Genomic DNA, 115,343 nt, shown 5'->3' with positions numbered 1-115,343 from the left:
CGTCACTATGACAATACGATCGTGAAACCGAATTATTTTTATCAGGAAAAACCATACCACGGGACGGAAAGAGCCTAGCGAAAAGCTAGGTTTTTTTGTATGAAATGAGTCTTTGGAATGTTGTTTGATTTGGAAAATGATGGTTTAATGGCGGTGAAATCAAAAAGGGGGAATATAGATGAAAAAAATGACGTTGCTCATATTTTTGGCTGTATTCAGTTTCAACGGATTTCTACCACTAGGTGATGAAAGAGCTAAAGCAACGACTGGAGCAATGGTTCAGAATGACATCGTTTTAAAGGTGACAACCGATCGTTCAACTTATACTTCGCTTCATCCTCAGGTCAACGTCAACATGACCGCAACAACAAATGAAACACTTTATTATACAGCTGCTATTCGAAAACTTACTTTCCCAGTGACACCAGTCTTTACACACGAAGGGTCTATCTCTGGACAAAACGCTTTCGCAGCACCTACTCGTTTATTACTTCCTAACAGTGGATCAGCCAATTATGATGTTCATGTGAGTCTCTACAAAGATGCTTCACGTACAACCTTGATTGGTTATTATGTTGCAAACCCATTTACTGTTGTGAAATAAAGGACACACATCAACTATCCTCTAATCCGAAAGTCTTGATAATGGGCGAACGTGGTGAGCGGCTCCATGTCCAAATGTGTGACTTTTGAAAAAGGACTGCCTTTACGGACGGTCTCTAAAAAGTCAAAAACCTCCTGCTGCTCTCCTTCTACTTTTAACTCCACGTGACCCTCATCTGTGTTGCGTACCCAGCCTTTTATCCCTCGATTGACGGCTTCTCCTTGAACAAAATAACGAAAACCGACTCCTTGCACTCGTCCTTTTACAATAGCGTGATAATGAACCAATGTCATCTCTCCTTTTTTCTCATCGTACCATAACCTGTCTCGTTCCTTCACGTACCGACTATGATTTGACTGTCAAACCATGTAAAATAAAAGCAATCAGACAATCAAAGGAGATGGCGAGAGTGGGGCAGACAAGGTACGACATCGAAGGAATTCAAGTAGGACAACCTATCACCACCTATGTGAATGGTAAAGAAATCAAAACAGCCATCAACAAAAAGCGTATTCACGAGCCTGTTTATTTGAGTCAGCTCAATTTTGATGGAGATGGCCAGGGTGATTTGGTCCATCACGGAGGTGATGATAAAGCCGTTTGCGTCTTTCCATATGATCACTATACTTACTTTGAGCAATTTTTAGGGGTGCCGTTACAGGAGGCAGCCTTCGGTGAAAACGTGACCGTGCATCAGCTTGTAGAGACAGAAGTTCGTATTGGAGATGTGTTTCAGCTTGGGGATGCGCTAGTTGAGGTCAGCCAGCCAAGACAGCCGTGTGTGAAGCTCTCTCTTAAGCATGGAAACATGAAGCTTGTGAAGGAAGTGCAGCAAACGGGATATACCGGTTTTTATTTGCGTGTTCTGAAAGAAGGAATGGTCTCTCCTGATGAAGCTCTTGTGTTAGTCGAAAAAGCGCCCCATCCCATCACAGTCCACGAAGTCAATGAAGTCAAATACCGTCAAGTAGATCAAAACAGGCTGAAAGCAGTTCTTGAAGTAGATGCCTTAGCAGATGTGGTCAGAAAATCTTTAGAAAAACGTGTTCAGCCCATATAAAAAAGCCGTACATCTGCTATGGATGTACGGCTTTTCAACATTTAAGAGCTCGTTTTCTTTTGCTCAAGAAGATTTGCAAGGAAATAAGTTTTAAAGCTTTGAAGCTTTCTTCCTTCATGCTTGGTCACACCAAGCTTCTTTAATTCTTCGACATACCAGCCTTTGCTACCATAATGCATGATAGAAAACTCCTTTCAATGGAAACTGCCTGCATTGTAACATCTCAAAAAAGGACGTGAAAAGTGTGCAGGTGTTTAGAAATGAAAACTGATTCTATCTGCCTATGATCCATGTATATGCTGGAAATAATCATTTATGAATTTGGCGGGTTGAGGGTAACGATGATCATGCCGACTGTCATAATCATGATGACAATCCCGAGGTAGGTCATCATGGATTGTTTTTTCTTAATACCTACAACCGTTAAAATAATACTTTCAATAAAGAAGATAACACCGATGATGATGAACCACATATCAAATAAGACCCCTTTCGCATATCTTTGCCTATTTTACCACAGGCATTTTTGTTTAGTCGTGACAGATTCGTGAAACGGGCATGAAAAAATCCCCTCCAGTGAAGGAAGGGACCCGCTTGCTTACAGCTTTGTTAAAATAATCGGTTCGTCTTTTGTGATCACAATCGTATGTTCAATCTGTGCGACCAGGCTCTTATCAGGTGTTTTAAATGTCCAGCCGTCATCCGCTTGATATATCGATTCAGCATTTGTTGAAATAAAAGGTTCAAAGGCGATGACTGTCCCATTCTTAAACAAAGCATTATCGAATGGATCATAATAGTTCAAAATATGGTTAGGTGCTTCATGCAGGCTTTTCCCAATACCGTGTCCTGTCAAGTTCTTAATGACGGTAAATCCTTGTTCTTTCGCTGTATTGTAGACCGCACGGCCAATTTGATTTTGTCTTTTACCGGCTTTCGCATGCTTTAATCCTTCAAGGAATGCATCCTCTGCACACTGGCATAATGCTTCAAGACGAGCATCTCCTGTACCTAAAACGAATGAAATCCCAGTATCGGAATAATATCCATCAAGCTCTGCTGAGATATCAATATTAATGAGGTCGCCCTCTTGTAAAATGGTTTTTTCACTTGGAATGCCATGTGCGACTTCATCATTGACACTGATGCAAGTCGTACCGGGGAAATCATATTCTTTTTCAGGAGCTGAATTGGCTCCATGCTCTTCTAATATTTTTTTCCCAATCAAATCTAATTCTTTTGTAGACATGCCTGGTTTCGCTTGGCTTTTCATTTCTTCTCTTGCCAAAGCGACAATTCGGCCGACTTTTTTTAAGGCTTCTAACTCATGATCATGTTTGACAATCACTGTTCATTCCCGCTTTCTATAACTTCATTCTATTCAATAGCTTACCACATTTTACGCCAAAAGAGTAAAGGGTGAGATGTGGACAAATTGGTATAGATAACTAGATGTGCATATGATATATTTTTTATGAACATCATGAGAGATTTGTTCATGATGATGACGAAGGGGGGAGAAATAAGATGGTGTTTCAGTTTTTTCAAAAGTTAGGAAAATCATTTATGCTTCCAATCGCTGTGCTTCCTGCAGCGGGTATCATTTTGGCTATTGGGCGTGAAGATGTATTCAACATCCCGTTTATTCATGCGGCAGGAAATGCAATTTTTGCGAATTTGGCTTTAATTTTTGCTATGGGTGTAGCGATTGGTATTTCAAAGGACGGTAACGGGGCAGCGGCGTTATCAGGAGCAATCTCTTATTTTATTTTGTCAGCTGGTACCACGTCGATCAATTCGACCAACAATATGGGGGTATTGGGTGGTATTTTGTGCGGACTTTTGGCAGGTTACGTTTACAATAAATTTAAGGACACGAAACTGCCGGAATACTTAGGTTTCTTTAGTGGAAGACGGCTTGTGCCAATTATGACAGCACTTTTTACCATTCTATTAGCAGCCGTTTTTGGATATGTATGGCCTCCAATTCAAAGTGTGATCAATGATTTGGGAGAGTGGATTTTAAGTCTTGGAGCAACGGGTGCCGGGCTGTTTGGCTTCTTTAACCGCTTGCTCATTCCATTAGGACTTCACCATGTGTTGAATAATCTATTTTGGTTTCAATTCGGTGAATTCAGCGGAGCGACAGGTGATTTAGCGCGGTTCTTCAAAGGAGATCCAAGTGCAGGTGTCTTTATGACTGGTTTCTTCCCAGTGATGATGTTTGGGCTGCCGGCGGCATGTCTCGCGATGGTTGTAACCGCAAAGCCTGAAAAACGAAAAGCAACAGCCGGTCTTATGATTGGAATGGCACTGACGTCATTTATTACAGGAATCACAGAACCAATTGAATTCTCATTTATGTTTTTATCTCCACTTTTATATGGTGTTCATGCGATATTAACTGGTCTTTCGCTCTTTATTGTCAACACCTTAGGCATTCATAGCGGTTTCGCTTTTTCAGCCGGTGCGATTGATTACGTTTTAAGTTTTGGAATTGCGCAAAAGCCCATTCTGTTACTTGTGGTTGGGGTCATCTATGGCGTAATTTACTTTGTTGTTTTCTATTTCCTGATTAAATTGTTAAAGCTAAAAACACCGGGCAGGGAAGATGATGACATCGAAGATATCCCAGGGGATGATACACATACTGCCGGAGCAAGTATGCTCGTAGAGGGACTAGGCGGCAAAGACAATATCACCACAATTGACCATTGTGCGACCCGTCTTCGTTTAACAGTAGAAGATACCAATTTATTAAATGAAGGTACATTGAAAAAAGCAGGTGCCAAAGGGGTACTGACGTCAGGAAAAACTTCCGTACAAATCATCATTGGAACAAATGTTGAATTTGTCGCCGATGATCTTCGTAAGGAAGTCGCTCAGGACTAAAAAAAGCGTTCAGCCAGATCAAATGGGCTGAACGTTTTTTTGTTTTCGCTGTTCGATCACCAGTACAATGCTGATGACAACAAGTAAAAACCATGAACTGATTTTACCAAGATGGACGAGAGACCAAGCATGCTGCTGATTTGGATATTGCCATGCTCCTAAAAAGGTCGTGACATTTTCGGCCACCCAAATAAAAAAGCCAATCAGTAAAAACGAGATAACAAGCGGCATACGAAAGATCGATGAACCGACCTGAAAGGAAACGGTTGTTTTTCGAAACACAACCACTAGGAGTAATGTCAGCCACCAGCGTAGATCATAAATCCAGTGATGAGTAAAGAAATTGAGATAAATACATAAACTGATCCCCACTGAAAGAAACGGGTGAGGCCACGCATTCACCTTCACGCGAAGCCGAGTCAGTGCCTGATAAATATAGCTTGCCACACTCGCATACATAAAGCCGCTATAGAGCGGAACCCCAAAAATTTTCGTATAAGCTTCTTCAGGATAGGACCATGAACCCATATGTACTTTGTAGATTTCTAAGCCTATTCCAATCACATGAAAGAGACAAATAACCTTCAACTCTGTCAGTGTCTCAAGCCGCAGCATCAGCATGAGAAGCTGTGCCATGAGGCAAAGCAGAAGAATAAAATCATATCGATGAAGAAAAGGAATAGACACGACCTTTGATAGGGCAAGCGCCGTAAAGATCATGACAGGAAATAGACAAGAGATGGCCTGTAAATAAGCAAAATGAAATAATGTTTTCATACAAAATGTAACCCCTTTTTACTGTCTGAAATAACTTAGACGGAAATAGCAAGGGAAAAGTTTACCTCGACTAGATATTCATGAACAATTTGTGAATATACATGTGAAAAGGATCACAAATGATATTTACATAGTATAATAAGATCATAAAGAAAATGTGAAGTATTTCACATAATTTAAAAGGAGGCATCATCATGTTTACAAAATTCTTACAAACGAATGTATGGGCAGCGGTTATCCTTTTGGCAGCGAGACTTTATATCGGATGGACTTGGCTGACATCTGGTATTGGAAAACTAACAGGCGGATTCGATGCATCAGGATATTTGCAATTTGCCATAGCCGAACCTGTTGTGAAAGATGGACATCTTGTTTATCCGTTCTATGTCTGGTTCTTAGAAAATGTCGCGTTGCCAAATGCCGGACTCTTCAGTGCCATGGTCATGTGGGGAGAAATCTTAGTTGGTCTAGGACTAATTGTCGGATTGTTTACAACAACGGCAGCCTTTTTTGGAAGCGTGATGAATGTCTCTTTCTTACTAGCTGGAACCGTCTCTGTTAACCCGCTTCTTCTTCTGATCGCCGTCTTTATCATAGCAGCGAAAGGAAATGCCGGAAAATTTGGTCTTGATTATGTAGCAGGTCCAATCCTTAAGCGAAAACTGAAAAGAAAGCCGCATTTAGAAGTGGCATCATAATAAAGAAAAGCATCCTGAGCAAAAATTCAGGATGCTTTTTATTTAGGAACCGGCTTTGATGAGGTTAATATGCACCACAGTCAGCTCGTGCTGACTGATATCTGGATCATGTCCGACGATAAATTCGAGCTCATAATCACCGGTCTGATAAACGTATTTTTTCTCTTTTGTTTGCGGGATGGTGCTGACTGAATCTGCTGATCCAAGCTGTTTCTTTAATAGGGAAGGAGTCATTCCTCCGATATTCGTTTCTTTTTCTACATTTGTTCCAAAATAACGGATTTCGTTAATCTTGCCTTTTTTGTCATAGTGAAAAGCAAATCCAGGGTTGCCCATCTCAGCATGATACAAATCAAAGCCGCTTTGACCGGTTTCTGGATAAGGCTGTCCTAGTTTATGCCGAACGTCTTTTTTTGTTTGAACCCCTATTTTGAGTCCTTCTGCATAGTATGGCATTTGTCCTTGATGTGCTAGCTGATAAATGCTGTTTAGCGCTGCTTTCGGCCCTTGAGGAATGGATTGTTCTGCCTGCGTTTGGGTCAGGGCGTGCGCTGAAATCGCCGGGCTGAAAGCAAATAAGGTGGAAGAAGCGAGTGAAGCGGTCACGAGAAATGCTGCTGTTTTTTTCATGATCAATAATCCCTCCTTCTTCACCTATACCCGGTGTCATGCGGATCAAACGTAAAAAGCCCCAGCTGATCTTGGATCGGCTGGGGCCTTAAATGAGAAAGTTATTTGGAAGACGAGCTGGATTCATCTTTGGCGGAAGAGGAATCTTTTTCATCCTGTACTTTCTTTGTGTAGTCATAATCATTTCGCTCAATTGGTGTAAAGCCTTTAGGTTTGTAGAAACGGAGTAAATCTTCCGTGACAATCTTATCAGATGTCTCTAGCATCTTTTTCACCGTTTCGTTTTCTTGTGATGCCTTTTCAGTCGGCTCGATTTTTTCACCTGTTTTGTTGCTGTAATAATTGTTGCCTACTTTCGTGTAGTCCTTAGACACGAAGTCTCCATTTCTAAATGGCACAAGCTCTTTAAAGTTCTTCGATAAGATATCAGAACCAGACATTAAATAGTTCTTTGTATCATCTCCGAGCAGGTGGAGAAGGGTAGGCGCAACATCCACTTCACCAGAGTATTTATGAATCTGTCCGCCTTTTACGCCTGGCACATGGATAAAGAGCGGCACACGCATAAGCTGGGCATTTTCATAATCTCCAATTTTTTCGCCAGTCACTTTTTCCATCGCTTCATTATGGTTTTCTGAAATGCCGTAGTGGTCACCGTACATAATGACGACGGTATTGTCATAGAGACCGGATTTCTTCAAGTCATTAAAGAACTGTTCAATGGCTTCATCTAAATAATGAGCAGATTGGAAGTAGTTATCAACGACGGAGTCTCCGAAGTCGCCAGGTTCAAAATCGGTATCACCTTCATCCATACCAAATGGGAAGTGGTTTGACAGCGTAATGAATTTCGAATAAAACGGCTGTTTTAGATTTTCAAGCATTGGCATGGATTCTTTGAAGAACGGTTTGTCTTTCAATCCATAGTTCTTCGTATCTTGTTCATTCATATCGTAGTACTCAGAATCGTAAAATCTGTCATACCCAAAGGACTTAAACATTTCATTTCGGTTCCAGAACGTTTTCGTATTCCCGTGGAATTCAGCGGACGTGTATTGGTCCTTTTTCAAAATGCCAGGAAGCGCCTGATATGTGTTTTGAGCTTTGTTAATAAACACAGAGCCTTGTGATAATGGGAAAAGCCCCGTATCCATCATAAATTCCGCATCAGATGTCTTTCCTTGTCCTGTTTGATGGAAGAAGTTATCAAAATAAAACGTTTTGTTGTCATGGGCTAATGAATTGAGGAAAGGAGTGACCTCTTTTCCATTCACTTTGTAATCAATGACAAAGTTTTGCAGTGATTCAAGAGAAATCGTAATGACGTTCATGCCTTTCGCTTTCCCGTAATAAGCCGGGTTTGGATCAGCGCTGTTCGCCTTTAGATAATTCTCTACATCTGTTACGTCACTTGAATTTGCCAGGGCACGCTGGCTGTTTGATTTCACATTTTGAATGGCATCAAACACCGTAAAATTATAAGCACCCAAGTATTTGACTAAATAATTGCGGTCGAACGATCTTGATAAAAGCTCTGGGCGATCAATTTCTGCTGCGATTAAGTTGACAACAAAGATCAGAACAGAGGACACAAGAACGAGTCTAAACGATTTTGTTTTTTGAACAGGTACAGTCGCTGTACTTGTTTGCTGCTGTCTTTTCATGCGGACTGCGAGTACGATCAAGATGATGGTATCGAGAAAGTAAAACATATCAGTCCAACGCATGAGTGAAAATGCACTATCACCTAATTGTCCGCCATTCGTTCCTGCCTGCATCACTGTAGGCAGCGTGATAAAGTCATTGAAGAATCGATAGTACACGATGTTTGCGTAAAGTAAAAAAGACATGAAAAAGTGAATCACAATGATAGCGGCAGGCTGCCATTTTTTCTTGAACAATAAAGCAAAGCCAAGAAAGAACAAGCTGGAGCTAATAGGATTCACAAAAAGCAAAATATGCTGAAGCACATTTGATATACCAAGTTTAAATTCGATTAAATAAGCTGTATACGTCTTGAGCCATAACAAGATGGCTGCAATCACAAAGAAGCCGAGGCCCCTTTTTTGAATAAATGTTTTCATTTAAACACTCCTTTTCTCCGTTAAACGGAAGAGGCGGAACGAAAGAAAACGAACCATTAGAATATACCATGAAATGCACAAATAGAAAAGTCATAACCGGTGAGCACCTAAGGCAGCCTGTCCGAGCTAGAGTTGTGAAGACATCGAAAATATTCGATCTCCGAAAAACTTTTTGTGAAATTCATCCTAATAATGACAGAAAATTCTGTATTTTTCCTGTTGTTATATCAATAAAACAGGTAAAAAGACACAAGTCTAAAGAATTAATTTGATTTCTACAATGGTGTATTTAGGCGGATTTCCAGTGTTTATTAATGTTTATGCAGGTTAAGTAAAAAAAATGAATGAATAAACCGCTGAATTGTCTGGATAATAATTCCTTCAAGAAAGTATATTGATATATATTGTTGTTTCACAAACATAATGGTTTTGATGTGTATTGTAAGGGTTTTATTCTTTTTGACGGGTGAACAAATTATCTAAATATACTTAAGTGAACAGTTCGACACTATAAACTTTTGAAACGGGGTCGATATAGACAGTGACAGGAAATCTTCCATTGAAAGGATTGATAGTATATGACTGTACGAGCACAGAACCTCGTTCAGAACTGGTTTCCGAGTGAGGACGGAAATGCAGAAGAGCGGAAAGAACTCATTAAATTAATGGAACAGATCATTTCAGGGGTCGATGACCTGAAGGATCCGAACCGTGCTCACCTAAAAGGTGAAAAGAATCGCGAGGAGGACTTTTACAAAAAGCTCACTGAAACAAGTCAAATTCCGATGAACGGACAACAAGCGGAACTTGTGAATGAAGAATTACTGAAGCTTTTACATAATCATCCATACCACACGAAGTATTTCTTCACGAACATTTTGCCAATGGCAAGTACACCAGGAATTCTAGGCATGCTGACGGCTATGCTGGTTAACGGAAACAACCTTTGGGATGTGTATGGACCAGCAGGCGCGGAAGCTGAGGTCAGAGTGGTCTCAATGATGTCTAAGCTCATCGGATATGATCCAAATGTGAGCGGGGGCTACACAACATGGGGAGGTCAAGGGGCTATTTTCTCGGGGCTTCGTTTAGCGATTGCGAAAGTTGCACCGGAGTCATTACGAAAAGGCGTCCCGCAAAATCTTTATGCGTTTTGTTCTGATGCAGCACATTACAGCTTATTTAAGTCAATGGAAGCAACAGGGATTGGCACAGACAACTTAATCAGAATTAAGACGAATAAAGATCATTCGATGGATATGGAAGATTTGCGTTGTCAAATGGAACGTGTTGCCCAAAATGGCGGAATTCCCGTTTATATTGTGGCAACAACCGGAACAACAGATGCCATTGCAATTGATGATGTAAAAGGGGTGCGTGAAACGGCAGAAGCCATTGCTGAGAAGTATGGTCTCAAGGTGCCGCATATTCATGCAGATTCGGCGCTTGGTGGATTCTTTGCTTTCTTTAATGAGTATGATGTATCTGAAAACCCGCTGCAATTCTCAGACGGTGTTCTTCGTATGCTAAAAGAAATCAAAGCGAAATTCCAGCATCTTTCTCTTGCTGACACGATGTGTTTTGACTTTCAAAAACTCGGACAAACACCGTACACATCTAGTTTATTCTTAGTGAAAAACGCTGCTGACTTAAAGCGCTTGGATCTAGAAGAACAAGAAACACCATATGTTGGACATAGAGGATACGGGGAATACCATACCGGTTATACGCTTGAATGCTCAAGAATGGGAAGCTCCATCAGCATGCTAAGTGTGCTGCTAACGTTTGGAATTGAAGGATACCAGCGCTTGCTCGGTCAATTTTTAGAGGTGAACCTTGCATTTAGAGAAGCACTTCGTCAGGAAATTCCACAAGCAGAAGTCGTCAATGATGACAATGTCGGAATGGCTACATTGTTTAGAATTTACCTAGACGGCTCTCCTCGTTTTAAGGAAGAAATATCTGGAGAAGCAACTGCTATGGAAATTGAGCGCAACAATGATTTGAACAAAATCCTCTTTGAAAAGCTTGGAGAGAAAAGAGACGAAATGTTCTTTGGCGATACAACGAAGTTTTTACAAGTCAATGCCAAAGAAGGTCAAGAATTCTATCTAAGTGTGAGTAAATTTTTTGTGATTTCACCTTATACGTTACCGGAGCATATCCCTCATATCGTATCTTATTTAAAAGATGTCATTGCATCTGTTTGTGGACAATTTGAAAGTGTAGAGGCTTAAATTAAAATTGAGAGTGGAGATGTAGAAAAAAATGGCGAAACAAAGGAAGTTTGGAGGACTTACGATATCCTCCAAAATCATGTCAGTCGTTGTCGTAACATTACTCGCAACCGTTGCATTATTCGTTCTAACATTTTATTTAGTTAGCCAGGATTTATCTTCCCAATTATTAAAGCAATTTGATTATCGATTAACAACAGATATTGATACAGCGAAAAAAGAAATCGATAATATTGATGGAAATGTCCTTAGTATTAGCGGGAAGGATGATCCCATTTATGTGGAGATCAAAAAGAAATTCACAGAGCTACAAAAAGATCATACGCTTGAGAACTTATACGTGTTATCAAATAAGGGCGGCAAAGAAAGAATCATCGTACTAACAGGGGAAGACAATGATTTTGATCAAGATTATGTCTTTTCAGATGAAATGAAACAAGCTCTTTCTGAAGATAAAATGGTCAAAAGTGATATTTACGTTGATTCGTATGGGACTCATAAATCCGTCTTTTTACCAATTAAAGATTCAGGCGGTGAACTCACGGGGATTTTAGGAATTGACTTAGATGCGTCTGTTGTTCCAGCAACAACGAAAAAGCTGACAATTTATATTACAGTAGCATCTGCGATTGTGCTCATCGGCGGATTACTCTTCTCATTCTTCATGGGAAGAAGAATTGCAAAACCAGCACGCTCATTAATGGAATCAGCGGATCGAATTGCAGATGGTGATTTAACTGGCATGGTAGAAGTTCAAAGTCAAGATGAGATCGGTCAATTAGCGGCTTCCTTCCAGAAAATGCAGGGACGGATCAAAGAGCTTATTGGACAGATCTCAAACTCATCAAGTGAAGTGTCGAAAATGTCTTCACAGCTTCGCACAGTGACAACGGAATCTAGTCAAAGTGCACAACAAGTGTCAGAAGCGATGACGAATATGAGTGAAGGAATCAATGATTCAGTCGCAAACATTACAGACTGCACAACATCTGTTGCGGAAATCGATACTCAAATCGAAGGCGTGACAAAAGAAGTGGATGAAATGAAATCTGTTTCATCAAAAGTACAAGAGCAGTCAGAATCTGGTCAAAAATTGGTGCAGCATGTGCTTGAACATCTCAACATGTTACACGACATGATGACAAGCTCCAAGCAAGCGGCAGAAGAATTGCAATCACATTCAACAGAAATTGAAAGTGTCATCTCCATTATTACGGACATTTCAGCGCAAACGAATCTGCTTGCACTGAATGCTTCTATTGAAGCAGCACGTGTAGGAGAAGAAGGAAAAGGATTTGCTGTTGTGGCTGATGAAGTCCGTAAGTTAGCTGAACAGTCAGCTGATGCAGCTAAAACGGTCTCAGACTTAGTCATTGGCACACAGGAAAATAGTCAGCGTGTCCTTGAAAGCGTGGAGGAAAGCAGTAAAGCAGTGGAAGAAGGCCGTGAGCAAATGAAAGGCACCTCGCAGAACTTCGCTGGTATTTATGATGGAGTGTCTCAATTTGCAAGCAGAACGAACAATTTGCTTCAATCTATTCAGCAGGTAGAACGAGCTTATCAAACAATTTCTACATCGATTGAACAAATTTCGGTCGTGTCAGAAGAACATGCGGCAAGCTCTCAAGAAGTAGCGGCAGCAACAGAACAGCAAAGTGCTGGCATGCAGCAAATTTCAAGTGCGATTGAACAGCTCTCTGACATGTCAGAGGACTTGGCACAAATGGTATCTACTTTTAAAATCGACAAAAAATAACGAGAAAGCTGGCTCTTGTGAGAGAGTCAGCTTTTTTGCTATGCTTAACCAAAATATCAGACGATCTGAAAGGAGACGTGTCATGGATTTTGCGCAGAGATTGTCAGAAGAACGGATCAAAAAGGCGATGGACCATGGAGCTTTTGAAGGACTAGCAGGTTTTGGGAAACCTCTGCCAAAGGATGATGCTGCTCATGTACCTGAAGAACTGAGGATGGGCTATCGAATCATGAAAAATGCTGGCTTTGCAGGGGAAGAAACAGCTTTGAAAAAAGAACTAATGACGGTCAAAGAGTTACTGAAAACGAGTATAGATGGAGAAGAAAGAAAAAAACTCTCTCTCGTATGTGAGGAAAAACAAAAACGCCTTGATGAACTCACATCCAAGCGCCAAACGTTTGCTCGACCAGCCTCCTCCTTTTATAAGAATAGGGTCTACGAAAAACTAACGGAGCATAAAAAAAGATGATGACACGCTGCCTCTTTGAGCACATTGAGGGAGCTTTTTTTATGAAAGCGCTACATTTTCTTATTGACTACATGTATATACAAATATAAAATATGAAGTGAACATGTATATACAAGTTTTGATTCTTTTTTCTTATAAAAAAACGATCTCGGAGGGGATAGCATGGCTGATTATCAGGCAGCGGCAGATCAGATTGTGAAAGCCATTGGCGGCAAAGAAAACATTGATCAAGCCACACATTGTGTGACAAGACTTCGTTTTGTGCTAAAAGATGAAGGTAAGGTGGATGAGAAAGCACTAGAACAAATTGATGAAGTGAAGGGATCTTTCTCAGCGAATGGCCAATACCAAGTGGTCATTGGTCAAGGAGTGGTGAATCGGGTTTATGCCGAAATGGTCAAACAGACGGGAATCGGCGAAGCGACAAAAGAGGACGTCAAGCGTGCCTCTGATCAGAAATTAAACCCACTTCAGCGTGCGGTGAAAACGCTTGCAGATATCTTCATTCCAATCCTTCCAGCTATCGTGACAGCCGGTTTATTGATGGGGATTAATAATATTTTAACAGCTCCTGATATTTTCTTTGATCAAAAATCCATTGTGGATGTGTATCCGGCATGGGCGGATTTAGCGAATATGATCAACTTGATTGCAGGTACTGCTTTTACCTTTTTGCCAGCATTAATCGGCTGGTCGGCTGTCAAGCGGTTTGGAGGTAATCCGCTTTTAGGGATGGTCCTTGGACTGATGCTTGTACATCCAGATCTGTTGAATGCGTGGGGGTATGGAGCGGCGGAAAAGACAGGTGACATTCCTGTCTGGAATTTGTTTGGACTTGAAGTACAAAAGGTAGGTTACCAAGGGCAGGTTCTTCCGATACTTGTCGCTTCCTATTTACTCGCAAAGCTCGAATTATTTATTACAAAGCGGACACCTGAAAGTATTCAGTTGTTAGTTGTTGCACCAATTACATTACTACTCATTGGATTTTTATCATTTATCGTCATTGGTCCCGTTACATTTGCGATCGGAAACGTATTAACATCTGGACTCGTCACTGTATTCCAGCAATTCGCAGCACTTGGTGGCCTTTTATATGGCGGATTATATGCAGCGTTAGTCATTACAGGCATGCACCATACGTTCCTAGCGGTCGATATTCAGCTGATTAACTCAAAACTGCACGGCACGTTCCTATGGCCAATGCTCGCACTATCTAATATTGCTCAAGGATCAGCGGCACTTGCGATGATGTTTGTCTTAAAAGATGAAAAGCAAAAAGGGCTCTCGCTGACATCAAGTATTTCTGCTTACTTGGGGATTACTGAACCGGCGATGTTTGGGGTGAACTTGCGCTATAGATTCCCGTTTATTTTTGCCCTGATCAGTTCAGGGATAGCTGGTATGTTTATTGCCTCACAAGGGGTACTGGCAAGTTCAGTCGGCGTTGGAGGCATTCCAGGAATCTTCTCGATCATTCCGAAATATTGGGGGGCATTTGCCATCGGAATGGTGATTGTGCTGATCGTCCCATTCATTGGTACCCTTTTATATGCAAAACTTAAGAAGAAGGATGTATCACAAGAACTTAACTAGTGGTGGTGAAGGAAATTGAATCAACAAACAAACGAACCGTGGTGGAAAAAAGCCGTGGTCTATCAAATCTATCCGAAGAGCTTTTTAGACACAACAGGCTCTGGTACAGGTGATATCAATGGTGTGACGAAAAAGCTCGACTATATTAAAGAGCTAGGGGCGGATTGTATTTGGCTGACTCCTATGTATGAGTCACCACAGCATGACAACGGTTATGATATTAGTGATTATACAAAAATCCATGACATGTACGGCACAATGGCCGATTTTGAGCACATGCTGAAAGAAGCACATGAACGAGGGATTCGTGTCATCATGGATCTCGCTGTGAACCATACGTCGATTTTCCATGAGTGGTTTCAAGCCTCCCGAGAGTCGAAGGAAAACCCGTATCGAGACTATTATATTTGGAAGGAGCCGAAAGCGGACGGCTCTCCTCCGAATGACTGGCAGTCAAAGTTTGGCGGGCCAGCGTGGGAATTAGATGAAGCGACAGGTGACTATTATCTTCATTTATATGATGTTACCCAGGCAGACCTCAATTGGGAACATGATGAAGTGCGCAGGAAAGTATATGACATCATGCACTTTTGGTTTGAAAAAGGGATCGATGGATTCAGACTGGATGTCATCAATAACATTTCAAAGGATCAACGCTTTTTAGATGATGCCGGGCAATCAGTGCAAGGTGACGGGCGCATGTACTATACAGATGGGCCGAGAATTCATGAATTCTTGCATGAAATGAACCAGGAAGTGTTTTCGAAATACGATAGCATGACCGTGGGGGAAATGTCTTCAACGAATATTGCAGACTGCATTCGGTATACAAGACCTGATCGGCAGGAGCTGGATATGACGTTTAATTTTCATCATTTAAAAGTTGACTATCCTAACGGTGAAAAGTGGGCCATTGCGCCATTTGATTTTCTAGAGTTGAAATCAATTCTGTCAGAATGGCAGACGAAAATGCATGAGGGCGGCGGCTGGAACGCACTATTTTGGTGCAACCATGATCAGCCACGCATCGTGTCTAGATACGGTGATGATGGCACGTACCATCAGCAATCAGCGAAGATGCTGGCGACCACCATTCATTTGATGCAAGGCACTCCTTATATTTATCAAGGTGAAGAAATTGGGATGAAGAATCCTCGTTTTGAGGACATTTCGTCATACCGCGATATCGAATCACTGAATATGTACGAAGTCATGCTTGAAAAAGGGAAAACAAAGGAAGAAGCTTTGGCGATTTTACAGGTCAAATCAAGAGATAACGCAAGGACACCTATGCAATGGACGTCGGAAAAAAATGTGGGGTTCTCAAAAGGTACGCCTTGGATTGAACCAGCTCAAAACGGCATTTCAGTAGAAGCTGCCTTAAAAGATGAGACGTCGATTTTTTATCATTATCAAGCCCTTTGTAGACTTCGCAAAGAACTTGATGTAATCACCTATGGGAGCTTTACTTTACTGCTTTCAGATGATCCAAAGGTGTTTGCATATGTCCGAGAAGGCAAAGATGAGAAGATCCTCGTGATCAACCATTTTTATGCAGGCGAGACGGACTTTACACTTCCAGATGAGCTTGCAAAGGATGTCAATGAAATGGAAGGGCAAGTCTTGCTGTCCAATTATGAGGATGTGCCGGCAGATATCAAGGGATTTACGTTGCGCCCATATGAGTCAATCGTTTATCATTTAACCAAACGCTAGTAAATGGGGCGGAGGGAAAATGAAAGAGAATAAGTTTCGAGTGATTTATGATCAGCTCGCTAGACGAATTGAACAAGGTGAATGGCAGGATAAAGGCATCCTCCCATCAGAACATGAGCTGTCTGTCATGTATGACACATCCCGTGAGACGGTGAGAAAGGCATTAAACATCCTTGTGCAAAATGGCTATATCCAAAAAATTCGTGGGAAAGGCTCAGTATTGCTGAATCGAGAGAAAATGCAGTTCCCAGTTTCGGGTCTTGTCAGCTTTAAAGAGCTTTCCCAAACGCTTGGACGCAAGACGGTAACAACGGTTCATGAGTTCGGTTTAATCAAGCCAGATCAGTATATTCAGTCTCAGCTGAAAATCAGTGGGCAGGAGGACGTTTGGGAAGTCATTCGCTCTCGCAATATTAGCGGAGAAGAAGTCATTTTAGACAAAGATTACTTCTTGCAAAAACATGTGCCGTTCTTGTCTAAGGACATTTGTGAAGGATCGATCTACGAGTATATTGAAGGAGAACTTGGGGTCTCGATTAGTTATGCTCAAAAGGAATTTGTGGTCGAGCCATGTACTGAAGAAGATGAGAGGTATCTTGATTTGAACGGGTTTGATCATGTGGTGGTGGTGAAAAATTATGTGTTCTTGGAGGATACGAGTCTATTCCAATACACTGAAAGCCGCCACCGGCTAGATCGTTTCAGATTCGTGGATTTTGCTAGAAGAGAGAAGTAGACAGGGCCGAAGCTCTGTCTATTTCAGGTTGTAGGGAAACAAGGGATTAAACAATAACGAGAGCAACATCTCAGGAGGAAAAATGATCAGACTGAATAGACCACTCAAATTACGAGATTTAGAAATTTTTAGCGTGATGAAAGGTCACAGGATTTTATGTTATGTCATCATTGAAGACACGCGAAAACCGTTTACGGAAGAAGATAGAAAATTAGAGCCATTATGTTATATGGATGAAGAAGACATTCAAGCGATTTTGAATGTATTTCATATTTCAATTATCAGTGATGAAACATTAAGTGAAGAAGATTCAACCCTTGTGAAATCGTACTTTGCTGAATTTGTGAATAACACGAACTTAACGAATTTCATTACGAGAGAATATGTTCAAAAGGATTTATATGCCGTTGATGATGAAGATGATATCACGTTCTTTAATAGAATGCTGCGTCATATAGGGTCAGATGATGTGAAAGAATTTGATGACCGTCATTGGATGTATTTATCCCAAGATTGATAGTGAGATGGAAAAAGGACAGAGCCGAAGCTCTGTCCCCAGCGTGTAGACAAACCCTCGCATTCGTTGTCAAATCTGTGCTCCGGTGCTCACGAATGTCAAATTCGCTCCGCTCCGGTGCTCGACTTTCCTAGACTGCAAAGGTTTTCTATCATGCTGAAAAGAAGACAAAGGGCTAAAATAAAGTCCATTTTAGCCCTCTGTCTTCAATCTGAAAGGACAGAGCCAATGCTCTGTCCTTTTCTATTAAGATGATACTTTGTTTCGTGTGCGCTTGCGCTGGTAGTAATAAAGGATACCGCCTGAGGCGAGCATGAGTAAGCCAATCAATACCGCTGTATACATCATCGTTGCCGTATTCGGCAGTGTGCCACCTGGCATGCTGCTTCCATCCTGACTTGGATCCGAACCGCCTGGAGCAGAAGTTCCACCGTCTCCGCCAGTTTGGTCTGGAGCTGTTCCAGCAGCTTCACTTTGATTGAGTACGGTGTATTCACTAAAGTGCTCCGTTTTACCTGAGACAATCCCGTTTTTGAATGAACCGTTACTTGTTTTGGCATAGCGGTTTTTCTCACGATCGACATAATAGACACCTGGTTTTTTCGCTTTTTCAGGCGCATCTAATGTAAAGGACAGTGTGACAGGATCTTTAAAGGTAGAGACATTTTTCTGATCTTGTTTGATTCGGAAATCGTATGTGTCGGTTAATGCGTTTTTCACTTTATTTGTTTTTGCCATTGATATATCTGCTTGTTGCTCTGACAAATTGGAGAGCGGTAATGCTAGACCGACTTTGTCATGATAGATGGTGACGTTTGGATCTTGCTCTCGTTTCTTCAGTTCAGCTACTTGTCCTTTTGATAGAGACAATTGAACCTTTTTCGCTTCGGTTGCTTTGTCTAAATAGAGCAATGCTTTGTTCGTATGCTGCACATACGTTTGGAATTTCTCATCATCTTGAATGTCATAGGCGCCTTTTCCTTTCAAGCGAGGAAGGAATACTTCTTTCACTCGATGGTCGATGACTGGAGAAATATGACCGTCTGCCTGTTCAATTTGTTCTTTGAAGATTTCATAGTCAACATAGCCTAAGTCTTCACCATGAGACGCTTCTGTAAAGACGCTGTAGCCATCACCGCCTGTGCCGACGAATGCGTTAGTCGCCACGCGGTATGTTTTCTGATCATCAATGTCAGTCAGATTGCCCTTTTGATCTTTCAATTTGACATCAATCAGTCTGCTGCCAGCTGGTTTACTCAGTGTAAACGTATATTCAATACCGGCTACATGAGGGAATGCGCCTCCGCCTTCTTCAATGCCTGAAAGACCTTGTTCAAGCGCTTTTTTAATTTGACTGCCTTTTAAATCTGCGACATATAGTGTGTTTCCAAAAGGCATCACAGTTAAAATATCCCCTAATGTGATATCTCCTTTTTCAATGCTGCCTCGAATACCACCGCCGTTTGTAATGGCAAGGTCAGCCCCAGCAGATTCTTGTGCTTTCTTTAACATGCCATCTGCAATAAAGTTTCCAAGGTTCGTTTCCTTTGCACGGACGTGTTCACGTTGTCCATCTAAAAAGACATCTGACGTCCCGACTTTTTCGGTTTTTAAATCTTGGATATCTGCCTTGTACTGATCAAGAATCGCTTTTGCGTCCGCATCTTCTTTCACAGAGTCGTCGATCGTGATGAGGTCAAAAGTAGATTCTTTTGGCTGTACGACGCCTTTTTTGTCAAAGGCCACGTCTACTTTTCCTAAAAATTGTCCGTAGTCTTTTACTTGCGCAACAATCGTTGGTTCTTTTTTATTGATGACCTTTAATTTTTCAACAAGGGTGTGGGTGTGACCACCAATGATGAGATCAATGCCATCTACTTTTTGAGCCAGTTCTAGATCACGGTTATAGCCAATATGTGTGAGCGCAATAATTTTATTGATTTTTTCTTTAGTTTGAATGGTTTTGACTGTTTCTTTTGCTTTTTTGTATGCATCTTGAAATTGAATGTTGGGACCACTGCTGGATGTAATCGCTGTGTCTTCAGTGGTTAGACCAAATACAGCGACCTTTTCACCATTTACGTCAAGTAGAATGTAAGGGTAAATGCCAGCTTCTTTTTTCTCACCAGCTTTAAATGTTGCTGGTTTTTTCACTAAATCGCTTAACTGTTTTTCCTTAGAGACATTCACGTTTGATGACACGATCGGGAAGTTCGGTTTTTCAAACTGGTGACGGTTTTTAGCATCTACACTGGATGCATCACCTGTCAGGAATTGACGAAGGACAGATGGACCTTTGTCAAATTCATGATTCCCGAACGTCATGGCATCGTATTTCATTAAGTTCATCAGTTTCAGATCGGCAAGTCCTTGCCATTTTGTGAAATAGAGATCACCAGAGAAGACATCTCCAGCGTCTAATAAAATATTGTTTTCGCTTTGGGCGCGAACTTCTTTGATCTTGGTTGCGCGTCTTGCTGCATCATCCAGATGTGCATGTGTATCGTTTGTATGCATCACCGTTAAATGCCAATTGTCTGTTGCAGGTGGTTCTGTTGTACCATCATCTTTAAACGCTAGCTTGTACACGCCAAGTCCGTCTGTGCTGGCATTCCGAATAAAGTCGACGCTGCTTGATTTCTCTGCGAACGGTTTTGCAAGTAGAGAAGATTCAAAGGTGACTGTTGCGCCTTTTACTGGTGCAATGGACCAGTTTTGATCTGCGCTTGGGTTAATGGTTTTTTGTTCAATAATATAATCCATCAGCACTTGGCGGTTCTCATCTGCTGAGGCGAGCACCACTTTATCTTGTGTGAGGTGCGGGAACCCTCCGCCGCCAGATGCACGGTAGTTGTTTGTCACGACTAAAAATTCTTGATTGTCAGAAACGGGTTTTCCGTTGTAAGACAAGTTTTTGATGCGGTTCGCACTAGCGTTAACAAGTGTGCCTGTTGTGCTGTATTTAGCAGGCTGTGTGACATCTACTTGGTACGTCACACCATCGATCACATCAAAATTATATGAGCGGTATTCTTCGTTTAAAATAGGCTGTTCATTTGAAGTATTTGGTTTGATTTGGTTAAACTGACCAGCAGACATTTCAAGCCAGTCTTTTACTTCACTGCCTTTTAGTTTTACAATCTGCACGGTGTTATCGTAAAGGTAAAGATCACCGATGTTTTTAATCGCTAAATCACCTTTTGCGATATTTGTATAATAGTTCACACCATTGCGTCCGCCGGCTTTAAATGGTGCACCTGCAGAGAGAATCGGCAAGTTTTTGTACGAAGTATCTTTCATTTTTTCTTGTGCATACCATTTCTGGGCATCTGTCACGATTTGAATAGAAGGGTCATCCATCACTTGAGCGAAAAAGCTGTTAATGTCTGCTTCTGTTTTTCCAACTGGCTTTCTGACGTAATCTAGGGTGTTTTGGTGAGTTGTTTGAATGGCATTTTTCACTGTACTGTTTTGAGATGTCACCCCGGCAACGGATTCGATTTTGCCTGTTCCGTCTGTGACTTTCCAGTTGCTTCCGTCTGGTTCTAGCGTTAAATCAATGACCCCGAGGTAGCTTCCCCAGTTTTTTGACATGACGACAGGAATGCCATTAATGGTTCCCTTTGCGACATCAAATTTGTCAACGCCGCTATATTCAGCGCTTGGGAATGTGCCATGCTGGTGGCCAGACACAATCGCATCAATGCCTTTTGTTTTCGTGGCAAGGTCAAAGATCATATTTTCTGATCCTTTAGGTGAAGCTGTTTTTTCAATTCCTGTATGAGCAAGAGCGACGATGACATCTGCGCCTTTTGCTTTCATTTCTGGAATGGTTTCATTGGCAGACTCCACAATATCTTGCACTTGAACTTGTCCATCTAAATGTTTCTTATCCCACGTCATAATTTGTGGTGGTACGAATCCTATGTAACCGACTTTCACAGTTTGGGAGGCTCCGTTTGCATCTTTAAAGGTTTTATCCTGAATGACATAAGGAGTAAATCGGTGTTCTCCGTTTAACTTTTTGACGTTCGCATTGACAATCGGGAAGTTGGCGCCCGCAATGGTACCGTCAAGAAAAGATAAACCGTAGTTAAATTCATGATTGCCGAGTGTACCTGCATCATATTTTAATTTGTTGAGTGTATGAATAATGGGGTGAACCTTTGTTTGATTGATGATGCTGTCTTTTTCATTTTTATAAACGTATTCTCCAAGAGGGGTTCCTTGAATCAGGTCTCCGTTATCAACAAGGAGTGTATTAGGATTTTGTGAACGGTGCTTGTCAATCAGCTCGGCTGTTTTTGCCAAACCGAATTCATTTGTTTCTTTGTCGCTGTAATAATCGTAATTCATCATGTTCGCATGAACATCCGTTGTGGCTAAGATACTGACCTTTACGGCGCTGCCGCTTTCTGTTTCTGCATGAGTAGGTACTGCTGGGAGAATGAGACTAATCAACATAATGGAAGTGAGCAGAATAGACAGGTTTTTCCTTCGTTTAGACCTATGTGCTTGCTTCTTCACCTGATCTCCGCCTTTCTAATTTTTTTGACCACAATACCTATTGTAGAAATGTTTCGTTAACTTTTGTAGTTATTTTTTGCAGATTATTGTAAAGATAACATAAATCATACGAATTACCTTGTTAAGGGAATGTGAATGAGTCTAAATGCTTATTTTTATGAAAGGGGGTTTTCTCATAGGGATAGGATGTTTGATTTCAATTGGTGGGGGTATAGTGTGTAGTGTAAACGATAATCAAGCAGGAGGGTTTCTACATGGGTAAGAAAATTGCAGTTGTCTTAACAGATTACTTTGAGGATGTTGAATTCACCGAGCCTGCAAAAGCCTTTAAAGACGCAGGCCATGAGATCACAGTAATTGAAAACGAAAAAGGAAAAACAGTGAAAGGAAAGCAAGGAGAGGCAGAAGTAAGAGTCGATGCGTCTATCGATAACGTGAAACCAGAAGACTTCGATGCACTTCTGATTCCTGGCGGCTTCTCACCAGACATTCTGCGTGCGGATGATCGCTACGTGCAATTCACAAAAGCCTTTATGGACGAGAAAAAACCAGTATTTGCGATCTGTCATGGACCGCAATTGCTTATTACAGCGAAGACGCTGGAAGGAAGAGGCGCGACCGGCTATACATCCATTCAAGTAGATATGGAAAACGCAGGCGCCAAATTCAAAGATGAAGAAGTCGTCGTTTGTCAGGATCAGCTTGTCACAAGCCGTACACCTGATGACATTCCAGCATTTAACCGTGAATCATTAAAACTGCTCGCAAAATAAGTAGTTTTGACAGGATAAACAAAGCCAGCACCTCGCGAGGTGCTGGCTTTTTCTGTGCATGGATGTAAGAAAGCGGCGTCAACCGCAATTCAGTATCAGGTGCACGATTATTTTCTTAAGCTTTTCAGTTCGCTTGCAATGGCTTGCATTTCACTTGGGCTGAATGAAGATTTTTTCATCACCATTTGGTGAAGAAATTCAATATCTTCATACTTATCTGGACTGAAGTCTTCGGCTTTGATGACTCCAATATTCAGCATATTGAGCTTTTGCGAAATGTCTTCAATCAGCTGATTGACTTCAGCCGCTTTTTGCTGTGACAAGGGCGGCACGTCCTTTCCTGCATGTGTCGAATAATATGTCTATTTTAACAGAAAAGCAAAAGAATAAAAGGGCTATTATGACGACACTGAAATGTTTTTTTCCTTTTTCTCCTCTTTGATCTTATCAATGATTCGTTTGGATTCAAACACCACAACACCTGATAAACCGATGAGGCCAATTAAGTTTGGAATGGCCATCAGCCCATTGAGCATATCTGCTACGCCCCAGACGAAGTCATTCTTAAACACGGCACCGAAAAAGACAGCTATCACAAACACGATGCGGTAATACATGACGTACGAATCCTTCGCCAAATATGTAAAGCATTTCTCTCCATAATAGGACCAGCCAATGATGGTTGAATAGGCAAATAGGAGCAGCCCGATTGCCACGATGGTTGAGCCAGCTGGACCGAGGAAGTGAGCAAAGGATAACGAAGTCAGCGCATCACTTTTTTCTGTTAAATACATATCTGCCATGACAATCGTAATGCCAGTGATAGAACAAACAATGATGGTGTCAATAAACACTTGCGTCATAGAGACGAGCGCTTGACGGGCAGGCATATCCGTTTTCGCAGCTGCAGCAGCAATTGGTGCTGATCCAAGACCAGCTTCATTGGAAAAGACTCCTCGTGCGACACCCCAGCGAATGACAGTTCCAATTGCACCACCTGCTACGGCTTGACCTGTAAAGGCATCTGAAAAAATCAGCCCAACTGCGCCTGGAACAAGATCAGCATTCATGACAAGAATGATCAGACCACAAATGACGTAAAATAAAGCCATGACTGGTACAAAAATAGATGTCACTCGGCCGATACTTTTAATTCCGCCTAAAATCACGAGTGCCGTAAAGGCAGTAATGATGATACCTGTTACCCATGTTGGAATTTGAAAAGTAGAATTCATGACGCCTGAGATGGAATTAGACTGTACCAGGTTGCCGATCCCAAAGGCAGCACTGGCACCGAAAACAGCAAATAGCACCCCTAGCCATTTCTGTTTTAAGCCATGCTCTAAATAATACATAGGTCCGCCAGACATTTCGCCTTTTTCGTTTTTGACCCTGTATTTCACAGCAAGAACTGCTTCTGCAAACTTGGTGGCCATCCCGAAAAATGCAGCAAACCACATCCAAAATACTGCACCAGGACCACCTGCAATGACAGCTGAGGCAACACCGACGATATTCCCTGTACCGACAGTTGCAGCAAGAGCCGTCATTAATGCTTGGAAATGGGAGATATCTCCCTCTGATGTTTTGTCTTGTTTTGAAAAAGCGAGCTTTAAAGAATAAGGAAGTAATCTAATTTGAATGAAGAGGATGCGAAAGGTGAGGTAGATTCCAGTACCAACAATTAAAATCAACAGGGGAGGCCCCCACAAAAAATTGTTCATCGTCGTGACAAACTGCTCAATGATTCCCATCTAATGTCCCCCTTTGTTTGTGTAATTCTCCTAAAGTTTCTCCTTTTTTTGTGTATTTTGTCAATGCCGATGGGAGTTTTTCTTGCAAAGTTTCCAAAAGAAAAAGGGCTTGATATGATAGAGAAAAGGTTTTCCAAAGGGATTCTTAGGGAAAAGATAGGAGGAGAATGAAGGATGATTCATGTATTATTTGTGTGCCTCGGCAATATTTGCAGGTCACCGATGGCAGAGGCGATGTTTAGAAAACGAGTCGAAGACGAAGGGCTGAGTGAACACTTTGTGATTGATTCAGCAGGCATTGGCGGCTGGCATCAAGGCAGTCCTCCGCATGAAGGAACACGAAAGCTGCTTGATGAAAAGGGTATCAGCTATGAAGGAATGACTGCAAGACAAATCATGGATAAGGATATCACCACATACGACTATATCATTGCGATGGATGCTGAAAATGTAGGCGCCCTCCGCAGTTTAGCTGGCTATGGAAAACATCACTTTATTGGCCGTCTTCTTGACTTTGTAGAAGACGACGATCGAGACGATGTGCCAGATCCTTATTACACTGGGAACTTTGAGGAAGTACATGATTTAATTGAAACAGGAATTGATCGTTTTTTGACGTATGTAAAAAAAGAGAGACACCTTTAACTGAAAGGAGATCAGATGAGATGGAAGAGAACAAACAAATCGTGCTTCGGGGAGCTGTTATAGGCGCAGCCTGCGGCATATTGCTGACATTATTTCATCGTCCAACAAGAACTGCACTGAAAGAAAAATGGAATGACTGCCAGCAAAAGCTGGATGAATACCGCCTGGAACCTGGCAAGATGTCTGCTTGCGTAAAGGGAAAAATGGAAGAAACGAAGCAATTGATGAGAACGGTCTCAGATGATTTGTCTTTTCTGAATGAACAGGTGAATCAGTTAAAGGAAACAACACCAAAGGTATTAGAGATTATTGAAGAAACAAAGGATCACTTTCAAAAGAAACAGAAAGATTGATCATTGGAGATGAGGCGTATGGGTTTTGTTAAAGCGTTAATTGGACGCTTTTTGCTGCATGAAGGACCAGCAAAATCAGCTGAGCTTGCGTATTTCTTTTTGCTTTCATTATTTCCGTTTCTCATCTTCGTGCTGACGCTTGTTGGTTATTTGCCGCTGACATCAAAGGATGTTCTAAGCGTCATTTCTGGTTATGCGCCAGAGGGAGCGCTTTCGATGATTGAATCCATTGCCGAAGAGACGCTGAATAACCGTAACGGCGGATTGTTGTCATTCGGGATTATTGCGGCACTCTGGTCTGCATCCAACGGTATTAATGCGGTTGTCAGAGCATTTAACCATGCTTACGAAGTCGAGGAAAATCGTTCCTTCATTCTCGTACGTTTAACATCGATTATCTTAACCATTGCGATGGTGCTTACGATTATTTTTGCCTTGATGCTGCCTGTCTTTGGAAAAGAGCTTGGCTTATTCGTTGCCAAATTAGTAGGGCAGTCAGATGCGTTTCTCACCATTTGGACAGCCATGAGGTGGATTATTAGTCCACTGATTTTACTGATTGTTTTTACATCCCTATATTATTTTGCCCCTAACATTAGGCTGAAATTGAAATTTGTGCTGCCGGGTGCCATATTCGCAGCTGTTGGCTGGATTCTCGTCAGCATGCTGTTCTCATTTTATGTAGGCGAATTTGCTAACTATAGTGCGATGTACGGAAGCATTGGGGGAATCATTATATTAATGATCTGGTTTTATTTAACCGGCATTATGATCATCCTCGGCGGCGAGCTCAATGCGCTTTTACATAAGCGTAAAATCGTACCAGGCAAGGTGTGAAGAAATCTGGGCATCCTAAAGAAGAACGAACATGTTCAATCTTGACGGATGGGGGAATACCGAATGTCTAAACAATCGAAAAAAGGCGGAAGCAACACAAAACAAAACAAAGGCCATCAGCCAAAGCACAAAACAAGCGGAAGTGCGAATGGGCAAAATGGGTATCACTAGATGAAAAAACTCCTCTGCATAGGTGCAGGGGAGTTTTTAATGATTCAGTTTCCATATATAACGCTTCAGGAGAAAAGTTGAATCAGGCTTTGGCTGATAGTTTGGATCGAGCTGAAAGCCCGCTTTCATCGCAACACGTTCACTTCTGACATGCCCAACAGGACAAAAGATTTCAAATTCATCGACTTCTGGAGCAAAGGCATCTGTCATACATTTCACTGTTTTGGTCACAATACCTTGCCCTTGCGCATCTTCACCAATCCAATACCCAATATTGCCTATCGGATGCTGAAACGTCATGCGGAATACACCGATTAATTGATCGTTTAATACGATACCCGCTTCTATATCTTTTTTTTCAGCATAGGCAGTGCGGGCAGATTGAATAAATGATTGAACATCTTCTATGCGATGACAGTGATTCACCCATGGTAGCCACTCTCCCAAGTGATCTTTATTCTGCTGGATAAGTGCAAATAATGCCTCTGCATCTGCTACTTGTAAACACGCCAATTTTAAGTCATCTGAAATGTTAAATGTAAACAAAATAGATCCTCCATTTAGTTACTTTCAACCACTGCCAGCGTCTTCCCAAATCGAACACAACAAAACACAAATAAAATCACAATGCTGACAAGGTAAAGTAAATTCATGCCCTCGAACGTCTGCACAAAGAATCCGCCAAGAACCGGACCGAGAATACTTCCTGCACTAAACGCCATCCCGCACATCAAATTCCCAGCAGGCAGCAGATGCTTTGGCAATAAGTCCGTCATATAACTGATGCCAAGTGAGAAGGTCGAACCTACAGCCATACCTGCGATAAAGAAACAGATCGCAACAGCCAAAACGGACTGAATGAAAATCCCTGCTAAAAGGAAAAAGAATGAACCGACGAGTGTCACAACTAAAATCATGCGTCGTCTGCCGAAACGGTCACTCAGCATCCCGAGAGGAAGCTGAAAAACAATACTCCCAATCGCAAACGCAGGTAAAATAAACGCAACAGCATCTATCGTCACCCCGCTTCTCAGCGCATACACAGGGAAGTTACTATTGAGCGTCGTTTCTAAAAAGCCATAGCAAAACGGCATCATAAACGCTACCCAGCCAAATTGAAACGCCTTCTTGAAGCGCTTCAAACTATTTGTCTGCTCTGACGTCTGCATTTCACCTGTATCAGGATATGTATTTTTTAAAACAAACACAAGCAGCCAAATACACAAACTAACTGCACCAGACACAATAAACGGCAAGGATGGATTGATTTCAATGAGTGGTGTTAAAAAAGGGCCAGCGGCAAAACCGAGTCCAAAGGATAACCCATACAATGAAATATTTCGCCCGCGATTTCTAGATGAAGAGGCATAGGTTACCCACGTCTGTGTGGAGAAATGAAGCATATGATCACCGATGCCGATCATCAGCCGCAAGAAGAACCAGACGGCATAAGATTCAATAAAGACAAAACTAAATAAACTTAAAAAGACAGCAGCGCCCCCAATGACGATCAATGGTTTAAATCCGAAGCGGCGCAGCGGCGCTTCCATAAAAGGAGACGCAAGCAGCACGCCGAGATATAAGCCTGTGGCATGCAGTCCGTTTAACGTCGGGGAAGTGCCGGCATGTTCGAAAATAATCGAAATAACTGGCAGTAACGCTCCCTGTGAAAAACCAGATACGGATACAAGTAAAATTAAAATCATAAAATGAATTCTCGACATAAGAAGCTCCTTACAAGTTCATGCTTTCATCGTACAATGGAACCATAGGGGTTTCAATAGAAAGGTGGAAAAGGAATGAAGCTGATATACGAAAATGATCGGTGGGTCGCTAATGCTGATCAAAGGCAGCTACATATTTCAGGAAATGAAGAAGCGGGATACAGGCCGTATCAATTGTTCACCTCGGCTATTGCGGGCTGTTTTGGAGAAATGGTCATTCATGTATGCCGGAAAAAACGAATATCCTATCAAGGACTGACCATTACGCCTGAAACGACAAGAGAAGGAACTGTAAACAAAATCACTCATATTCATTTACATATGATCTTTGAAAGCATCAGCACCTCTGATGAACAGCTGGAAAAAGTAATGAAACTTGCGTTGAAGCATTGCTCCATGGTGCAATCCGTGAAAGGAACGATTGATATCACCCTTTCACACGAACGAATCTAAATGTATATGATGCCGGCACTCACGAAAGAATAACAGTCAGATATGATGTAAAGGAGATTGGCTGTATGAATCGTTTGTTTCTTGTGATTGTCGCAATCGGTGTTCCATTATCTGTAATTGGTAGTTTTCTTCATTTTCCGCAGGCTGTCATGTTCGCCGTCTATTGTATCGCCATCATCGGTCTTGCAAGTTATATGGGAAGAGCGACAGAGAGTCTTGCCATTATAGCGGGACCAAGAATTGGTGGGTTATTAAACGCTACTTTTGGAAATGCAGTGGAATTAATCATTTCATTTTTTGCATTAAAACAAGGACTCACCGCCATTGTCCTTGCTTCACTCACTGGCTCAGTGATCGGCAATTTACTGCTCGTGGCTGGATTGTCTTTTTTCGTTGGCGGATTGAAATTTAAACGACAAGAGTTCAATGTCCACGATGCAAGGCATAACTCTGGGCTGCTTATGTTTGCGATTATTGTGGCATTTGTCATTCCAGAAGTCTTTTCCATAGGGATGGCAGAAGATCGTCAATTTGTTTTAAGTATCGGCATTAGCATCGTGATGATTTTGCTTTATGTCGCAGCACTCTATTTCAAACTGGTCAGCCACAGAGGTGTTTATGTTGCCAAGCAGGAAATTACGGAAGGAGAAGCAGCGACGGAAGAAGAAACACCAGAATGGTCTGGGAAGTTTGCCACGGCGATTTTACTCCTTGCGACAATTGCTGTGGCGTATATTTCAGAGCGGCTCGTCCATACATTTGACACAGTCGGAGAACAGTTTGGCTGGAGTGAACTGTTTATCGGGGTCATCATTGTTGCGATTGTCGGTAATGCAGCAGAACACGCATCTGCTGTCATTATGGCGTATAAAAACAAAATGGATGTCGCGGTCGAAATTGCTTTCGGTTCTACGCTTCAAGTCGCCATGATGGTCGCACCGATCCTTGTGATCAGCTCTCTGTTTTTTGAAAAGCAAATGCCACTGATCTTCTCATTACCAGAACTCATTGCCATGGCATCCTCTGTTTTACTAACCGTGATCCTTTCAAATGATGGGGATACGAACTGGTTTGAAGGTGCTACATTGCTCGCTGCCTATTTCATTATGGCGATTGGATTTTTCCTTTTATAATCTTTTGTGGATAAGGGACGTCTTTCGGGAAAATACTATGGAAAAATGAATGAGAAAGAGTGATGATATGAAAAAGATGCCCCGCATCATGTTTGTTGTTCTCTTATCCTTAAGTTTCCTATACAGTTTTCCAGCCGAGGCAGCAAAGCCGTTTAAGGTGCCATCGTCTGTCGCCAGTATCTCAAAGGAAAATACGTATCCAAATGCGTCACAAGATCAACCGCTGCTACAGCCGAGCGAGCTGACGGCCGAATTATTTAAAACAACAAGTGTACCAATTGAAAATACACATTTAATTAAAATGCTGAATGAATCCAGTATATCAGGTACACCGCTAGCAGTTGGCTACAGGGCAACGATTTTTCTTGGAAGATGGGCACTTAGCTATGATTCAAACGAAACCGTCGCCAATTGGGAATACAAAAAAGTGAACACGAATCACATTGATAATAGAGGCGGAAACAAAACAGCCATCGGCAAATATGTGCAAAAGCAACAAGTAAAAGTAAGTGGAGGGCTCACAGCAAAAGTACCAAACCCAGAAGATGTGAAAACATTGATGATGCAAAAAGCCATCCAAAAAACAAAACTTCCGCTCGCCTTCGACACAGTGATTGGTGCAGGAACAAAGCGAGATCAGTCCTACCACGTATCTCCGAAAAAAGCAGCATCCCTGCATGCATACGCTCCAGCCATTAACGAAAAAGGAAAGGTTACTTACGGAGAAGTGTATCTTGTGCTCAAGGGAAATAAACGCAAACTTGTCGTAAAAAATGTGACCTCACAAGGAATCGGCGCTTGGATTCCTGTTCAGGATCACCTGACGTTTGGGTTTCAAGGGATGAATTAAAAACAGTCATCTCCTCTTACCAAGGGGAGATGACTGTTTTTTGATTAAGATGTCCTATCTTTTTTCTTTTTCATTTCATGAATGTAAAAATCAAAGGCGTTATATAAAAACCATACAAAGAAAAGAAAGAGAAAGACTTTAGTGAATATCGTCAAATTGTTGAAAATTAAGCATAGGCCAATAAAAGGGAGGATCATAAAGCCATAATACGAAAACCACCATGTTTTAAAAATGAAACTCAGCTCCTTGGTTATTTGTGGAAACGACTGTTTCTTCATATTACATGGTCTTGAGTAGAACGTAAACCTTACCTAGACAATAAAAAAGCCAACGCGGAAGTTGAATGAATCCAACAACTACGATGGCTTAGCTGATTATTCCCCTAAATCCACATTATGATAAACTTGCTGCACGTCTTCAAGCTCTTCTAATACATCGATGAGTTTTTCAAATTGTGCTTTCGATTCATCATCTAATGTCACTTCGTTTTGAGGCAGCATTGTGATTTCGGCTACAGTAAATTCTTCTACGCCTGCCTGTTTGAACGCTTCTTGAACTTGATGGAATTGATCTGGTTCAGCGTAGACGATCACCGTATCATCTTCTTCCATAATGTCACGTACATCAATGTCTGCTTCCATTAAAAGTTCAAGCGTTTCTTCTTCACTTTTCCCCTCGACACCGATCACCGCTGTTTGGTCAAACATGTAAGCAACAGATCCACTGACGCCCATATTTCCGCCGTTTTTCCCAAATGCTGCACGAACATCAGACGCTGTGCGGTTGACGTTATTGGTCAGGGCATCAACGATCACCATAGATCCGTTTGGACCAAATCCTTCGTAACGCAGCTCATCGAAGTTCTCTTCTGCGCCGCCTTTTGCTTTTTCAATCGCACGGTCCACAATGTGTTTTGGGACACTATATGTTTTTGCACGTTCTAGGACAAAACGAAGTGCTTGGTTTGATTCTGGATTTGGCTCACCTTGCTTGGCAGCCACATAGATTTCACGCCCGAATTTTGCGTAAATACGACTTGTATTGGCATCCTTTGATGCTTTCTTTTCTTTAATGTTGTTCCATTTACGACCCATCTTATTCACTCTCTTTCAATTAGTAAATACACAGTATGAGGGTCCCCATGCTGCATGAAATCAATCTGCTTTCTATTATACATGAATCAGTCAAGAGGATAGAAGTAAGAGGGCTGAAATGAAAGGAATTTCTTAGCTGATATGTCCAAGTTGTTCAAGCGTCTTATTTTTCTCATGCGGTCTAGTCAGCTCATCACACCGAATGATTCTACCATCTAATAAAGTAAATAACGCCATCACATCTATTAGACCGTGGTCTCCTGTGGACAGCTCAACATGTACAGTGTAACGAAAACACCCTTGCTGAGTCTCTTCATCAAACAACATATCATGAAAGGCGGGGATGTCGAGCTGTTTGGTCATGACTTTTAATGTGGAGAGATGCTTTTTAAATTCTTCAAGGGAAGAGACCTTTCCATCAGTGACTTGCTGATAATCTGAAGAAAAATAAGTCTCCACCTTTTCTATATCTAATTGGATTAACACCTCTTGATACATTTGCTTAATAAAAAAAATCGCTTCAGTTTTTCTCAATGTAAACATCCTTCCTTTTAGTTAATTGGTTAACTATATAATATTATAATTAACCGGTTAACTAAAAACAATCAAAAAAATAACCCCATCACAAATGAGGTTATTTTGCAGGCTGTGGATAGACGAGATCCTCAAGCAATTTCACATCATGCTGATGAAGTTGTGTGATCATTTCTTTTCGCACAGCGAGGGCGGCTTCGAAGTATTTTTCATCCTCGACCATTCCTTTTACGGTGATCTCAATCCCGCGATTCAATTTATTGAGCCCCATAATGCCATGAACCTGAAAAGGTTCAATGGCGTTTTGGAATTCATCTTTTTTCAGTAAATCATGATGCATTTGATTTAACTGATCACATGCTGTTTCTAGCGCCTTGAAAGCAATATCAGGATTTTGGTTTGCGCTGATCAAGACTGACTCTGTGATACGCATGTAGTGCATATTGTAGTTTTGGATTTGACGAATGTCTCCGTTTGAAATGGTTAAAAGCTTGCCGCTCCATTCTCTAATTTGCAAAGACCGGAGACCAATTTCTTCAATGGTTCCGTTAAAAAGATTATTGACCGTCACATAATCACCTTTATGAATTTGCCTTTCATAAATGAGGAAGATGCCGGCTAAAATATCACGAATCAAGGTCTGAGCGCCAAAACCAATGACAATTCCAGCAACACCAGCCCCCGCAAGAATCTTCCCAAAGTCATGAAAAAATAGAGAAATCACATATAAGACAAAACATATGGAAGCTGTATACTTTGAAACCGATTTGACCAAGCTCTCAATCGTTTTTTTCTTTTTATCTTCAATGAATTCAGTTCGTTTAAAGAAAATCTGAAGCGCTTTGTTGATCATAAAGACGGCAAGCCAAAGAATGAAGCCAACAAGGAGAATTTCAATGTATTTGTTCTTGACCACTGTCAGAAATGTTTCGTCCATCTATCGGTTACCCCCTGGCTGTACGAGAAGTAAAATCAACATCTTGATAATAACTGTTTTTCACAAGAACATTCGGACCAAGGCATTGCACACTTGGGCAATGACAATTCAGTTCTTTTGCCAATTTTGTGTTCATCCAGCGTGTATAAGCTGATTGCAACGTATCGGTTTCAATATTTCCTAATGGTGGTGTATCGCCAAAGTCTGTCACAATAATATTCCCATCAAAAATATTCACATTCAACCGTGAACGGCCATCAGGGTCATTTCGTACTGTCACATTTTTCGCTTGACGCAATCGAGTCAAGAGGCGCTGGTCTTCTTCATCTGTGCTGCATGAATAAAATGGCAATGTGCCAAACAGCATCCATGTGTTCTCATCACGAACATCGAGCAACTGATGAATCGCATCCCGCATTTGTGGAAGCGACAATGATTCAAGGGCGCTCGCAAAATCACTTGGATACATCGGATGAACTTCGTGGCGCTGGCATTTCATCTCGTCCACGATTTGACGATGAATGTGTTCAATATAAGGAAGCGTACGCTTATTCAGCATCGTTTCAGCAGATACGGTTACACCCGCTTTCACAAGGGCCTGACTATTCTCAATCATGCGGTTAAACAATTTCTCGCGCTGCTCAAAGGTTGGCTTTCGGTCCATCATTGCAAAACCAACCGTAGCAAACTCTTCGACCGTCCCCCAGTTATGTGAAATGTGTAGGACATCCAAGTATGGAATAATCTCTTCATATCGAGCCAAATCAAGTGTTAAATTCGAATTAATTTGGGTACGGACGCCGCGTTCATGGGCATACTTTAATAAAGGAACGACATATTCCCGTACAGATTTCAGAGACAGCATCGGCTCTCCGCCTGTGATGCTAAGGGAACGCAAGAGTGGTACTTCATCTAAACGGCGAAGCAGTAAATCGAGTGGCAGTGCATTCGGATCTTTTGGCTGCAAAGTATAGCCAACCGCACAGTGCTCACATCTCATGTTACACAACGTCGTTGTCGTCAATTCAATATTTGTCAGCTTCATTTCTCCGTAATCCTGCACATCGAGATAGGCTTCCCAAGGGTCGAATGCAGGTGTAATCGGACGAAGTGCTGTTTTTTGGTTCATGGTATCTATCTCCTTTTCATTCGGGCAAACATAGACCCGCCAACAGTTAATTTTAAGCCCCATCACCGTTATACGCAAGAGGGGACACAATTGATTTACAAAGGAAAAAAAGATAAGCTATAAACAAATGCTAAAGGGAGTGTATCTATGGGCAAGGCAGCAGACAGCAAAGAGCAGCAGGTTGATTATTTAAAGAACCGATTAGATATGTTTATGAATGTGATTGATTCATTAGATCCTGAATCCACAGACGTTGAGGATATAGACAGACTCATCCAGATGATTGACGACCTAGAAGCGAAATATGAACGGTTTAAAACCGATTGGAAGGAAGAATAGCTCGCGCTAATGCGGGCTTTTTTCTTTAAATTGGCAGGTCAAAAAGTGTATGAGTACCCGGTATATTCTGCACAATAGAAGAAAAACCGGGAAGTGACGTAAATGAAAAAATGCATACTGATCTGTCTATGTGCGCTTTTTGTATCGATGCCTTTTTCAAACTTAGAAGCCGTGTCTAATCAGCCGATTCATTGGGGATTTGCTAAAAGCAAAGAGCACATGCCAGCAGATGCCGGCAAGGAACTGACGACACTCTTAAAGAAATATGATGCTTTCTATTTAGGAAATACGAAAAAGAAAGAGATTTATTTTACTTTCGACAATGGCTATGAAAATGGGTACACACCCAAAATCTTGGACGTGCTGAAAAAACATCAAGTACCCGGCACCTTTTTTGTGACTGGGCACTTCGTAAAGGACCAGCCCAAGCTCATCAAACGTATGGCAGAGGAAGGTCATATTATTGGAAACCATTCCTATCACCATCCAGATTTAACAACAAAGAGCACGAAAGAAATCAAAGAAGAGCTGGATCGTGTCAATGAAGCGGTATACAAAATCACAGGAAAACAAGATAACCTCTACCTTCGTCCACCGCGCGGGGTGTTCAGTGAAAGGGTACTAAAGGAAACGAAACAGCTTGGCTACCAAACCGTTTTCTGGTCAGTAGCGTTTGTAGATTGGCATATCCACCATCAAAAAGGAAAACAGTATGCGTACAATCAAATGATGAAACAGGCGCATCCGGGTGCCATTTACTTACTTCATACCGTCTCAAGGGACAATGCCGAGGCACTTGATGATGCCATCACTGCTTTAAAAAAACAAGGATATACCTTTAAAAGCTTAGACGATCTCATGCTTGAAAAAGTATGGCATCTCCCTCAGCTATAGAAAAAGCTTGCAGACACTGCAAGCTTTTTGACTTATCCTTCTCTTATTTTACGCTGGAACAAAAGGGGACGATGACGAGTAAAGGAGTCAATCAAGCCCTCACCGAAAATCGTGATGCTTTGCTCCCAAGGATGTCCTAGTAAACCCCAGGTCATCTCTTTTGATAAAAAGAAATAGTCATCTCCATTTGGGAGCACAGGAACTCTCCATTCTCCAAATTCATCTTTTTCAAATGAGCCGTATGGTGTGATCCAATAGCATTCGTGCTGCCAATCAAGTACCTGCATATATTCGCCGGTTCCGGTGATATTCTCCTGAAAAGACAGCAGTGCCTTCTTTTCAAGGTCTTCATCCCCACTTAGGAGAGAAGGGTCCTCGAAATAAGCAGAGATATCATATGTGATGTAAGGAGATGGTGCTTGAAAACCGGGAAAGCGAGAGATGCTTGGGTTAAATTTAAACTTTTGATCAAATGTTTTCCATGCGTACTTTAGTTCTTTGTCTGTCAGTGGAATCCAGTTTTCCATAGTATCTCCCTTTCAAGTACTTCTCTCAAAAAACTATTTGAAAATCCTAAACCATCCTTTATGTTTAAACCACAAAAGCATCCCTGAGACAAGCAAACCCATGAAAATCAGTACGCCAAAATAGCCATATTTCCAGTGTAATTCAGGCATGTTATCAAAGTTCATCCCATACACCCCAACAATAAAGGTCAGTGGAATAAAAATCGTCGAAACAATGGTCAGTGTCATCATGATGGCATTCATTCGATTGGAATTTAGTGTTTGATAGCTGTCTCGTAAATCGGCTGTCATATCACGGTTTGACTCAACGATCTCTGTTAGTTTCAATAGATGATCATAAATATCATTAAAATATGCTTGCCGGTTTGCATCGCTTTTCATCATATTCGTGTTCACAATTCGATATAAGAGGTCCCTCATCGGGATAATGGTTCTGCGCAGTTTGAGCAAATCGGATCGAATCCCGAATACTTCGTTCATTAATGTACCATACGTTTTATGCCCTTCTTCATCCTCGATTTCATTGAGCCTGTCCTCAATTTGATAAATAATAGGAAAATAATCATCGACGAGCTGGTCAATCAGCATATAAGCCATATGCTCTGGACCGCTCTCTCGTGCTTTATCAGACCCTTTGAGCTTTCGAATGACTCGATCAATGTAGGGTGCTTCCTTCAAATGAAAAGTAACGATATAGTTTTCTCCAACAAACAGGTCGACTTCCTCAGATCGAAGTGTTTTTTGATTGAGGGCATGAAGAACGAAAAATAAATACCCTTCATAAAAATCAAGCTTCGGCCGCTGTAAATAATGGAAGCAATCTTCAATCGCAAGCGGATGGAACTGAAAAAATTCCTTTAACAGTGCTGCTTCCTTTTCCGTTGGCGCATAAAAATCAATCCAATACCAGGCAATATCGGGGCTTGAAAGCTGCTGCAATGTTGCATGTTCAATCAAGTCGCCGTTTTTTGTCACTGCAAGTTTTTTCAGCATGTGCACCCCTCCAGACTTGCATTATATCATGAAGCAGCAGCGGTGAACTTATACGTTTTCACCATAAAAAAGCCGATCTCATCGCTGAGATCGGTCCAATGTGCGTGTATGATTGATGGATAAAGCGAGAATTAAGGACGACGGAAGTTGACGAAACCACCGTTACGGTCGAACCAACCTCTAAATGCCCAGTTGATGTAACCGCCATCACCTTTGTTTGTGAAAGATCCATTTTCAAATACCCAAACTCCGTACGTAATGCTTCCGTATTTAACAGTAGCAAACGTTTTAACACCGTTGAAACGAGTCTCATAGCCTTGGCTTAAGTTAAATACCATAACATTGTATTTTGCGCCAGCAGCATAGAAAGCAGACTCCATTAATCCTTTGACAAAGCCTTCACGGTTTGTGTTAGCATTTGCAGCATTAATTAATGCATTGGCAATTCCAAGTACGTCAAAGTTAATGTTAACATTTGTCGCATTTGTCGTTGCTTTACCTTCAGCAGCTTTGTTTAACACAGTTTGCTGAATAGTTGTTGAAACTGGAGCAGTTTTTTGCTCAGCAGCGTCAGCGAATACTGGTAGTGTCGAAGAAACAGCAGTGGCAAGGGCAACAGAAAGAATTGTTTTTTTCATTGGTCGGATCTCCTTTGTTTTTAAATTTTGGGTCTTCTTTTAGTAAAACGTGAAACTAGGTGAAGCCGGTTATCAATGAGGTAAATATGTTCCTGCAAGATGAAACAAATGATTGCCTAATCCGCTAATTCCTTTGTTCACCTCCTTGATATGTCATAATTATACAAATATTTTTGGAATAGAAGATATCACCCATAGGTTCTATTTCTAATTTAAGGAAAATGATCCTAAAATGTTGAAGATTGCTGTCGAATTTTAGCTAAATTCGACTAAAAATTTTCATCTATCCAAAAGGAGAATGACCATAAATAAGGAAGATATAACTGATAAATTCTTGTACTCTTTATATTTAAAAGTATTCAATATAGAGAATCATTCATGCAAAGTGAAACAATCACATCTGCGTGTGTTGACAGAAAGGAAGAGGAAAAACATGTGGGAAAAACACCTATTGGTTGAACCGCCCTATCACTTCGATCAAGTGCTGAGACGTTTGTCGAGCGATCCATTAAAGGCGGTCGATCTGGATAAAAGAGAAATCAAAGTACCGATGAGGCTGAATCATAAACCGTACATTGCAGTCGTTCAAGCGACAGGAACAAAAGAAGCACCTTCGTTCCGGGTACAGGCTAACGGGCCGGAGGAAGCCATCCTTTCTGAGGTGAAGCGGATATTTGGCATGGAGCATCAATTACATGCCGTGCATGACCATTTTGCTCAAACAAATCTTGCGCCCATTTTTGAACGTCATATCGGAACGCCGCTTATGCTGGATTTCCATCTATATCATTGCTTGATGAAATGCATCATTCATCAACAGCTCAATCTTGCATTTGCTTATGAGCTGACGAAACGGTTTGTTCATACGTATGGTGAGCAAATCGACGGCGTTTGGTTTGACCCTTTACCGGAAACCATTGCATCACTTGAAACCGATGATTTGAGAAAACTGCAATTCAGTCAGCGAAAAGCGGAATATGTGATTGATGTCTCAAAGCGAATAGTGAGCGGCTCTCTGAATTTAGAAGAATTACACGACTTAACGGATATTGAAATTGAAGAACGTCTGCTTCCGATTAGAGGGATTGGACCTTGGACGGTTCAAAATGTCCTCATGAATGGACTTGGAAGACCAAATCTCTTTCCAATGGCAGATATCGGGATTCAAAATGCGATCAAACGTCACTTTGACCTGCCAGAAAAGCCAACAAAAGAAGAGATGGCAGTTTTAAGCAAGGAGTGGGCACCGTATTTAAGCTACGCCTCCCTTTATTTATGGAGAAGTATAGAGACAGATAAATAATTGAAAGGCATTTTCGCTCTTCGTCCAAGTCGTGATATACTATTCAGATGGAATAAAATGAGGACAACTGATAAAGGTTTAAATAGAACGGAGAGAATAAACGTGAAAGAAAAACAGCAAGGAGCCCTTCTGCAAAAGGGACAGCAGTTCCCGCTTACCATTAAACGCCTTGGAATTAATGGGGAAGGGGTCGGTTATTTTAAAAAGCAAGTGGTCTTTGTCCCAGGTGCACTTCCAGGTGAGGAAGTAGTAGTTGAAGCAACGAATGTTCAAGCGAAATATGCAGAAGGTACGGTGAGGAAAGTCCGCAAGCGCTCAGAACATCGAGTCAAACCGCCATGCCCAGTATACGAAGAGTGCGGCGGCTGTCAGCTTCAACATTTGGCGTATGAGCAGCAGTTAAAGGAAAAACGCGATATTGTCATTCAATCAATGGAGCGTCATACAAAGCTGTCGGTTGAAAAGATCGACATTAGACCAACAATCGGTATGGAAGATCCATGGCACTATCGGAATAAAAGTCAGTTCCAAGTCGGAAGATCACATAGCGGCGACATCATCGCAGGGCTTTATGGGCTGAATTCCCATAAACTTGTCCCAATCAAGGAATGTATCGTCCAGCATCCGAAAACGAACAAAACAACAGGCGTCGTCCGCAAAACTTTAGAGAAATTCGGCGTATCTGTCTACAACGAGCGGACAAGAAAAGGCGACGTACGCTCGATTGTTGTGCGTGTTGGCTTTGAAACAGGTGAAGTCCAAGTCGTCCTTGTCACATCAAAGCCTGAGTTTCCAAAGAAAAAAGAAATCGCCGAAGCCATTCAAAAACGTCTGCCAGAAGTGACGTCTATTATGCACAATATCAATGGCGAAAAAACGTCAGTCATCTTCGGCCATAAAACATCTCACCTAGCTGGCAATATGGTCATTCAAGAATTTTTAGGAGACGTCTCATTTGAATTGAGTGCACGTGCTTTCTTCCAATTGAATCCGAAGCAGACGCTAAAGCTTTACGATGAAGCGAAAAAAGCGGCCAAACTGACAGGCAAAGAAAAGGTTGTCGATGCGTATTGCGGCGTTGGGACCATTGGGATGTGGCTTTCAGATGGCGCAAAAGAAGTAAGAGGAATGGATGTCATCAAAGAATCAATTGATGACGCGAAGAAAAATGCCAAAAAACACGGCCTGAAAAACGCAACCTATGTGACAGGAACAGCTGAACATTGGCTGCCAAAATGGGTCAAAGAAGGCTTCCGTCCTGACGTCATCGTCGTCGACCCGCCAAGAACCGGCTGCGAGCGCACCTTCTTAGACACCGTCAAACAAGTCAAACCAAAACGCTTTGTCTACGTCTCTTGCAACCCATCCACACTAGCAAAAGACCTTGAATACATGTCAAAAGACTACAAAATCGAATACATGCAACCAGTGGATATGTTTCCGCATACGGCTCATGTGGAGTGTGTAGTGTCTTTATCTCTTAAATAAAAAGGGAATGACAGCTATGATAGACCAAAATGCATTCAAACGATTCCAACTATATATGGACCCACAGCAGACGAAATTGGTGGACCGAAAACAGCAATAGAAAAGGCAGTAACTAAATGAAAAAACCCTTCCAACAGGAGGGGTTTTACTTTAACTAACAATCTATTTTTTCCTAAGCTCTTTTTTCGTATTCTCTTCTATCATTGTACTTAGACCTCTATAATGAGACATCCATCATGAACTCTCGATTCTCAAACAAAATCATGTCTTACTCAAATATCAGTTGAATGAATTTTGGAATGAATGTCAAAAATCAAGATTCTTACAGGGAGTTATTGAATATGAGACTAAAAGAACATGAAATATAACAACTTTATATATTCGTAAGAGGCCCACCTATTATTTAATCATTAAAACTGCAAAATGATAATTGGAGGGATTATGATGAATGACAAACAGTTTTCTTCATTTATAAAACAAGCAGATGAACCTTTTGTTGGGTGGGATTTCTCATTCATATCTGAAACTGGAAGAATGAAAAGTGAGTTGCTTTCATGGTCATATGGTAGTATAGCTACTTCTCTTGTTCAAAGTGCAAAATCAATGCTGGACATGGGAACAGGTGGTGGAGAGTTTTTATCAAAATTAAGACCTTTTCCAACATCAGTTTATGCTACAGAAGGTTACTTACCTAATGTACCTGTCGCAAAAGAACGATTAACCCCTTTAGGAGTTAAGGTAGTTCAAATTTCTAATGATGAAAATTTGCCGTTTGAGACTGGAAAATTTAATCTTATCATCAATCAACATGAGTCATTTTCATCTCAAGAGGTGAGAAGAATTATCTCGAAAGAAGGTATTTTTCTAACTCAACAAGTCGGTGGACTCGATTGCATAGAGATTAATGAGAATCTAAGGGTACCAATAAATGAAGAATTTATTGATTGGAACTTAAAGCTAGCTTTAAAAGAGATACAGGAGAATCATTTTGAGGTGTTGAAAAGTGCTGAAGAGTTCCCCATTCTAAGATTTTATGATATCGGAGCATTGGTGTATTATCTAAAAGCAATTCCTTGGCAAGTGCCAGGTTTTGAAATAAGTAATTTCAAGGATGAATTATACACCATTCATAAAACCATTGAACAAAAGGGTTATTTTGACGCAAAACAACACCGATTTATGATTTTAGCTAAAGCAATTTAGTTGGAAATGGAGCCTTCGATCTATTTGAAGGCTCCAGCTTAATTCTGAACTAATGTCATTCCTGTATGCACGATACATGGCCTGAAAATGTTTCCTTTTATTATTGTCGGACTTGAAAGCATTCTAAAAAAATAGAGGAGGATAACGATGAGTCAATTTGAGATTCTGACAAAATACATACCGAAGCTTCAGGAGGATCATATCGGAGAATGGGTGATCGATCAAGAAAATGATGGAATAGCTGAACGCCCAATCCAGATGCCTTTTGTGAATTATTCAGAAACGGTCCAACGCTTTATTGAAGATGTCTATACCTTTGCAGAACAGCATCAAGAAATGGAACTTATCCACTATAGAGAAATCCTCAAAGAAAATGGCATTGAATGGGGAACGAACGATATGGAGCATGTGGACATTTCAAATTTAAATGCACAGTGTGTACTTGCTCTCATCATGGGGGTTTTGAGAGCTGAGCGATTTAGTGAGGGAGCCATATTCAATTTCTTTAAAAGTGGAGCGATCTTGAAATGGCTTGAAAGATTAAAAAACCTAGATGTATGAAATCTAGGTTTTTTGTTTTTGATACGAGATCACGAGCATGTGAATTGCTCCGCTTCTTGACGAAATAGATTAAGCAGCAGCTGCTTGGTGTTTTCCAGAGAGAGATGGGGGTCCTTATGAGTTAAGACTCCTATCGGGATAAAAGGGTCCTCCATTTCAATTGGAATTTTCACAAACTCGTCTGATAATGGGGTAGAGGAAAGGACGACGCCGACAGAGGGAAATCCCTTTAGAAATGATGGAATGGCTGAAATCTGGCTGACGGTATAAGTGAAGGGCTCCACATTTATTCTTGAAAGTTCCTTTTGTAACTTCATGTGATATAAACAACTTTCCCCGCCTATGATCAGAGGCTGTTCATAAAGTTCCTTGATCAATGAGATCGTTCCAACTTGATCTGCCTGCTGTTTTGCAATAATAAAAGACATTTCCTCCTTGTACAACTCCTCAAACGGAAGTGTGTTCATCACAGGTTCCCCTGCAATAGCAAAATCGATCTCCCCCTGGAGGAGCTGCTTGTGAAGGAAATCTGTATTACCGATGATAAAGTGGCATGTGATATTCGGTTTTTGCTTTCTGAATGTTTGAAGGACGGAAGGAAGAATAGAGACAGCAATTGGTTCTATGACGCCTATATTCAAGGTTCCGATTTCTTCTTTTTGGAGTTTTTGTGATTGCTCTAATACAAAATGCCAATGGAGTATCAACTGATCAATCTCTTTGGCAAACAATTGTCCTGAAGGGGTTAATTCAGCCTCCCATCCTCTTACAAACAATTGAAATCCTAACTCCTTTTCTAATCGTTTAATCTGATTCGTTATGGTCGACTGTGCATAATTCAATTTTTGAGCGGCTTTTGAGAAGGTCCCTTCCTGAATCACGGCTTGAAATGCTTTTAACTCTTTTAGGTCCATTTCTAATATTCTCCATTCGATATATGAATACATTTTTATATATTATTCAATTATATAAAACGAGTATTGGGATGTAAAATGAAGTGAGACAGAAAAAGGGAGATGACATACATGCCATTTGTAAAAGTCAATTATATGGAAGATGAGTACGATAAAGAAAGCTTAACTTCTATTAGCCAAACGATCATGAAGGCTCTGATAAAAGAATTTCAAGTTCCTAAAAAAGACTACTTTCAGGTATTCAGTTCACATAAGAAAGAAGAATTTTTTTTTGATCCCCATTATCTTGTTCGTCATGAAAGAGATCATCGTCTTTTATATATCCAAATTACATGTGGTTCAGGAAGAACCGAGGGACAGAAGCAATCTTTATATAAGGAAATAGCTGACCAGTTGTATAACAAACTCCATATATCAAAAGAAAATGTATTCATTATGCTGATTGAGACAGGCTTGGAAAATTGGTCCTTTGGAGAAGGGCTTGCGCAGATGATCAAGTAACGGAACGATTGAAAGGGGAAATAGCTATGCATCAACCAATCAAGCAAACTGTAAAATTCACTCTCGGAGATTTTGCTCCAGCATTTGTTGAGTATTCAGAAAAAGTTCTCTTTGGAGATTTATGGAGAAGGGAGGAACTTTCTCTTAGAGATCGCAGTATGATTACAGTCTCAGCTTTAGTAAGTACGGGCAGTCTGAATCAGCTGGAATACCATTTACATCTTGCCAAAGAAAATGGTGTCACCAAGAACGAATTGATTGAAGTCATCACTCATCTTAGTTTTTATATCGGATGGCCTAAAGCAGCTTCAGCACTAGAAGCGGCTAAACATATTTTGGAGGACAAATAAAATTCATCAAACAACGAGCCCTATTTGAGATAGGGCTTTTTTATATGCGAATAAATTGTATTTTAAAATCTTCTATTGACTTTCCCCTTTACTGAAAGGTTTATACTTTGATCAGATCAACAAAACGGAGGAGATGCAGGATGTTCAAGATTGGCGATTTTTCTATGTTAAGTAAAGTCCCTGTCAAAACCTTAAGGTATTATGACCAGATCGATTTATTAAAACCTAAACAGATCGATCAAGAATCTGGATACCGGTATTACTCAGCTGAGCAGCTGCTTGAGGTTAATCGGATTTTTCTGTACAAGGAATTAGGCTTTACGTTAAAGCAAATGAGTCAGCTTCTTCGTGAAGATATTTCTGTCGAGCAGATTCAGGGCATGTTTCTCTTGAAAGAAAGTGAGATTCAGCAATTGATCGAGAGAGAACAGCAGAAATTAGCGCGTATTAAGGAGCGGATGCACCTCATCAAACGAGAGGGTTGTGTTGAAAAAGAGCAGGAGGTCATCATCAAATCGGTTGAAAGCAAACGCATCATGTCTTTTCAATCCAACGGAACTGTTGAAGAAATCCCTTCATTCTTTCAAATGTTTCATCATTTATTACATAAACATCAACAAGAATCGATCTCGGGACCACAAGTGGTGCTATGGAGAGAATCACTGGATAAAGAAAGTGAGTTCGAATTTGAGGTGGGGTATTCCGTCAAATCGTTAAGATGCTCGCTTCCTCAGGGAATGACAATTCGCACGTTACCTGCAGAAGACACCATGGCGACACTCTTATTTCATTCACATTCTCCATCTGCACAAACTGCTTGTGTTGACCTGGCGACATGGATCGAAAATAACGGATACCGCGTGAAAGAAGATCAGCCGGGCAGAGAGATTTATTACCCATTGTCTGAAAATGAAGAAGGAAGACTCATTGAAATTCAAATTCCTATAAAAAATGAAGTGTAAACATTGCCCAAAGGAGAAACGTCACGATGAAAAATAAAGCCGTTGTTTATTTACTTGCTTTAGCAGCCTTTTTAATCGGAACAATCGAATATATCATTACAGGGATTATTCAAATGGTCGCAGATGATTTACAGGTCACGACATCAGCTGCTGGTTTATTGGTCACATCCTTAGCGCTCTCAGCAGCAATCGGCGCACCGATTGTCATTGCACTAACCATCAATATCGACCGCAGAAAAATATTATCATGGATGCTGATCATTTTTACTTTAAGTAATATCATCACAAGTGTCAGCCATTCGTTTGAAATGGTGCTGATGACAAGGGTTTTACAAGGAATTAGTGGAGGGACGGCCATTGTGGTGGCAATGGCTGTGGCCACTCGTCTTGTGGAACGGGAAAAAAGAGGAACAGCGATTGGCATCATTTTAATGGGATTAAGCAGCTCATTGGTTCTAGGAGTGCCGATCAGCACATTTCTCAGCAGTATGATCGGATGGAAAGCATTATTCGCAGCCATTGGAGTGATCACGCTTATTCCGCTGATTGTTGTGTACAGGCGAATCCCCTCTATGAAAGAACAAGAATCGGTGACGCTTCGTATGCAATTATCGATTTTAAAAGACAAGCGAATATTGCTTGCAGTGGCAGTCACGTTATTCTATGTAGGGGGATATTCGACTTTATTTACCTATTTAACGCCCTTCCTGCAAGCATCAGCCAACCTAAGCATCACAGAAATCAGTGGCATTTTGTTACTAGCGGGAATATGCAGCTTTTTAGGATCAAGCCTTGGAGGGATGGCAGCAGATAAAAAAGGGCCAATCTTCACGATTTTTTCTGGCATCATCTTGCAAATCATGATGCTCATGCTACTAGCATTTGTCACAGGGAATCTCGTGGTCATGGTGGCTGTTATCATGATATGGATGATCGCTACATGGAGCACATCGCCAGCTCAGCAGCTATATCTTGTCACACTTGTACCGAAATCTCCTGATATCGCATTAAGTGTCAATACATCATTTATTCAATTTGGATTTGCTTTAGGCTCGGGGGTAGGAGGGCTTGTATTGAGCAGGACATCTATATTGAACCTCAGCTGGATCAGCGCTGGAACGGTTCTTCTCGCTTTGCTCATGACCATTCTGATGGTGGCATTTGACCGAATTTCTCAGCATAAGAGTTTGAAGGTGATGGAGCAAGGAAGGTAACATAGATTTACTAGTATTGAGGGAACTACTTATTTCGGTAGTTCCTTTTTTGATTTGAAGAATGCACCAGTTGAGAAGTTTATTTGCTACAATAGGAGTAAATATCCAAAGAATGAAGGGATCAATTTCACACTAGCTTTTTAAGGGTGAATAATAAATTATTTTAAAAATGTATGTCAAACAAAAGTACTACTAGACAGGAGAGAATACATAATGCCAATAAGTGAGAAGATCATCAATCGTAAAGGCGCTCGAAAGGGGAGTGACATTCCTCATGACGTCTTGATTCTTTTGAATCAGGGAGAGTTAGAGAGTGTCAATTTAACTGAATGGCTGGCTGTCAATCATGTGACTCTATTACAGCATGTTTTGCCGTCCATTGGTTTAGACAAACATTTAATCGATCTTTCAGCAGAAATCGCCAAACAAAAAGCGGAGTCAGGCATGAAAGCGATTCGTCTTATCGGTCATTTGTTAGATGAAATGCTGCAGGAAGAAAATGAGGAAAAAAGAGTGGAAGTCATACAGGCATGCAGTTGTCACATATCTGATAGCGTCCGCTGCTGGGCTGCTTATATGAACAAACAGCATTCATCCTCTTTAGAAGAGAAACTAGCGTACATTCAGCCATTTGCAGCTGATCATCATTTTGGTGTACGCGAAATTGCTTGGATGTCAGTGAGAGAAAGTCTAAGTCAGCAGCTCGATCAAAGTATAGAATATTTAACAGAATGGGCAAAAAGTGAGGATGAAAATATTCGTCGATTCTCTGTAGAGGCAATCCGTCCAAGAGGTGTATGGACAAAGCATATTGAGTTATTAAAACAGGAGCCAGAAAGAGCACTGCCAATTCTAAATCACCTCAAATCTGATCCATCAACATATGTTCAAGATTCTGTAGGAAACTGGCTGAATGACGCTAGTAAAACACAGCCTGATTGGGTACGAAACCTGTGCGAACAGTGGTCAATGGATTCTGATACAAAAGCGACTAGCAGAATTGTTAAGAAAGCCAAAAGAACGATTGTGAAGGGGAATTTGTGAATTAGAGCATGATCTACATTCCTTTTATGAGGAGATTTCTATCGATAAATCAATCGGAAAGAAAGTCTCAGAGAGTTGTACGCAAATGGCCCCATTTCGTGGGGCTTTTTGTTTTTCGTAAAAGTCTAGCTTCCACTGTTCTGCCATGATTACTTCTGTAAAGATCTAATCATCTCCTTGTCATACTTTTGAATGAAATTGACTCAATAGAATTGACGAAAGAACCATGAATAGGTGAAGATGAAATAAAATGTAAGATAAAGGGAGACGAATGATGATACATATCATATTTGGGGCGGCAGCTGCCGGTAGTTTAAAACAAGCAATACGTGAAATGAAGCAAAAACAAATAGATGATGTCATCGCTTTTGATGATATCTATTCAATTGGACCACTTCTACATTTACACGAACATGAAGGACAAGCGAACCGTATAGAATGGCTGCGTAACGTGATGTCAAATGAATTTGGCTATTTTGACGACATGGTCAACGATCAGCATAGAATGCTTCAGCAAATAAAAGAAATAAAAGCTGGCAGTCGTATACTCATCTGGACAGGCAGTAATGCACATGAGCAAATTGCCTTGCGATATGCCATCTATTTATTAAAAGAGAAAAGCATTGAATTGTCTGTAATCAATATAACGACAGCATTTGATCAGCTGTTCAATACGAATACAAGAAGAATGATCCTTCGACATTCCGGAGAAATCGCATCTGAAAAATTTAAAATTTTGTATGAGAGTAAAGAGCATATTCACCCAGTGACAAAAGAAGAAAGAGAAAGATTACAAAACGAATGGCTTTCACTTGCTAAAGAAAATCATATGCTGCGGATATGGCAAAAAGGACAAGTGATCAGCGTACCAGAAGATGAATTTGATGCTTATTTAGTGAAAATGGCTAAGCGGCTTCATCAGTCCGCGCCAGAAGAGGAGTATATCGTCACTCCACGCTTAATAGGAGAAGTCATTGGTCATTTAGATCAGTATATCGGCGATGATTTTATTGAATATCGATTGAAGACATTAATTGATCAAGGGATGTTTGACATGAAAGGAAAAAGAACTTCCATGCGTTATTACTCGATTAAACTGACAGAGTTCGGTCAGAACTTCAAAAAATGGGTGTGCTGTCGAGAGTTTGAGGATCATCCTTTTGTGAAAATTGAAGGAGATTACGGTGGTGAACCTTTTCATTGCGGGCATTGTCAATGTCATTTAGAAAGAGATGATGTACCAATGAGTGATACCCTTTTCTCAAAGTTATGGAATTGGAATATACAGTATGGCCGCTGGTTTGACGAAGAAACCGATGATTTGCTGCCAAATGGTGTAGACATGGAAAGAAAGTTCAATCAAGAAGGAGAGCGAATCACTGAAGAAGTGAAACGAGCCTTATCTCCTGCGTTTCAAATTGAATACAGCCCAAGTGAATACACACAATATTACATTTAAAGAATGAATTTCGTTATCACTGCACAAAATAATCCTTTACATGATCCATCATCATCATGTAAGATATGGAGAAATTAAAAGCGAAGAAAAGGACATGAGCCATTTTTACTGGTTACCAGAGAGGGAAGTGACGCTGAAATCTTCCTAACACAGAAAAATGGTCTTACCACCTTTGAGCTGTATTGGAGAAATTACAGTATCCAATACCGTTTACGCCACGTTACGGCACCAGAGCCATAAAGCGCATACGCATTATGGGAATTTGGGTGGAACCACGGATCACACATTCGTCCCTTTATGAGGGATGGGTGTGTTTTTTTGTTTACTTTTATAGCATGATTGCTTTGAAAAGGACATGAGTAGCTTTTATCGGTTCACAGAGAGGGAAGTCACGGTGAAATCTTCCTAACGCAGAAAAGCTATCTTACCACCTTTGAGCTGTATTGGGGAACATTACAGTATCCAATACCGTCTACGCCACGTTACGGCACCAGAGCCATAAAGCGAATACGCGTTATGGGAATTTGGGTGGAACCACGGATTACACATTCGTCCCTCTATGAGGGATGAGTGTGTTTTTTTATTTCAAAAAAGAGAAAGGTGTGTCAGTGATGAGAGAAAAAATGGTGAAAATTCAATTTCCAGATGGAAAGATCAAGGAGTTCTCCGCAGGTACGACAGTCGCAGAGGTTGCCTCCCATATTAGCCCAAGTTTAAGAAAAAAAGCAGTAGCGGGAAAGATCAATGATCAGACAGTGGACTTAAGTTATCCGTTAAACAACGATGCGGGGGTTTCGATTCTAACACTTGATTCAAAAGAAGGGCTGGAAGTGTTACGTCATACAGCTACACATGTATTAGCCCAAGCTGTGAAAAGGTTATATGACAATGTGACACTGGGGATCGGACCTGTCATTGAGAATGGATTTTACTATGATATGAAGCTGAATCAAACGTTAAGCGTAGAGGATTTGGCAATGATTGAAAAAGAGATGAAAAACATCATAAACGAGAATCACCTTATTCAAAGAATGGAAGTCTCTTACAAAGAAGCTGAAGTGATGTTTGCACATGATCCATATAAACTGGATATTTTAAAAAGTCTTCCTCGACAAGAAGCCATCACGATTTATCAGCAAGGAGAATTTATCGATTTGTGCCGCGGTCCCCATTTACCTTCTACAGGGTATTTAAAGGCATTTAAACTAACACGTGTGGCAGGGGCTTATTGGCGGGGAGATAGCAATCAGGATGTCTTGCAGCGAGTGTATGGTGTAGCGTTTCAGCATCCAAATCATCTAGCTGATTATCTTCATTTCATGGAAGAAGCAAATAAACGTGATCACCGGAAATTAGGGAAACAGTTATCCCTCTTTATGTTTTCAGAAGAAGCGCCAGGCATGCCGTTTTATTTACCAAAAGGTCAGATTGTCAGAAATGAATTAATGGCCTTTTCTAGAGAAGTGCGAGGAAAAGCGCAATATGAAGAAGTAAGTACGCCATTTATGATGAACCAAGAACTTTGGGAAAAGTCAGGTCATTGGGATCATTATCATGAGAATATGTATTTCTCAGAAGTAGACGATACAAGTTTTGCTTTAAAGCCGATGAACTGTCCAGGGCATATGCTCATGTTCAAAAATAACTTATATTCCTATAGAGACCTTCCAATTAGAATGTCTGAATTTGGTCAGGTGCATCGTCATGAATTCAGCGGAGCATTAAATGGATTGTTCAGGGTCAGAACATTTTGCCAAGATGATGCCCATATTTTTTTGAGAGAAGAACAAATTGAAGCTGAAATTAAACAGATTTTCCAATTAGTTGATTACGTATATCGGACATTTGGTTTTGAGTATTCAGTCGAACTATCCACTCGTCCAGAAAAAGCATTAGGGGATGACGCTATTTGGGATGTATCCGAAAAAGCGCTAAAAAATGTGCTTGATCAGTTAAAGATTGACTACTACTTAAATGAAGGAGATGGGGCATTTTATGGTCCGAAGATCGACTTTCATATTCAAGATGCACTAAAGCGGAGCCACCAGTGCGCCACAATTCAGCTGGATTTTCAAATGCCAGAGAAATTTGATTTAACATATATCAACGAGAAAAATGAAAAGGTGCGGCCAGTTGTCATTCATAGTGCCATTTTTGGTTCACTTGACCGGTTCCTTGGTATTCTCATTGAACATTTTGCCGGCGTCTTCCCGTTATGGCTCGCACCAATCCAAGTACAAATCATACCTGTCTCAAGCGTTCACCTTGATTACTGCATAGAGGTGCGGCAGCAATTAAGAAATATCGGAATTAGAGTCACAATCGATGAACGGGATGAAAAACTCGGCTATAAAATGAGAGAAGCACAAATGCAAAAAATTCCTTATATCGCTGTCATTGGAGATACAGAAATGCAAGAAAAAACACTGAACATCAGACAACATGGAGAAAAAATGTCAAAGCTGCTGTCTATTGATGACTTTAAACACTTGGCAGCCCAGCAAATAAAAGACAGAACAGCTCAAATATGATGTGCTGATTTCATGAAGAAGGATAAGACGTTCATTGAATGGTGGGCGTCTTTTCATTTGGGAAAAAGCCGAATTGACAATTGAAAGGGAAAATATTGAAACATTTTTTCAATAACATCGTAATAGAGATAGAGCGCTTAACAGAAACATTTGAAACGAGGAGGAGTATTGTATGGAACAAGCTGCATTAAAAAAGCTGAGGTCAAAGCAAATAGTCGTTTCTAATTTAATAGCCGGCATCATAATCGTCGCTTTTTTTATCTTGCTTCAAATGTCTGACATTCGATTTACACATTTCTTTCTTTGTTTAGGAATTATTATGCTCTTTCTAAGTATTTATGGTTTTATTAAAAAAGGATCAACAAAGTCTTTCATTCCCCTTTTCGAGCAGATAGCCATTTATGAAAAAGAAAAATTGGGGGAAGAGTGGGAGAAAGAAAAGAAGGCAGAAAATATTTCAAGAGTAGTATTAAGTGGTCTGATGTTCCTTCAGTCATTCAGCTTCCAAGATGTAACAAATCCATTCTTAAACATACAACCTATGCTTTTAATTTTCTTATTATTTGTAACTCTAGCCCTTATTAATTTAAGCATGCTTTTTCGCTTTAGAAAAATCGACCGGTCGACTGAAGAGCATGAATTAAAAGGCTTTACAAAGAAAACAAACATGGTGTCAATGGTTTTAGGATTATTAACAGCGATCGTTATCTTCGGCTTTATCGTCATCTTTGTTCTTCCATAAGACTGAATCATTTTGAGGTGAAATAAATGAATGCAAACATACAACAACTGATCGATCAGACAAAGACGAAATTTGGCTTAGATCTTTACTATCTAAAAAGACACAGTTTTCATCGCTACGTCAATATGTTCAATGAAACGGTGTATACATTGAATATGGAATGGTTTCCCTCTCATGAAACGGAACCCGAGGACGATGATCTAAACCCAGACGGCACAGCTGTCATTGAAGTGAACTTGAATACAGGACAGACCGAATCAGTTATTTTTGTTATGGACAAAACCTATGCGCAGCATGGTGTCACGTTTAAGAGACCTTATCCAGCTCATGTCATTCAATGGATCGAACAAGAAACAGGATTGATCTATGGAGAGCATTTTCATATGCATCTGAAGGAGAAAGGGGAACTTTCTTTCGAAGAAGCAATAGATGGTGTGAAAGTAACACCTTCAGGCAGAATCGAAGTGAAATGGAATGAACATGGACAGCTCATGTACTTTACACATCACGGTCCATTTTTAGCCAAAACATTACTGAAAGATGAGGAGTATGTGCTTTCCCTTGATCAGGTGGAGAACTTAGCTGAGCAGCAAGTGCAGCTGTTTCAATGGCCTTCCTTCGAGCACAATCAAATCCGGTCTATTTATGCGTTAGAAGAAATCTATGTGAAGAACGATGGAACAGGAACTCTTCCGTTTGAAATTGGGCGTGAAGAAACGCATTGTATACACATGAATGAAGTCATTGAGTGGAATGAACCGATAAACAGTGCCTTTGAAAAAAAAGAAATGGACATTCATGAGAACATTTCAGCTGAACAAGCTTTCTCATTGGAATCATCACCAGATTCCCTCCCGATATCAAAAGAAGACCAGGATGAGTGTATCAAAGCAGTCTGCACCTTCTTGGCGCAAAAATATCCAAAGGATACAGGAAAGTGGGTTCTAAAAACACTCCAACGTGATCACGGATACATCCATGCGATATTAAAAACGAATGAACAAGAAGGCTGTGGATTTATGGATAAAATCAAGGTCTTCATTGATGCCAACACTTTTGAAGCCATTAATTACATAGATAAAAAAGAGATGTTTCAAGTATGTGGGATACTCAATCCATCTCAAACAGCTAGTGAAATCACCATAACTCAGAAACAAGCCTTTGAAACATTGAGAGAACGCCTCGAACTTATACCTATCTATGTCTATGACGATGTGCAAAAACAATATGTTTTATGCGGCAGGCTCGATTGTCATGATGGCATTGATGCAGTGAGCGGCGAAGTGTTCTCTTTGACAGACCTTTCATAACTTCCAAAAGAACAGTGAGGAGCTGTTCTTTTTTTGTCCCATCTCCCTCTTTTTTGCAGAAAAATGGAATTTTGTAGCAGGAAGTTGTCGTTTCATCACGAAAGAAAACAGGTAAGAATATGATCATAGGTCCATTGTTTGAATTCGTGGTGGAGTCAATGAGAAGACATAGGAAACGTTATACATATTGAACATTCGTGACAGTACAGTTGATCTACAGTATCAAGTCTAAAAAGTAAGTGATCATGTCTCAAGCCGTATGCGAAAATACGTGTACCGAGATCATATGATGAGTTGGTTCCGTTTGTTTTTAGGTGAGTTTGAAGCCAAGTTAGAAGAAAGTGAGGATATCTACCTTGAGTACATTGGAAGTGTTTCGTCAGTTTTTGGTTGACCATTATCCTTCGTTACAAGATGAGCTTTGGCTGAAAGATGTTGATACCCTTCGAATCTCTCCTATTCTTCATCCTTTTCTGAAAAGCAAGCTGCCAGATGGGATTGAAAAATTCACTTGTGTCCTATTCACGCAGCAAACAGATCAAACCACTGCCCCGCTCAAAGTATACCTTCTATTAGATGAATATGGGCAATCGCTTTACGCCATTGATTTGATGAATGAACAAATCGTGCTTCATTAATACAGAACCAAAAAGCTGCTTGAGCATGTCTCAGCAGCTTTTTTGGTGAAACTTAGTTTGTCATATCAGCCAATCTTGAGTGCAAGTTGTCCAATTCTTTCTTTGTTGGAAAAGAGCTGATCAGCAGCGTAGACCGTCCTAATTGATGAGGAAGCTCAGTATCGGTCACAATCATATCAATCCCAAGTCGATCCATTGTCAGTTCATTTAATGTATTTTCTGGACTTGTGAAAATATGAATGAGAGGAGGCAATCTTAATTTAATTAAATCCGCAATAAACAAACTATGATTATAACCTAATGTTGAAATGACAAAAATGTTCAACACGTTTCTCCGATCCATTTCCAAATGAACAAGCCCTCTCCAGTTAGAAGTAATGATACGAATCAATTCTCGTTCATTTTTCACAAAAGAAGCGAGTATATCGTCTGTTTTTAACTCTTGGATGATATGAGTAATCCTCGAATAGAAGTAAGGAAGCTGTTTTTTTACCTCTGATAAATAACTCGATTTCTTTTTGAAAAGGAATCCATCTCTTACGGTAATTTCCCTAGAATACACATAATATTGGAGAAGAATCAGTGTCATCGCCTTGCGATTAGCCACCTCTTGATGAAAAATCAACTCCAATTGATTGATAAAGGAATGAATGGCTTCAAAGAGCTGTGGTGTATGCGATTGAAAGAACGTCAATTTTTCTTCGACCGTTTCAATTGATTTATAATGGCCAATAGCTGGTTCAATCAATAATAAAAAGACAAATTCGTGACGATCCAATGTAACACCAAAAGTGTCCTTTGTCATTTGGCAAACGTGTTCTTCCAAGTTTTTGATTTGTTTATAGATACCTTTAGCTGTAGATGTTTGTTTTTCCTTATCCATTGAGTACCTATAATTGCGTCGTATGGTAAAATTTTTCCTCAATCGGTGTATGGAAACGGCGAGCCATAGGCAAAATTTATCTAAAGCCACATCAGGTAGATTGACTTCGAGCACCTGAAATAGCTTTTGTAAAAAATCAACTGCATCTTGCTTTTGAATATCATCGAATGGCCAAAGCCTGCTTCCATAAACTTCAAACAAAAATTCCACAAAAAATTGACGAATCTCCTTCTCATTTCCATGGAACTGCATACTATCTGGTCGTAACTCAATGTCATACGAGGTAAGAAGCGAATTGATTTTATGTATGGTGTTATACAATGTGGATCTACTGATATTCAGCGTGTCCATCCATTCATAGAAAGACCTGTTTTGTTCAAAGAAAACGCCGTCAATCAATCGAATTTCAATCGTATCTTTTAGAATTTCTTTGATATAGTAGTCGACTCGTATCGTCTGTGTATAACAAATGGATATGCCTTGTCTTGGCTTTATGCGGATTAACGGCTCACCGTTCTCTGTTTGGAACGACTTCATTTGTTCTAAATCGTTTTGAATGGCACGAACCGAACCGATTTGTTCATTCGATATCTCTTGAAGGCTCCACCACTTATCTTTTGATACAAGCAGTTTTAGAATTTTTATCCATCTCTTTGATTTATTATCAATGAGCTCCATTAAACAACTAACTCCTTCCCTTGGCTTGCCTTTATATTATGAAGTTCACTTAAAGAACATTTTAATTTCTAAATAGGCATAAAATGATTTTAATGTTTAGGCTAAATCGTTTTGTCTTCACTTTTCATGATAAAAGAGAAAAAAATTAGACGAAAACAAATGTTATACCCTAATTCTCCATATCTTTCTTTTAAAAGATGATAAGTATGCCATGAATCCCATAAAAATGGATCATTTTGTTTATTTTTTTGCTGCTCAAACGGTAAAAGTAAGAATAAAAAGCATCGGCTTTTTGATTACCATATGGAAGGGAGTAGAAGGAATGCGATCTATATGATGCTGAACTATCTCACCATACATACCATATGATACATGCTTATTTTATATGAACGTTCTATATGTGAATACATGCTTATATATGCATGTACTAATCATTTGTTGTTCATTCCAGTATAAATAGAAAAATTCACATTTATTCTTTTCATGTTCCCTCTCACTATTCCCCATTGCTATAGACCCCTATCCAGCTACTATATCTACTACTCATGATGACCTTTCAAACTCATGGTTGATCAACTCATTTTATTCATAGGGTCTTAAGATGCAATTTTTAGAAAAATTTGATCAGAAGCGGAGTGATTGATCAGACAGTATACAAATGATTTTTTAATTGTTGTTGAAAAATAATTGTAGAAAAGGGTGGATGTATTGAAAAGAATATTATCGGTGGCACTGATGACCGTGTTAGTCATACAGTCTAGTATATTAGGAATCTTGCCTTTAGCAGGGGCACAAGCTAAAGACATTCAAGAGAATATCTATGGGAATATTGAGTTTGCTGATAGCGAAGGCAACAAGTTATCAAACATAGAAGATCAGCAAGTTAGAAAGGCCATTGTGCATTGGTCTATCAAAGGAATTGATCTCAAAAAGCAGTATCCGTATATTCTCTCTCTTCCATCAGTCATTCAGGTAGAGAAGGAGCAGAAAGAACGCATTACTGTCGATGACATCCCTGTTGGTGAGTATACCGTTTCAAAACAAAATGAAGTGACTGTCACATTCAATGAGGATATTGAGCTTGATCCGAATTTAGAAGGATCTATAGATATTGACGTCACCAGTATAGCTGAGAAAAAAGAGAAAACAAAGCAAAATGAGCATAAAGAAAATCTTTCAAAAGATGATTCAACCTCATCGGAGAAAGACAAAGCTGCTAACAATCAAGAAACTGTTCAAAAGACACAAAGCGATGAAGATGAGTTACTAAAAAACAAAGTGAACGTGTCTAATCGTGTAGGGCTGCAAAGTGTTTCAAAACAAATGCAGATACAAGAAAATCTCCTTACTGATGCCAAATTAATTTTTGAAGATCAGGAAGGTAATTCAGTTGATAAGCCTGACGTCAACTCACTGATTTCCATTAACTATAAGTGGGCCATCCCGAATGGTCATAACTATAATGGCGGGGATGAATTCCATTTCAAGGTTCCAGAGGAATTAGTCATTTACGAAAAAATCGATCGACTCGAGATGAAATTTAATCAATCGATCATTGGTTATTTTTCTGTAGATGAAAGCGGAAATGCCTCCATCGAGTTCACAGATTTTATTAAACAATATTCAAATATCCAAGGAACACTTCAAGTATGGACACAATTAGATAAACAAACAGTGATCACTGAAGAAAAAGAAGTGGTGATTACCCCGATTGAAGGCAAAGATACGATATCGATTCCGATTCAATACATTCCAAATGGTCCAAATGTCTCTAAAAAGGGAGAACCCAATCGATCTTACAATGCTGAAACCATTCAATGGACAGTCGATTTTAATATGGACTTAGATGATGTGAAACAAGCGAAACTGTTAGATCCGATTCAAGAAGGTCAAGCGTTAAAAAAAGATTCAATCAAGCTTTATCGTGTAGATACAAAGCTAAATGGTGAAACATCGCTTGGACAGCTGCTTGACGAAAACCACTACACCATCGGCCAAACAGCAGATGGTCAAGATTTCACGATCGAATTTAAAGATGACGTGCATCTCGCTTACCGTTTAATGTATGAAACGGACATTACGAATCAAGATCAGTCTGCGTTTCGTAATAAAGCGTCCCTTGTCTCTGCTGATAAAGAGATTAGTTCAGCAGAAGGAACAGTGAATGTGACAAGAGGCAGTCCTTTAAATAAAAAAGCCGCCCACTACGATCCAGTCACTCAAACGATTACTTGGGAAATTCGGTATAACTATAACGAAAAAAAGTTGGCTCAAAAGGATGCTTTAATAGAAGACTTCTTTAACGGTACACAGGCGCTAATATCTGATTCAATTCAAGTCAAAGAAGTCACAATTGATGAGAATGGCAAAGAATCAGGAACAAAAGCGTTTGAAGATTATGTGGTTCAACCTCAAAAAAAGGATGAACAAAACGGGTTTACCTTGCAATTCAATCAAGATATCCAATCGGCTTACCTGATCACATATCAAACAAAAGCAACCGAGCGAATTTTCGAAGCTGAAGACATTATCAATACTGTAACAGCTGGCAAAGAGAGCGAACAAGGGAAGCAAAGAATTGATCAGCAAATCCTAACGAAAGACCACGGAACACCGAATTACAAGAACAAGACCATTCCATGGCGTATCATCTTCAACAAAGATCAACAAACCATGAACAACGTAATATTAAAAGATACGTTTACAAACGAAGGATTGACGCTGCAAAAAGATAGTTTAAAAGTGACGACAGGTAATACAGTGCTTGAAGAAGGCACAGATTATCAAATCGTTGAACATGCAAATGGATTTGATATTCAATTTATGAAAGAAATCAAGACAGAACATACCATCACATATACAACGTCTTTTGATTATGAAAAAAGAGCAGATAAAGATCAAAAGAACCTGCGTAACCATGTAAAACTTGAATGGGTAAATGAAGATGGCAAGGATTTGACGAAGGAAAACCAATCTGTCTTTACGCCTGACACATACACGCAGTCAAATGGGTTCAAGAATGGAACATATGATGCAAAGAAAAAAGAGATCACATGGAATATCGGTGTGAACTATAATTTGAAACATCTAGAAGAGGCGAAAATCGAGGATTTCATTCAAGGAAATCAGCGTTTGCTTAAAGATTCAATTATCGTCTACTCGCTTGATTTACAAGGCGGGGAAAATGGTGCGGAAGAAAAAGAAGTATTAGCGAAAGAACATTATGACATCAAATTCCTTGAAAATGAAAAGGGAGAATCAGGCTTCGAAGTCATTTTCAAACATGCCATTGATTCCCCATACAAAATCACGTATCAAACAAGTGTTGAAGGAATGGATTTAGTACAGAAAACCTACGAAAATAAAGCGACCCTTTATGATGGGAAGACGAAAGAATCAGACGTGAATGCTGTGGTGTCCATTCCAAATGGAGGGAAATACACGAGCAAGTCAGGAAATCAACAAGGGAAAGTCATTGATTGGAAACTGAATATCAACTTTGGTCAATCAACAGTCCAAGATGCGACGATTATAGACCATCCGAGCAGTAATCAAGCCATAATAGAAAACTCATTTCATCTGTATTCGACAACAATAGATGAAAAAGGGCAAGTGACTAAAAAGGATGAGCTTGAAAAAGGGAAGGATTATGAACTAGACCTTGAATTCGATCCAGATTCTTTTCAAATCAAATTTAAAGAAGAAATCACGAGACCCTATATTTTAGAATACCAATCTCTCATTTTAGATAAGGTGGGAAGTACACTTCAAAACGAAGTAACGTTTAGAGGTGAAAATGTAAAAGAAATCAAAAAGGAATCCGAAGCCTCAATTGTGGTCAAACGTACCGCTGGCATGGGAGATGGCACAGGAGCGATTGGCGCTTTAACCATTCATAAGGTAGATGCGAGTAGTGGAAAAGCGCTAAAAGGAGCAACCTTTTCTCTGACAGATGCTGCGAGCGGTATCGTCATTGGAACAAAGACAACAGATGAAGAAGGAGCTCTTCGATTTGATCGTCTTCTGTATGGTGACTATATCGTGACAGAAGAGAAAGCACCTGATGGTTATTTGAAAACGAAGGAACCGATCAATGTCACGATTGATCAGCCTTACGAATCAGGAGATCAAACGAAAACAGGAAATAGCATGACGGTGCAAAACCAAGAAATCCGCCAGCATGTGAAGCTCACGAAAAAAGACAAAGAAACGGGTACGGCATTAGAAAATGCAGAATTTGAACTGAGAAATGAATCCGGAGATACCGTCCAAACCCATTTGAAAACGGATGAAAAAGGAGAAATCCTATTCAAACATCTTGAGCCAGGTTCCTATTATTTTGTTGAAACAAACGCACCGAAAGGCTATCAATTAAATCAGCAAAAATGGCCGTTCACCATTAAAGAAAATCAAACAGAAACAACGGTTGTCACCGCAGTAAATGACATCATCAAAGGCTCTGCAGAATTGAGCAAAATAGGTGAAGGCGGAGAGAGACTAGAAGGTGCACAGTTCAAGCTCTTAGATCAAGATGGGCATGAGCTAAATGGTGCGCTTGTCACAGGAAAAGATGGCAAGATCACGATCAATGAACTAAGACCGGGTTCGTATCAGCTCATCGAAACAAACGCACCAGACGGTTATGTATTAGATGAAACACCCATCACATTTGAAGTACCACTCGATCCAAAAGAACCAGTCATCATTTCACAAAAGAACCTCTATGAAACAAGTGCATTAGAAGTGATGAAAGAAGGGGAAGATGGCAAGAAGCTTCAAGATGTTCGATTTGAAGTCTTGGATCAAAATGACAAAGTCGTGCGTAAAGATTTGACAACAGATGAAGATGGGAAGCTGTTGGTCGATGACCTCAAACCGGGCAAATATCAGCTTGTGGAGACAGAGAGTATTGATGGTTACCAAAAGAAAAATAAACCTTATCCGTTTACCATCGAAATCGCACAAAAAAAACCGGCAGAGATCAAAGTGATCAATGATCTCAAAACTGGAGCTGTCCAGCTCACGAAACTCGGTGAAAAGAATGATGTGCTTGAAGGAGCAGAATTCAAGCTAGTAGATGCAAATGGAAAAGAGATAAAAACAGGTCTTGTCACAGATGAGAACGGGAAGATCATCGTCAACGATCTGAAACCTGGAACCTATCAGTTTGTTGAAACGAAGGCGCCATTCGGTCATGAGCTTGACGAAACACCTGTCACTTTTGCTATTCCATTTAACCCTGAGAAGCTGGTCAGTGTGACAAAAGAAAATAGCCGCACAACTGGCGGAGTGCTGTTACACAAAAAAGGTGAAGATGGGAAATCATTAGAAGGGGTTGTCTTTGATCTATCTGATGCCAAAGGAAAGATTGTGGCAGGAGGAGAAGGAATTACAACCAATCAGGATGGAAAGATTACCTTCACAGGTCTTAAACCTGGAACCTATCAATTTGTTGAAAGAAAGAGTCTTGAAGGCTATGAATTGAGTGCGAAACCACTTGTCTTTGAAGTTGAATTAGGTCAAAAAGACTTGATTCAAGTGGAGGCAATCAATCAGCTCAAGAAAGGTTCTGTAGAACTAACTAAAATAGGGGAAGAAAAAGAAAGATTGAAAGGCGCAGAATTTACCCTGTTCAATGACGATGGTAAAGAATTGATGTCAGGTTTAACAACCAACGAAAAAGGCATCATCACTGTCAACGATTTGAAACCAGGCGCTTACCAATTGGTTGAAACGAAGGCTCCTTTTGGACATCAACTTGATGCAGAACCAGTAGACTTCAAGATTGATTTCAATCCAAATCAACTGGTGAAAGTGACGAAAGAAAATATTCGGACGACAAGTGCTGTGAAGCTTGAGAAAAAAGGGGAGGATGGTCAGTTGCTCGCTGGCGTGACCTTTGACCTGATTGATGCGCACGATCAGCGTGTGAAGAAAGACTTAAAGACAGACAAAAACGGTCAACTGACAATCGATCAACTGAAGCCAGGAACCTACCAATTTGTCGAAACAGCAAGCATTGCCGGCTATGAATTGGATCAGACACCTGTCTCATTTACGATTCGATTAGGTCAAGACAAACCCACAAAAGTAGAAATGATCAACAAACTGACGCCGGGAGCAGTGGAACTGACCAAAGTAGATGATGAGGGACACACGCTGGAAAACGCAGAGTTTGCTCTTCAGAGTAAAGACGGGAAAACGCTGAAGAAATCACTTGTAACGGATCAAAAAGGAAAGCTTCACATCAACGATCTAAAACCGGGAGAATATCAATTCGTTGAAACGAAAGCGCCTCACGGCTATGAATTAGATGATCAGCCGATCCGGTTTACGATTGAGAAAAATCAGCAGAAGCCTCTTCAATTAACAGCGAAGAATCACTTGATTTTAGGAAGTCTGCGTATCATAAAGGTAGACCAGCAGACTGATAGAACCTTAAAAGGTGCAGCCTTTGACATTCGTACAAAAGCTGGGAAAACGATAAAATCTGTGACAACAGGAAAAGACGGAGAAGCCATTGTCAAAGGGCTTAAACCTGGTGAATATACACTCACAGAGACGAAAGCTCCAAATGGTTATGTAGCGTTAAAAAAACCACTCGCTTTTACAATTCAAATGGGCGAAGTGGAGATCAAGACATTGATTGTGAAAAATGCTCCAATGAAGAATGAAGAGGACCACACGAATCCTCCAGCCTCAGATCAAGGGGATCAACATCCGCCTCATGACTCAAACGGTGAATTGCCAAAGACGGGAGAAGAATGGCTACGTTATTTGATGTATGCAGGGATTTTACTAGTAGTGTCTGGAACTGTTCTTCTTGTAGTCAGAAGAAGAACCATTCAGTAAAAGAAAGGAACGAGTGTATTGATGAAAAAAAGAACCTTATTAGGCAGCTTTTTGGTGGTCGCAGGACTAATGCTCATCTCCGTTCCTTTTCTATATGAGTGGCGAACGTCTCAAGAGGCAGCAGCCATGGAAGAGGCATTGAAAATGATTGAAGAAAATGACAGTGATGCCCTTTCTTCTATTCCACATTTAACTGTGTCAGAAGAAGACCTGCGAGATACGATGGAGCTTGAGATCCCGTCAATTGATTTAAATGAAAAAGTGCTACCTGTTACAACAAAAGAAAATCTAAGTATTGCACTGACTCAAATCAAATCTCATCAAATGCCAGGGGAAGGAAATTTCACGATTGCAGGCCATAGAGGGTATAGAGGCGACCGGCTTTTCCGACAGCTGCCAGAGGTGCCTAAAGGAGAAAAAGTCGTCTTACATCATCAAGCAGAAACATACGAATACAAAATTGTCAGCTCTGCTACGATAGAACCGACGGATGTTGATGTACTAAAGGATCGCGGGAAAAATGAACTGACATTGATCACTTGTACTCTTGATGGTCAGAAACGATTTGTCTTAAAAGGAATACGAATCAATGCTTCAAAGGATAAGCAACCGTCGGATGTATAACACCAACATAATAGATGATGAGTTTGATGGAAAAGCAACGCTCACGACCGACATGTTACACCAATTGTTAGTAGAGCATTATCCCACTTTAAAAAACGAACGTTGGGATGTGGATATAGATACAATTCGGACTTCGCCTATTCTTCATCCTTTATTAAGAAAAAAGCTTCCGATAGGTATTGAAAAATTCACATGTGTTTTGTTCACGCAGCAGACAGGGTCCTTTGGAGAGCCTTTGATTGTGTATTTTTTATTGGATGAAAAAGGGGAATCGATTTACGCAATGGATCTCTTGCTTGAGCAGCATGATCCACATTAAACGAGAAATAAAAAAGCAAGATCTTTAATGAACGGGTTCGGTTTTAAGGTGGGAAAATTGTATTAGTCATATAATGAGGACTCTAATTCGTATATGAATTGGAGTTCTTTTATTTGTTTATATGAAAGAGTACAAGCTATCGTCAAGACCTGTGCAGAATATATGGAGTATAGTGAAAGCGAAGTCGTTGATATGTTGTTGCTCCATATTTTAGATGATAAAGATTTTATAAAATGAATTGAAAACAGACGTAATCATCGGCGGATTGTGGTTAAACGGACCAAAGAAGACCATCTAGATTTTATCCCTTTCCCTGTTTCTTCGGAAAAACTCTGATAAAATTCATTTAGATATCCATCATTTGTAGGTGTGGAGGTAAAAGAATGTTAAAAGAAGACCCTGAATATATTTTTCGTCATGATGCACGACCAGAAGCTGTTCATGATTTAGCCGATGTAGATGAAAATGCCACTGAGTTAGTAATCACAGGTAAAATTAAAAATATTGAAAGGTTGAACTCTTTTTCTAACCTGACGAAATTGTGGATTTACAAAGTGAGCCAAAAGGAATTCAATACGATCTTGAGCTTAGTTAATCCCAAAATGCTCTATATGCGTGAACTGAGAGTAGAAGATTTATCAATCATCAGTTCTCTTCAAGATGTTGAGGTATTGTCACTTGAATGGAATACAAAGGCACAAAGTTTATGGGATCTATCAAAAAACACTTTTTTAAAATCTTTATCCTTAACAGATTTTTCAAAGTTGAATGACATAGCTCCTTTGCAAAAAAACACTGGTTTAGAATGGTTGCAATTGTCAGGTGGGATTTGGAATACATTAAACTTAAATACTCTACAACCTTTAAGATACCTCAAGAATTTAAAATATCTGTGCTTATCAAATATAAAAGTGAAGGACGAGTCTTTAGAGCCAATATCGGCATTAGAGGGACTCAAGGAACTTGACATTTCAAACCAATTCCCGACAGAAGAATACGCTAGATTATCCGTCACCCTTCCAAATACGAAGTGTGATCGTTTTGCACCATACATCTTTTTATCAAGTCCTATTGTAGATAAAGATGTAATGGTAATTGGAAAGCGGAAACCGAAAATAAATTCAAAAGTCGATGGGGAAAAGTTGAAAAAATACGAAAAACAATTTAAAGCGTACCAAGAAAAGTATAAAAATTAACTTAAAAAGCAATGGATAATCTATTCCATTGCTTTTTCTATTACGCAAATAACTTCAGCCCAACGACGCCAATCACAATCAGCAGCAAGCTGAGGATACGAATCATGTTTTTCGGCTCTTTAAATAGAATCATATTAAACAAGACAGAACCCGCTGTTCCAAGTCCAATCCAAACCGTATAGGCAACGGAGACTTGAACGGAAGAGAACGAGGCGTACAAAAACAAAAAGGATAAGGCAAATCCGCCGACAAATAACATGCCTGTCGTGAGTTGCTTTTTCTTACTAAACATATTGAGACCAATGGTTCCGCCAATTTCACAGGCAGAGGCCAACAGTACAAAAAACCAGCCCATTTATACCGCTTCTCCTTTCTGCTCATGTGCATCTCCATCAGACACCTTCAGTCCAATAATTCCGAGAATTAAAATGCCCATAAATAAAAGCTTTTCTAATGAAAACGAACCGCCGAACAGCGCATAATCCATCAAAGATGTACCAATCGTTCCAACTCCTGCAAACACGGCGTACACAGTCCCTGTCGGCAGCTTCTCGCAGGCTTTCATTAAAAAATAAAAATCAACCGGGATCAGGCAGATAATGATCGCCCACTCCCACACAGCATCAGCTCTATTTAAACCAAACACCCAAAGTAATTCAAATAAACATGTGAGTGCAACATACATCCAGCTTTTTTTCATCGTATTTCCTCCTAAAACTGAAAACTGACGATTCGTCATTTCGAAGCCAAAAAAGAGCGTACAGCAAGTGCTGTACTAAGTTAAGGTGTCTCTATGCCAAGTGCGTAAAGGAGAAATTGCTTCACCTCTCGTTTTTGAATCAGAACCTCTTCTGTATCTGTTTCTGTAAATAAGTACATTTGCTCAGCTGATGATTCAAGTAAACCGATAATGAATTTCGCAGCAGATTGACAGTTCAAGTTCGCACGTACTCTTTTGTCCTGTTTTGCCTTATCTAAAAAAGAAGCGACCCATTTGTAAATCGGTTCATAAATATCTTCCCATTCCTTTAAATGCTCGGTGGCAGCTAAACCTGAATACGTTAGGGCAAGAACATCACGGTATTGTCTTGTAAAAGAGAAAATAAATTCAACTAGTGCATCTGCTTGATCAAGTACATCCGCATGCTGAGTGAGTTCCTTTTCAATGGCAGGGACCATCTGTGCGATTAGATGTTCAGCGATGGCAGGCATGACAGACAGCTTTGAAGGAAAATATAAATAAAAAGTTCCTTGCGCTACTCCTGCTGTTTTCACAATATCCGATATAGTCGTCTTTTCAATTCCCTTCTCTTTAAAGGCATCAATCGCAGCAAGCATAATTTTTTCTCGTTTTGACACAGGATCACCGACCTTAAAATGACTGAATGTCAGTCAGTATACCGAGAAAATGACGATTTGTCAATATCGCATGAATTGTGAGAATAAGTGATGAATAGATACAGGAAAGCCTGAATAACCTGTAATATGGTCAAGCATGGTGTAAGAAAGGGGCAGCTATTTGTATGACATCCAGTGCTATGTTTTCAATGGCTTATTTTCTTCTGCTCGTCCCGTTCTATCTAACTATGAGATATAGGCTGGCAAAAAAACAGCAACGTTTTATCTATTTACGAACAGAAATGGTCCTTGCTTTTCTATTTGTATATACGAATGTTCTCTTTTATTTAACGGTCTTTCCGAATCGCTTTTCAGCACCAAAAGATCAAGTGAGCGTCAATCTGATTCCCTTCCACTCCATTCAACAAAACCTACACGCCTTTCAGCATGGCTATCCAAACCTTGTCTTGTTAAATTTGGCAGGGAACATTCTCTTATTTGTGCCGCTCGGTTTTTTTCTATATCAAGCCTTTCGGACATGTCGCTTTCAAAAGGCGGTGCTGGCTGGGTTGATCTTGTCAGCGATCATCGAAATCCTTCAATGGATATTCTCACAATCTGGTATGATTACAAGAAGCAGCGATATAGATGATATTCTCTTAAATACACTTGGCACAGCGCTAGGTTGTATGTTGTATCGGATGTATCAACGAAGGAAGGAGAAAATCAAGTGAAGCGAGTTTGTATCATTCCATGTGGCGCCAAGAAAATATGGGACGTCCATCCAGAGGCAGGGAGCCAGCCGGCGAACCTCGTTTATTTAAGTCCGCTGCATCAGCGTACGAAAAGCTATGCCCGAACGTTCTTTTCAGACTACCTAATTATTTCAGCGAAGCATGGATTCTTAAAGGCAGATGATATTATTCATGAAAATTATGATGTGGCTTTTGGTACACCGCATACTAATCAGATAACAAGAGAAGCACTAAGTCAGCAATTTCATGAAAAACATCTCACTGCATATGATGAATTAGTGATACTAGGTGGAAAGAAATATCGAAAGGTGATCGATCCGTTATTACTTCCTCATCAGACAGCGATTTATCCGCTGGCTCCATATAAAGGAATTGGCTATATGCTTCAGGCGTTAAAGCAAGCCGTTGAGACAAAAGTAGAACTTCCGCCGCATATTTAACGTATTCACATCTACCGGTAAGCAGGGTTTTGATCATTAAAAAGAGAATGAATGAAGTAGCGATGCTGATTGTTTCATATCTTTTCAGCAGCCACTTGGATGTCCGCATCGCTTATTAGAGTGGCTAGATGAAAAAGGAGGCGTATGAACATGACAACCATCTATTTAGCTGGTGATTCAACCGTTTCATCTTACCCAGATCGTCCTGTTCAAGGAGGGTGGGGAGAGTTTTTACATCGCTACACAGCGCAGGGTGTGAGCGTCGACAACCGCGCAATCGGTGGAAGAAGCTCAAAAACATTCATTGAAGAAGGACGGCTTGATAAAATATTAGCTGACATTCAGCCTGGGGACTGGCTGTTTACACAAATGGGGCACAATGATGCTTCAACGGAGAAGCCGGAACGGCATACAGATCCTTTCACAACGTATAAAAGCTATTTGTCTCAATATATTCACGGAGCAAGAGCGAAAGGAGCTACACCGCTTTTATTAACGCCAGTCGGCCGCTTTCATGAAAAAGACGGAGAATATATCAATGATTTCCCTGACTACTGTGCCGCGATGAAAGAACTAGCCGATGAAGAAGAAGTTCTTCTCGTTGATTTAAATACAGTTAGTCTCCAGTTTTATCAAATTTCCGGCATAGAGAAAACGACTTCTTACTTTATGCTGTCAACAGGTATAGAGGATCGCACGCACTTTACAAAAGAAGGGGCAGATGCGATTGCAAGACTTGTTTCGCTGGAATTAAAGGACCTTGGATTAACGATTGTGTGATGGCTGACAGGACGAGAAAGCGCTCGTCCTGTTCTTTTTTTGCAGAAAGCTATTGATTCCCTTCACCAGAGTAGACTACAATAGGTACATATGATAATGAGAATCAATATCACTTATAAATAGATCAATCGATGAAAAACTGGAGGGACTCAAATGACAGAACAACTTGAATTGTTTGACGTTACCATTATTGGCGGCGGTCCAGCAGGAATGTACACCGCCTTTTATAGTGGGATGCGGGATTTAAAGACGAAGGTACTGGAGTATAACGAAAGCCTTGGCGGAAAAATCCTCTTATATCCTGAAAAAGTCATATGGGATGTGGGTGGTTTGCCACCAACAAGAGGTGAACAGCTGATCCAGCAGCTAGAAACGCAGGCGAAAACATTTGAACCAGAGATTGCGTTGAATCAAAAAATCACGCAATTCGAGCGGGATGAGAATGGTCATATCCTGCTGACGGCTGAAAATGGCGATCGTCATTTGACAAAGACCCTCATCTTAGCGATGGGTCACGGAATTCCAGTTCAGCGAAAACTTGAAATCGAGCATGCAGACCGTTATGAAGTAACAAACCTTTATTACACTGTGCAGGAGCTAAAGACGTTTGCAGGAAAGCGGGTGGTCATCTCTGGAGGCGGAGATTCAGCTGTTGATTGGGCCAATGCCCTCGTTCCAATTGCTGAAAGTGTGACCGTTGTGCATCGTCGTGATATGTTTGGTGGACATGAAAAAAACGTCGCCAACATGAAAGCATCTAGTGCTCGCATTCTCACACCGCATGAACTCACAGAGCTTCATGGTCAAGGTGACAAAATTGAAGCCGTCACCATTCAGCACTTAGAAACAGGCGACATCGAACGAATCGAAACCGATGCTGTCATCGTCAACCATGGCATGAAAGGTGATTTAAGCGTTCTATCAGAATGGGGACTCAAGCAAGGTGAGTGGGGACTCATCGAGGTCAATGAAAAGATGGAAACCAATTTACCTGGCGTCTATGCAGTTGGCGACTTATGCACACATAAAAGTAAAGTGCGTTTAATTGCCGGTACGTTTGTTGATGGAGTCAATGCACTCAATAGCGCAAAGCTATACATCGAACCAGAAGCAGAAAAAGTAGCGTACGTGTCTTCACATAATGAACGCTTTAAAGAGAAAAACAAAGAATTACAAACGGCTGGAGCGCGATAATCACCATTCAGTCAGACATTGAAGTGCTAAAATGGTTTATTTTAGCACTTTTTTATATGGAAGGAGAAAGAGAAAATGACCGCCTATAATCATACAATTCTTCGCATGAAAGAAAGCAGTAAACGATCTCTTTCTGTGAAACAAACGGACTCATGGCAAACATCTTCACTGATGTTCTTGACTACGGACGGTGCGGTGAGAGTTGACATGGAAGGAATTCGATATGAGCTAAATGCAAAAGACAGTGTGTTGATCCGCTCAGGAATAGATGTCATGGTTGAATCTTTATCCAGCGAGCAAGTGGTGATCTATACTGTCACATTTGATCAATTCACTCTGGCACATGATGCACAAAATGAATTGGTCTATAAGGTGAATCACGATGACCTCCCTGATAACGGTGAAGTGGTGAAAGGCTCTCCCGTCCTTTTTTCTTACATCAAACAAATACAGACGAGCCAAATCATACAAGAACAGGCGAAATGGCTGGAAGAAATCATGTTCATTTTCCGCAAACAATCCAAGCCATACAACGAAAAAGTGCATTATTCGATTAACATGATCTTGCAGTATATGGCTGAGCATTATGATCAAAAACTAACAAGAAAAGACTTAGCTCATAAGATGGGGTTTCATGAGAGTTACTTTTCTACCTTTTTCAAACAAAGTATGGGGATGAGTGTGACAGAATACATTGCACAAATTCGAATAGACGAAGCCAAAAAACGTCTTCTGCAAACAGACGATCAAATTCAAATCATAGCACGGCAAGTCGGGTATGCAGACAGTTTATATTTCAGCAGGAAGTTCCGTCAAAAAACAGGAAGAACGCCCAGTCAGTTTCGAATGAACCGAAGACCAGAGCGGATTGCTGCTTTTCAATTTGTCGGGTTATTGGTTGCAATAGGCATTGAGCCTGTTTGTATTGACGAAGAAACCGATCTCCATTCAGATATACTCAAAGAACATCTGGCCAGTTCGCTTATCATAAATGAACATACGCCTGATGACGTCTTTAAATCACTTCAATTAGATGTCATCATCGTCCCTAACTATTATTATTCAAAACCTGCATTGATCAAGCGATTGGAGCAAATCGCACCTGTTCTTGTTCTGCCATACGCTGGTCATCATGCTGTACAAGATGTACTGTCTATAGGACGCCTTTTAGGAAGAGAAAATGAGGCAAACGATTGGGTGAAACGATTTGAACAACTTAGTCAACAGGCAAGAAACACCCTGTCTTCCTTTAGAGAAAAAGGCGAGACCGTTGCAATCTATGAAATGAGAGGACATGACAAAGTGTATATGTGGTCCTATGAGGCAAGAGGGGCCTTCTATCTTTACGAAACGCTTGGCTTAAAACCTCCAAAAGCCATTTTAGAAGAAGTTCTTCTTCCTAATCAACATACAGTCATTCCTTTAGAGAGACTTGGAGAATACGAGGCGGATCATATGTTTTTTATTGTCTCTGACCAATATGGGTGGTATAAGCAAATGGACAAGCGAATGGAAGAAAGTGATGTTCTTCGTCAATTATCGGCTGTGAAAAATGGTACCTTTTATCCAGTAAAACTGGAGGAGTTTCGATTTGATGAAGGAGAGCGTGCACTTCTTTTGATGGACCGGTTTGTCTCTCAGTTGACACAGCCAGCCTATCCAACAATTGTCCATATGTAAGTTGCGAGAATCCTCCATAGACCACTACGGGTGAGGTTGATAGAATACATGAGACTAGTAATTGATAACTATTCTCATTTGTAGTTGCGAAAATGAAGGAGGAATATGGAGATGAAAAAGACGTATTGGATATGTGCTGTCATTCTTCTAATGATATTGACGGCTTGTGGCAATAAAGAACAAGCCAAAACAGCAGAATCAAAGCAAGAAACGAAAACGGTTGAAACAGTGAAAGGAAAGATAGAGATTCCAGCTGAACCTAAACGAATTCTTGTAGATGGATATTTAGGGAGTGTGATTGCACTTGACGTTCAGCCTGTTGGATCGACAACGCAGGATTTAAAGAACGTACACTTAAAGGGCAAGATAAAAGGAATAGAGGACATCAGTGACGAGCGTTCAGCTGAAAAAGCACTTAGCTTAAAGCCTGATCTGATTATCACAGCCGTACAGGATGAAAAAGTCTATGATGTGTACAAAAAAATAGCCCCTACCATCGTGTATCCTTACGGTTCTTTCAAAGATGCACATGAAGAATTAACGACGCTGGCAAAAATTTTAAATAAAGAAGAGGAAGGAAAAGCATTCCTCACCGCCTTCGATCAACGAATTGAGGCTGCTAGGAAAAAAGTGAAGTCTGCTTTAAAAGAGAATGAAACGGTCTCGATCATGGGCGCTTTTAAAAATGATGTCTATGTATATGGTAACGGAATTTATCGAGGCGGGCAGGCATTATATCAGCAATTACAGGTAAACCCGCCAAAACAGGTCAGAGATACAATTTTAAAAAGTAAAACAGGGTATGAAGTCATTTCTTATGAAACCCTTCCTGAATATGCAGGAGACTACATTTTCATTGATGAAAGCAACGGCGGAACATTTGATAAAAACAATTCTATTTGGAAGAGTCTAGAATCTGTCAAAAAAGAGCAGACCTATCAAATGGATACAGAGTTCTTCTGGCCTTACGATCCGATTGCAGTAGCCAATCAAGCGGAAGAGTTTGCTGACATATTGACAGAAATGTCTGATCGGTAGGAGGTCTGTCAATTGTTAAAGCGTTTCTTCTCATACTACAAACCATATATGGGGCTGTTTATATTAGATTTTTCCTGTGCGGTACTGGCAGCCTTACTCGAATTATCCTTTCCCCTTGCCATCAGTAAAGTGATGGACGATTTGCTGCCAAATGGTGATTGGGATGCCATTTGGTTTTGGGGCATTCTGCTCCTCAGTTTATACGTGATCAGCTCTACGATGCATTATGTCGTGACCTATTTTGGGCACAAATTAGGCATTAATATAGAAACGGATATGAGGAATCAGCTATTTTCTCATGTACAAAGAATGTCCTTTCGCTTCTTTGACAAAAAGAAAACGGGAAAACTCGTGTCCCGTATGACAAATGATTTAATGGATATTGGAGAAATCGCGCATCATGGCCCGGAGGATTTATTTATCGCTATCATGACACTCACGGGTGCCTTTGGCTTGATGCTGTCGATTAATTGGCAGCTGGCAGTTCTCACATTTATTGTCGTTCCATTCTTGATCGGATTATCCGTCTACTTTACGAAAAAAATGTCTGCTGCTTTTGATAAAATGTTCTCGAGTATTGGTCAATTCCATTCACGTGTGGAAAACAATATTAGTGGCATACGGGTTGTGAAAGCATTCGGAAATGAATCACATGAAATGGACCGATTTATTGAACATAACGAGCAATTTAGAAAGACAAAGCTAACCACATATCAAATGATGGCTGTGCATACCGCTGTTAGTCATTTTCTTATTAAGAGTGTGACAGTGTTTGGCCTTGTATGCGGCGCATGGTTTGTGCTGCAAAAAAATATGACGTATGGGGAATTTGTATCATTTGTGCTATTAACAGGCATCTTCTTAGGACCCATTCAACAAATCAATGCAGTCATTGAAATGTATCCAAAAGGTGCAGCGGGCTTTAAACGATTTGCATCACTCATCGATCAATCACCTGATGAAAAGGATGCGGATGATGCCATTGAAGTTGATCAGTTAAAAGGGGATATCGTTTTTGAGCATGTGTCTTTTCAATATGAATCAGACAAACCGGTTCTTCATGACATCAATCTTGAGGTGAAACAAGGAGAGACCATTGCGGTCGTAGGTCCCTCTGGTGCTGGGAAATCGACGCTTTGCAGTTTACTGCCACGCTTTTACGAATGGCAGGAGGGAACCATTACAATTGATGGCATAGAGACACGAAAGATGACACTGCCTTCGTTGCGGAGACAAATTGGTGTCGTCCAGCAAGATATTTATTTATTCCATGGGACCATCCGAGAAAACATTTTATACGGAAAACTCGATGCATCTGATGAAGAAGTGTGGCAGGCAGTGGAGAAAGCCCAACTGAAGGATCTTGTAAATAGCTTGCCAAATGGGCTTGATACGATCATCGGTGAACGCGGGATGATGTTATCTGGCGGACAAAAACAGCGTATCTCCATTGCACGTATTTTCCTTAAAAATCCGCCAATTTTTATTTTAGATGAAGCCACATCTTCTCTGGATACGGAGACAGAATCCTTTATTCAGGGCTCACTTGAAGAACTATCTGAAGGACGAACCACGTTTATTATTGCGCATCGCCTAGCGACCATCCAGCATGCTGACCGGATTGTGGTTTTAACAAAAGAGGGCATCAAGGAGCAAGGCAGGCATGAAGACCTGCTGGAAATGGACGGGATGTACCGGCGTTTGTATGAAACACAATTTAGAATGTAAAAGAGGAAAAGCCGGCATATTGCCGGCTCAGCGTGTAGACAAACCCTCGCATTCGGTGTCAGTCCTGCGCTTCGGTGCTCACGAATGTCAAATTCGCTCTGCGCCGATGCTCGTCCTTCCTAGGGCTGCAAAGGTTTTCTATCACGCTGAAAAGAAGACAAAGGGCTAAAATAAAGTTCATTTTAACCCTTTGTCAACAATCTGAAGCCGGCATATTGCCGGCTTTTTAGCGTGTGATCAACATCCGACCATTAACTGCGGGGGGCAAATAACATCACACTGACACCAGCTAAACAGATCAAAGCACCCAACCAGTCATAGAAATCAGGGGTTTTGCGATCGACCCACCAGCCCCAAAACACAGCGAGAACGACAAAAACACCGCCATAGGCCGCATAAACCCGCCCAAAGGTCGGGAACTGCTGGAATGTAGAGATGACGCCGTAAGCGACCAAGATGAGGCTACCTGCGATTCCATAGCTGACGGGTTTTGCTTCACGCAGCCACAGCCAGACAAGATAACCGCCACCTATTTCAGCCAGACCAGCTAATAAAAAAAGAACAATCGTTACAATCATTTTCGGACACTCCAGTTCTCCTGTTTCGTTCTATTATGACATGATGAAAGGATGCGTTCTATCTGATGTAAATTGAGAGCCTGACGAGAGTTTGCTAAAATCAACTGAACAGTGAATGAAACACATGGATTCTTGACTTTCCCTGAGGCGGGTGATCCAAATGGTCAATCCATCCGTTTAGTATGTACATTCTCATGAGGAACACATTTCCTTTTTCAGTGCTCTTTTTTTCTCCTTGAAAAAAGAGTAAAGTACAAAGGAGGCTTATCTCAGCAATTTGAGTGATAAGCCATACGTGAAGATTTCATGATGAATGCATAATGCTCTTTCTCATGAAAAAGGAAGGAGATGACCATGGACACACTGAAGGATTTTGAGCTGTATCACAAGATCAAACATGATCGACATAAGCCCTCGCTTGAATTATTGTACGATCGCTATGAACGTGTGTTATATTCGTTTATTTATAAAATGACTGGAAACCGTGAGCTGGCGGAGGAAGTGCTTCAAGAAGTCTTTATCAAGCTCTGGCGCGGCATAGGAGAATACAATACAGATAAAGGGAAATTTTCCTCATGGTTATTTATGATGTCACGAAACACGGCAATCGATCTATTAAGGAAACACCGAAATGAAACAGCTCTTGAAGATGAGCATATTGAATACTTGGCAGATCATCAAGAAGATGTGTCAAAAGAAGTAGAATGGAACGAAGAAAAACAAATCATACGTGAAGCAGTATCAACATTGTCGAAAGAACAGCAAACCATCATCGAAGATGTCTATTTTAAAGGAATGACACAAAAGAGCATTGCGGAAAAACTAGGCATCCCTATTGGAACGGTGAAGGGAAGAGTTCGATTGTCATTGAAGCATTTACGAACGAAACTGTCTCGCGGAGGAAAGGAGGAAGAGGCATGACTCAGTGTAAACATCAAGTCATTGATTACTTTAACGGGCATTTACAAGGAGAAGAAAAGACGCAATTTGAAGAACACATCAAACATTGCTCGGCTTGCAAAGAAGAGCTTGAAGAACTGACATCGCTCATGTCTGATATTCCGTTTCTAGCAGAGGACGAAACGCCTCCGGCAGGGATGAAAGACCGTATTTTATCAAGAGTATTTGAAGAAGAGATACGAGAGACAACAATCGCTGCAAAATCGAACCCGCCTCAAGATTTCAAAATAGTTCGTGATGCAAATGAGACGAAACCGCCAATGAAGAAGAAAAATCAATGGCTGTTGCCTCTCGTTGCCGCACTACTTCTCATTTCTGCAGCTGGGAACGTGTATTTCTTAACAAATGGAACAGATCAAGCAGAACAACCTGTCAAAGTTGTTGCGACAAAATCACTGGCATCTGCCGAATCGGCAAAAACAACGGGTGCTTTTTCAGTGATTGAGCATCACGGCAAAAAAGAGCTTGTCGTGAGTGCCGACGGATTAAAAGGCCAGCTTGATTCATCAGCTGTTTATCAAGTATGGCTCATTAAAGGAGATCAGCCCGTTCCGGCCGGTGCCTTTAAAACAGATAGCAAAGGGGAGGGCACCGTCACCTATGCATTATCTGAAAAAGAAGCAAACGAATCATGGGATACTGTGGCTGTCACCCTTGAACCAAAAAAGGATAACAAGCTTCCGCAAGGTCCTGTCGTACTGAGTGCTGCATTTTAAGCTTGATTCATGAAGGATGCCTTTTTCAGGGCATCCTTTTTTGATAGGCAGAAGGAACCTTATGACAAATGAGACGTACTACATATAGAGGTGAGACACATGCAGCGATACATAGAAAAACAACTATTTCTCTTATCAGCTAGGCACGCATTTACCGCATTTTATTTTTTGGTGATCCCATTCATTATAAAAGACCTTTTTAAATCAACTCCTTTATTGATGGTCATGATCGCTCTTTTTATCATTCATCATCTAGTGACAAGTATCGTATGGTTTTATAAATCAAGAAACATTCGAAAGCGTCAATCAGGTGACCTAACCAAACGGGGACATCTCGTTATCCTGATCATGCAGAGGCTCGAACAGCTCATGATGCTCGGTTTTGTGATGTTATTGATCAGTGGATCGATGCAGGGAGACATTGTGACGCTATTATTCACAATTTTTCTGTTCATCGTCGTTTTCTTTCAGCACATTCAGTTTTATTATGTTCAGTACTTCTTTAAATCGAGCGGCTGGTTCACCTATGTCCTCTCTTTACAAAAGGCACGTCCTTCTTACATCGTGAGGGAACGAAGGGCTTTGAAGAAATCCTAAATATGCAATCGCTTGCTGACTGATCCATCAGCATTAGAAATATATGATAAAATGTGGAAAAGAAGCATGGAGAAAGGGAGTGCGAGCGAGTGAAAGCAGTTGGATTATTTGAGTATTTGCCAATTGAGCATGAACAAAGCTTGATCGATCAGGAGGTGGCAAAGCCCAAAGCAGCTGGCAGGGATATTTTGGTGAAGGTAGAGGCTGTGTCGGTGAATCCAGTGGATACAAAGGTGAGGTCACCGAAGAATCAGAAAGAAGATGAATTGAAAATTCTTGGCTACGATGCAAGCGGTACGGTGGTGGAAGTGGGCGAAGCGTGTACGTTGTTTCAGCCGGGTGACCACGTCTATTACGCAGGAGATATCACGCGACAAGGCTCAAATAGTGAATATCAGCTTGTGGATGAGAGAATTGTGGCGAAAAAGCCTGCAAATCTCTCTTTTGCCGAAGCAGCTGCCATGCCTCTTACAACAATTACGGCATATGAAGCGCTATTCGACCGAATGCATATGAAGCGGAATGCAGAAGGCTCGACCTTGCTGATCATCGGTGGAGCAGGCGGAGTGGGCTCTATCGCCATTCAACTCGCCAAATTAGCAAAGGCGACTGTGATCGCCACTGCATCAAGACCTGAAACAAATGAATGGTGTCTCTCATTAGGGGCTGATCATATCATTGACCATCACGAGCCGCTCTTAGCGCAGCTTCAGGAAAAAGGGATTGGCGAAGTGGATTACATTTTATGCTTAAATGATACAGATGGCCATTTCAAAGGGATGGCAGAAGCGATTAAACCTCAAGGAACGATCTGTACCATTGTTGAAAATCAGCACCATTTAGACATTCAATTACTCAAAAATAAAAGTGCTGCATTTGTATGGGAATTCATGTTCACACGGCCGATGTACAAAACCTCGGATATGATGAAGCAGCACGAGCTTTTAAAAGAAGCGAGTACATTATTTGAAGAGAAGAAGTTAAAACATACATTAACAAAGGTGCTCAGCCCCATCAATGCCGCCAATTTGAAGCAGGCACATCAAACACTTGAGCAAGGGAAGATGATAGGTAAATTTGTTCTAGAAGGATTTTAAGGAGGGGCAGCAGATGACATCATTACAATATCCGATTGGCTTATATGAACCGGTGGACCAACAAACGAAAAAGCAGCTGGAGGCATGGATTGATGAGTTGGCACTCATTCCTCAAAAGTATGAAGAGGCAGTTGTCCCATTGACAAATGATCAGCTGGATACCCCATATCGGCCAGGAGGATGGACCGTTCGTCAGCTCATTCACCACGTAGCGGACAGCCATCTGAATGCCTACTTGCGATTTAAACTTGCGCTGACAGAAGAAACACCGCACATACGTCCATATGATCAGGAGGCATTTGCCTCACTTCCTGACAGTAAGGCGCCTATCAGCCTATCGCTGCCGTTAATCAGCAGTCTACATCGCCGGTGGGTCACATTACTTCGTGAGATGACAGAGGAAGATTTCAACGCTGCATATTACCATCCAGCCGATCAACAAACGGTGTCCTTATATGATGCAACAGGAATGTATGTCTGGCATTCACAGCATCATCTCGCCCATATCACGGAATTAATCAAAAGAAATCAGTGGAAGTAAAGGAGTCAACACATGTCTAGTAGAAGAATTGTCGGCGCTATGTTTATCTGCACGGCGGCATTGTTTTATATAGCAAAATTCGTTTTGTTTGAGATTCGTTATGGTGGAAATGTAGGCGCAGAAAGAACAATCGAGGAACTGGAAGATATACTCCCAGGCGGTACATGGATCAGCATCATTTTTCTCATTATCGGTTTAGGTTATCTTTTGTGGGATGACCGGGAAGTCATTCGTCAATATCTTTTCACCCCAGATAAACAAGAAAAAGAAGAAATAAAAAAGACGGACTTCAAGTGACCGTCTTTTTTCCTTTTTTAGCCACGTTCGGGACGAAGTGCTTTTTCTAAAATAGCTAGACCTTCATTAACTTTTTCTTTTTCCTCGTCATTGAGCCGTTGCAGGGAATTTTTAATTTTTTCATGCCCTTTTTGATAAATACTTCTGAAAATATTTTTCGCTTCCTCTGTCAATTCTACGACAATGATTCGACGGTCACGCTCAGAATGCTTTCGTTCCACAAAGTTCGATTGTTCTAACCGATCAAGCAGCCCTGTCATATTGGACAAAGAAGCCCCCATTTTTTCAGCAATTTCGGACACCTTAAGAGAGCCATGGTTATTGAGCAGCATGAGCACTTTCATTTGAGGCATACTCATATCAAGCTTCATCCATTCAGAAACATCTCCAAGTCCTGCAGCAGTGAGCACTTTCATATACAGCACCCATGTCTTTTTTTCCTCAGGAGATAGGATTTCCTCTTTTAGTACGGTGGTGTCATGAATATTATATTCCACGCTTGTTCACTTCCTTTAAGCGGCTCTTTTCTTTATATTACTGATTTTTACTTCTAATTGAAAGTATCATGAAGCTTTTGAATGTTAAACTGCATGAATTAAGTGGTATTTGTTGTATAATAATGGTCAGTTGAAATTAATGAAGCAACTTAGAAAGTTGGGAGAAACATGTGGAACAAAAAAACGGGTATGACGATCTTAAAAATGCTCTTTCCGATCGTGATCATCCTTGTCTTAATTTTTGTCGCCAAGCAGGAGCTGAGCGGCCTTTCCATTAAAAAGACGTTTTATATTATTGACAGCTTGAATCGAATGGACTTGTTTATTCTTGTTTTTCTTGGACTTGTCGCTGTTTTATCCATGTCCTTATATGATTTTATTTTAAGAAAAAGCCTTGATATGCCCATCAGCGGCTGGAAAACGATCCGAATTTCTTGGATCGCCAACTCCTTTAATAGTGTACTTGGATTCGGTGGTTTATCAGGAGCAGGGCTTAGAACGCTCCTATACAAGGAATACATAACAGATACGAAAAAACTGCTGAAAGGCATTGCGCTTTTAACATCCTCTGTTCTGCTAGGCTTATCTATTTTCAGTGATTTGATTTTAGTTAGGGTCCTGCCTGTTGAAAGTATTATTAGTCAGGAGCCGTGGTTATGGGCATTTGTCATTATTTTTGCTTGTATTGTGCCCATTTACATCATCATGGCGTCCATTCGAAAAAGCTCGATTGAGAGCGGTGAAAACGGACTGAAGCACCCGATCTATGCTTATATTGGTGCATCGTTTTTAGAGTGGCTGGCAGCTGGTCTTGTCATGTACATGGCTGTTGTCTCTATGGGTATGAACGTTGATGTCCGTATTGTATTAGGCGTCTTTGCGATTGCGTCAATCGGCGGTTTAATCAGTATGGTTCCGGGCGGATTCGGTTCGTTTGATCTGATCTTTTTACTCAGTATGCAATACATTGGGTTTGATAAAGAGATGGTACTGACAGCGCTTGTCTTGTACCGCTTCGTTTACTCCATTTTCCCGTTTATTCTTGGACTTTGTCTAGCGGCATACGATTTAACTGGAACAACACTCAGGCGTCTTGAAGGCAATCCGAGAATGGCGCCTGCTATTGAAACAACAAACGTCTTAATTGTGTTGCACCGTGCTCTGCTTATCCGTTTATTGTACGGATCTTTGTCCATTTTAACGTTTGGAAGCGGTTTGCTCATTATGGCTTCCGTTGTGCTTCCTGTTGATCGTTTAGGTGTGATTACAACCATTCCACGCTTTTTGTTATCAGGATTTAATGGTCTTTCTTTAATGTTCGGGATCATTTTAATGATTTTGTCCATTGAAGTGTATAAAAGAACAAAACGGTCTTATCTATTGACAATGATTGCCCTAGCAGGCGGCTTTGTGTTTACTTTACTAAAAGGGTTTAACCTGAGTTTGATCTTTATATTGCCGGTCATCATGGTGGTATTTTTCTCGCTTCGAAATCAATTTGTGAAGCAGCAGGCGCCTTATTCTTTGAATCAGTTTGTGGCCGCCGCCGCCGGATATTTACTCGTGTTGTTTAACTATAATGTCATTGGGAACTTCATTTGGATGAAAATTGGTCATTTCCTAAGCAAGGACTATTTGGTTCATAATGAACGGCATATCACGATGACCAGTATGATTGCTTTAATTGGCGTCCCTCTTTTCTTTTTCATTAGCAAATTGATTTTTAATAAAAAAGCAGTTCCAATCGGCGAAGAAGCCGATGAAGAAAAATTAAAAACTTTTCTCGAAGAAAAGGGAGGAAATGCTCTTAGTCATCTAGGTTTTTTGGGAGACAAAAAACTGTTTTTCTCAAGTGATGGAGAGGCGATGCTTCAGTTTGGCCGGATTGGCCGCTGCGTTATTGTGCTTGGAGATCCTTCTGGGCGTAGAGCCTCTTATCCGCTTGTACTGGAAGAATTTTTGGAGCAGACAGAAAAAGCAGGCTATCGTGTCGCTTTTTATCAAGTAGAACGTGAAGGAATGGCGCTTTATCATGACCTAGGTTTTCACTTCTTTAAGCTTGGGGAAGAAGCCATGGTCGATTTAGAAACGTTCTCTTTGTCAGGAAAGAAAAAATCAAACTTACGGGCTGTCGCAAATAAATTTGAACGAGAAGGCTATACGTTTGAAATGCTGGAGCCGCCCTTTTCAGAGGAATTGATCTCAACCTTAAAACAAATCTCTGACAGCTGGCTGGGCAAGAAAAAAGAAAAAGGATTTTCATTAGGCTATTTCCATGAAGACTACATTCAAAAAGCACCGATTGCGATTTTAAAGGATGAACAAGGACAGATCATATCTTTTGTGTCCTTAATGCCGATGTATCAAAAAGGAGAGATATCCATCGACCTCATGCGTCATATGCATGATGCACCGAACGGGATGATGGATGCACTCTTTATCCACCTTTTTCAATGGGCGAAAGAAAAAGGCTACACATCCTTTAACATGGGAATGGCGCCATTATCGAATGTTGGCACGTTCCACCAGTCCTTTCTGACAGAACGTTTGGCGAGTGTCATCTTCAATAACGTCAGATATATGTATAGTTTCAGCGGCTTACGGTCTTTTAAACAGAAATATAAACCAGAATGGCGCGGAAAATATTTAGCGTATAAAAAGAATACATCACTGCCTGTCACAATGGTGCTCGTCACTAAGCTGATAGGAATGGACCCAAATCGAAAACGGCGTCCATAAGTCCAAAGAACCTTTACCTTTCACTAGGTGAAGGTTTTTTTAGACAAAAGAATAGCAAAAGTGGTAAAGTTGAAGGGTAAGGGGGATGTTCACATGACACTAAATGAATGGTTTACAAAGGGATTAGCTGAACGTACATATGTACACAACATGGAGAAAAATCGTGAAAACTTACTCACGGTGTACAACCAGTACGCAATTCATCAAAAGGAAAAAGAGCTGCTTCAAAAACTTCAAAAGAAAAAACTGAGAGCGCTTGTGATCACGGCAGATTGGTGCGGCGATGCGATGGTCAATGTACCTATTTTCATGCGTATTGCAAATGAAGCACTGATTGATGCGCGCTATTTCATTCGGGACGAGCACCTAGACCTGATGGATCAGTATTTAACGAACGGGACCGCAAGATCGATTCCGATTATCGTCATCATTGATCAGGACGGGAAAGAAGTGGGGAAATGGGGACCTCGCTCAGCAGAAGCTCAGCGCTTTGTCGACGAGAAAAAGCCGGATAAAGATGCACCCGATTTTGAGGAAGCATTTAAAGTGTTTGCGAAAGAAGCCGCACATCACTATACGACAGATCGTTACTTATGGAAAGATATTGAGAAAGAAATAGTAGAAGTTTTGGCAAAAATATAAACCAAAAGACTACTTCGCCGCAATGGGAAGTAGTCTTTTTTTATCTTGTTTTTGCGTTTCACCTACAAAACACCGCATAAAGATGTAGAAAAACCGCAGAATTCTATCAAATACCGCAGAAAACCGCAAAGCATCACGATTTTCCCAACCACTTTTAGTTGAAAAACCTCATATATGCCATGAAATCAGCTATTTTGCCCTTATCTAAAGGCTCATATAACGCACGTCGGATGGCTTTTTCCCAATACAAGAGGCCCAGCAACTATAGTAATCTAGTTGTAATCTCCTTTGAACGAACTAAAAAAAATAAATGAAGGAAAAGGGCTGGCGATCAATTTATGAAAAAAATCATCTATCTCGATCAAGAAAAAAAGAAGCTCGCTGAATCAAAGAAAAGAGAACAGCGTTCCATCAAATCACTCAGACTGCTTGTGTTTTATGACGGACAAAGTCCTTCATGTGCAAAAGCGATTGACCTGTTGAAATCACTCGATTGGAAAAACCGAATTCACTTTGAATCATTTAGACACTCACAGCTGCTGAGACTGAATAAAATTAGTGAAGAGAAGGCAGAGAAACGAATCGTGTCTATTTCCTTAGCGAAAAATCAAAAAAACTCAGGGATTTATACGTGGCTGAGAATGGCTTGTCACATCCCTGCATTATGGGGAACGGTCCCATTCATTGTACTCAGCATTTGGCTTGGCTTTGGGCAGCATGCTTACGATTATTTTGCGAGAAAACGGTACATTCATTCTGTCGAACAAGTCACCCGTCCCGATACAGATCAACAAAAGACCATCTAATCATAGAAAAAGCATGACCTTCGATCGGCAGAAGGTCATGCTTTTTTGTAATATGGGATAAATGATGCTAAGTGATCAAGCAGCTTCGTTGTGTAAGACATATATGCACGCTTATCAAGCTCAGAAGCCGCATAGGAAAGCAAGGTTCTAAGAGCAAACAAGTACTCATTGTGGAGCTGATTGTGTTCAAAGTAAGGAATCGCTGCTTCTACTAAATAAGTTTTCAAATCATGAGGATTCTCTTCAATCATCAATTTATAGATTTTAATCATATATAAACAGTTTGGTTGAATACGAGGCTGTTTGAGCAGCTCGTGTATGTATGGAAGCGCCTTTTTGCGATCATATTCCGCATACAATGTTGCGATTTCATAAAGCGTTTCACAGTAACGATCTTCTATCTGTTCTTGATTAAAATAATTGAGTGAATCTAGTAAATAAGGCACAGCGGATGAGAAATCTCCTTGGCGTTTTAAGAGAACCCCGTAATAAAAATAAGCTGTCATCTTAATATAAGCATCAGGGTGAAGCGACGTGTGTAAAATCACTTCTTTTAAATATCTTTTAGCTGTTTGAAAGGCCTTTAATTCCAGTGAGATGACCCCATGAATGAGTGTACAATGGATGACCCGCTTGAAATTATTTTTTTGTCTATACAAATCCATTGCTTGATGTGTGGCCTCAAGCGCATCACCGAGATGCCCCATGGCTCCAAGTGCTTTTGCATAGTGATAATACAGGTCGCTCTGTTCAACAGAAGCGTAAGAAAAGCAGCTTTCAAGTCTTTTCAATCCTTCTTCGAGCTGACCGATTTTAATCTGGTGGATGCCATCTAGATATTCAAACGTTTCTTTTTCTGTGTCAATAAAGGTTTTTTCAAACTTTTTAAGCACGCGGTGTGTTTTTAAGGCAAGCTGTTGTTTTTCTGTTAATAAATAAAATTGAAATAAGGACAAATGATACTGAATCCCTAAATCTAGCGAAAAGAACTGTTCCTCGTGATGAATGATCATTTCTGCATTTTGCTCTGCTTGATCGAGCGCATAGAAATACATGTTCATTTGAAACTCATCGAGCAATGACAGCAGGTGACGCGCCTTTTGCGACAGCGTTTCTTGACTAATTCCAAGCCGTTCAAGCAAAAGATTGATCGTATCTTGATTGGCCTCTTTTGAGCCATTTTCAATTTTACTTAAATGAGAGACAGAACAAATTCCTTCTGCCAACTCCGATTGGGTCATATTTTGTTTATAACGATAGAGTTTGATGATTTGCCCAATATTGATTTTCATTCCATCCAGAAGCCTCCCTTCCAATCATGGGTTGAAAGCTTTTTGAAAAAATAGCCGCATGAGACAAAGTGGAAATACCTGAAATCATTTCATCATCTTGGCTTTTTTCTCAAAATTTGTTTAAAACGTAATATGATTGTAACATTACTTGAAAAAGTCAAACAACTTTTTAGCAGAGAGGTGAGGTCCTATTTGCAAACAACACATGATCATGTTTATAATGTGAATGAGAATCAATTTCAATTAAGGTTGATTGAAAGGATGACATATATGCCAGAAACAAAACAACAAACAGAAGCGTTAACGGTTCGAGACGCTGTCAGATATAGACGATCGATTCGAAAATTCAAAGAAATGCCGGTGAGCATTGAACAGCTTCAGCCATTATTAGAGGACGCAGTCTATGCACCCAATCATAAAATCACGGAACCTTGGCGTTTTTTATATGCAGTGACGGATGAAGCAAAAGAGGTATTTGTGGAGCGGTTTATTGCTTTCTTTAAACGCAACAATCCAGACGCAAAAGAAGAAAAGATCAATCAGTACAGAGATTATTTTTCTAAAGTACCAGCACTTTTACTTGTTGTTCTAAAAGAAGACGAAAATCCAGTTGTGAGAAATGATGATTTTGCCGCTGTGAGTGCGCTCATTCAAAACTTCCAGCTGCTGGCTTGGGATCAAGGAATCGGTATGGTATGGAAGAGCGGCCGTATTTTATACGACAAAGGGTTTCAACAGGATATGGGATTGAAGGAAAACGAACGCTTTGCAGCGATTCTTCACATCGGTTATCCAGAAGAGGTACCTGAGGAAAAGTCACGTCAGAAGGCATCAAGCCTGCTAACTGAAATCAAATAAAAACAGACCTTTTGATAAGGTCTGTTTTTTTACTTATTGTTTTTTGGCACGCTGATCGGCTGCTTTCATACGTGCCATCGCTTTTACGTCATTCGGATCTGCAAGTTCTTTGGAAAATTCAACATATTCGCCATCCGTCTCTTGTGCCGCAAGCTGGTGGTTGGATTTTTTGTGTTGGTCTTTTTTCAAAGCTTTTCCCTCCTTTACAAGATCACTTTAGTTATGTACTTGTAAAAGAGGAATATCCGTTTTATTTGTTTCTTTTTTCTGCTGCTCTTTCCGCTTTTTTGAATTCCTGCTGATACAGAACTTCCTGGGTTTTCTTCAGTTTTGAAGTCGGCTGGTGTTCTTTTTTCTTCATCAAAATCGCCCCCTCATCTCATTTTTAATAGGATGGGTGTTTTTGACAAAATTTATTCCTCTGAATGCAAAATCGCTTCTTTTAGCTCAGGATGTAAAAACTCATAAGAAGACAGCAGTGCCTTTTTCGGCAGAGCACGTTGGCCTTCTAGAACAAGCAATGACATGTCGCCAAGTGCGGTTTTGATGACAAAGGACGGCACCTTCAGCCAGTGAGGGCGATGAAGGACAGATGCAATGGTTTGCCCCAGCTGCTTCATTTGAACAGGATTTGGAGATGTGACATTGAGTGGACCTGATATGTGTTCATGCTCAATGGCATACGCAATGAGATGTGCTACATCCTCCACGTGAACCCAAGATACCCATTGCGAGCCAGAGCCAATCGTTCCACCGGCAAACAGCTTGTATGGCAAGGTCATAAGAGGAAGTGTGCCTTTCTCTCCTAGCACTACCCCAAAGCGTGTATAAACCGTGCGAATACCGAGCGCCTCAATTTTTTGCCCTTCAGCTTCCCAAAGCTTTGACGTATGACTTAAAAAGTCTGTATCGGCTGGTGGGGCCTCCTCCGTAAAATCCTCTGTCTTGGAAGTGCCATAGATACCGACAGCACTTGCTTGAATGAGCACAGATGGTTTCGATTCCTGCGCTTCTATGATGCGTCTTACTTCTTGCGTTGATTGAAGACGACTGGAGAGAATGCCTTTTTTTGCTTTGTCCGTCCAGCGTGTGAAAATGGATTTTCCAGCAAGGTTAATCCATACATCAATCGCAGGCAATTCATGTTCAGGCTTAGCACCTTCTGTCAGCCACTGCACATAGTGTAAATGATTTTGTTCGGATTCCTTTGGATTTCTTGTTAAAATATATAGATGATGTCCTTCAGCTGCGAGCACCTTTGTGATATGCTGGCCGATAAACCCGGTTCCTCCGGTAATGGCGATATTCAATTGACATCTTCTCCTCTCATATACATACCTATATCTTTCACGATTTTGAATCAGAAGAAACATCCTGACTGTTTGAAAAAAGGAGTGATCACAGGATGCCCTATATTACGAAAATCTCTGCTCAGAAAAACAATACAGAACGCGTGAACATCTTTCTTGATGAAAAGTACGCTTTTAGCGTTGATCTAGATGTGCTCGTCCAGCATGATTTGAAAAAGGGAAAAGAGCTGGACGAAGCCGATATCATAGAGATTCAATTCGGTGATGCAGTAAAAAAAGGATTTCAGCAGGCCGTCGATTATTTATCGTATCGGATGAGATCAGTGAAAGAAGTCACCGATTATTTGACGAAAAAAGACATACCAGCACCTGCTATTAGTGAAATTATACACAAATTAAAACATTATAAGTATGTAAATGATCTTGAATTTGCAGAAGCATATGTAAGCACCCACCGAAAAACGAATAGCAAAGGCCCGTCAGTGCTAAAAAAAGAATTAAAGCTGAAAGGCATAGACGATGACACCATCGAACAAGCACTATCGCAATATCCAAATGATTTGCAGCTAGAGGAAGCAGTGAAACAAGTGCTGAAGCTGGTTAAGAAAGAGAAAAACCGGTCCGCAAAAGAAATTGAACAGCGTATCAAATTGCAGCTTCAGCGAAAAGGATTTTCATTTGATATCATTGATAAAGCCCTTCAAGAAGCCTATGATGGACAAGAAGAGAAAAAGGAAGAAGAAGCCCTTCACTATATGCTTGAGAAGGCAAAACGCAAGGTAGGTTATGACGGATCATTTGAGAAAAAAATGAAAGTGAAGCAATTCCTTTACCGAAAAGGCTTTGATCTTGATACAATTGATCACGTTTTAGACAAAGGGGAATGACAGATGGAAAAACGCTATAGTGAAATGACAGAATACGAATTAAAGCAGGAGATTGCCGCTCTTTCTGAAAAAGCACGAAAGGCTGAGCAGCTAGGCATTGTGAATGAATATGCCGTGTTGGAGCGGAAAATTGACATGGCGAAAGCCTATTTATTAGATCCAGCTGCTATTCAGACGAAAACGACCTATCATATCAAAGATACAGACGAGCAGTTTTATGTGGAGTATTTAAATGGTGTTTTTGCTTGGGGCTACAGAGTATCAGCGCCAAATAAAGAAGATGCCCTGCCGATTTCAATGCTTACGCAAAAGGACTGATCCCTAGAGATCAGTCCTTCAGCGTGTAGACAAACCCTCGCATTCTTTGTCAGTCCTGCGTGCTGGTGCTCACGAATGTGAAATTCGCTCCGCGCCAGTACTCGTCCTTCCTAGGGCTGCAAAGGTTTTCTATCACGCTGAAAAGAAGACAAAGGGCTAAAATCGAGTTCATTTTAGCCCTTTGTCAACAATCTGAAGGACTGATCGTTAGAGATCAGTCCTTTTCTTTACTTCGAACGTTGTTTACGGACGTTGTTCTGAAGTACGATGTCGTGCTGCGTTTGCTGCGTTTCTCCGTTGACCTGAGAGGCAGAATGTTTAGCATTCGCCCATGGTTGAGGGTAAGCGGTTGTTCTTAATTGAACAAAGTCTTCCATATACGATTTCCCATTTGAACTCATATCTCAAGCACTCCCTTTGGAAAAATTAGCGTTTCCCTGATGCCCTCATACGTTCCTGTGGACGTGTATTCGTCTCACCGTTCGGCCTTTTAGACGCATAAGCATCTGTGGCCCCTGGTTCGCCTTCAAACTTGTGATTCACTTGATTTGGAAAGCCCTTTGCTTTATTACGCATACTGATTCCCTCCAAACAATACAAATCATTTGCGTCTTTTGAAGACGTAAGGGTAGTATATGAAAAAAGAGATTTTTTTAAAAAGGCACTTTCTGCTAGATGAAGGAGGAACCAGTATGGAACAATATTTTGAGCGATTAACCGAACAACTAATGGAAAAAAACAATATGCTCACATATGAAGAAGCACGTACATGGGTAGAGCTCCTTTGGAGTGATTTTGAAACAACCTATGCAAAGGCTGGCCGCAAATATAAAGGACAGGAAACGACTGAACGGATTGTCCAAGAATGGATCGAAAGCTATGGTGCTCAGCTGCATTTATTTCAAAATAAACAATCGAAGGCAAATGAGCATTTGCAACAAAACAACAAAGGGCTACTGCATTAAAAGGGTTGCCCTTTTCACTTCTACTCATCTTTTTCAATAAACAGGAAAATATATAAATAACTAAACAATTTTATGAAACAATACCCAGTCTGTGATCAAAATTACAGGCTTTTTACAATGGATAAACTTAAAATTACATTAAATTCATGTTGGTGAAAATCACTGGAAATAAAACTCTGATATAATGTAACGATTAAGGATACATGAAATTTATGGATAATAAAAAAGGGTTTCGTTTTCTGACAAAAAAGGAATAATGAACATAACAGACTATGTGAAAAAAGTGAAGAGAAGGTGCGATATGGAACGGGAACTGCTCTCTGTTATAATTCCTTCTTACAATGAAGGTGAAAACATCAGACGAATCTTTGAGGCACTCGAGGAAGAGTTTCGCGATTTTCATTATGACTTTGAAATCATCTTTGTGAATGATGGAAGCAAAGACAATACGCTTCAATACATGAGAGAGCTCTCTCACAAAAGTGCAAAAGTCAAATACATTTCCTTTTCTCGTAACTTTGGGAAAGAAGCTGCAATTTTAGCAGGTCTTGAGCATGCAAAAGGGGAAGCTGCGATCATTATGGACGCCGACTTACAGCACCCAACGTATTTGATTCAGGATTTTGTTAGAGGCTACGAAGAAGGTTATCATCAAGTCATTGCCAAACGAAACCGTAAAGGGGACAGCAAGCTTCGTTCTTACCTATCATCGATGTATTATAAAGTGATGAACAAGGTGGTCGAAGTGGACTTGCGTGATGGGGTAGGAGATTTCCGCTTAATTTCCCGTCAAGCGATCGACGCATTGCTTCAGCTAAAAGAGGGAAATCGTTTTTCAAAAGGCCTTTTTTGCTGGATTGGCTTTGAAGAAAAGGTCATCTATTATGAAAATGTGGAAAGACAGCACGGTGATACAAAATGGTCACTGAAGAAATTATTTAACTACGGGATTGATGGTGTCATTTCCTTTAACAACCGCCCGCTGCGTATTTGTTTTTATACGGGTATTTTGATCTTATTTCTCTCTTTGATTTACATCGTGGCGACCTTTATTCAAATCGTCAGAACGGGCATCATGGTACCGGGTTATTTCACTTTAATCTCAGCTGTGCTTTTCCTCGGTGGTGTCCAGCTCTTGAGTCTAGGTGTGATCGGAGAATACATTGGCCGGATTTACTATGAAACGAAAAAGAGGCCGCATTACTTAATTCAAGAATCAAATGTCATGGAACAAGAGACAAGCTCAAAAGAACAAGACCGAGTGTTAACGCAGTTATTTAAATAACGTGGAGTCAAATAACCGGCAAGCACGAATCGCTTGCTGGGTTGTTTTGTTTCAATGAACAGTGGATCTTTTGGAGAAAGGATTTAGATGATGAAACGTAGATGGATACTCATTGGAATGTGCCTCATTCTTGCTTTATTAGGACACTCCTTTTTCTTATATGAATATACGCAAGGCCGATATATGACGGGAGATGGAGATGGCATTTCGCAAATGCTCCCGTTTAAAAAGCTGCTGTATGACGAATACGTCAAAGGAAACTTCTTTTATTCCTATCAATTTGGTCTAGGCGGCGGTACATATACGCAATTAGGTTATTATTTTACAACGTCGATGGTCTTTATGGTCACAGTCGCTGTTGTCTGGCTGTTAAATGCGCTTCATCTTTTACAGTCAACAGACATTCACTTTTGGGCAAATGCTGTTATTTGGCTGAGTGTGATCAAGCTGACAGTCATTCTGTTCATCGCATATCGTGTGCTCCTTTCGATTGTGCAACATAGGCTGGGGGCGCTGACAGGTGCCGGTATTTACGGACTGTCTATTGTGTACTTTCGGCATCAAACGTTTTGGGAGTTTTTCACCGACAGCATGATGTGGCTTCCGCTGCTTGTGCTCGGGGTTGAACGGATTTTTAAAACAGGCAAGCCGGCTTGGTTTATTGCGGCTTGCAGTCTCATGCTGATCAATAATTTTTACTTTGCTTACATTCACTTTATCTTTTTAGCCATTTATCTCGTCTTCAGATATATGATTAAGCTTCAAAGCGAGGAGCGAGGCTGGAAGGTGTTCTGGACCCTTGCGATCTCTACGTTGTTATCGTTTGGGATCAGTGCTGCCTTTTTTATCCCGTCTGTTTACGGCTTTCTTAATAATGTAAGACCGCCGTATGAACAGGCAATTCCTTGGTTTGAGCTGCATGATCATCTGCTGTTTACAAGCAGGGTGTACTTATTGCCGGTCATCTTTCTGATTTGTCTGTTTCTCGTTCCGCTTTACCGGAACAGATGGTTTTTCATGTTCACATCAATCAGTGTTCTGCTGATCATTTTTCACTACAGTCCAAAGATGGCGAGCGTGTTTAATGGTTTTTCTGCACCGCAGTACAGATTTGAATATATTCTTGCTTTTACAGTTGGAGCAGTCGTAGCCATCACCATCAAGCATTTCTCGCAAATGGAGTGGAAGTGGAAAAAACGTGCGGTTTTAGGCGCTTGGCTTGTATTCCTTCTCGCAGTCGCTCTTTCAGAACGAGCAAAGGGAAATATGGATGTTGTTGTATTTACTGGAATAGGACTGCTTGTGATCAGTTTGTTCTTCCTCTCGATACATGCGGGAAAACGTCTGCACCTTCGACTCTTTTCAGCTGTGCTCATCGTTGTGAGCTTACTGACAGCAGGCGTGTATCAGCAGGGCTACTTATTTGAAAGAAGCAATATTAAGAGCGTATCAGATACGTATCTGAATAGTGAGGCGTATGCTGGACATGAGCAAATGAAGCTCATTCAGCAGATTCAAAGCCGTTCAAAAGAAGATCCGCTTGCCCGGATTGATTGGATGAACGGCGTGCGCAACAACACCCCATTGTTTGAAGGCTTTCAAGGCATGAGTGCGTATTCAAGTATATTGAATCAGCATCTGCTCCATTTCTACTGGAATGACCTGCAAATTGATATGGGACGGGAAAGTGTCAGCCGGTATGCAACAATGGGGGACAGGGCGAATTTATACAGTCTGACCTACGGGAAGTATTATATGAGAGACAAATCGATGTCTTTCTCACCGCCGGTTTATTTTAAGCCAATATTGGAAAGCGAACATTATGAAGTGTATGAAAATACACGCCCGCTCCCATTTGCAAGAACAACGAGTACCGTCTATTCAGAAAAGTCACTAGAGCATGCGTCAGCACTTGATAAAGAACATGCGATGTTGCAAGGTGTGATCTTAAACAAAAAAGGAAATGCTGAAATCGACCAATCGCCTGATCGAATAAAGGATACAAACATTCATACTGAACAAGCGGTATACGAAAATGGCGTGCTTGATGTATACGGGAAAACGGGTGGGCTGAATATCACCCTTCCAGATGATATGGTCCGCTCTGGGGATGTGTATGTGAGCTTTTATGTGAAGCGGACCGACCGTAACGAAGGGTTTCAGTTATCTGTGGATGACTATGTCACATCACGCAAAAGCAATACGTCTATCTACAAAACAGGCGTTAATGACGTGACGATCCGAGTCCCTGCGGAAAAAATCCTTTCCATACGAGTTCCAAAAGGGACGTATGAGCTGAGTCAATTAAAGCTGTATCATGAGTCTTACCGCACCCTTGCGCGGGCATATGAAAAAGAAAAACAGGATGATGGCAGCCAGCAGGTGAAACTTAAAAATAACCGCTTTACGATTTCTTATGAGAACAAGCGCGGCGATGATTATATGATTCTGCCTGTTCCATATGAAAAAGGCTGGGAGCTCACGGTGAACGGCCATCAAACCGAGATTGAACAAGCCAATTATGCGTTTATCGGTTTTCCAATAGAAAAAGGAAAAAACGAGATCGTGCTAACCTACTATCCGCCTTATATCAGAATTCTCGCATTGATTTCACTCGTCAGTTTGATCGGTGCGATCCTCTATGCACGGAGAAAACACAAGAAACACCACTTTTCAGCATAAGTGGTGTTTTTTTATCTTTCATCTCATACGTAAGTTTCTTCATCCCATTCAATCGTGTATTCGTTCATTTTTTTATCAATATCGTTTTGAATACTCATGTGCTGAAATAGCGCATTCAATTCTTCTGTCCTCTTTCTTCGATCTTTTTCATAATAATAGAACGCATCTCGATAATCATGATCCCTTAGCATCTTTGCTATGAGCATGGCATCTTCTAGACTATACGATGCTCCTTGACCAACAAAAGGGTTCGCCGTATGTACCGCATCACCTACAAGAACAACACGTCCTTTTGACCACACAGGAAAATCCTTTATTTCATAGATACTTCTTGGAAAGAACATGTTAGTATGATCGATGATGTCAGAAAGGTGTTTAGGAATGTTCCAATGTTCCATTTGTTTATATAATAACTGTCGGATGGTTTCTTTATTGGCTTTCTCAAAATGTTTTGTAGGTAACTTCTCAGGACACTGAGAGAAAGCTTGCCATAAAATATTCATTTTATTTGTTGGATGCGCTTTCCCAAAAATGAATTGAAAGTTTCCGTCATTGTAAAAATAACTTGTTGCCTCATCCAATACAAAATCCTTCACAAACGATACTCCTTGTAGTCCCCAAAAACCGCTATAGTCTAATTTAGCATTAAACGCAATAGCCTCTCTTGTTTTAGAAAAAGTTCCATCTGCTCCTATTACAATATCACCTGTTATCTCAGTTTCATCTTCAAAAAGAACCTGAACGGTATGAGGCTGCTGTTTGATTGAGATTAATTTTTTGTTGTATTTCACTTCTATTCCTTGACGGTGAACTTCTTTTAAAAGTGATTTGATGATTTGGTCTCTCATGACGTTCAGTAAAGGAGCATCATAATATTTTTCACTATAATTGTGAAAGATCGCTTCTACTTCATTTTCACTGTTTATTTGCTGGAGCTTCTTTATCACGGTTGCATTTGCTATCACTTCATTTTTACACCCGATTTCATCCAAAATCTTTACCCCATTCGGAGACAGTAAAAAACCTGCTCCTGTTTCTAATTCTTCATCTGACCTGCTTTCATAAATCGTACTTTCCATTCCAGCCTTTTTTAAGAATAAAGAAGTAGCCAATCCTGCTACACCACTGCCGATAATGATCACATTTTGAGATTTCATTATTTTCCCTCCTATTTTATAAACAGACCGGTCGGTTTATTTTAGTGCAAAAAAATAAGCTTTTTCATATAGGACAGCGTATCACAATTCCCCCTTTTCATTTGGTAATTAAAGTATATGATAATATGTTATAAATGATTTAGCAAGAATGAAACTAACCAATTTCTGATCAACTTCTTTTAAAAACATAAAGGGGATAACAAAACATGAACAAAGACACCGTGATAAAACATTATGAACACACCCTTGAATGGGTACAGTCACTAACGGAAGTAACAGAAGAAGAATGGCGTAGCGCCATCGCTGATGGAAAGTGGAGCATTGCTGAGATCATCGCACATTTCGTTCCATGGGATGAATTTATTTTACACGATCGCCTAAAGGAATTTTGGAACAATAAAGCGTTACCTCAGGCACCTGATGTGCATGAAATGAATCAGCAGTCAGCCGAAAGAGCAAGAAAGGAAGAGAGAAGCGAGACGATCGGGCGATTTATTGCTGTTAGAACAAAATTGCTTCAAGAAATGAAGAAAATCGAAGCATCTCGCTGGACTACACCCTTTTTGATCGGTCAAACCGAGCTGACGTTATCAAGTTATTTTCAAGGTTTGATTAAACATGATCTCCATCATATGGAGCAGGTCAAACAAGCGCTCTCCACAAAAAGACGATAGCGCCTCACGAAGCTTCCTTATCAAACGAAAACGTCGCATAATCAAACAAAAAATGAAATAGCCAAAGACTTAGCGCAAAGAGAATTTCTTCAGAAGTAGTCAGCAAAATGCCGTCAACCAATTCATCTGATAAGTAGACAGCACCCCAAATAAACAAAAGGTGAAATAAAACGGCATAGAAAATGATAGATCGTTTTTTGGACCGACACTTACGAACAAACTGCATGAGCACGTGTTCCAGATGTTCAAAAGAGATCCCAAGTACAACATAGATGCCCATAAACAGAATCAACGATAAAATCGATTGATAAAAAGCACCGGTCAAATGAAAGAACAGCACACAAAACAACAAAAATATGTAACAGACAGCTGATAGCGCCATGAGCCATTTCAGCCCTTGCCATAAAGCGTGAACAGATTGTTGCATGGGTAAACAACACTCCTTTACATGAAGATACCTGCAAAAAGGACAGCCTTTTTGCAGGAAGGTGGAATTAATCCTCTTTTTTAGGGGCAGCGATGACAGGGTGTTTTTCTGTATCAAGCAGTTTTAAGAAATCTTCGCCTTGATCTAAATGATCCAAAACAAGCTGTTTCGGTGTGACCGCAAGCCACTGATTGAGTGAAATGTCTGCATAATGATCGCTCTTAAAGATTTCTAAGAAATAGAGCGGTTCGTCGCCTGTATTTTCTACATAATGCCCCATCGCAAATGGCACATAGCCAACGTCTCCCGCCTGATAGTTGAAGGTTCTCGCATGTCCATCAGAAGCAAAGACCGTCATTCGTGCCTTTCCAGAAATGAAATATTGCCATTCATCCGTATTTGGGTGCCAGTGCAGCTCACGAATGGCACCTGGATCAACTTTCACAAGAGCGGAGGCAATCGTTTTAGACGCTTTGAAATTGGTAGAATCCGCAATCCACACTTGTCCGCCGCTTGACGTAATCGGCTCTTGCTTTAACAGCTCATATTTAAAGGAGTTCGGGACTTCTCCTTGCTCTGTTTTCACCTTGTCACATTCAAGGGAACCAGGAATTCCTTTTTGGAAAATATACTTCTCTTTCTCTGGCAGCTTCTTAAATTGCTCCTTTGTCATTCCAAAGTTTTGGAGAACGACTTCCTCTGGGGTATGGGCAAGCCAATCAGTCACTTGGAACGTACTATTTTCAGAGAAGGAACCATCATCAAACACAAGCAAGAATTCAGCTCCTGGTTCAAGTGCTTGAATAGAGTGCGGCAAGCCAGAAGGGAAGTACCATAAATCTCCCTCAGTCACATCCTCTGTAAAATTCCGCCCCTCTGCATCAACCGATGTAATTCGGGCTTCCCCATAAATCATGTACGCCCATTCCGCTTCCTTATGCCAGTGCAGCTCGCGAATTGCACCAGGTTTTAGCCGCATGTTCACAGAGGCAAGACTTTTAGAGATTGGCAGTTCACGTACCGTGACTTCTCTTGCATAGCCGCCTTTTTCTAAACGGTTGTGCGTATCAGAAAAAGAATATTTCATGTTGGGAACCGTTCCATGATCGGTTTCTGGTGGCGTGAGCATATCTGGGTTTTGCCTGTCTCGCTCGAGATTACGTGGAATTTTGACCGTTGCTCCTTTTTCTCCTCGAATCGGCTGCGGTACCCCATTTTGCTTTTCACTCATGATAAAATCCCCTTTCAACATCGTATTGTGTGAGGTGACAAAAGGCCTTTCATTTCGCCCTCGCTTTCATAAGGTGAAACGAATCAAGAAGATGTCAATCTGATTCATCATTTTTTTGAACAGCGACCAATCGTTGGATGAGTTTGCTTAATTCATCAAACTTTCGTTCAAAGCGTGTCAGCAAATAAACCGTCAAAATGGCAGGAAAGCCAGCCTGACCGAGCTGCTTCAACCATTCCTCCGAAAAAAAGGTCTCCATTTATCTCACCTCCCAGCGGATGCTCGTCTTCTCTATAAGTGGTATGAAAGAAGAAATAGGAAAGCAAAGGGGGAGAAAATGAACCATTAGACCCGTTTCACAAAGTTTACTTTTTTTAACTTTTGTCCACTTAATGCAAGTAGAGAGAACAAAGGGGAGGATGCACATGGATTATCGGCTGTTATTGAAAGCAAAATGGAAGGAAATCGTTGACCACCCGCTCATTCAGCAATTTTTAAGCAATCCTAAAAACCAGCAACTGCTTAGGCAAGTCATGGAAGAGCCAAACGAAGAAAATGCGAAAAAACTAGATTCCGAGTTCAAGCAGTTTTATCAAAAAATCCGCATCATCAAGTATATTTCCACAATGATCCGCATCTTTTCAGTCGACTTTGACAAACGAGTGAAAAAAAAGCAGCAGCGTTTTCCGCTCATACTCGATCATCCTGATACGCAAGAAGTGAAAGACCCTGTTCAAACAGATACGTATGAAGCTGTGCTCTTTAACCAACAAGACTTAGGGGAGCACCTGCAAGACCCAAGATTGTACAAGGCCTATCAGCAGCTCACAGAAAAACAAAAAATGGTTCTAACCCAAATCTATGTCGATGGTCAAACAATGAAAGAAATAGCCGACCGGCTAGGCGAAACGAGACAAAACATCTCAAACATCCACAAAAAAGCGCTCAACAAACTAAAAGAAGAAACAGGGGGAAATGTCCGTGAACGAAGACAAAATGACCAATGGAGAAATGGAAGAACTCATTGAAACCTTCACACCCATGATCAAAAAGAAACTACAAAACACGGCATATCAAGAAAGGGAAGACCTCGAACAAGAACTCTACATCAAACTCATCGAAAAAGTAGACTGGCTGATTTACCAAGAGGGACCTGGCTTTTGGGAGTTTATTGTGGAATATATGACGAAGATGTAAGCACAAAAAAAGACTCGCTCACACAGAGCCGAGTCTTAATTTTTTTTGCAGTTTTTCTTCACTGAAAATCCAGCCGGTATAGGAATTTTTGATTTGGTGGTCCATGTCGATATGGCAGATCGCAACAAAAGGATAGTGACCTTTGCTGCGGTAGCGCAAATCAATAAACCGGACTTCATAATGATCCTTGTATTTATCTACTTCCCACCGGTAGACAGGGGAGAAGGAGAGAAAGGCTGAAATGTTTTCATCCTGTTTGGCAATTTTCATAATCTCAGTATCAGGGACCGGCACACGGTTAAAGGTGTCTAAAATGATAATCTCACTATTCATACTGCGTCCAACATGGAAAGAGGATTTACATTTCACAGCAATACGCCATTGTCTGAACTTCATTGTAGGCGAAATAATAATGTCTTCAATCTCATCGAACCGTGCACGCAGCTGACGTTTAATCTGAAGCTGCATGATGACCCTGACGATATAATAACAAAAAATCACGGCATATAGCGAGATGAACGTATAGCCGGGATGCCCGCCAATCGCCCAAACGACAATGGCGACAAGATGTGTAAAAAAGATAAACGGATCAAACGTATTAATGATCCCTAGCGCTACCCACTTCTTTGAAAATGGCCGAATGGCCTGTGTGCCGTATGCATTGAAAATATCGACAAACACATGAAGCACGACGGCTAATAGTGTCCATAACCAAAGGTGAAGTAAATTTGCCCCCGGCACAAATGGGAAAATCACAGCCGGAATCAGCAATGACCAGAACAGTACAGCCGGAATGGAATGAGTAAATCCTCGGTGATTTCTTATATAAACTGCATTATTTTTTAGTTTTAGCACAGTATCAATGTCTGGTGCTTGGGAGCCGGCAATAGTCGCAATCATCACGGCATGAGCCATGTGTGGATCTGCGCTGACGGCTGGATCTAAAAGCGCAAGTCCCCCAAGAGAAATGCCCATTACTACATGAGTACCAGTGTCCAATTGATTACCTCCTAGTTGTCATGCTTAGGAACAATCATACAAAGTATACGTTTCTCAACAAGACTATGTGCAAAATCACTTTTGCTTTATCCCGATTTAATGTAACATGTTAACGTATCTACAAACAGTATACAACAAATAAGGTTCTTTTCAGAACGTTAGCTCTCGGTTCGATAAGAAGGAGTATAGAGATGAAAGACATTCAAGAAAAGCTGGACCGCAAAGATATTGCGGGTTTTCAGCATGATTTAATTGATTGGTATGAAAAAGAACAACGAACACTTCCATGGCGTGAAAATCAAGATCCATACCGCGTCTGGGTATCAGAAGTGATGCTCCAGCAAACGAGAGTGGATACTGTCATTCCGTACTTCAACCGGTTTATGGAGCAATTCCCGACGGTGAAAGATCTCGCACTAGCTGATGAAGAAAAGGTCATGAAAGCATGGGAAGGTCTTGGCTACTACTCAAGAGTGCGTAATTTACAGGCTGCTGTGAAAGAAGTATATGAATCCTACGAGGGCGTTGTCCCTGATACGAAAGAGCAATTTTCAAAGCTGAAAGGTGTAGGTCCGTATACGAGCGGCGCAGTGCTGAGTATCGCCTATAACAAGCCATACCCTGCGGTAGACGGCAACGTGATGAGGGTCATTTCCCGTATCTTGTCCATATGGGATGATATTGCAAAACCAAAAACGAGAAACATTTTCGAATTTGCGGTTGATCAGCTCATTTCCCGGGAAAAGCCGTCAGAATTCAATCAAGGGCTAATGGAGCTAGGTGCGCTTATTTGCACCCCAACCTCTCCCGCATGCCTCATTTGTCCTGTAAACATGCATTGCTCGGCACTTGAGGAAGGCGTTCAGCATGAGCTGCCGGTGAAAAGTAAAAAGAAAAAGCCGACTGCGAAATCAATGGCAGCGGTGGTGTTATTTGATGATCAAGGCCACCTCTATATTCATAAGCGTCCAAGTACAGGTCTGCTTGCGAATTTATGGGAGTTCCCAAACATGGAAACAATGAAGGGAAGAAAAACGGAAAAAGAGCAGCTGATTGATTTCTTAAAAGAGGAAGCGGGTGTACAAGCAGAACTTGGTGATTTAGAAGGCACCATTCAACATGTATTTACCCACCTCATCTGGAATATTTCTGTTTTCTTTGGACGTGTGACCTCTGTATCTGATGACACGATGCTGAAAAAAGTCACAACAGAAGAATTTGAGGCATATGCTTTGCCAGTCTCACATCAAAAAATATGGAAGATGGCACTTGAACAGCCTAGTCATATTTAACCGTTGTACCATGGGTATAATCGGCTTCATTTCGGTGCAGACCCCCGCGGTTTTCAATTTCAGAAATGATTTCTCGATACTTAGATTGCCCTTCTTCGTTTAAATAAGGTAAAATTTGTTGGAAAGCATGATGAAAAAAAGCAAGCTCAGTATCTTTCCATTGATCCTTTGACATCATGCCAAGCTGGCTTAAATCGCGTCCGACATACATGAATGTAACCTCCTAATAGGAACTTTCCTATTAGTGTGAAGCGAATGGACGAAAACTATTCAAATCAGGAGATGAACCATAATGAACAAGCGTAAATGTGCACTAATTACAGGCAGCAGTAGAGGTGTCGGGAAAGAAGTAGCCCTTCGCCTGGCTGAAAAAGGATATGACATTGTCATTAACTATGCAAGAAGCAAAAAAGCAGCACTTGAAACAGCTGAAGAAATTGAAGCGATGGGTGTTAAAACATTAGTTGTCAAAGCCAACGTTGGTCAGCCAGAGAAAATCAAAGACATGTTCCAGCAAATTGACGAAACGTTTGGCCGTTTAGACGTATTTGTGAACAATGCGGCATCTGGCGTTCAGCGCCCAATCATGGATCTTGAAGAAAATCATTGGGACTGGACCATGAATATCAATGCGAAGGCCTTGTTATTCTGCGGACAAGAAGCAGCCAAATTAATGGAGAAAAACGGCGGCGGACATATCGTCAGCATTAGCTCACTAGGCTCCATCCGCTACCTTGAAAACTACACGGTGGTCGGTGTATCTAAAGCAGCACTAGAAGCGTTGACACGCTACCTATCCGTTGAGCTGTCACAAAAAAATATCGTCGTAAATGCCGTATCAGGCGGCGCCATTGATACAGATGCACTCAAGCACTTCCCAAATCGTGAAGAGCTATTAGAAGACGCTAAGAAAAATACACCAGCAGGCCGCATGGTGGAAATTAAGGACATGGTCGATAGTGTAGAATTCCTTGTATCAGGCAAAGCAGATATGATTAGAGGACAGACGATTATCGTCGATGGCGGACGTTCTTTGCTTGTTTAAAAAAATCATGAATAAGATGTACACCTTCTGCACAAATTAATGTGCGTGGAGGTGATAATGATGGATAAACAACAAAACAAAACAAACGCACAACAAGTGAAAAAACAAAACCAAGCTGCTGCACAAGGTGGTCAATATGGCACTGAATTTGCTAGCGAGACTGACGCACAGCACGTAAAAAAATACAACCAAAAAGCTGAGCAAAACAAACAACAAAACAGCTAATCACTGAAACAAAGGGAAGCACTTCATCTACGAATGAAGTGCTTTTCTTTTTGCCTCTTTCCACCATCCGACAAAACCTGTAAAACCTCTACATAAACAGTCAAAGGACTTCTTCCTTCTTTCAAGAAATGGTATAGATACAAAAAGTGGAATCGAAGGAAAGGGAGGAGTTAGATGTCTGATTTCGATCAGCTTGTCAAAGAACAAATGCAGCTTATGGATCAGCTGCTCGATGTACAAGGAGAACTTGATCTGTACTTAGAGACAGAAAAACAATTGCTGCAAGGTGAAAAAAAGGAAGAGCGGCATAAGCTTCATGATCAAATCAAACAGAAACGAGAGGAACTGCAAAAAGTCCAGACACTATTTACAAAACAGACTGAACAAGTCATCAATTCGTATAAACAAATGGAGAAGAGCTCAACCGTGATGTAAAAGAGTGTGCCGTTCAATTGGGTTGAATGGCTTTTTCATTTCATTTTTTAATGATGTAACGGTATAATATAATAGAGACATGTTTAGTTGGGAAATTAGGTCTTTGGACTGTTAGGTTTGTTTGTTATAGAAAGTAGGGGAGAAAATATGGGCTATCCCAAGGAAGGAGAAACCATCCAAATTCAAAGCTATAAACATAATGGCTTGATCCACAGGATTTGGAATGAAACCACCATTCTGAAAGCAACGGAATTGTGTATCATTGGTGCAAACGATCGAACAATGGTTACTGAATCCGATGGCCGAACATGGATGACAAGAGAACCGGCTATTTGCTATTTTCATGCAAAACAATGGTTTAATGTCATTGGGATGCTTCGAGATGATGGGGTGTATTATTACTGCAACATCAGCTCTCCTTTTGCGACAGATGAAGAGGCGATTAAGTATATTGATTACGACTTAGATGTCAAAGTCTTTCCGGACATGACGTATAATATTTTGGATGAGGATGAATATGCAGATCATAAGAGGCAGATGAATTATCCAAAAGAAATCGATAGTATCTTACGAGAGCATCTAAATACATTACTGCATTGGATTCACCAGCGGAAGGGACCGTTTGCTCCAGAATTTGTGGATATGTGGTATGAACGTTTTTTGCGTTATACAAAATAAGTAACAGCAGCTAAAACCTGTTTGGCTTTTCAAAGCCAACAGGTTTTTGACTGCGTACGGATAAGAGGCACTGATAGATTGGGAAGGAGATTTACATGGGGGTCATAAAACGTTACATGGCTTTTGTAACACCTTATAAAAAACAGATTGCATTGACAATGGTGATCGGAATGATTAAGTTCTCGATCCCCTTAACATTGCCTCTGCTTTTAAAGTATGTCATTGATGATGTCATTCAAGGCTCTGGATCGGCTGAAGAAAAAACATCCACTCTCTTTATTATTATGGGAATCATGCTTGTATTATTTTTAGTGATGAGACCGCCTGTTGAGTACTACAGACAATACTATGCACAGTGGACAGGCAGTAAAGTATTATTTGATATTCGGGAAAAACTGTTCTCGCACATTCAAAAGCTAAGCCTTCGTTATTACGCCAACACGAGAACAGGGGAAATTATTTCAAGGGTCATCAACGATGTGGAGCAAACAAAGGAATTTGTCATCACAGGGCTTATGAACATTTGGCTTGATTTGATGACCGTCCTGATTGTGATAGCCATTATGTGTACACTGGATCTTAAACTCACCATTGTGTCTGTCATTATTTTTCCGCTGTATGCGTTAGCAGTGAAGTATTTTTACGGACGGCTTCGCATTCTGACAAAAGAGCGGTCGCAGGCACTCGCTGAGGTGCAAGGGCACCTGCATGAGCGAGTACAAGGAATGCCTGTCATTCGCAGCTTTGCGATTGAAGAATACGAACAAGAGAATTTTCACGATGAAAATAAAAATTTCTTAAACAAAGCGATCAATCATACGAATTGGAATGCCAAAACATTCGCCGTCGTCAATACGATCACAGACATTGCGCCGCTGCTCATTATTGCTTTTGCTGGCTATACCGTCATTAACGGGTCGCTTTCAATTGGGACAATGATTGCCTTTGTCGGCTACATTGACCGGATGTACAACCCGATTCGTCGTCTCATTAACTCATCGACGACTTTAACTCAGTCAGTAGCATCAATGGATCGTATTTTTGAGTTTATTGATGAACCGTATGAAGTAACAGACAAGCCGAATGCAAAAGAAGCCAATCACTTAAAAGGAGAGGTAGAATTTAAAGATGTGTCGTTCCGTTACGAACATACACAGGAAGAGATTTTACACAATATCTCCTTGAAAGTAGAAAAAGGTCAAACCGTTGCGCTTGTAGGAATGAGCGGCGGAGGGAAGTCGACACTCGTCAGCTTAATTCCAAGATTTTATGATGTCACAAGCGGATCACTCGAAATTGACGGCATTGATATTAAAGAATACAAGGCAAGAAGCCTCCGGAATCAAGTCGGAATGGTGCTCCAAGATACATTCTTATTCAGTGACACCATTAAAGAAAATATCGCTGTGGGAGACCCGGAAGCAACCTTTGAGAAAATTGTGTCGGCGGCCAAAGCGGCTAATGCCCATGAGTTCATCATGTCTCTTCCTGAAGGATATGACACAAAGGTAGGAGAACGTGGCGTAAAGCTGTCAGGCGGTCAAAAACAACGAATTTCAATTGCGAGGGTATTTCTTAAAAATCCACCGCTGCTTATTTTAGACGAAGCAACGTCTGCACTTGATTTAGAAAGTGAACATTACATTCAAGAAGCGATGCAAAAGCTGGCAAAAGATCGCACAACTTTTATAGTTGCACACCGTTTATCAACGATTACACATGCGGACCTCATTGTGGTCATGGAACAAGGCGAGATTGTGGAAAAAGGAACACATGAAGAATTAATGAACCGAGACAGCCACTATCGCCATCTATTTACCATTCAAACATTAAATTAGTAGAAGCCTATCCGATTCTAGCGGATAGGCTTTTTTATGCTTGTCAAAAACATGACATATTTCCCAGCTTGTCTCAATACAATTTTAAAAAGTATGACGGGGTGGTGAATATGTGAAAGAACAAGAAGTATTGCTAGATGTCAAACAGCTGTCTATTGCTTTTCAGCAAAAAAAGCAGAGAGTCCCGATCGTCCATGACATCTCATTCTCTATTCAAAAAGGAGAAACCTTAGGTATTGTGGGCGAATCTGGCTGCGGGAAAAGCATCACATCGCTGTCTTTAATGGGGCTGAATCACCAAACAGAAACAACAGGTCACATACAATTTGAAGGTCAAAACCTGCTGTCACTTTCGGAGAAACAATGGCGAGAGGTCAGAGGGAATGACATCTCAATGATTTTCCAGGAACCCATGACTTCTCTCAATCCACTCATGACCATCGGCAAACAAATGACAGAAGCCCTTTTCACACATCAGGCCATCAGCCAAAAAGAAGCAAAAGCGAAGGCGATAGATTTGCTTCAAACGGTAGGCCTGAAACAAGCAGCGTCATTACTTAAAAAATATCCACATGAACTATCGGGCGGCATGCGTCAGCGTGTGATGATTGCGATGGCGATGCTATGTCACCCAAAGCTCATGATTGCAGATGAACCAACGACTGCACTTGATGTCACCATCCAAGCACAAATTCTTCGTTTGCTCAAAAAGTTAAATGAAGAGATGGACACCGCTATTTTATTTATTACTCATGATTTAGGCGTCGTGCGGCAAATATGCCAGCGTGTCATGATTATGTATGCCGGTCGAATCGTAGAAGAAGGAACCGTTGACCGTATTTTTCAAAAACCTCTGCACCCCTACACGAAAGGTCTTTTCGCCTCTGTTCCATCATTTAAAGAGAAAAAAGAAAAACTCATGTCTATTGCGGGTCATGTACCTAAGCCAGGAGCTATTCGGTCCGGCTGTCAATTTGCACCACGCTGTCCATATCAAATGACGCAATGTCTTGAAAAAGACCCATCTTTACAATCCATTTCACACAATCACCGCGTCGCATGTTTTCTAATGGAAGGAGGAGAAGACACTGAATCACCCACTGCTGCAAGTGAATCAACTGACGAAGCGTTATGACACATCGGCATTTTTTTCTAATCACAAACAGACGACTTTGGCTTTAAATCAAGTGTCCTTTCACGTGAAAGAAGGAGAGACGCTCGGCATTGTGGGCGAATCTGGCTGCGGGAAATCCACCCTTGGCAAAAGCTTAATGAGATTAATCGAACCGACTTCTGGCTCAATCCAAATGAAAGGAAAAGAAGTGACGCTTCTGAAAGAACGAGACATGCGTTCCTTCAGAAAAGACATTCAAATGATTTTCCAAGATCCATACGCTTCCTTAAATCCACGAATGAAAATCAAAGACATTTTAGAAGAACCGCTCATTGTTCATAAACATGGAACAAAAGCAGAAAGACAAAAGCGGGTGAAAGAGATGCTGCACATTGTTGGGTTTGACCCATCCTATGGAGACCGTTATGCGCACCAATTCAGCGGAGGTCAGAGGCAGCGTATTGGAATTGCTAGGGCGCTAATTACTCATCCAAGTCTTGTGATTGCCGATGAGCCAGTTTCCGCTTTAGATGTATCGGTTCAAGCGCAAATATTGAATTTAATGCTCGAATTGCAAAAGACGCTTTCTCTGACGTACTTGTTTATTTCTCACGATCTAGGCGTTGTCAAGTATATGAGCGACCGAATTGCAGTGATGTACGCTGGCCGTATTGTAGAAATGGGTCCAGCGGAGGACGTATTTCACAAGCCGCTTCATCCTTATACATCGCTTCTTCTGAAATCCATTCCACATATGGATCACGTGCTGGAAACGCAGGATGTGTCAGCGGAAGAATCCACCCCGGTGTCAGAAGATGGCTGTCCTTTCTATAAAAGATGTCCAAAAAGGTGGGCGCAATGCTTGCAAGCTGTTCCGCCTTTGTATGAGGAGGAAACAGGTCATGCAGCTGCGTGTTATTTATATCAAAAGGAGGAACACAATGAAGAAGACATGGTTATTCAGTAGTTTCATTTTTGTGCTGGCACTTGCGTTATTTTTAGGGGGCTGTTCATCTTCATCAACATCAGAAGAAAAAGCCACAAAAGATACTCTCGTATTCGGTAGAGGAGGAGACTCTACATCACTTGATCCGATTACAACAACAGAAGGCGAAACCTTCAAGGTCACAGAGAATATGTTTGAAAAACTTTTGAATTACGGTGAAAAAGACACGACCATCCATCCGGGCCTCGCAACAGAATGGGATGTTGCGAAGGACGGAAAATCGTACACGTTCTACTTAAGAGAAGGTGTGAAATTTCACGATGGTACAGACTTTAATGCAGAAGCAGTAAAATTCAACTTTGACCGCTGGATGAATGGAGATGCCGAAAAATTTCCTTACTACGGCATGTTTGGCGGCTATAAAAAAGATAAAGGGCATGTCATTAAAGACATCATCGTCAAAGGAGAGCATGAAATTGAATTTCAACTCAAACGCCCGCAAGCAACATTTCTGAAAAACATCGCCATGTCACCATTTGGTATCGCTAGTCCTGCAGCAGTTGAAAAAAGCGGTGATTCATTTAGAGAAAACCCAGTGGGCACAGGACCATTTAAGTTTAAAGAATGGAAGCAGAACGACCGTATTGTCTTAGAAAAGAACGAAGATTACTGGCAAAAAGATAAACCAAAACTGAAACAAATCATCTTCCGCTCTATTCCTGAAAACTCTGCTCGTTTAAATGCGCTTAAAACAGGCGAAATCGACTTAATGGATGGCGTCAATCCGTCCGATTTAGATGGCATTAAAACAGACAAAGCGCTCCAGCTGATTGAAAGACCATCCATGAACGTAGGTTATATCGGGCTGACAGTGACGAGAAAGCCGCTTGATAACAAGTTGGTTCGTCAGGCACTCAATTATGCAGTTGATAAAGAATCAATCATCGAGTCGTTTTATGGAGGGCTTGCTGAACCAGCAAAAAATCCACTTCCTCCGTCATTAGAAGGCTACAATGACGAGATTGAGCCATATCCATATGATCCGGAAAAAGCAAAAGAACTATTGAAAGAGGCAGGCTTCCCTGACGGTTTTCGCATCAAGCTTTGGGCAATGCCTGTGCCGCGTCCATATATGCCAGACGGGATGAAGGTAGCTGAAGTCATTCAGTCAAACTTTGAAAAAGTTGGTGTCAAAGCCGAAATCGTCACATATGATTGGGCGACTTATTTAGATAAAGCAAGTAAAGGCGAAGCAGATGTGTTCTTATTAGGATGGACAGGGGACAATGGCGATCCTGATAATTTCATCTATACATTATTAGATAAAGACAGTATTGGCGGTAACAACTATACATTCTTCCAAAACGATAAAATGCATGACATCCTCATTGAAGCGCAGACCGATACGGATCAAAAGAAGCGAAATGAATTATATCAAGAAGCTCAAGAAATCATTCATGATGAAGCGCCTTGGATTCCATTAGTCCATTCAATTCCAATGCTTGCCGCATCTAAAGATTTAAAAGGCTACCAGCCGCATCCGACTGGTTCTGAAGCATTGACTGACGTATATTTCGAATAAGCAAATAAGGGAGATTGTTCGATCTCCCTTATCCAAACAATGAAAAGGCGGTGAAAGCTGTTTGTTTGCTTATTGTATGAAGCGAGCAGGAATGCTCATTCCAGTACTGATCGGAATGACCTTAGTTGTATTTTCTATTATACGGTTTATCCCTGGAAATCCGGCGCAGGTCATCTTAGGACAGCGGGCAACGAAAGAAGCAGTAGAGCAATTGACGATTCAGCTTGGTTTAGATCAGCCGTGGTACGTACAATATGGTCACTACATGCTGGGGCTTTTAAAAGGCGATCTAGGGACTTCCATACGAACAGGAGCGGCTATTGCCCAGGAAATGAAGCCTTACTTATTTGCTACATTAGAATTGACTTTCTTCGCTATGTTGCTGGCGATTATTGTCGGTGTGAATGCCGGAATCATTAGTGCGTGGTTTAAACATTCTTTCTTTGATTATGTGGCCATGTTTATTGCGCTCATTGGGGTGTCCATGCCGATTTTCTGGTTAGGCTTAATGGGACAGTGGCTATTCTCGATTGAATTAGGTATTTTGCCGACTACAGGACGAGAAAACGTCAGAAATCCGGTAGAGTCGATCACCTATATCCATACGCTGGACACGATTTTGCAAGGACGATTTGATCAATTTTTTGACAGCATCAAGCATTTAATTTTACCAAGTACCGCTCTCGCAACGATTCCTGCTGCGATTATTGCAAGGATTACGAGGGCAAGTATGCTGGAAGTTCTTCATTCAGATTTTATACGAACAGCAAAAGCAAAAGGGATACGTTCATTTTTCATCATTTATCAGCATGGGCTGAAAAATGCGCTCATTCCGATTTTAACGATTATTGGTCTTCAAACAGGTCTCTTGCTAGGCGGAGCCATTTTAACAGAAACGATCTTTGCTTGGCCGGGAATTGGGCGATATATTTACGATGCCATTAGCTATCGTGATTATCCTGTCATTCAAACTGGCATTCTTGTTGTTGCGCTCATATTTGTGCTGATCAATTTCATTGTGGATATCTTGTATGCAGTCATTGATCCGAGGATTAAATACTAGAGAAGGGAGAGTGACGACATGGAAGCGCAAAAAGAGCTTCAAGCACCTGAACAAAAGGAAGAACGCTCTCAATCACTGATTCTTGAATCGATGAAACTGTTCTTTCAGCACAAGCTGGCGGTCATTGGCACTGTGATTGTCTTTTTATTTCTGATCCTAGCAATCTTTGCACCGCTCATTGCTCCTTATGGAATCAACGAGCAGTCGCTAGGCGAACGATTTAGTGCCCCTTCAGCTGCGCATTGGTTTGGTACGGATGATTTCGGGAGAGACATATTTTCTAGAGTCGTGCATGGAGCTCGAATTTCATTATGGGTGGGTTTCTTCTCCGTTCTCGGGTCGGTTATTTTAGGAACATTGCTCGGATTGATGGCAGGTTACGGCGGTAGATTGCTGGATGCTGTCATCTCAAGACTATTTGATATTTTACTCGCTTTTCCTAGCATTCTATTAGCGATTGCGATCGTTTCCATCTTAGGCCCTTCCTTACAAAATGCCCTTATTGCCATAGCGATTATTAACGTCCCGACTTTTGGGCGGCTGGTTCGTTCAAAGGTGCTGAGCATTAAGCAAGAAGAATATGTTTTAGCAGCAAAGGCAGTCGGGATGTCACACCGCCGCATCGTTCTTCGTCACATTCTGCCAAATAGTATGGTGCCGGTCATCGTTCAAGCGACGCTTGCGATTGGTACTGCCATTATCGAAGCGGCGGCTTTAGGATTTTTAGGATTAGGTGCACAAGCGCCAAGTCCAGAGTGGGGGAAAATGCTTGCCGATGCGAGACCTTATCTCGTACAAGCGCCATGGACTTTATTTTTCCCGGGGATTGCGATCATGCTGACGGTTCTTGGTTTTAACTTGATGGGAGATGGATTAAGAGACACCCTTGATCCTAAAATGAAGAAAATAAAATAAGACCGATTCTAAGAATCGGTCTTTTCTATTTAAGCTTCTTTTTCTTCTGTCTCAATCTCACTATCTTTTGGGTGATACGTTTGGAAGCTTGTAATCAAAGTATCTAGATGCTCCAATTCATCACGGTATTCAATAATACTCGACATCACATTCAGCATATTGTAATCCAGCAAGTCGTTTTCTTGATTTTGCTGGTGCTGAATAAATGATTTCGTTAATGCTTCAAGACGAAGAGAGCATTCATTTTGAAATTCATCGTCCTGCGGTTTCATTTTTCCAACAAACTTCATCAAGGTACGTTCATGCCAATAAAGCAAATAATCAATCTCATCTGTTAAGCTCTCTCTGAAATGCTCTGGCATCAAATGAATTTCATTTTCTAACTTATGAAGCTTTTTCAGCAAGTACAGCGCTCGATTAGACGTCATGATTGCCTGTCTGAATAAAACAAGCTTTCTAGATTTGACATAAGTTGTTTTCTTTAAATAGCTTCGTTCTTCTTTGTATAACAAGTAAATGTGATCTAATTTGATCATGCGTTCTTTTATTTGATCGATGTCATCCTTTAAAGTGGAATGATCAGTTGACTGTCTGGAGCTCAGACGGATCCATTTTAAAATCTCCTCCGTATTTTCCATAATGTGATGAACAAGCTTTGTTTCATACTTTGGCGGCAGGAAAATCAAATTCACTAAAAATGAAGAAAGTACGCCTAACACCACAGTTGCTGTTCGAATTAAGGCAAAGGAAAGGAAATGATCCCCTGCACTTTCTAAAATCGCGATGACGGTTACGAGTGCAATCGGAATCGTGTGTTCAATCTTCAGCTTTAAATTAATCGCAATGACCATGACGGCAGTTAAGCCGATGATGACTGGTCCTGTGCCAAAAAGCAGACCGAACGTAATGGCAAGTGCTGCTCCAATAATATTGGCTTGCACTTGATCAACAATCGTTAAAAATGATCGATAAATAGATGGCTGGATAGCAAATACAGCTGCAATTCCCGCGAAGACGGGTGTCGGCAACCCAAGCCATGTTGCCAGGTAAAGCGCGAGTACAATGGCAATACCAGTTTTTAAAATACGGGCTCCAAGTTTCATTGGTTTTGTCCCTGCATTCCTTTCTTTTCGATAATAGATGACCACTTGTCATATATCATAAATATTTTGATGAAACAACTAAGTAATATACAGCGGTCTTCCGAAATATTCAAGTGATTTTTGAAAGTTCATGAAAACATCAAAAGAAGGTATTGAGAAAAAATGTAACAGATTCACTCGCTTTTGACAATCAAGAGCTGGTAAATAAAAAAACAGACGCATGAATTTACGTCTGTTTTTCTCTTCATTATGATTGTTTCAGTTGTTCAAACGCATGATCTACTGCTTTTAGCGTTTCAGAAATATCATTTTCAGTATGTGCAATGGTTAAGAACCACGCTTCATATTTAGAAGGAGCGAGGTTAATACCTTGTGCGAGCATGAATTTAAAGAAACGGGCGAACATTTCGCCATCCGTATTTTCAGCCTGCTCGTAGTTCACAATCGTTTCCTTTGTAAAATAAATGGTGAGAGCACCTTTTAAGCGATTCACTGTAATATCTACTTGATGTTTTTTTGCGTGGGCTAAAATTCCCTCTTCTAACATTGCCCCGAGCTGATCCAGACGTTCGTAGACTCCGTCTTCTTTTAACACTTCCAAGCATGCAATACCAGAAAGGATGGAGGCGGGATTACCTGCCATCGTACCAGCTTGGTAGGCTGGTCCAAGCGGGGCGACTTGCTCCATAATTTCTTTTTTGCCGCCGTAAGCGCCAATTGGAAGACCGCCGCCGATAATTTTACCTAATGCAGTGAGGTCAGGTTTTACTTGAAGCAAGTCCTGTGCACCACCATACATAAAGCGGAAAGCTGTAATGACTTCATCATAGATGACTAGAGCCCCTTTTTCATGAGTCAGGTCATTAACCTGCTGCAGGAAACCGTCTTTAGGCTCTACGATGCCAAAGTTCCCGACAATTGGCTCAACAAGAACAGCTGCTACTTCATCACCCCAGCGGTCTAATGCTTCTTTGTAGCTGTCTATATCGTTGAATGGAACGGTAATGACTTCATTGGCAATACTTTTAGGCACGCCCGCTGAATCTGGTGTTCCTAAAGTGGAAGGTCCAGAGCCGGCCGCAACTAGCACAAGATCAGAATGACCGTGGTAACATCCGGCAAACTTAATGATCTTTGTTCTGCCTGTATAAGCGCGAGCGACACGAATTGTCGTCATCACAGCTTCTGTACCTGAATTGACAAAACGAACTTTATCCAAAGCAGGCATCGCTTCCTTCAGCATCTTAGCAAAAGTGACTTCATGCTTCGTTGGTGTTCCGTAAAGGACACCTGTCTCGGCTGCTTTCGTGATGGCTTTTGTAATATGAGGATGAGCATGTCCCGTAATAATTGGACCGTATGCTGCCAAATAGTCGATATAACGGTTTCCGTCAACATCCCAAAAATAAGCGCCTTCGCCTTTTTCCATTGCAACAGGTGACCCGCCGCCCACTGCTTTATATGAACGAGATGGGCTGTTAACCCCTCCAACAATATGCTCCAGCGCCTCTTGATGTAATTTTTCTGATTCGGTGAATTTCATAAATAGCCTCCTATCTCAACGTATCACGTCGTCTATCATTATTTTAACATGCCGATGCAAGCGTATTTAGTTGAATATCTTCTCGAAATTGGATAGGCTAATGAAAAAATAGGTTGGAGGGATTGTATCATGACAATCGAAGTGGGGCAGCAAGTACCTGATATTGAATTACTTGGTGATAATGGAGAGAAAGTAAAGCTCTCTGATTTTAAAGGGAAACACATTGTCCTTTATTTTTATCCAAAAGATATGACGCCGGGGTGCACAACGGAAGCCTGTGATTTCCGTGACCGCCATCAAAGCTTTGCCGAATTAGATGCTGTCATCATCGGCGTAAGCCCAGACGGTCAAGACAAGCACCAAAAGTTTAAAGAAAAACATGACTTACCTTTCCTGCTTCTTGTAGATGACGAACAAAAATTGTCTGAAGCTTTCGGTGTATGGAAGCTGAAAAAGAACTTTGGTAAGGAATACATGGGAATTGAACGCTCAACGTTTCTTATTAATAAAGAAGGAAAACTTGTGAAAGAGTGGCGTAAAGTAAAGGTGAAAGATCATGTGGAAGAAGCGCTTGAGGAACTGAAAGCTCACGCTTAATATGTTGACGAGATGAGATCGGCAGTCGTGCCGGTCTTTTTTGTATAGAAGAATAGGTAAAAAAGAGGATTGTAATTGACAAAGTTTCGGCTCTGGGGGTACACTATTTATAAAGATTATAATATAAGAATATTTTTGAAAAGAGAGGTGCATGATGAAATGGCTGCTCACGAACTAAAAGACGCTTTAGATGCTCTAAAAGAAACCGGTGTTCGAATTACTCCGCAGCGCCATGCCATCTTGGAGTTTCTCGTAAATTCTATGACACACCCAACCGCGGACGATATATATAAGGCACTTGAAGGGAAATTTCCTAATATGAGTGTAGCAACGGTTTACAACAATTTACGAGTCTTCCGGGAATCTGGATTAGTAAAAGAATTAACGTATGGGGATTCCTCAAGCCGATTTGATTTTGCGACATCTGACCATTACCATGCGATTTGTGAAAACTGCGGAAAGATCGTTGACTTTCACTATCCTGGCCTTGATGAAGTAGAACAGCTTGCATCCCATGTGACAGGCTTTACAGTAAGTCATCATCGCTTGGAGATCTATGGCACTTGTCAAGAATGTGCAAAAAAAGAAAATCATTAATGAAAAAGCTGACCAGTTGAATGGTCAGCTTATTTTTATGACTTTTTTCGATTGTAGGATTCATCAAACTCTTTACCCTCTAATGCTGGATCAAGTGTAAGCGGTTCTCGGCAATGCATGCACATATCCACTCGTCCGAGCACCTTTGTTTCCTTCTCACAGCCTGGACAAATTACTCGTACAGCCTTGGTAGAAAGCATACCGATCCAAAAGTAAACGGCTGTACTCAATCCAATCGATAACACGCCGAGTAGCATAAAGAAGGTCGACAGCCAGACCGATTCCTTGAAGAACACACCGATATACATGATCAAAAAACCAACAAAAACCAAACTAAGTGCAAATGTTCTGATTTTATTAATCTTACTGGAGTATTTCGCCATCCCTAGTCCCCCTTATCTCCAATATAGCACATTTTACCTTTCTATTTGAATTAGTTATAGAGTTTTGTGAATAAATTGCTTATAATGATTCAATGATCTTTTTTCATGTATTGAAGGAATTTTGATTCTATGAGGAGAAATACATAGCATTAGAGAAGAACCTTACACCCGAGTATTGGAGGAATCACTATGGAAAATCTTCTCCGTCCTATTTATCAAGAGAGAGCAAGTCATCCAGATACATTAGCTGTGATTATAGTAGAAAGAAGACATAAAGTATCTTCTGAGACGGATAACTTTGATGCAGCGCTTCTAGTCATCGTAAAGGATGCGGAAGAACCGTTATTTATTAAGCACTATGAATCCGATCACCAAACAGCTTCTTTAAATGTTGTCACAGATGATCAGTTGAAAGAATGGATTACCTTAGGTACCAACAGACGGATTATTGATTGGATTTTAAACGGAAAAGTCCTGTTTGATCGAAATGAATATATTTTCAACTTTATTGATGAACTGAGTACATTCCCGTTTTCTAACCGCAAGCTCAAAATTGGTTTAGAATATGGCAAGCTCATTCGCAGATATATAGAAGGAAAAGCATTTTTTGAATCAAATCAATTCCTCGATGCATATAATTCCATTGTGCATGCCCTGCATCATCTGGCGCGTATTGAAGTGATTGATAAAGGCTTCCACCCAGAAGTGACCGTTTGGAACCAAGTACGTCATATGGAGCCGGAAGTATATAAACTTTATTCAGAGCTGATTGAAAGCCACGAAAGTCTTCATAAGCGGTTAGAACTTTTATTCCTAGCGAATGATTTCTTGATTCATTCAAAAGCAGAAATTGGTGCGGCTCATTTGCGTCAAGTCATGGAACAGCAGGAAATTTGGCTGTTTGGCGAGCTTCTTGCACATCCTGATCTCAAGCATTTCACACCTGATCTTAGTGTGATGATTGATTTCTTTGTGGAAAAAGGAATTGTGCTAGTAGAGCCAATTGAGACGAAGGGGCAAAAAATCTATCACCGAGGATATTTTGTTAAAAAAGATATTGACGCATGAATATTATGATGGTATATTATTAAACGTCGCTAATGAGCAACCGAGTTGCTTTGAAAGAAAAGCGGACAAAAAGAAATTCAGAAAAACACTTGACGCACACGGTGCTCAAATGTTATATTAAGAAAGTCGCCTCTGAGCGACAATGAAGATGATCTTTGAAAACTAAACAAGACAAAACGTACCTGTTAATTCGAGTTTTTATAAAAAAATCCTATGATACATCATAGGTAGTCAGTCAGACTGACGAGGCAGGAAATGATCACATGCTAAGTTCGCTACATCGTGTAGCAACGCATGTGTGATATGCATCCTGCATACCTCGGAGAGTTTGATCCTGGCTCAGGACGAACGCTGGCGGCGTGCCT

118 protein-coding genes, 1 pseudogene and 2 other annotated features (1 of these 121 running past the window's edge) are annotated in these 115,343 nt (G+C 40.8%); of the genes and pseudogenes, 78 read left to right on the top strand and 41 right to left on the bottom strand.

Annotated elements, in window-relative coordinates; translation table 11 throughout:
- Positions 1 to 78, top strand: the 3' portion of a protein-coding gene (locus FBF75_RS18450) for a nitric oxide synthase oxygenase (RefSeq protein ID WP_007496564.1). 1,029 nt of this gene lie to the left of the window's left edge; the window shows 78 of its 1,107 coding nt (coding positions 1,030-1,107); its start codon lies beyond the left edge, outside the window; it ends in the stop codon at positions 76 to 78.
- 100 nt (positions 79 to 178) lie between these two features.
- Positions 179 to 604, top strand: coding sequence for a hypothetical protein (locus FBF75_RS18445; RefSeq protein WP_041090675.1), 426 nt, complete (start codon positions 179 to 181; stop codon positions 602 to 604).
- Between the two features lie 14 nt (positions 605 to 618).
- Here FBF75_RS18445 and FBF75_RS18440 read toward each other — a convergent pair whose 3' ends face one another.
- A complete protein-coding gene (locus FBF75_RS18440) occupies positions 619 to 891 on the bottom strand; it encodes an acylphosphatase (protein WP_041090676.1) in 273 nt (90 codons plus the stop codon).
- Positions 892 to 1,013: 122 nt separating this feature from the next.
- On the opposite strand from FBF75_RS18440, the gene FBF75_RS18435 reads away from it, so the two are divergent.
- Positions 1,014 to 1,664, top strand: a complete 651-nt coding sequence (locus tag FBF75_RS18435; RefSeq protein WP_136945058.1) for an MOSC domain-containing protein — start codon at positions 1,014 to 1,016, stop codon at positions 1,662 to 1,664.
- A 41-nt stretch (positions 1,665 to 1,705) separates the two neighbouring features.
- On the opposite strand, the gene FBF75_RS18430 is transcribed toward FBF75_RS18435, so the two are convergent.
- The 3 genes from FBF75_RS18430 to map form a co-directional block, all read right to left on the bottom strand.
- Positions 1,706 to 1,843, bottom strand: coding sequence for a YflJ family protein (locus tag FBF75_RS18430; protein WP_008341771.1), 138 nt, complete (start codon positions 1,841 to 1,843; stop codon positions 1,706 to 1,708).
- A gap of 134 nt (positions 1,844 to 1,977) precedes the next feature.
- Entirely contained in the window at positions 1,978 to 2,139 is a 162-nt protein-coding gene (locus tag FBF75_RS19740; RefSeq protein WP_008341770.1) for a hypothetical protein, read from the bottom strand.
- A 123-nt stretch (positions 2,140 to 2,262) separates the two neighbouring features.
- A complete protein-coding gene (map, locus tag FBF75_RS18425; RefSeq protein ID WP_008341769.1) occupies positions 2,263 to 3,012 on the bottom strand; it encodes a type I methionyl aminopeptidase in 750 nt (249 codons plus the stop codon).
- A 179-nt stretch (positions 3,013 to 3,191) separates the two neighbouring features.
- On the opposite strand from map, the gene nagE reads away from it, so the two are divergent.
- Positions 3,192 to 4,556, top strand: a complete 1,365-nt coding sequence (gene nagE, locus FBF75_RS18420) for an N-acetylglucosamine-specific PTS transporter subunit IIBC (protein ID WP_041506612.1) — start codon at positions 3,192 to 3,194, stop codon at positions 4,554 to 4,556.
- A gap of 18 nt (positions 4,557 to 4,574) precedes the next feature.
- On the opposite strand, the gene FBF75_RS18415 is transcribed toward nagE, so the two are convergent.
- On the bottom strand, positions 4,575 to 5,333 hold the full coding sequence (locus FBF75_RS18415; RefSeq protein WP_017366813.1) for a DUF817 domain-containing protein: 759 nt from the start codon (positions 5,331 to 5,333) through the stop codon (positions 4,575 to 4,577).
- A gap of 194 nt (positions 5,334 to 5,527) precedes the next feature.
- On the opposite strand from FBF75_RS18415, the gene FBF75_RS18410 reads away from it, so the two are divergent.
- Positions 5,528 to 6,031: a DoxX family protein gene (locus tag FBF75_RS18410; RefSeq protein WP_079919177.1), complete on the top strand. Its 504-nt coding sequence runs from the start codon at positions 5,528 to 5,530 to the stop codon at positions 6,029 to 6,031.
- Positions 6,032 to 6,073: 42 nt separating this feature from the next.
- On the opposite strand, the gene FBF75_RS18405 is transcribed toward FBF75_RS18410, so the two are convergent.
- Positions 6,074 to 6,661 (bottom strand): YjgB family protein, encoded by a 588-nt coding sequence (locus tag FBF75_RS18405; RefSeq protein ID WP_136945057.1) that lies wholly within the window; start codon positions 6,659 to 6,661, stop codon positions 6,074 to 6,076.
- 101 nt (positions 6,662 to 6,762) lie between these two features.
- Complete coding sequence (gene ltaS / locus FBF75_RS18400) at positions 6,763 to 8,745, bottom strand: lipoteichoic acid synthase (protein WP_017358781.1); 1,983 nt, start codon at positions 8,743 to 8,745, stop codon at positions 6,763 to 6,765.
- Between the two features lie 578 nt (positions 8,746 to 9,323).
- Here ltaS and FBF75_RS18395 point away from each other — a divergent pair.
- The 7 genes from FBF75_RS18395 (at position 9,324) to FBF75_RS18365 (ending at position 17,772) form a co-directional block, all read left to right on the top strand.
- Positions 9,324 to 10,982: a pyridoxal phosphate-dependent decarboxylase family protein gene (locus FBF75_RS18395; protein ID WP_007496575.1), complete on the top strand. Its 1,659-nt coding sequence runs from the start codon at positions 9,324 to 9,326 to the stop codon at positions 10,980 to 10,982.
- Positions 10,983 to 11,013: 31 nt separating this feature from the next.
- The gene (locus FBF75_RS18390) at positions 11,014 to 12,738 is read left to right on the top strand and encodes a methyl-accepting chemotaxis protein (protein WP_025206923.1); all 1,725 of its coding nucleotides are present in this window, start codon (positions 11,014 to 11,016) and stop codon (positions 12,736 to 12,738) included.
- A gap of 82 nt (positions 12,739 to 12,820) precedes the next feature.
- Positions 12,821 to 13,207: a DnaJ family domain-containing protein gene (locus FBF75_RS18385; protein WP_008341761.1), complete on the top strand. Its 387-nt coding sequence runs from the start codon at positions 12,821 to 12,823 to the stop codon at positions 13,205 to 13,207.
- A 162-nt stretch (positions 13,208 to 13,369) separates the two neighbouring features.
- Positions 13,370 to 14,803 carry a PTS system trehalose-specific EIIBC component gene (treP, locus tag FBF75_RS18380; protein WP_017358785.1) on the top strand — a complete coding sequence of 478 codons (1,434 nt, stop codon included), beginning with the start codon at positions 13,370 to 13,372 and terminating at the stop codon, positions 14,801 to 14,803.
- A gap of 15 nt (positions 14,804 to 14,818) precedes the next feature.
- Positions 14,819 to 16,519: an alpha,alpha-phosphotrehalase gene (gene treC, locus FBF75_RS18375; protein WP_017358786.1), complete on the top strand. Its 1,701-nt coding sequence runs from the start codon at positions 14,819 to 14,821 to the stop codon at positions 16,517 to 16,519.
- A gap of 19 nt (positions 16,520 to 16,538) precedes the next feature.
- A complete protein-coding gene (gene treR / locus FBF75_RS18370; RefSeq protein ID WP_017358787.1) occupies positions 16,539 to 17,255 on the top strand; it encodes a trehalose operon repressor in 717 nt (238 codons plus the stop codon).
- An 82-nt stretch (positions 17,256 to 17,337) separates the two neighbouring features.
- Positions 17,338 to 17,772 (top strand): hypothetical protein, encoded by a 435-nt coding sequence (locus FBF75_RS18365; RefSeq protein ID WP_017358788.1) that lies wholly within the window; start codon positions 17,338 to 17,340, stop codon positions 17,770 to 17,772.
- 246 nt (positions 17,773 to 18,018) lie between these two features.
- On the opposite strand, the gene FBF75_RS18360 is transcribed toward FBF75_RS18365, so the two are convergent.
- The gene (locus FBF75_RS18360; protein WP_099496388.1) at positions 18,019 to 22,299 is read right to left on the bottom strand and encodes a multifunctional 2',3'-cyclic-nucleotide 2'-phosphodiesterase/3'-nucleotidase/5'-nucleotidase; all 4,281 of its coding nucleotides are present in this window, start codon (positions 22,297 to 22,299) and stop codon (positions 18,019 to 18,021) included.
- 254 nt (positions 22,300 to 22,553) lie between these two features.
- On the opposite strand from FBF75_RS18360, the gene FBF75_RS18355 reads away from it, so the two are divergent.
- Entirely contained in the window at positions 22,554 to 23,072 is a 519-nt protein-coding gene (locus FBF75_RS18355) for a type 1 glutamine amidotransferase domain-containing protein (protein ID WP_007496591.1), read from the top strand.
- Positions 23,073 to 23,179: 107 nt separating this feature from the next.
- Here the strand turns inward: FBF75_RS18355 and FBF75_RS18350 are convergent, their stop codons facing one another.
- On the bottom strand, positions 23,180 to 23,395 hold the full coding sequence (locus FBF75_RS18350) for a DUF1128 domain-containing protein (RefSeq protein WP_008341757.1): 216 nt from the start codon (positions 23,393 to 23,395) through the stop codon (positions 23,180 to 23,182).
- Between the two features lie 75 nt (positions 23,396 to 23,470).
- On the bottom strand, positions 23,471 to 24,826 hold the full coding sequence (locus FBF75_RS18345) for an alanine/glycine:cation symporter family protein (protein ID WP_076822848.1): 1,356 nt from the start codon (positions 24,824 to 24,826) through the stop codon (positions 23,471 to 23,473).
- A 174-nt stretch (positions 24,827 to 25,000) separates the two neighbouring features.
- On the opposite strand from FBF75_RS18345, the gene FBF75_RS18335 reads away from it, so the two are divergent.
- From FBF75_RS18335 to FBF75_RS18325, 3 genes are read left to right on the top strand one after another with little or no spacing between them, the layout of a single operon-like run.
- Complete coding sequence (locus FBF75_RS18335) at positions 25,001 to 25,471, top strand: low molecular weight protein-tyrosine-phosphatase (protein WP_017358791.1); 471 nt, start codon at positions 25,001 to 25,003, stop codon at positions 25,469 to 25,471.
- Positions 25,472 to 25,491: 20 nt separating this feature from the next.
- On the top strand, positions 25,492 to 25,824 hold the full coding sequence (locus FBF75_RS18330) for a hypothetical protein (protein ID WP_007496597.1): 333 nt from the start codon (positions 25,492 to 25,494) through the stop codon (positions 25,822 to 25,824).
- Between the two features lie 18 nt (positions 25,825 to 25,842).
- Complete coding sequence (locus FBF75_RS18325) at positions 25,843 to 26,661, top strand: YihY/virulence factor BrkB family protein (protein WP_017358792.1); 819 nt, start codon at positions 25,843 to 25,845, stop codon at positions 26,659 to 26,661.
- A gap of 207 nt (positions 26,662 to 26,868) precedes the next feature.
- Here FBF75_RS18325 and FBF75_RS18320 read toward each other — a convergent pair whose 3' ends face one another.
- Positions 26,869 to 27,378, bottom strand: coding sequence for a GNAT family N-acetyltransferase (locus tag FBF75_RS18320; RefSeq protein ID WP_058336526.1), 510 nt, complete (start codon positions 27,376 to 27,378; stop codon positions 26,869 to 26,871).
- A 14-nt stretch (positions 27,379 to 27,392) separates the two neighbouring features.
- Positions 27,393 to 28,556, bottom strand: a complete 1,164-nt coding sequence (locus FBF75_RS18315; protein ID WP_136945056.1) for an MFS transporter — start codon at positions 28,554 to 28,556, stop codon at positions 27,393 to 27,395.
- A gap of 75 nt (positions 28,557 to 28,631) precedes the next feature.
- Here FBF75_RS18315 and FBF75_RS18310 point away from each other — a divergent pair, with 75 nt between their 5' ends.
- From FBF75_RS18310 to FBF75_RS18300, 3 genes are all read left to right on the top strand, one after another.
- Complete coding sequence (locus FBF75_RS18310) at positions 28,632 to 29,009, top strand: OsmC family protein (RefSeq protein ID WP_041090698.1); 378 nt, start codon at positions 28,632 to 28,634, stop codon at positions 29,007 to 29,009.
- A 65-nt stretch (positions 29,010 to 29,074) separates the two neighbouring features.
- On the top strand, positions 29,075 to 30,142 hold the full coding sequence (gene cax / locus FBF75_RS18305; RefSeq protein WP_046527359.1) for a calcium/proton exchanger: 1,068 nt from the start codon (positions 29,075 to 29,077) through the stop codon (positions 30,140 to 30,142).
- 67 nt (positions 30,143 to 30,209) lie between these two features.
- Positions 30,210 to 30,992, top strand: coding sequence for a YfkD famly protein (locus FBF75_RS18300; protein WP_017358796.1), 783 nt, complete (start codon positions 30,210 to 30,212; stop codon positions 30,990 to 30,992).
- A 374-nt stretch (positions 30,993 to 31,366) separates the two neighbouring features.
- Here the strand turns inward: FBF75_RS18300 and FBF75_RS18290 are convergent, their stop codons facing one another.
- From FBF75_RS18290 to yfkAB, 4 genes are all read right to left on the bottom strand, one after another.
- Positions 31,367 to 32,086: a YebC/PmpR family DNA-binding transcriptional regulator gene (locus FBF75_RS18290; protein WP_007496614.1), complete on the bottom strand. Its 720-nt coding sequence runs from the start codon at positions 32,084 to 32,086 to the stop codon at positions 31,367 to 31,369.
- A gap of 132 nt (positions 32,087 to 32,218) precedes the next feature.
- Positions 32,219 to 32,629 carry a nuclear transport factor 2 family protein gene (locus FBF75_RS18285; RefSeq protein ID WP_240692412.1) on the bottom strand — a complete coding sequence of 137 codons (411 nt, stop codon included), beginning with the start codon at positions 32,627 to 32,629 and terminating at the stop codon, positions 32,219 to 32,221.
- A 91-nt stretch (positions 32,630 to 32,720) separates the two neighbouring features.
- A complete protein-coding gene (locus tag FBF75_RS18280; protein WP_061418371.1) occupies positions 32,721 to 33,557 on the bottom strand; it encodes a mechanosensitive ion channel family protein in 837 nt (278 codons plus the stop codon).
- Between the two features lie 7 nt (positions 33,558 to 33,564).
- Positions 33,565 to 34,686, bottom strand: a complete 1,122-nt coding sequence (gene yfkAB, locus FBF75_RS18275; protein WP_017358799.1) for a radical SAM/CxCxxxxC motif protein YfkAB — start codon at positions 34,684 to 34,686, stop codon at positions 33,565 to 33,567.
- Between the two features lie 147 nt (positions 34,687 to 34,833).
- Here yfkAB and FBF75_RS18270 point away from each other — a divergent pair, with 147 nt between their 5' ends.
- Positions 34,834 to 35,025, top strand: a complete 192-nt coding sequence (locus FBF75_RS18270; protein ID WP_003218031.1) for an SE1561 family protein — start codon at positions 34,834 to 34,836, stop codon at positions 35,023 to 35,025.
- 102 nt (positions 35,026 to 35,127) lie between these two features.
- A complete protein-coding gene (gene pdaA, locus FBF75_RS18265; RefSeq protein WP_136945055.1) occupies positions 35,128 to 35,919 on the top strand; it encodes a delta-lactam-biosynthetic de-N-acetylase in 792 nt (263 codons plus the stop codon).
- A 32-nt stretch (positions 35,920 to 35,951) separates the two neighbouring features.
- On the opposite strand, the gene FBF75_RS18260 is transcribed toward pdaA, so the two are convergent.
- The 3 genes from FBF75_RS18260 to FBF75_RS18250 form a co-directional block, all read right to left on the bottom strand.
- Positions 35,952 to 36,446: a DUF2716 domain-containing protein gene (locus FBF75_RS18260; protein WP_136945054.1), complete on the bottom strand. Its 495-nt coding sequence runs from the start codon at positions 36,444 to 36,446 to the stop codon at positions 35,952 to 35,954.
- Positions 36,447 to 36,479: 33 nt separating this feature from the next.
- On the bottom strand, positions 36,480 to 37,439 hold the full coding sequence (corA, locus tag FBF75_RS18255; RefSeq protein ID WP_007496624.1) for a magnesium/cobalt transporter CorA: 960 nt from the start codon (positions 37,437 to 37,439) through the stop codon (positions 36,480 to 36,482).
- Between the two features lie 131 nt (positions 37,440 to 37,570).
- Complete coding sequence (locus tag FBF75_RS18250; protein ID WP_007496625.1) at positions 37,571 to 38,077, bottom strand: hypothetical protein; 507 nt, start codon at positions 38,075 to 38,077, stop codon at positions 37,571 to 37,573.
- Between the two features lie 433 nt (positions 38,078 to 38,510).
- Between FBF75_RS18250 and FBF75_RS18245 the strand changes: the two genes are divergently transcribed.
- The 4 genes from FBF75_RS18245 to FBF75_RS18230 all read left to right on the top strand — a co-directional run bounded on the left by FBF75_RS18245 (position 38,511) and on the right by FBF75_RS18230 (position 42,632).
- Positions 38,511 to 39,380: a DNA-3-methyladenine glycosylase family protein gene (locus FBF75_RS18245; RefSeq protein WP_017358802.1), complete on the top strand. Its 870-nt coding sequence runs from the start codon at positions 38,511 to 38,513 to the stop codon at positions 39,378 to 39,380.
- A 102-nt stretch (positions 39,381 to 39,482) separates the two neighbouring features.
- A complete protein-coding gene (gene rlmD, locus FBF75_RS18240; RefSeq protein WP_411266128.1) occupies positions 39,483 to 40,868 on the top strand; it encodes a 23S rRNA (uracil(1939)-C(5))-methyltransferase RlmD in 1,386 nt (461 codons plus the stop codon).
- 441 nt (positions 40,869 to 41,309) lie between these two features.
- Positions 41,310 to 42,071, top strand: coding sequence for a methyltransferase domain-containing protein (locus tag FBF75_RS18235; RefSeq protein WP_377837153.1), 762 nt, complete (start codon positions 41,310 to 41,312; stop codon positions 42,069 to 42,071).
- A 147-nt stretch (positions 42,072 to 42,218) separates the two neighbouring features.
- The gene (locus FBF75_RS18230) at positions 42,219 to 42,632 is read left to right on the top strand and encodes a DUF6508 domain-containing protein (RefSeq protein ID WP_058214336.1); all 414 of its coding nucleotides are present in this window, start codon (positions 42,219 to 42,221) and stop codon (positions 42,630 to 42,632) included.
- A gap of 29 nt (positions 42,633 to 42,661) precedes the next feature.
- On the opposite strand, the gene FBF75_RS18225 is transcribed toward FBF75_RS18230, so the two are convergent.
- Entirely contained in the window at positions 42,662 to 43,546 is an 885-nt protein-coding gene (locus tag FBF75_RS18225; protein ID WP_058214335.1) for a LysR family transcriptional regulator, read from the bottom strand.
- Positions 43,547 to 43,657: 111 nt separating this feature from the next.
- Here FBF75_RS18225 and FBF75_RS18220 point away from each other — a divergent pair, with 111 nt between their 5' ends.
- The 10 genes from FBF75_RS18220 to FBF75_RS18175 all read left to right on the top strand — a co-directional run bounded on the left by FBF75_RS18220 (position 43,658) and on the right by FBF75_RS18175 (position 54,297).
- The gene (locus FBF75_RS18220) at positions 43,658 to 44,047 is read left to right on the top strand and encodes a tautomerase family protein (protein WP_065460026.1); all 390 of its coding nucleotides are present in this window, start codon (positions 43,658 to 43,660) and stop codon (positions 44,045 to 44,047) included.
- A gap of 26 nt (positions 44,048 to 44,073) precedes the next feature.
- Positions 44,074 to 44,397 (top strand): carboxymuconolactone decarboxylase family protein, encoded by a 324-nt coding sequence (locus tag FBF75_RS18215; protein WP_046526907.1) that lies wholly within the window; start codon positions 44,074 to 44,076, stop codon positions 44,395 to 44,397.
- 140 nt (positions 44,398 to 44,537) lie between these two features.
- Positions 44,538 to 45,359, top strand: a complete 822-nt coding sequence (locus FBF75_RS18210) for a MerR family transcriptional regulator (RefSeq protein WP_099496393.1) — start codon at positions 44,538 to 44,540, stop codon at positions 45,357 to 45,359.
- Between the two features lie 26 nt (positions 45,360 to 45,385).
- On the top strand, positions 45,386 to 46,573 hold the full coding sequence (locus FBF75_RS18205) for an MFS transporter (protein ID WP_116307639.1): 1,188 nt from the start codon (positions 45,386 to 45,388) through the stop codon (positions 46,571 to 46,573).
- Positions 46,574 to 46,786: 213 nt separating this feature from the next.
- Positions 46,787 to 47,617 (top strand): DNA alkylation repair protein, encoded by an 831-nt coding sequence (locus tag FBF75_RS18200; RefSeq protein ID WP_056703342.1) that lies wholly within the window; start codon positions 46,787 to 46,789, stop codon positions 47,615 to 47,617.
- 274 nt (positions 47,618 to 47,891) lie between these two features.
- Positions 47,892 to 49,076 carry a DUF1835 domain-containing protein gene (locus FBF75_RS18195; RefSeq protein ID WP_056703346.1) on the top strand — a complete coding sequence of 395 codons (1,185 nt, stop codon included), beginning with the start codon at positions 47,892 to 47,894 and terminating at the stop codon, positions 49,074 to 49,076.
- A gap of 74 nt (positions 49,077 to 49,150) precedes the next feature.
- Positions 49,151 to 49,374: a binding site (T-box leader), on the top strand.
- A gap of 37 nt (positions 49,375 to 49,411) precedes the next feature.
- Positions 49,412 to 49,636, top strand: a binding site (T-box leader).
- A 51-nt stretch (positions 49,637 to 49,687) separates the two neighbouring features.
- A complete protein-coding gene (thrS, locus tag FBF75_RS18190) occupies positions 49,688 to 51,607 on the top strand; it encodes a threonine--tRNA ligase (protein ID WP_116307691.1) in 1,920 nt (639 codons plus the stop codon).
- Between the two features lie 172 nt (positions 51,608 to 51,779).
- Complete coding sequence (locus FBF75_RS18185) at positions 51,780 to 52,349, top strand: hypothetical protein (RefSeq protein WP_136945053.1); 570 nt, start codon at positions 51,780 to 51,782, stop codon at positions 52,347 to 52,349.
- A gap of 26 nt (positions 52,350 to 52,375) precedes the next feature.
- On the top strand, positions 52,376 to 53,659 hold the full coding sequence (locus FBF75_RS18180) for a hypothetical protein (protein WP_074041641.1): 1,284 nt from the start codon (positions 52,376 to 52,378) through the stop codon (positions 53,657 to 53,659).
- A gap of 356 nt (positions 53,660 to 54,015) precedes the next feature.
- Positions 54,016 to 54,297 carry a hypothetical protein gene (locus FBF75_RS18175; protein WP_017358811.1) on the top strand — a complete coding sequence of 94 codons (282 nt, stop codon included), beginning with the start codon at positions 54,016 to 54,018 and terminating at the stop codon, positions 54,295 to 54,297.
- Positions 54,298 to 54,349: 52 nt separating this feature from the next.
- On the opposite strand, the gene FBF75_RS18170 is transcribed toward FBF75_RS18175, so the two are convergent.
- Positions 54,350 to 55,858, bottom strand: coding sequence for an AcpB/EbpR/MafR family transcriptional regulator (locus FBF75_RS18170; protein WP_017358812.1), 1,509 nt, complete (start codon positions 55,856 to 55,858; stop codon positions 54,350 to 54,352).
- A 708-nt stretch (positions 55,859 to 56,566) separates the two neighbouring features.
- Here FBF75_RS18170 and FBF75_RS18165 point away from each other — a divergent pair.
- The 4 genes from FBF75_RS18165 to FBF75_RS18145 all read left to right on the top strand — a co-directional run bounded on the left by FBF75_RS18165 (position 56,567) and on the right by FBF75_RS18145 (position 64,849).
- Positions 56,567 to 62,710, top strand: a complete 6,144-nt coding sequence (locus FBF75_RS18165) for a SpaA isopeptide-forming pilin-related protein (RefSeq protein WP_136945052.1) — start codon at positions 56,567 to 56,569, stop codon at positions 62,708 to 62,710.
- A gap of 21 nt (positions 62,711 to 62,731) precedes the next feature.
- Positions 62,732 to 63,334 carry a class D sortase gene (locus FBF75_RS18160; protein WP_017358814.1) on the top strand — a complete coding sequence of 201 codons (603 nt, stop codon included), beginning with the start codon at positions 62,732 to 62,734 and terminating at the stop codon, positions 63,332 to 63,334.
- Positions 63,327 to 63,653 (top strand): hypothetical protein, encoded by a 327-nt coding sequence (locus tag FBF75_RS18155; protein WP_017358815.1) that lies wholly within the window; start codon positions 63,327 to 63,329, stop codon positions 63,651 to 63,653. Before FBF75_RS18160 ends, FBF75_RS18155 begins: the two co-directional genes overlap by 8 nt.
- A 383-nt stretch (positions 63,654 to 64,036) precedes the next feature.
- Positions 64,037 to 64,849 carry a leucine-rich repeat domain-containing protein gene (locus FBF75_RS18145; protein ID WP_136945051.1) on the top strand — a complete coding sequence of 271 codons (813 nt, stop codon included), beginning with the start codon at positions 64,037 to 64,039 and terminating at the stop codon, positions 64,847 to 64,849.
- Positions 64,850 to 64,889: 40 nt separating this feature from the next.
- Here the strand turns inward: FBF75_RS18145 and FBF75_RS18140 are convergent, their stop codons facing one another.
- From FBF75_RS18140 to FBF75_RS18130, 3 genes are all read right to left on the bottom strand, one after another.
- Positions 64,890 to 65,204: a DMT family transporter gene (locus FBF75_RS18140; protein WP_017366853.1), complete on the bottom strand. Its 315-nt coding sequence runs from the start codon at positions 65,202 to 65,204 to the stop codon at positions 64,890 to 64,892.
- Entirely contained in the window at positions 65,205 to 65,549 is a 345-nt protein-coding gene (locus FBF75_RS18135; protein ID WP_003217798.1) for a DMT family transporter, read from the bottom strand.
- 80 nt (positions 65,550 to 65,629) lie between these two features.
- The gene (locus tag FBF75_RS18130; RefSeq protein WP_169476140.1) at positions 65,630 to 66,187 is read right to left on the bottom strand and encodes a TetR family transcriptional regulator; all 558 of its coding nucleotides are present in this window, start codon (positions 66,185 to 66,187) and stop codon (positions 65,630 to 65,632) included.
- 185 nt (positions 66,188 to 66,372) lie between these two features.
- Between FBF75_RS18130 and FBF75_RS18125 the strand changes: the two genes are divergently transcribed.
- The 7 genes from FBF75_RS18125 to FBF75_RS18095 all read left to right on the top strand — a co-directional run bounded on the left by FBF75_RS18125 (position 66,373) and on the right by FBF75_RS18095 (position 73,802).
- Positions 66,373 to 66,921 (top strand): VanZ family protein, encoded by a 549-nt coding sequence (locus tag FBF75_RS18125; protein WP_007496656.1) that lies wholly within the window; start codon positions 66,373 to 66,375, stop codon positions 66,919 to 66,921.
- Positions 66,918 to 67,382: a DUF6884 domain-containing protein gene (locus tag FBF75_RS18120; protein ID WP_136945049.1), complete on the top strand. Its 465-nt coding sequence runs from the start codon at positions 66,918 to 66,920 to the stop codon at positions 67,380 to 67,382. Before FBF75_RS18125 ends, FBF75_RS18120 begins: the two co-directional genes overlap by 4 nt.
- A 150-nt stretch (positions 67,383 to 67,532) precedes the next feature.
- Positions 67,533 to 68,162: a rhamnogalacturonan acetylesterase gene (locus FBF75_RS18115; RefSeq protein WP_017358823.1), complete on the top strand. Its 630-nt coding sequence runs from the start codon at positions 67,533 to 67,535 to the stop codon at positions 68,160 to 68,162.
- A 153-nt stretch (positions 68,163 to 68,315) separates the two neighbouring features.
- Complete coding sequence (locus FBF75_RS18110) at positions 68,316 to 69,356, top strand: NAD(P)/FAD-dependent oxidoreductase (protein ID WP_007496663.1); 1,041 nt, start codon at positions 68,316 to 68,318, stop codon at positions 69,354 to 69,356.
- A 75-nt stretch (positions 69,357 to 69,431) separates the two neighbouring features.
- Positions 69,432 to 71,036, top strand: a complete 1,605-nt coding sequence (locus tag FBF75_RS18105) for a helix-turn-helix domain-containing protein (protein ID WP_136945048.1) — start codon at positions 69,432 to 69,434, stop codon at positions 71,034 to 71,036.
- Between the two features lie 111 nt (positions 71,037 to 71,147).
- Positions 71,148 to 72,074 carry an ABC transporter substrate-binding protein gene (locus tag FBF75_RS18100; protein ID WP_169476138.1) on the top strand — a complete coding sequence of 309 codons (927 nt, stop codon included), beginning with the start codon at positions 71,148 to 71,150 and terminating at the stop codon, positions 72,072 to 72,074.
- Positions 72,075 to 72,086: 12 nt separating this feature from the next.
- Entirely contained in the window at positions 72,087 to 73,802 is a 1,716-nt protein-coding gene (locus FBF75_RS18095) for an ABC transporter ATP-binding protein (RefSeq protein ID WP_125590536.1), read from the top strand.
- A gap of 251 nt (positions 73,803 to 74,053) precedes the next feature.
- Here the strand turns inward: FBF75_RS18095 and FBF75_RS18090 are convergent, their stop codons facing one another.
- Complete coding sequence (locus FBF75_RS18090; protein WP_136945047.1) at positions 74,054 to 74,380, bottom strand: YnfA family protein; 327 nt, start codon at positions 74,378 to 74,380, stop codon at positions 74,054 to 74,056.
- 354 nt (positions 74,381 to 74,734) lie between these two features.
- Here FBF75_RS18090 and FBF75_RS18085 point away from each other — a divergent pair, with 354 nt between their 5' ends.
- The 6 genes from FBF75_RS18085 to FBF75_RS18060 all read left to right on the top strand — a co-directional run bounded on the left by FBF75_RS18085 (position 74,735) and on the right by FBF75_RS18060 (position 78,588).
- On the top strand, positions 74,735 to 75,301 hold the full coding sequence (locus tag FBF75_RS18085) for an RNA polymerase sigma factor (RefSeq protein WP_017358828.1): 567 nt from the start codon (positions 74,735 to 74,737) through the stop codon (positions 75,299 to 75,301).
- The gene (locus FBF75_RS18080) at positions 75,298 to 76,056 is read left to right on the top strand and encodes an anti-sigma factor (RefSeq protein WP_017358829.1); all 759 of its coding nucleotides are present in this window, start codon (positions 75,298 to 75,300) and stop codon (positions 76,054 to 76,056) included. Before FBF75_RS18085 ends, FBF75_RS18080 begins: the two co-directional genes overlap by 4 nt.
- A 99-nt stretch (positions 76,057 to 76,155) precedes the next feature.
- On the top strand, positions 76,156 to 76,653 hold the full coding sequence (locus FBF75_RS18075) for a hypothetical protein (RefSeq protein ID WP_017358830.1): 498 nt from the start codon (positions 76,156 to 76,158) through the stop codon (positions 76,651 to 76,653).
- A gap of 89 nt (positions 76,654 to 76,742) precedes the next feature.
- The gene (locus FBF75_RS18070; protein WP_136945046.1) at positions 76,743 to 77,750 is read left to right on the top strand and encodes a zinc-binding alcohol dehydrogenase family protein; all 1,008 of its coding nucleotides are present in this window, start codon (positions 76,743 to 76,745) and stop codon (positions 77,748 to 77,750) included.
- Positions 77,751 to 77,763: 13 nt separating this feature from the next.
- Positions 77,764 to 78,291, top strand: coding sequence for a YfiT family bacillithiol transferase (locus FBF75_RS18065; protein WP_041506578.1), 528 nt, complete (start codon positions 77,764 to 77,766; stop codon positions 78,289 to 78,291).
- Between the two features lie 12 nt (positions 78,292 to 78,303).
- Positions 78,304 to 78,588: a hypothetical protein gene (locus tag FBF75_RS18060; RefSeq protein ID WP_136945045.1), complete on the top strand. Its 285-nt coding sequence runs from the start codon at positions 78,304 to 78,306 to the stop codon at positions 78,586 to 78,588.
- 17 nt (positions 78,589 to 78,605) lie between these two features.
- On the opposite strand, the gene FBF75_RS18055 is transcribed toward FBF75_RS18060, so the two are convergent.
- Positions 78,606 to 79,085, bottom strand: a complete 480-nt coding sequence (locus FBF75_RS18055; protein WP_008341672.1) for a MarR family transcriptional regulator — start codon at positions 79,083 to 79,085, stop codon at positions 78,606 to 78,608.
- Positions 79,086 to 79,253: 168 nt separating this feature from the next.
- Here FBF75_RS18055 and mprF point away from each other — a divergent pair, with 168 nt between their 5' ends.
- The 3 genes from mprF to FBF75_RS18040 all read left to right on the top strand — a co-directional run bounded on the left by mprF (position 79,254) and on the right by FBF75_RS18040 (position 83,272).
- A complete protein-coding gene (gene mprF, locus FBF75_RS18050) occupies positions 79,254 to 81,824 on the top strand; it encodes a bifunctional lysylphosphatidylglycerol flippase/synthetase MprF (RefSeq protein WP_079919260.1) in 2,571 nt (856 codons plus the stop codon).
- Between the two features lie 93 nt (positions 81,825 to 81,917).
- Positions 81,918 to 82,466, top strand: coding sequence for a thioredoxin family protein (locus FBF75_RS18045; protein ID WP_008341670.1), 549 nt, complete (start codon positions 81,918 to 81,920; stop codon positions 82,464 to 82,466).
- A gap of 338 nt (positions 82,467 to 82,804) precedes the next feature.
- Positions 82,805 to 83,272: a thiol-disulfide oxidoreductase DCC family protein gene (locus FBF75_RS18040; RefSeq protein WP_007496690.1), complete on the top strand. Its 468-nt coding sequence runs from the start codon at positions 82,805 to 82,807 to the stop codon at positions 83,270 to 83,272.
- 35 nt (positions 83,273 to 83,307) lie between these two features.
- On the opposite strand, the gene FBF75_RS18035 is transcribed toward FBF75_RS18040, so the two are convergent.
- A complete protein-coding gene (locus tag FBF75_RS18035) occupies positions 83,308 to 84,564 on the bottom strand; it encodes a transcriptional regulator (RefSeq protein ID WP_035391280.1) in 1,257 nt (418 codons plus the stop codon).
- 270 nt (positions 84,565 to 84,834) lie between these two features.
- Here FBF75_RS18035 and FBF75_RS18030 point away from each other — a divergent pair, with 270 nt between their 5' ends.
- The gene (locus FBF75_RS18030; RefSeq protein ID WP_240692411.1) at positions 84,835 to 85,422 is read left to right on the top strand and encodes a nitroreductase family protein; all 588 of its coding nucleotides are present in this window, start codon (positions 84,835 to 84,837) and stop codon (positions 85,420 to 85,422) included.
- Positions 85,423 to 85,455: 33 nt separating this feature from the next.
- On the opposite strand, the gene FBF75_RS18025 is transcribed toward FBF75_RS18030, so the two are convergent.
- The 3 genes from FBF75_RS18025 to FBF75_RS18015 form a co-directional block, all read right to left on the bottom strand.
- Positions 85,456 to 85,611, bottom strand: a complete 156-nt coding sequence (locus tag FBF75_RS18025; protein WP_008341997.1) for a YfhD family protein — start codon at positions 85,609 to 85,611, stop codon at positions 85,456 to 85,458.
- A gap of 61 nt (positions 85,612 to 85,672) precedes the next feature.
- The gene (locus FBF75_RS18020; RefSeq protein WP_017358836.1) at positions 85,673 to 85,783 is read right to left on the bottom strand and encodes a YfhE family protein; all 111 of its coding nucleotides are present in this window, start codon (positions 85,781 to 85,783) and stop codon (positions 85,673 to 85,675) included.
- Positions 85,784 to 85,835: 52 nt separating this feature from the next.
- Positions 85,836 to 86,732 (bottom strand): TIGR01777 family oxidoreductase, encoded by an 897-nt coding sequence (locus FBF75_RS18015; RefSeq protein ID WP_079919262.1) that lies wholly within the window; start codon positions 86,730 to 86,732, stop codon positions 85,836 to 85,838.
- 95 nt (positions 86,733 to 86,827) lie between these two features.
- Here FBF75_RS18015 and recX point away from each other — a divergent pair, with 95 nt between their 5' ends.
- Together recX and FBF75_RS18005 are read left to right on the top strand one after the other, a co-directional pair.
- Positions 86,828 to 87,619: a recombination regulator RecX gene (gene recX, locus FBF75_RS18010; RefSeq protein WP_136945043.1), complete on the top strand. Its 792-nt coding sequence runs from the start codon at positions 86,828 to 86,830 to the stop codon at positions 87,617 to 87,619.
- 3 nt (positions 87,620 to 87,622) lie between these two features.
- A complete protein-coding gene (locus FBF75_RS18005; protein ID WP_008341991.1) occupies positions 87,623 to 87,937 on the top strand; it encodes a YfhH family protein in 315 nt (104 codons plus the stop codon).
- Between the two features lie 227 nt (positions 87,938 to 88,164).
- Here FBF75_RS18005 and FBF75_RS18000 read toward each other — a convergent pair whose 3' ends face one another.
- Complete coding sequence (locus FBF75_RS18000; protein ID WP_003217811.1) at positions 88,165 to 88,338, bottom strand: YpzG family protein; 174 nt, start codon at positions 88,336 to 88,338, stop codon at positions 88,165 to 88,167.
- Between the two features lie 25 nt (positions 88,339 to 88,363).
- Positions 88,364 to 88,513, bottom strand: a complete 150-nt coding sequence (locus FBF75_RS17995; RefSeq protein WP_003217849.1) for a small, acid-soluble spore protein K — start codon at positions 88,511 to 88,513, stop codon at positions 88,364 to 88,366.
- 116 nt (positions 88,514 to 88,629) lie between these two features.
- On the opposite strand from FBF75_RS17995, the gene FBF75_RS17990 reads away from it, so the two are divergent.
- The 3 genes from FBF75_RS17990 to FBF75_RS17980 all read left to right on the top strand — a co-directional run bounded on the left by FBF75_RS17990 (position 88,630) and on the right by FBF75_RS17980 (position 92,869).
- Positions 88,630 to 88,902: a YfhJ family protein gene (locus tag FBF75_RS17990; protein ID WP_017358840.1), complete on the top strand. Its 273-nt coding sequence runs from the start codon at positions 88,630 to 88,632 to the stop codon at positions 88,900 to 88,902.
- 301 nt (positions 88,903 to 89,203) lie between these two features.
- Positions 89,204 to 90,187 (top strand): glycosyltransferase family 2 protein, encoded by a 984-nt coding sequence (locus tag FBF75_RS17985; protein ID WP_008341983.1) that lies wholly within the window; start codon positions 89,204 to 89,206, stop codon positions 90,185 to 90,187.
- Positions 90,188 to 90,274: 87 nt separating this feature from the next.
- A complete protein-coding gene (locus FBF75_RS17980; RefSeq protein ID WP_098680376.1) occupies positions 90,275 to 92,869 on the top strand; it encodes a YfhO family protein in 2,595 nt (864 codons plus the stop codon).
- Between the two features lie 23 nt (positions 92,870 to 92,892).
- On the opposite strand, the gene FBF75_RS17975 is transcribed toward FBF75_RS17980, so the two are convergent.
- Positions 92,893 to 94,026, bottom strand: coding sequence for an FAD-dependent oxidoreductase (locus FBF75_RS17975; protein WP_017358842.1), 1,134 nt, complete (start codon positions 94,024 to 94,026; stop codon positions 92,893 to 92,895).
- A gap of 206 nt (positions 94,027 to 94,232) precedes the next feature.
- Between FBF75_RS17975 and FBF75_RS17970 the strand changes: the two genes are divergently transcribed.
- On the top strand, positions 94,233 to 94,700 hold the full coding sequence (locus tag FBF75_RS17970) for a DinB family protein (RefSeq protein ID WP_136945042.1): 468 nt from the start codon (positions 94,233 to 94,235) through the stop codon (positions 94,698 to 94,700).
- Between the two features lie 4 nt (positions 94,701 to 94,704).
- On the opposite strand, the gene FBF75_RS17965 is transcribed toward FBF75_RS17970, so the two are convergent.
- From FBF75_RS17965 to FBF75_RS17955, 3 genes are all read right to left on the bottom strand, one after another.
- On the bottom strand, positions 94,705 to 95,127 hold the full coding sequence (locus FBF75_RS17965; RefSeq protein WP_136945041.1) for a regulatory YrvL family protein: 423 nt from the start codon (positions 95,125 to 95,127) through the stop codon (positions 94,705 to 94,707).
- A gap of 67 nt (positions 95,128 to 95,194) precedes the next feature.
- Positions 95,195 to 96,358: an oxalate decarboxylase family bicupin gene (locus FBF75_RS17960; RefSeq protein WP_025206971.1), complete on the bottom strand. Its 1,164-nt coding sequence runs from the start codon at positions 96,356 to 96,358 to the stop codon at positions 95,195 to 95,197.
- A gap of 94 nt (positions 96,359 to 96,452) precedes the next feature.
- Positions 96,453 to 96,617, bottom strand: coding sequence for a YvrJ family protein (locus tag FBF75_RS17955; RefSeq protein ID WP_003217819.1), 165 nt, complete (start codon positions 96,615 to 96,617; stop codon positions 96,453 to 96,455).
- A gap of 166 nt (positions 96,618 to 96,783) precedes the next feature.
- Between FBF75_RS17955 and FBF75_RS17950 the strand changes: the two genes are divergently transcribed.
- Together FBF75_RS17950 and rsoA are read left to right on the top strand one after the other, a co-directional pair.
- Complete coding sequence (locus FBF75_RS17950) at positions 96,784 to 97,386, top strand: sigma-70 family RNA polymerase sigma factor (RefSeq protein WP_017366877.1); 603 nt, start codon at positions 96,784 to 96,786, stop codon at positions 97,384 to 97,386.
- Positions 97,334 to 97,555 (top strand): sigma-O factor regulator RsoA, encoded by a 222-nt coding sequence (gene rsoA / locus FBF75_RS17945; RefSeq protein WP_038475040.1) that lies wholly within the window; start codon positions 97,334 to 97,336, stop codon positions 97,553 to 97,555. Before FBF75_RS17950 ends, rsoA begins: the two co-directional genes overlap by 53 nt.
- 18 nt (positions 97,556 to 97,573) lie before the next feature.
- On the opposite strand, the gene FBF75_RS17940 is transcribed toward rsoA, so the two are convergent.
- Positions 97,574 to 98,554 (bottom strand): metal-dependent hydrolase, encoded by a 981-nt coding sequence (locus FBF75_RS17940; RefSeq protein WP_025206973.1) that lies wholly within the window; start codon positions 98,552 to 98,554, stop codon positions 97,574 to 97,576.
- 191 nt (positions 98,555 to 98,745) lie between these two features.
- Here FBF75_RS17940 and mutY point away from each other — a divergent pair, with 191 nt between their 5' ends.
- Positions 98,746 to 99,846, top strand: coding sequence for an A/G-specific adenine glycosylase (gene mutY / locus FBF75_RS17935; RefSeq protein WP_025206974.1), 1,101 nt, complete (start codon positions 98,746 to 98,748; stop codon positions 99,844 to 99,846).
- Here the strand turns inward: mutY and FBF75_RS17930 are convergent.
- On the bottom strand, positions 99,833 to 100,057 hold the full coding sequence (locus FBF75_RS17930; protein WP_008341962.1) for a hypothetical protein: 225 nt from the start codon (positions 100,055 to 100,057) through the stop codon (positions 99,833 to 99,835). The genes mutY and FBF75_RS17930 overlap by 14 nt on opposite strands.
- Positions 100,058 to 100,138: 81 nt before the next feature.
- On the opposite strand from FBF75_RS17930, the gene fabL reads away from it, so the two are divergent.
- The 10 genes and pseudogenes from fabL to FBF75_RS17880 all read left to right on the top strand — a co-directional run bounded on the left by fabL (position 100,139) and on the right by FBF75_RS17880 (position 109,687).
- Positions 100,139 to 100,891 (top strand): enoyl-[acyl-carrier-protein] reductase FabL, encoded by a 753-nt coding sequence (gene fabL / locus FBF75_RS17925; RefSeq protein WP_007496726.1) that lies wholly within the window; start codon positions 100,139 to 100,141, stop codon positions 100,889 to 100,891.
- Between the two features lie 75 nt (positions 100,892 to 100,966).
- Positions 100,967 to 101,116: pseudogene (locus FBF75_RS17920) on the top strand (gamma-type small acid-soluble spore protein); the annotation flags it as partial.
- Between the two features lie 174 nt (positions 101,117 to 101,290).
- Entirely contained in the window at positions 101,291 to 101,551 is a 261-nt protein-coding gene (locus FBF75_RS17915) for a YgaB family protein (RefSeq protein ID WP_136945040.1), read from the top strand.
- Between the two features lie 147 nt (positions 101,552 to 101,698).
- Complete coding sequence (gene ntdP, locus FBF75_RS17910) at positions 101,699 to 102,229, top strand: nucleoside tri-diphosphate phosphatase (RefSeq protein WP_008341956.1); 531 nt, start codon at positions 101,699 to 101,701, stop codon at positions 102,227 to 102,229.
- 95 nt (positions 102,230 to 102,324) lie between these two features.
- Positions 102,325 to 104,067: an ABC transporter ATP-binding protein gene (locus tag FBF75_RS17905; RefSeq protein WP_129548181.1), complete on the top strand. Its 1,743-nt coding sequence runs from the start codon at positions 102,325 to 102,327 to the stop codon at positions 104,065 to 104,067.
- 112 nt (positions 104,068 to 104,179) lie between these two features.
- Positions 104,180 to 105,202: an ABC transporter ATP-binding protein gene (locus FBF75_RS17900; RefSeq protein ID WP_129548182.1), complete on the top strand. Its 1,023-nt coding sequence runs from the start codon at positions 104,180 to 104,182 to the stop codon at positions 105,200 to 105,202.
- Positions 105,171 to 106,148, top strand: a complete 978-nt coding sequence (locus FBF75_RS17895; protein WP_081038904.1) for an ABC transporter ATP-binding protein — start codon at positions 105,171 to 105,173, stop codon at positions 106,146 to 106,148. The genes FBF75_RS17900 and FBF75_RS17895 overlap by 32 nt, the downstream gene beginning before the upstream one ends.
- Complete coding sequence (locus FBF75_RS17890) at positions 106,123 to 107,709, top strand: ABC transporter substrate-binding protein (RefSeq protein ID WP_017358851.1); 1,587 nt, start codon at positions 106,123 to 106,125, stop codon at positions 107,707 to 107,709. Before FBF75_RS17895 ends, FBF75_RS17890 begins: the two co-directional genes overlap by 26 nt.
- Before the next feature lie 61 nt (positions 107,710 to 107,770).
- Positions 107,771 to 108,772, top strand: coding sequence for an ABC transporter permease (locus FBF75_RS17885; RefSeq protein WP_136945039.1), 1,002 nt, complete (start codon positions 107,771 to 107,773; stop codon positions 108,770 to 108,772).
- An 18-nt stretch (positions 108,773 to 108,790) separates the two neighbouring features.
- Complete coding sequence (locus tag FBF75_RS17880) at positions 108,791 to 109,687, top strand: ABC transporter permease (RefSeq protein WP_008341942.1); 897 nt, start codon at positions 108,791 to 108,793, stop codon at positions 109,685 to 109,687.
- 29 nt (positions 109,688 to 109,716) lie between these two features.
- Here FBF75_RS17880 and FBF75_RS17875 read toward each other — a convergent pair whose 3' ends face one another.
- Positions 109,717 to 110,790 carry an FUSC family protein gene (locus FBF75_RS17875; protein ID WP_007496742.1) on the bottom strand — a complete coding sequence of 358 codons (1,074 nt, stop codon included), beginning with the start codon at positions 110,788 to 110,790 and terminating at the stop codon, positions 109,717 to 109,719.
- Between the two features lie 247 nt (positions 110,791 to 111,037).
- The gene (locus tag FBF75_RS17870; RefSeq protein ID WP_008341922.1) at positions 111,038 to 112,333 is read right to left on the bottom strand and encodes a glutamate-1-semialdehyde 2,1-aminomutase; all 1,296 of its coding nucleotides are present in this window, start codon (positions 112,331 to 112,333) and stop codon (positions 111,038 to 111,040) included.
- 129 nt (positions 112,334 to 112,462) lie between these two features.
- Between FBF75_RS17870 and bcp the strand changes: the two genes are divergently transcribed.
- Together bcp and perR are read left to right on the top strand one after the other, a co-directional pair.
- Positions 112,463 to 112,930 carry a thioredoxin-dependent thiol peroxidase gene (gene bcp, locus FBF75_RS17865; protein ID WP_007496746.1) on the top strand — a complete coding sequence of 156 codons (468 nt, stop codon included), beginning with the start codon at positions 112,463 to 112,465 and terminating at the stop codon, positions 112,928 to 112,930.
- 159 nt (positions 112,931 to 113,089) lie between these two features.
- A complete protein-coding gene (perR, locus tag FBF75_RS17860) occupies positions 113,090 to 113,527 on the top strand; it encodes a peroxide-responsive transcriptional repressor PerR (protein WP_003217782.1) in 438 nt (145 codons plus the stop codon).
- A 35-nt stretch (positions 113,528 to 113,562) separates the two neighbouring features.
- Here the strand turns inward: perR and FBF75_RS17855 are convergent, their stop codons facing one another.
- Positions 113,563 to 113,910 (bottom strand): YgzB family protein, encoded by a 348-nt coding sequence (locus FBF75_RS17855; RefSeq protein ID WP_017366887.1) that lies wholly within the window; start codon positions 113,908 to 113,910, stop codon positions 113,563 to 113,565.
- Positions 113,911 to 114,099: 189 nt separating this feature from the next.
- On the opposite strand from FBF75_RS17855, the gene FBF75_RS17850 reads away from it, so the two are divergent.
- Complete coding sequence (locus FBF75_RS17850) at positions 114,100 to 114,978, top strand: nucleotidyltransferase-like protein (RefSeq protein WP_035391251.1); 879 nt, start codon at positions 114,100 to 114,102, stop codon at positions 114,976 to 114,978.
- Positions 114,979 to 115,343: the final 365 nt, after the last annotated feature.

Source organism: Bacillus sp. S2(2019) (genome assembly GCF_005144805.1).
In the GTDB taxonomy this organism is placed as follows: Bacteria; Bacillota; Bacilli; order Bacillales; family Bacillaceae; genus Bacillus; species Bacillus altitudinis.
Note: the sequence above shows the minus strand (reverse complement) of the source record. Positions and strands in the feature narration are given on the sequence as shown.

Coding starts and splice junctions, on each gene's coding strand:
- pdaA (WP_136945055.1), top strand. CDS start 35,128: ATGAAAAAATGCATACTGATCTGTCTATGTGCGCTTTTTGTATCGATG.
- FBF75_RS18080 (WP_017358829.1), top strand. CDS start 75,298: ATGACTCAGTGTAAACATCAAGTCATTGATTACTTTAACGGGCATTTA.
- FBF75_RS17915 (WP_136945040.1), top strand. CDS start 101,291: ATGTCTGATTTCGATCAGCTTGTCAAAGAACAAATGCAGCTTATGGAT.
- FBF75_RS18365 (WP_017358788.1), top strand. CDS start 17,338: ATGATCAGACTGAATAGACCACTCAAATTACGAGATTTAGAAATTTTT.
- FBF75_RS19740 (WP_008341770.1), bottom strand. CDS start 2,139: ATGTGGTTCATCATCATCGGTGTTATCTTCTTTATTGAAAGTATTATT.
- FBF75_RS18195 (WP_056703346.1), top strand. CDS start 47,892: ATGATACATATCATATTTGGGGCGGCAGCTGCCGGTAGTTTAAAACAA.
- mutY (WP_025206974.1), top strand. CDS start 98,746: ATGAAAGACATTCAAGAAAAGCTGGACCGCAAAGATATTGCGGGTTTT.
- treR (WP_017358787.1), top strand. CDS start 16,539: ATGAAAGAGAATAAGTTTCGAGTGATTTATGATCAGCTCGCTAGACGA.
- FBF75_RS18200 (WP_056703342.1), top strand. CDS start 46,787: ATGCCAATAAGTGAGAAGATCATCAATCGTAAAGGCGCTCGAAAGGGG.
- FBF75_RS17905 (WP_129548181.1), top strand. CDS start 102,325: ATGGGGGTCATAAAACGTTACATGGCTTTTGTAACACCTTATAAAAAA.
- FBF75_RS18105 (WP_136945048.1), top strand. CDS start 69,432: ATGACCGCCTATAATCATACAATTCTTCGCATGAAAGAAAGCAGTAAA.
- FBF75_RS18245 (WP_017358802.1), top strand. CDS start 38,511: ATGTGGGAAAAACACCTATTGGTTGAACCGCCCTATCACTTCGATCAA.
- FBF75_RS18390 (WP_025206923.1), top strand. CDS start 11,014: ATGGCGAAACAAAGGAAGTTTGGAGGACTTACGATATCCTCCAAAATC.
- FBF75_RS18135 (WP_003217798.1), bottom strand. CDS start 65,549: ATGAAAAAAAGCTGGATGTATGTTGCACTCACATGTTTATTTGAATTA.
- ltaS (WP_017358781.1), bottom strand. CDS start 8,745: ATGAAAACATTTATTCAAAAAAGGGGCCTCGGCTTCTTTGTGATTGCA.
- FBF75_RS18180 (WP_074041641.1), top strand. CDS start 52,376: ATGAATGCAAACATACAACAACTGATCGATCAGACAAAGACGAAATTT.
- FBF75_RS18045 (WP_008341670.1), top strand. CDS start 81,918: ATGACACTAAATGAATGGTTTACAAAGGGATTAGCTGAACGTACATAT.
- FBF75_RS18410 (WP_079919177.1), top strand. CDS start 5,528: ATGTTTACAAAATTCTTACAAACGAATGTATGGGCAGCGGTTATCCTT.
- FBF75_RS18230 (WP_058214336.1), top strand. CDS start 42,219: ATGAGTCAATTTGAGATTCTGACAAAATACATACCGAAGCTTCAGGAG.
- FBF75_RS18290 (WP_007496614.1), bottom strand. CDS start 32,086: ATGGGTCGTAAATGGAACAACATTAAAGAAAAGAAAGCATCAAAGGAT.
- FBF75_RS17875 (WP_007496742.1), bottom strand. CDS start 110,790: ATGAAACTTGGAGCCCGTATTTTAAAAACTGGTATTGCCATTGTACTC.
- recX (WP_136945043.1), top strand. CDS start 86,828: ATGCCCTATATTACGAAAATCTCTGCTCAGAAAAACAATACAGAACGC.
- rsoA (WP_038475040.1), top strand. CDS start 97,334: ATGTCCGTGAACGAAGACAAAATGACCAATGGAGAAATGGAAGAACTC.
- FBF75_RS17990 (WP_017358840.1), top strand. CDS start 88,630: ATGGAACAATATTTTGAGCGATTAACCGAACAACTAATGGAAAAAAAC.
- FBF75_RS18225 (WP_058214335.1), bottom strand. CDS start 43,546: ATGGACCTAAAAGAGTTAAAAGCATTTCAAGCCGTGATTCAGGAAGGG.
- FBF75_RS17995 (WP_003217849.1), bottom strand. CDS start 88,513: ATGCGTAATAAAGCAAAGGGCTTTCCAAATCAAGTGAATCACAAGTTT.
- FBF75_RS18415 (WP_017366813.1), bottom strand. CDS start 5,333: ATGAAAACATTATTTCATTTTGCTTATTTACAGGCCATCTCTTGTCTA.
- FBF75_RS18130 (WP_169476140.1), bottom strand. CDS start 66,187: ATGCTTGCTGCGATTGATGCCTTTAAAGAGAAGGGAATTGAAAAGACG.
- FBF75_RS18285 (WP_240692412.1), bottom strand. CDS start 32,629: ATGTTTACATTGAGAAAAACTGAAGCGATTTTTTTTATTAAGCAAATG.
- treP (WP_017358785.1), top strand. CDS start 13,370: ATGGCTGATTATCAGGCAGCGGCAGATCAGATTGTGAAAGCCATTGGC.
- mprF (WP_079919260.1), top strand. CDS start 79,254: ATGTGGAACAAAAAAACGGGTATGACGATCTTAAAAATGCTCTTTCCG.
- FBF75_RS18445 (WP_041090675.1), top strand. CDS start 179: ATGAAAAAAATGACGTTGCTCATATTTTTGGCTGTATTCAGTTTCAAC.
- FBF75_RS17985 (WP_008341983.1), top strand. CDS start 89,204: ATGGAACGGGAACTGCTCTCTGTTATAATTCCTTCTTACAATGAAGGT.
- FBF75_RS18035 (WP_035391280.1), bottom strand. CDS start 84,564: ATGAAAATCAATATTGGGCAAATCATCAAACTCTATCGTTATAAACAA.
- FBF75_RS18345 (WP_076822848.1), bottom strand. CDS start 24,826: ATGGGAATCATTGAGCAGTTTGTCACGACGATGAACAATTTTTTGTGG.
- FBF75_RS18140 (WP_017366853.1), bottom strand. CDS start 65,204: ATGGGCTGGTTTTTTGTACTGTTGGCCTCTGCCTGTGAAATTGGCGGA.
- cax (WP_046527359.1), top strand. CDS start 29,075: ATGAATCGTTTGTTTCTTGTGATTGTCGCAATCGGTGTTCCATTATCT.
- corA (WP_007496624.1), bottom strand. CDS start 37,439: ATGCTGAAAAAACTTGCAGTGACAAAAAACGGCGACTTGATTGAACAT.
- FBF75_RS17930 (WP_008341962.1), bottom strand. CDS start 100,057: ATGTATGTCGGACGCGATTTAAGCCAGCTTGGCATGATGTCAAAGGAT.
- FBF75_RS18170 (WP_017358812.1), bottom strand. CDS start 55,858: ATGGAGCTCATTGATAATAAATCAAAGAGATGGATAAAAATTCTAAAA.
- FBF75_RS18205 (WP_116307639.1), top strand. CDS start 45,386: ATGAAAAATAAAGCCGTTGTTTATTTACTTGCTTTAGCAGCCTTTTTA.
- FBF75_RS18115 (WP_017358823.1), top strand. CDS start 67,533: ATGACAACCATCTATTTAGCTGGTGATTCAACCGTTTCATCTTACCCA.
- FBF75_RS18030 (WP_240692411.1), top strand. CDS start 84,835: ATGCCAGAAACAAAACAACAAACAGAAGCGTTAACGGTTCGAGACGCT.
- FBF75_RS18270 (WP_003218031.1), top strand. CDS start 34,834: ATGGGCAAGGCAGCAGACAGCAAAGAGCAGCAGGTTGATTATTTAAAG.
- FBF75_RS17850 (WP_035391251.1), top strand. CDS start 114,100: ATGGAAAATCTTCTCCGTCCTATTTATCAAGAGAGAGCAAGTCATCCA.
- FBF75_RS17980 (WP_098680376.1), top strand. CDS start 90,275: ATGATGAAACGTAGATGGATACTCATTGGAATGTGCCTCATTCTTGCT.
- perR (WP_003217782.1), top strand. CDS start 113,090: ATGGCTGCTCACGAACTAAAAGACGCTTTAGATGCTCTAAAAGAAACC.
- FBF75_RS17960 (WP_025206971.1), bottom strand. CDS start 96,358: ATGAGTGAAAAGCAAAATGGGGTACCGCAGCCGATTCGAGGAGAAAAA.
- fabL (WP_007496726.1), top strand. CDS start 100,139: ATGAACAAGCGTAAATGTGCACTAATTACAGGCAGCAGTAGAGGTGTC.
- FBF75_RS18005 (WP_008341991.1), top strand. CDS start 87,623: ATGGAAAAACGCTATAGTGAAATGACAGAATACGAATTAAAGCAGGAG.
- FBF75_RS18250 (WP_007496625.1), bottom strand. CDS start 38,077: ATGAAAAAAACAATTCTTTCTGTTGCCCTTGCCACTGCTGTTTCTTCG.
- FBF75_RS18000 (WP_003217811.1), bottom strand. CDS start 88,338: ATGAGTTCAAATGGGAAATCGTATATGGAAGACTTTGTTCAATTAAGA.
- FBF75_RS17955 (WP_003217819.1), bottom strand. CDS start 96,617: ATGGAGACCTTTTTTTCGGAGGAATGGTTGAAGCAGCTCGGTCAGGCT.
- FBF75_RS18020 (WP_017358836.1), bottom strand. CDS start 85,783: ATGAAGAAAAAAGAACACCAGCCGACTTCAAAACTGAAGAAAACCCAG.
- FBF75_RS18220 (WP_065460026.1), top strand. CDS start 43,658: ATGCCATTTGTAAAAGTCAATTATATGGAAGATGAGTACGATAAAGAA.
- thrS (WP_116307691.1), top strand. CDS start 49,688: ATGAGAGAAAAAATGGTGAAAATTCAATTTCCAGATGGAAAGATCAAG.
- FBF75_RS17890 (WP_017358851.1), top strand. CDS start 106,123: ATGAAGAAGACATGGTTATTCAGTAGTTTCATTTTTGTGCTGGCACTT.
- yfkAB (WP_017358799.1), bottom strand. CDS start 34,686: ATGAACCAAAAAACAGCACTTCGTCCGATTACACCTGCATTCGACCCT.
- FBF75_RS18395 (WP_007496575.1), top strand. CDS start 9,324: ATGACTGTACGAGCACAGAACCTCGTTCAGAACTGGTTTCCGAGTGAG.
- FBF75_RS18430 (WP_008341771.1), bottom strand. CDS start 1,843: ATGCATTATGGTAGCAAAGGCTGGTATGTCGAAGAATTAAAGAAGCTT.
- FBF75_RS18260 (WP_136945054.1), bottom strand. CDS start 36,446: ATGGAAAACTGGATTCCACTGACAGACAAAGAACTAAAGTACGCATGG.
- FBF75_RS17880 (WP_008341942.1), top strand. CDS start 108,791: ATGGAAGCGCAAAAAGAGCTTCAAGCACCTGAACAAAAGGAAGAACGC.
- FBF75_RS17965 (WP_136945041.1), bottom strand. CDS start 95,127: ATGCAACAATCTGTTCACGCTTTATGGCAAGGGCTGAAATGGCTCATG.
- FBF75_RS18215 (WP_046526907.1), top strand. CDS start 44,074: ATGCATCAACCAATCAAGCAAACTGTAAAATTCACTCTCGGAGATTTT.
- FBF75_RS18110 (WP_007496663.1), top strand. CDS start 68,316: ATGACAGAACAACTTGAATTGTTTGACGTTACCATTATTGGCGGCGGT.
- ntdP (WP_008341956.1), top strand. CDS start 101,699: ATGGGCTATCCCAAGGAAGGAGAAACCATCCAAATTCAAAGCTATAAA.
- FBF75_RS17950 (WP_017366877.1), top strand. CDS start 96,784: ATGGATTATCGGCTGTTATTGAAAGCAAAATGGAAGGAAATCGTTGAC.
- FBF75_RS18075 (WP_017358830.1), top strand. CDS start 76,156: ATGCAGCGATACATAGAAAAACAACTATTTCTCTTATCAGCTAGGCAC.
- FBF75_RS18315 (WP_136945056.1), bottom strand. CDS start 28,556: ATGTCGAGAATTCATTTTATGATTTTAATTTTACTTGTATCCGTATCT.
- FBF75_RS18065 (WP_041506578.1), top strand. CDS start 77,764: ATGACATCATTACAATATCCGATTGGCTTATATGAACCGGTGGACCAA.
- FBF75_RS18060 (WP_136945045.1), top strand. CDS start 78,304: ATGTCTAGTAGAAGAATTGTCGGCGCTATGTTTATCTGCACGGCGGCA.
- FBF75_RS18405 (WP_136945057.1), bottom strand. CDS start 6,661: ATGAAAAAAACAGCAGCATTTCTCGTGACCGCTTCACTCGCTTCTTCC.
- FBF75_RS18185 (WP_136945053.1), top strand. CDS start 51,780: ATGGAACAAGCTGCATTAAAAAAGCTGAGGTCAAAGCAAATAGTCGTT.
- FBF75_RS18300 (WP_017358796.1), top strand. CDS start 30,210: ATGAAAAAGATGCCCCGCATCATGTTTGTTGTTCTCTTATCCTTAAGT.
- FBF75_RS18085 (WP_017358828.1), top strand. CDS start 74,735: ATGGACACACTGAAGGATTTTGAGCTGTATCACAAGATCAAACATGAT.
- FBF75_RS18330 (WP_007496597.1), top strand. CDS start 25,492: ATGGAAGAGAACAAACAAATCGTGCTTCGGGGAGCTGTTATAGGCGCA.
- FBF75_RS18280 (WP_061418371.1), bottom strand. CDS start 33,557: ATGGACGAAACATTTCTGACAGTGGTCAAGAACAAATACATTGAAATT.
- FBF75_RS17975 (WP_017358842.1), bottom strand. CDS start 94,026: ATGAAATCTCAAAATGTGATCATTATCGGCAGTGGTGTAGCAGGATTG.
- FBF75_RS18040 (WP_007496690.1), top strand. CDS start 82,805: ATGAAAAAAATCATCTATCTCGATCAAGAAAAAAAGAAGCTCGCTGAA.
- FBF75_RS18125 (WP_007496656.1), top strand. CDS start 66,373: ATGACATCCAGTGCTATGTTTTCAATGGCTTATTTTCTTCTGCTCGTC.
- FBF75_RS18385 (WP_008341761.1), top strand. CDS start 12,821: ATGGATTTTGCGCAGAGATTGTCAGAAGAACGGATCAAAAAGGCGATG.
- FBF75_RS18355 (WP_007496591.1), top strand. CDS start 22,554: ATGGGTAAGAAAATTGCAGTTGTCTTAACAGATTACTTTGAGGATGTT.
- FBF75_RS18155 (WP_017358815.1), top strand. CDS start 63,327: ATGTATAACACCAACATAATAGATGATGAGTTTGATGGAAAAGCAACG.
- FBF75_RS17855 (WP_017366887.1), bottom strand. CDS start 113,910: ATGGCGAAATACTCCAGTAAGATTAATAAAATCAGAACATTTGCACTT.
- nagE (WP_041506612.1), top strand. CDS start 3,192: ATGGTGTTTCAGTTTTTTCAAAAGTTAGGAAAATCATTTATGCTTCCA.
- FBF75_RS18090 (WP_136945047.1), bottom strand. CDS start 74,380: ATGATTGTAACGATTGTTCTTTTTTTATTAGCTGGTCTGGCTGAAATA.
- FBF75_RS18210 (WP_099496393.1), top strand. CDS start 44,538: ATGTTCAAGATTGGCGATTTTTCTATGTTAAGTAAAGTCCCTGTCAAA.
- bcp (WP_007496746.1), top strand. CDS start 112,463: ATGACAATCGAAGTGGGGCAGCAAGTACCTGATATTGAATTACTTGGT.
- FBF75_RS18325 (WP_017358792.1), top strand. CDS start 25,843: ATGGGTTTTGTTAAAGCGTTAATTGGACGCTTTTTGCTGCATGAAGGA.
- FBF75_RS18310 (WP_041090698.1), top strand. CDS start 28,632: ATGAAGCTGATATACGAAAATGATCGGTGGGTCGCTAATGCTGATCAA.
- FBF75_RS18335 (WP_017358791.1), top strand. CDS start 25,001: ATGATTCATGTATTATTTGTGTGCCTCGGCAATATTTGCAGGTCACCG.
- FBF75_RS18100 (WP_169476138.1), top strand. CDS start 71,148: ATGAAAAAGACGTATTGGATATGTGCTGTCATTCTTCTAATGATATTG.
- FBF75_RS18145 (WP_136945051.1), top strand. CDS start 64,037: ATGTTAAAAGAAGACCCTGAATATATTTTTCGTCATGATGCACGACCA.
- FBF75_RS17970 (WP_136945042.1), top strand. CDS start 94,233: ATGAACAAAGACACCGTGATAAAACATTATGAACACACCCTTGAATGG.
- FBF75_RS18160 (WP_017358814.1), top strand. CDS start 62,732: ATGAAAAAAAGAACCTTATTAGGCAGCTTTTTGGTGGTCGCAGGACTA.
- FBF75_RS18235 (WP_377837153.1), top strand. CDS start 41,310: ATGATGAATGACAAACAGTTTTCTTCATTTATAAAACAAGCAGATGAA.
- FBF75_RS17870 (WP_008341922.1), bottom strand. CDS start 112,333: ATGAAATTCACCGAATCAGAAAAATTACATCAAGAGGCGCTGGAGCAT.